Raw genomic sequence first — 115,343 nt, 5'->3', positions numbered from 1 at the left:
AAATATAAGTCGCTGACCCATTATACAAAAGGTACGCAGTCACCCTTAAAGGGCTCCCACTGCTTGTACGTACAAGGTTTCAGGTTCTATTTCACTCCCCTCACCGGGGTTCTTTTCGCCTTTCCTTCACAGTACTGGTTCACTATCGGTCAATCAGGAGTATTTAGCCTTGGAGGATGGTCCCCCCATCTTCAAACAGGATATCACGTGTCCCGCCCTACTTGTCGTTAGCTTAGTACCATGACCTGGACTTCGAGTACGGGGCTATCACCCTGTATCGCCAAGCTTCCCAGCTTGTTCCTCTGTCTCTGTCATTATCACTAACAGGCTCCTTCGCGTTCGCTCGCCGCTACTAACGAAATCTCGGTTGATTTCTTTTCCTCGGGGTACTTAGATGTTTCAGTTCTCCCGGTTTGCCTCACTTACCTATGAATTCAGTAAGTGATAGTAGATTCTTCATCTACTGGGTTTCCCCATTCGGACATCTTGGATTAAACGCCTCTTATCGACTCATCCAAGCTTTTCGCAGATTAGCACGTCCTTCCTCGCCTCTGATTGCCAAGGCATCCACCTTGTACGCTTAGTCACTTAACTATACAACCTCAAAAATTCTTGATGTTGTGTTTTCAACTAAACACTTGATTGCTTTTGTTCAATCAAGATTTTCTTCTTACTCAGACTTTTTCTTATCCCTTAAAAGGACTTGAAAGTCTCTTCAGTTTTTCAGCTTGTTTCCTGGTTGTTAAAGAACAGAAGATAATAAAGTTATCTTTATTTGGCGTCCCCACGGGGATTCGAACCCCGGTTACCGCCGTGAAAGGGCGATGTCCTAGGCCTCTAGACGATGGGGACAACAAATAAAGATACTCTATCTTACACTTTGCTTACGCACTTTTCTCTCTTCATTCATTTTCTACAATATATCAATCAATCTGTGTGGACACTTATTGTCTCTCGTTTTTGGTAAGGAGGTGATCCAACCGCAGGTTCCCCTACGGTTACCTTGTTACGACTTCACCCCAGTCATGAATCATACCGTGGTAAACGCCCCCCCGAAGGTTAAGCTATCTACTTCTGGTACAACCCACTCCCATGGTGTGACGGGCGGTGTGTACAAGGCCCGGGAACGTATTCACCGCAACATTCTGATTTGCGATTACTAGCGATTCCGACTTCATGGAGTCGAGTTGCAGACTCCAATCCGGACTTAGACGTACTTTGTGAGATTCGCTCCAGCTCGCACTATCGCTTCCCTCTGTATACGCCATTGTAGCACGTGTGTAGCCCTACTCGTAAGGGCCATGATGACTTGACGTCATCCCCACCTTCCTCCGGTTTATCACCGGCAGTCTCCTTTGAGTTCCCGACCAAATCGCTGGCAACAAAGGATAAGGGTTGCGCTCGTTGCGGGACTTAACCCAACATTTCACAACACGAGCTGACGACAGCCATGCAGCACCTGTCTCAGAGTTCCCGAAGGCACCAATCCATCTCTGGAAAGTTCTCTGGATGTCAAGAGTAGGTAAGGTTCTTCGCGTTGCATCGAATTAAACCACATGCTCCACCGCTTGTGCGGGCCCCCGTCAATTCATTTGAGTTTTAACCTTGCGGCCGTACTCCCCAGGCGGTCGATTTATCACGTTAGCTACGGGCGCCAAGCTCAAAGCTCAACCCCCAAATCGACATCGTTTACAGCGTGGACTACCAGGGTATCTAATCCTGTTTGCTCCCCACGCTTTCGCACATGAGCGTCAGTACATTCCCAAGGGGCTGCCTTCGCCTTCGGTATTCCTCCACATCTCTACGCATTTCACCGCTACACGTGGAATTCTACCCCTCCCTAAAGTACTCTAGCGACCCAGTATGAAATGCAATTCCCAGGTTAAGCCCGGGGCTTTCACACCTCACTTAAGTCACCGCCTGCGTGCCCTTTACGCCCAGTTATTCCGATTAACGCTCGCACCCTCCGTATTACCGCGGCTGCTGGCACGGAGTTAGCCGGTGCTTCTTCTGTAGTTAACGTCAATCACCTAGTCTATTAAACTAAATGCCTTCCTCGCTACCGAAAGAACTTTACAACCCGAAGGCCTTCTTCATTCACGCGGCATGGCTGCGTCAGGGTTGCCCCCATTGCGCAATATTCCCCACTGCTGCCTCCCGTAGGAGTCTGGGCCGTGTCTCAGTCCCAGTGTGGCTGGTCATCCTCTCAGACCAGCTAGAGATCGTCGGCTTGGTGAGCCTTTACCTCACCAACTACCTAATCCCACTTGGGCTCATCCTATGGCATGTGGCCCGAAGGTCCCACACTTTCATCTCTCGATTCTACGCGGTATTAGCTACAGTTTCCCGTAGTTATCCCCCTCCATAAGCTAGATTCCCAAGCATTACTCACCCGTCCGCCACTCGTCATCAAAGAAGCAAGCTTCTTTATGTTACCGTTCGACTTGCATGTGTTAAGCCTGCCGCCAGCGTTCAATCTGAGCCATGATCAAACTCTTCAATTCAAGTTCAATCGCTCAATACTGCTGACATAAAATGCCACTACTTTAAAAGTAATATGAATTTCTAGTTAGCACCTATTAAGACTTCAAAATTAAAAAATATTTTTAAAACAAGTCAATCAACAAGTGCCCACACAGATTGTCTGATATATTGTTAAAGAGCAAAAAAGAACGACGCACTGGTTTTTCTTAAGACTCACAACAGCGCGTCGTTGTGTGGGGCGTATTATAGGCATTTCAGATGCCTTTGCAAGATCTTTTTGTAAAAAAATGTAAATTTTTTATTGGTTGAAGATCTTTTAATCAAATCGTCTAAAAAACACAATTTTTATGGTGTTTTATTCTACGAATTCAGACTTTCTACAAATGCCTTTACTTTTCCCCAGTTGGTATATTCAATTTCTTTGGTCGAATCTGTTTCACCACCTGTAATTTTCATAATTAATTGGATCATGACACGATCAATCCATTTATAACGAGGATATAGCAACGCACCTGCAAACACGCCTACTTTTGCCGGAGTCCATTTTATGCGTTGAAGGAACTTACGAACATAAACATTTCCCTCTGGCGTATCTTTTCCTTCTTTTCTCGCGGTTAAACCTACACCAAAAAAGACCGCACTTTTTGCATTCAACAATTCGTGATGGCGTTCTACAAAACGATATACCTGTTTATTAAAGTGACCATAACGAACGGATGCCCCAATAATTACGCGATCAAAAAGTTTAAGATCCTGTTCTTCCATTAACGGTGAAACAACTACATCACCTTCAAGATGCTGAGCCATAAATTCAGCAATCTTTTTAGTTTGTCCATCACGGCTTGAATATAAAATTAATGTTTTCATTATGCCTTCCAAAACGCTGGTGTGAAGAGCGCCAATAATGTAAAAATTTCTAAACGACCGCATACCATCGCAATGGTGAGTATCCATTTAGCACTATCTGGCATCGCCGTCATATTACTGCTTACTGAACCTAATCCTGGTCCAAGGTTATTAATACTTGCCAACACTGCATTAAATGCATCAAAAGGTTCGACACCACATGCAATCACACTTAATAAACAAATAGTAAATACCAATAGATATGCAGAGAAAAAGGCCCAAATACTTCCAATCACACGTTCATCAAGGACATTTTGACCCCATTTAATTGGATACACTAAATTTGGGTGAACAAATCGTTTTAGCTCTCTCGCACCTTGAAGATATAGCACTAAAATCCGCGCAACACGCAAACCACCACCAACTGAGCCTGCACACCCCCCAATAAAAGAAGCAATAATTAATAACATCGGTACAAAAGAAGGCCATTCAGCGAAATTCGATGTGGAGTAGCCTGTTGTAGTTGAAATCGATACGGCTTGGAATACGACTTGCTCAAAATCTTGCCATGAGGAATCAAAATATTGATGGCTTATCATCACCAATGTACAAACCACGATAAGCAAAATTTGAATACTCATAAAGAAGCGGAATTCTGGATCTTTTGTATAAATCTTCAAAATATTTTCTCGTCCTAAGGTCGAAAATGCTCTGAAGTGCAATGCGAAGTTACAAGCCGAAATCCACAGGAAAATGACGGTGATAAAATTAATCGCCGAACTATTAAAATAGCCGATACTGGCATCATGAGTAGAAAAACCACCAATAGATACTGTTGAAAAACTATGCGTAATCGCATCGAACGGTGTCATGCCCGCTAGCCAATAAGCCAAAGCACAAGACATGGTTAGAAAGAAATAAACAAACCACAGTGCTTTTGCCGTTTCTGCTATCCGAGGTTGAATTTTCTGATCTTTCATTGGACCTGACATTTCTGCACGGTATAACTGCATTCCGCCAATACCTAATAAAGGAATAATCGCAATCGCAAGTACGATGATCCCCATCCCGCCTAACCATTGTAGGAATTGACGATAAAACAGAATCGCTTTCGGTAAATTATCTAATCCTGTCATGACGGTAGCACCCGTGGTTGTTAGCCCGGAAAATGCTTCAAACACGGCGGAAGCCACTGTTAAATGAGGTGAATCAAATAATAGCAATGGCAAGGTTGCTAGGCCGCCCAAAACGAACCAAAATGCGACCACAATTAAGAAACCATCACGAGATCGCAATTCTTGTTTGTGGTGATGACAAGGCCACCAAAGCAACATGCCCACGGTTAAGCTTAATGCAAAAGCTTGCATAAACGCTTTACCGCCGCCATCGCCATAAATAAGCGCCACAAAGGCTGGAATCAGCATCGTGCCGGAAAAACATATGATCAAAATGCCGATAATCCGAATAATGGATAAAATATGCACAATATCTCGCTTAATTCATTTCTTCTAATTTCAACGTTCCTGCAGAACGCTCAATTAATGCTTGTTCAAAAGGTTTAATTTGATCTTCACTAATGCCTAACTGCAATGTAATCTGCACTTGAAAATCTTGCTGATAAATTTCAATTTGATGCTGTTCACATAAAATTTGGATCCAATTTAATTGTGCATAATCACAATGAACTTGGAATAACTGACGTTCTACTTTTCGTTCAGTTTCTAATAATTTTAAAGCTTGCTGAACACCATTTCCATAAGCACGAACTAAACCGCCAGTGCCTAATAAAATGCCACCATAATAACGAACAACTACGGCACTAATCTCACCGATTTGGCTACCTTGCAAAGCGGATAGCATCGGTTTCCCTGCAGTACCTGCTGGCTCACCGTCATCGGAAAAGCCTAATTGTTGAGAATCCGTTGGCTTGCCGGCCACTGCCGCCCAACAATGATGGCGGGCATTAGGGTGCTGCGCTTTAATTTCTGCCCAAAAAGCTTTGGCTTGTTCAAGTCCTTCCGTATGTTGCAAATACGTGATAAATCGACTTTTCTTAATTTCTTCTTCAAAAACGACCGCACTTTTGGGGATAAGGTATTCAGCCATGAAATAATTGTTCAAATGAATTTGTTGCGTAGTTTATCATTGATAGCGGATTTATCGAAATTTCCCCATAATTATTGTATGATGTAGCTCAATTTCAATAAAACTGATGAATAACCATGACTGAAATTACTGTCGATAAAACCCTTGATACCGTTGGTTTACGTTGTCCTGAACCTGTAATGCTCGTGAGAAAAAACATTCGCCACATGAATGAAGGTGAAGTGCTGCTTATTTTGGCGGACGACCCTGCCACGACTCGCGATATTCCCAGTTTCTGCCAATTTATGGAACATACCCTTTTAGCGAGTGAAACCAAAGACACACCTTTTAAATACTGGGTGAAAAAAGGCTAATAAAAATGCGGCCAATATTGACCGCACTTTGATTACTCTTCTACTGGTGTTGTGTATGGTGCTATATATCCGAAGTCATAATACTTCTGTTTTACAAAATCTGGCATTAATAAATTTTCAAGTTGTAGCAATCCCCACGATATCACTAAATCTTGCTCGCCCTCGGCATACGAAGCAATTTCATACTCGTCATAAATAAAATGAATACCATCGTGTGCAAGATAGAAATTCTTAGAAACATCAAAATCTGTTTTTTTCGTAAACGCATCTTCATCTTTTATGCGACCAGAGTCTGTATAAAACCTCCATAATAATTCTTTAACTTCAGGGAGCTTTTTCTGATCAATAATATCGGAAAGCGTTAGAACTTTATGTGTTGTCATATCTACAGTTAAATATACGTTACCACCTACACCGTGTGGTCCTCCAGTATAGCTATAATACCTCACTGCAAAAGTCGCTAATTTTTCTTTTTGACCAACAAATAGCATCCAAGCATTACGAGAGAAACCTAGCTCAGGCTCTTTTTCTAAAGATGCTCTTATATCATTCAAAATTATTTTGTATTCAGTCAGCACCTGCTCTCGTGTTTTAGGTGCATTTTCTCCAAATTCATTTTTTACCAATTCAGTCCATAACAGTTCGTCTAACCAATCTATATTCGTTTTTAATCCCAATAGGCTAATACCAATTTCTACCTCATCACGCTCAAACCAACGTTCTTGCGCTGGGGTATATTTGATTTTTTCTACTTTTTCAAAAATAACATCTTTTTCCGCAAAAATAGCAGGAATAACCTTCTCCGCCTTTTCTTTTTCAGCTTTTAATTGCGTATTTTCTGCCGTCAGTTGTGCAATTGTCTGTGTTTGTTGCTCAATGGTTGCTTTCGCTTCTTTATCTTCACAACCTGTTACCGTAAAAAGTGCGGTTAAAATTAAGGCTGAAATGAATGTCTTTTTCATGTTTTATCCTATAAATCAAATGTCTCTTTATCACGTAGAATATGATCATTGCCTTTGCGGCGTAAAAAGCCGGTACGGTCAAAATATTCCATTAATTGCACTGTCAGTTTTCGACCGAAGTTCAGTTTATCACGTAATTCATTAACTGCCACTTTACCTTCTTCGCCCGCCATTTCCTTAATTAAACGAGCATAAGCATAAATGCTTTCAGTCAGGAAAAAACGGTCTTTTACGATTGGCGTAAGATAGCCCAATTTACCCGCTTTATACATAAAATTACGCATCGTACTTTCATCTTGCGCCAAGGCTGTTGCCATATCACGTACCCAAATGGCTTGACCATGCGCTTTCTCAAATTCAGTTAACACCGCTTGCCATAAGCTTTGCTCTTCAGCTGAAAATTGGATTTTGTGTGAAGGCAAATGTAACCAGCCACGAGTCTGCTGCAATTGGCCTTCATCAAGCATTTCTTCAATAATACGTGATAAATCGACTTTTCTTAATTTCTTCTTCAAAAACAACCGCACTTTTGGGGATAAGGTATTCAGCCATGAAATAATTGTTCAAATGAATTTGTTGCGTAGTTTATCATTGATAGCGGATTTATCGAAATTTCCCCATAATTATTGTATGATGTAGCTCAATTTCAATAAAACCCTTGATACCGTTGGTTTACGTTGTCCTGAACCTGTAATGCTCGTGAGAAAAAACATTCGCCACATGAATGAAGGTGAAGTATTGCTTATTTTAGCGGACGATCCTGCCACGACTCGCGATATTCCCAGCTTCTGTCAATTTATGGAACATACGCTTTTAGCGAGTGAAACCCAAGACACACCTTTCAAATACTGGGTGAAAAAAGGTCAATAAAAATGCGGTCAATACTGACCGCACTTTGTTATTCTGTCGAATTACTCGAAACAGGGTAATACTGTTTCTGAATAAATTCAGGCTTCAATAACGCAGGGGCATTCCACCACTCAATCACAAGCTCCTGTGGCCCTTCTGCGTAAGACGCAATTTCATACACGTTATACACAAAGTGAATCCCATCATGATCTAAATAGAAATTATCGGTCACCTCAAAAGCATCTTTTGATGTAAATGCTTCCTCCTCTTTTACTTCGCCATATCGAGTGTAACGTTCCCAAAGCAGCTCTTTTAATTTAGCTTGCTGATTTGGTTTAAACACATCATCAAATGAAAGTAGTTTTTTCGTTTCTAAATCAATATTAAGATAATGATAACCGCCAACTCCATGAACGCCACCACCATAGCTGTAATAGTTTATTAAAAATACAGCAAGCTTACCTCTTTGGTGATTAAATGCTAAATCTAAGGTTTCATCAACACCAATTATCGGAGATTCCAACATCTCTTTTTTAGCTTCATCATATGCTTTTTGGTAATCCTCAATAAGCTGCTCGCGGCTTCTTGGTTTACCATCAGCATTTTTTGAAATTTGCTCTAAAAGTAGTTTATCTAGCCACTCAATATTCGTTTTTAGTGTAGAAATACTGCAATGAAGTTTACCTTCAGTAGGGACATATTCATCTTCTTTGGCCGATTTAGGATATTTGATGGTTTCCTCTTTATCAAAAATCACATCATCTTGAGCAATAATTGCCGGAATAACCTTCTCCGCCTTTTCTTTTTCAGCTTTTAATTGCGTATTTTCTGCTGTTAGTTGTGCAATTGTCTGCGTTTGTTGCGCAATGGTTGCCTTCGCTTCTTTATCTTCGCAACCTGTTACAGTAAAAAGTGCGGTTAAAATTAAGGCTGAAATGAATGTCTTTTTCATGTTTTATCCTATAAATCAAATGTCTCTTTATCACGTAGAATATGATCATTGCCTTTGCGGCGTAAAAAGCCGGTACGGTCAAAATATTCCATTAATTGCACTGTCAGTTTTCGACCAAAGTTCAGTTTATCACGTAATTCATTTACGGCAACTTTACCTTCTTCGCCTGCCATTTCCTTAATTAACCGAGCATAAGCATAAATGCTTTCAGTTAGGAAAAAACGATCTTTTACGATTGGCGTAAGATAGCCCAATTTACCCGCTTTATACATAAAATTACGCATCACACTTTCATCTTGCGCCAAGGCTGTTGCCATATCACGCACCCAAATGGCTTGACCATGCGCTTTCTCAAATTCAGCTAACACCGCTTGCCATAAGCTTTGTTCTTCGGCTGAAAATTGGATTTTGTGAGAAGGCAAATGTAACCAACCACGAGTCTGCTGCAATTGGCCTTCATCAAGCATTTCTTCAATAAAATGATAAATCAGATTTTCCGGTTGGTTTAGTGTCGCAATACGGTATAAGCGGGCCTTACTCAAACCTAGCTGATCATTATGTTGCTCATGATAGGTAGCAAGTGCGGTCAAAATTTGCTGCGTTTTTTCACGTTGATAATCGCGATTAAAACACCAATTTTGGAAACGGATATCGCCGTTCTCGGCCAATGCTTCAGCCAATTGATTTTCGGTTAGTTGCTCACTCCACATTAGCGCTTGAGCTGAAACCGCCTCTTTTTGTAGGGTTAATCCGATGCGTTGTATGGCGGTTTGAGCCTGATTAAGTTTAGCCAAGAATGCTAGACGAGCCTCTGTACGCTTATAACGTTTTGGTGAATGAATTTCGAGTACCTTGGCGCCACCAACTAAAGCTTTCGCATCACCACTACGTAAAATTAATTTATCCCCAAAGGCCAAAAATAATGGCTGCTCTAAAATAACTTCCGCCAAAGTGCGGTCATTTTTCATTGCATTTTTGCTTTCAAGCAAGGTAAGCTTACCTGTTGTACGGCTTGCTGCATGATAAATGTGCACAGGCTGACTATCTTTCAAATTCACTTCAGGCGTAATTTCAATGGTAATACGATCAGTTGGCTCAAGTGGTTCTGAGGCTAACAACCAATCGCCGCGTTGCATTGGAATACGATCTAAATCAACGTTTAAATTGAGCGCTAAACGTTGACCAGCCAAGCCTTTTTCGCTCGGTGTATTCTGAGCATGAATATTTTTTACGCGAACCTTTTGTCCCGTAGAAAGGAAGAGTTCATCATCAATGGATACAGTACCCGCAAATGCTGTGCCCGTTACCACTGTCCCTGCCCCTTTCACGCTAAAGACACGGTCGATAGCATAACGAAACGGTTTATTTATTTCGGCTAATTCCGGTAAATTGGCTAAATAATCGCGTAACGCATCAATTCCTAAGCCCGTTTGTGCCGATGTAATAAAATAATGAGATTGAGCTAAGAATGGATAATCTGTCTGAATCTGTGTTTTTAGTGCCTCGATTTGCTCATTTGTTGCTCGGTCAGCCTTGGTAATCACTACCATGATTTCAGTAAATTGAAGCTGACGTAAAATGGCTAAATGTTCTTTAGTTTGAGCGGCAATCCCTTCATCGGCAGCAACTATAAGCATGGCATAATGCACCCCTCCAAGCCCCGCTAACATGTTGGCGAGAAACTTTTCATGGCCAGGTACATCAATAAACCCAAGTACTTTCTCTTTTAAAGGTAAATAGGCATAACCCAAATCAATGGTCATGCCACGTTTTTTTTCTTCCGGCAAATGGGCGGTATTTGTACCTGTCAGTGCCTTCAAGAGGGCTGTTTTACCATGATCGACGTGCCCTGATGTTACTATGATCATAATTTTTCCACCGTATCTAATAATGCCTTAAAGTCAGCCACGCTACGTAAATCTAACCAAATTTTTCCTTTCTCAACACGACCGATTATTGGTTGTTCTAACGCTTTGAATACTGTTAAAAGTGCGGTCAATTTTGCCTCTGTTTTTTCGGCAATCGTCACTGCAAAAGAAGGGATCGTCGCCATTGGTTGGGAACCACTCCCAATCTGAGCAAAGCTTTCTTCAATCTCAACCTGGTAATCTTTTAAACGATTTGCTAAACAGGCTTTAAGTTGTTCAGCTTTTTCTTTTAATACATCCATTGATTGGGTGAGCAAATGCAAAGTTGGCAACGTTTCAGTAAGCTTTTCGGGCTGAAGATAAAGGCGCAATGTTGCCTCAAGTCCGGCTAAAATCACTTTATCGCAACGTAATACGCGCTTTAATGGATGAGCTTGTAACTGAGCAATCCACTCTTTTTTACCAACAATAATGCCAGCTTGTGTTCCACCCAATAATTTATCGCCCGAGAATGACACCAAGTTTACGCCTTGTGCAACTTTTTCTTGTACTGTCGGCTCATTCGGTAAACCATATTGGCTTAGATCAATCAATGCACCGCTACCGAGATCCGTCATCACTGGAATATCAAACTCTCGTCCAAGATCAACTAACTCTTGTTCTGAAACTGAAGCGGTAAATCCACTAATATGATAGTTACTGCAATGTACTTTCATTAAGAAGGCGGTATTTTCATTAATTGCTTGACGATAATCTTTCAAATGTGTGCGGTTTGTAGTACCCACTTCAACAAGTTTACAGCCTGCTTGGGCCATAATGTCAGGGATGCGAAATGCGCCACCGATTTCAATTAACTCACCACGAGAAATAATCACTTCTTTATCTTTTGCAAAGGTGGCTAACATCAAGAGCACGGCTGCAGCATTATTGTTAACAATACAAGCAGCTTCTGCACCGGTGAGTTGTGCAAGTAATTCACTGATGTAATTATCTCGATGACTGCGTTTGCCTTCTTCCAAATCATATTCCAGTGCAACGTTACCTTTCATCGCATGAAGTGCAGCTTGTTGTGCACTTTCAGACCATAATGCTCGCCCTAAATTTGTATGTAATACCGTGCCCGTTAAGTTATGAACTGATTTAATCTGCACATGATTTTGTTGAGTTAATCGCTCTTGTAAATAATGCAATGTACTCGGATGATCGGCAAAAAAGTGCGGTAAGTTTTGGTGTTGTTTGATAAACTCGCGTCCTTCAGACAATAATTGGCGCAATTCACGTACAACGGCTGAATGACCAAATTCAGTTAAAAGCATTTCACCTTCTGGTGTTTTTAAAAATTTATCTACCGAAGGAAGTTGTTGAAAAAGTGCGGTCATTTTTAATTCCTATTTCAAAATGGCGTTGAATTGCGAACTAATTTACGCTAAAGTAACCGCAATTTCAATAACGGAAGGTCGTCATCTCCGGTGAGGTGGCAGGACTTCAAATCCTGTTGGGGACGCCAGCGTTCCCGGGTGGGTTCAACTCCCATGACCTTCCGCCACGCTTTTCTTCCTAACCAATATTCATCTTTTCTGAATATTCATATTTTTATTTTAAATTTCATTATAATTTTGCGGAATTTTAGGCAAACAAAAAGGCGTATCTTTCGATACGCCTTCTTTATCTAACTTGTTACAGTTAATACATCAATTATTTGATGATTTTCGCAACAACGCCAGCACCTACTGTACGGCCACCTTCACGGATTGCGAAACGTAAACCTTGGTCCATCGCGATTGGGTGGATTAAGCTTACTGTCATTTTGATGTTATCACCAGGCATTACCATTTCCACACCTTCTGGTAACTCGATTGTACCAGTTACGTCAGTTGTACGGAAATAGAATTGTGGACGGTAACCTTTGAAGAATGGAGTGTGACGACCACCTTCATCTTTTGATAATACGTAAACTTCTGATTCGAAGTCTGTGTGTGGAGTGATTGAACCTGGTTTCGCTAATACTTGACCACGTTCGATTTCTTCACGTTTGGTACCACGTAATAATGCACCGATGTTTTCACCTGCACGACCTTCGTCAAGTAATTTACGGAACATTTCAACACCAGTTACAGTGGTTTTCGCTGTTGGTCTGATACCAACGATTTCAACTTCATCACCAGTACGGATGATACCACGCTCAACACGACCTGTTACTACTGTACCACGACCTGAAATTGAGAACACGTCTTCGATTGGAAGAAGGAACGGTTGGTCAATTGCACGCTCTGGTTCAGGGATGTAAGTATCTAAGTGGTTTGCTAACTCAAGGATTTTTTCTTCCCATTCTGCAACACCGTTTAATGCTTGTAATGCAGAACCACGTACGATTGGAGTATCGTCACCTGGGAAATCATATTGAGAAAGAAGTTCACGAACTTCCATTTCTACTAATTCTAATAACTCTTCGTCATCTACCATGTCGCATTTGTTTAAGAATACGATGATGTAAGGTACACCTACTTGGCGACCTAATAAGATGTGCTCACGAGTTTGTGGCATAGGACCATCTGTCGCTGCTACTACTAAGATTGCACCGTCCATTTGCGCCGCACCGGTAATCATGTTTTTAACATAGTCCGCGTGTCCTGGGCAGTCAACGTGTGCATAGTGACGAGTTGGAGTATCGTATTCAACGTGTGAGGTGTTGATGGTGATACCACGCGCTTTTTCTTCTGGCGCGTTATCGATTTGGTCGAATGCACGAGCTGCACCACCGTAGTGTTTTGCTAATACGGTTGTGATTGCTGCTGTTAAAGTTGTTTTACCGTGGTCAACGTGGCCGATTGTACCCACGTTTACGTGCGGTTTTGTACGTTCAAATTTTTCTTTAGACATTTAAAGAGTCCCTCTAAATAGACACGGTTATCGATGGGTAAATTAAACCACATTAACCAATAAAATCATTACTATTTAATAAGGAGAGAGGAATTTGGAAGGCTGGTGCTGATAGGCGGATTTGAACCGCCGACCTCACCCTTACCAAGGGTGCGCTCTACCAACTGAGCTATATCAGCGTTTGGAGCGGGCAGCGGGAATCGAACCCGCATCATTAGCTTGGAAGGCTAAGGTAATAGCCATTATACGATGCCCGCAGTCCTAAATTCATCTGTCCCATCAGAATTCATTTAGAAAATGGTGGAGGGAGAAGGATTCGAACCTTCGAAGGCTGAGCCAACAGATTTACAGTCTGCCCCCTTTGGCCGCTCGGGAACCCCTCCACGCTAAATGAATACTTGTTTACTAAAGGATGGTGCCGACTACCGGAATCGAACTGGTGACCTACTGATTACAAGTCAGTTGCTCTACCTACTGAGCTAAGTCGGCGTGTTGTAAGCAAGTGAGGCGTATTATATGGAAAATTTTATGCCTGACAAGTTTTTTTTATTAAAAATGCGTTTTTTTTAACTATTCGTCTAATTTACAAGCAAAAAGCCACATTCTTGCTTTAAAACTCATCACTTTTAATAAAAAACGATGATCACAACTCATTTATAGGGTATATTTTGTCCAATTTTTTCACTCTAGATATAAAGCACCGTGGAAATTACTGAACAACTAACGCCCTTTCTGAACTTTAGCCGTCAGCAATGGGCTGAATTAAGAAAATCTGTTCCGCTAAAATTAACGGAGCAAGATCTCAAACCACTTTTAGGTTTTAATGAAGAGCTTTCTCTCGATGAAGTGAGCACCATTTACCTGCCACTCGCACGTCTTATTAACTACTACATTGACGAAAACCTTCGCCGCCAAACCGTTTTGAATCGTTTTCTTGGTGGACAAAGCCCTAAAGTCCCTTACATCATTAGTATCGCGGGTAGTGTTGCTGTTGGGAAAAGTACATCGGCACGTATTTTGCAATCTTTGCTAACCCACTGGCCTACTGAACGAAAAGTTGATCTGATTACTACTGATGGTTTTCTTTATCCATTAGAGAAACTGAAAAAAGATGATTTGCTACAGAAAAAAGGCTTCCCTATTTCTTATGATACGGCCAAGTTAATTCGTTTTTTAGCTGATATCAAATCAGGCAAGCCATCGGTAAAGTCGCCTATTTATTCTCATCTAACTTACGATATCGTTCCTGATAAATTTGATATTGTCGATCAACCGGATATTTTAATTTTAGAAGGGTTAAATGTCCTTCAAACAGGTTCAAATAAAGCAAATCAAACCTTCGTGTCTGATTTTGTGGACTTCTCCATTTACGTTGATGCAGACGAGAACTTACTCAAAGAATGGTACATCAAGCGATTCTTAAAATTCCGTCAAAGTGCTTTCACTAATCCGGATTCCTATTTTAAACATTATGCCAATCTCTCTGAGCAAGAAGCCATTGAAACGGCCAGCAACATTTGGGATAACATTAATGGATTGAATTTAAAACAAAACATTCTGCCGACTCGTGAGCGCGCCAATCTCATTCTTAGAAAAGGTGAAAATCACGAAGTTGAGTTAGTGAAATTAAGAAAATAAAAAAGAGCGGTCAATTTGACCGCTCTTTTTATCACTGCCTTACGACATTCTTCCATTCTCAATGCCAATCACCTGATCGCAAATAGCCATAGTCGATTGGCGATGACTCACGAGAATAATCAATTTTTCTGCTTTCACGTTCAACAATGATTTCAAAATCATCGCTTCGTTTAAGCTATCCAAATTACTGGTCGGTTCATCGAGTAAAATAATCGGTGCGTTGTGTAGGAATGCACGAGCAATACCAATACGTTGTTTTTCACCATCAGACAGGTTGCCGCCCAATTCCGTCATTTTCGTTTGATAACCTTCCGGTAAACTTAAAATGAAATCATGAATTGACGCTTTCTTCGCGGCTTCCATAATTTCTTCTAGTGTTGCATCACGGCGAGCAAGGCGAATATTTTCCTCTATAGTTTCGTTGAAAATGTAGGTTTGCTGGGTAATGTACGCCATATTGTCACGCAAACTACGAGTGTTGATATTCGGTAAGGTTTCACCGTTAATTTTAATGCTACCTGATTTAGGATCGTAAAAACGCATTAGTAGTTTTAACAGGGTACTTTTACCACTGCCACTTCTGCCGTGAATACCTAAGATTTCACCTTTTTTTACTGACAAGCTGACATCCGATAAAATTTGTTCTTCACCATAGGCAAAACTTACATTCTCAACATCAATGCGAGAAACATCTTTTAAATCGACCGCACTTTCTACATCTTTTAATTCGGGTTCTTCCGCTAGCAAGCTCAATACACGCTCACCTGAAGCCAAGGTTTGTAACAAGTTGCTTGAAAGGTTACTTAACGCAATAACCGGGCCATAGCTCGACATCAATAAAATCACGCCGATTAAAAAGGCAGAAAAATCAATCTTATCTAGACTAAACAAAATTAAGCCGGTGAATAACATAATGATATTAAACGCCGATACTGCCACTTCAGTATAAACACGTACTTTCGCTTCTTGGTCTTTAATACGTTCAAAAGCCGTATCAATTTTTTGGCTACGTTGTTGGATTTCATCTAAGCGCTGTTTCGCGTAGCCGAAAAGTTGGATCTCTTTCATACCACGCACACTGTCGAGGAAGAAATCATTCATTTCGCCTACTAATTCACGATAGCGTCTGCCATCTTCACGCGCCAATTTGGTGGTAATAATGGGTAGAATCACACCCACCGTTAAATAAGCGGCTAATGCCACAACCACAAACCAGCCAGAAAGATGCCCAAAGACCAACAATAAAATCGCAGAGGTAAAGAACGCGATCATAATTGGCGCAATGGTATGCGCATAGAATACTTCGAGCAATTCAATATCATTGGTAACTAATGACACTAATTGCCCCGCTTGTTTGTCTTGCAACTTCACAAAAGCCAAACGGCGTAAAGAAGAAAACACTTTATCGCGCAATAATGCCAATAATTTAAAAGCAATGTAGTGCCCTGACATTTGCTCTAAATAACGCAATGCACCACGAGCCACCGCCAATACGATAAGTGCGGTCAAAATTCCGGAAAAACTTAAATGGGTGTCAAAATTAAGAAGATTCACTAACCCCATCGCACCAAGCACCATAATAAAGATGGCAGCCAGAAAACCGAGCGTTCCCATGGTGATGGTAAACGCCATGATATGTGCCAGTGGGGTCACTAATTTCAACAAATGCCCCATTACAACAAAACCATTTTTACGCATTTGCCACCTCTCTAATTTGTTCTAAATCTTTTTGTTGTTGGAACATTTCAGCATACGCATCTTGTTTTGCCATGAGCTCTTTATGCGAGCCTTGCTCAATCAATTTGCCTTGTTCAAGCACATTAATGCAGTCTGCATTCACCGCATTAGCCAAGCGGTGAGAAATCATCACAATGGTTTTTTGTTGTTTAAATTGCTGAATGAACTGCAAAATAATCTCTTCGCTTTCCACATCAATGTTACTGGTCGCTTCATCAAAAATATAAAGCTCGGCATTGTGTAATAAAGCACGCGCTAACGCTAAACGTTGAATTTGACCGCCAGATAAATTCGCACCACGGCTTAATAACGGCATATCTAATCCACCGTTATCTCGAACGAATTGCGCCAAATTGACTTGTTCTAAACACGCATAAATTTGCTCATCTGTGGCATCAACTTTCGCCATCTTCATGTTTTCACGTAGCGTACCTTTAAACACATAACTGCTATGGCTCACCAAAGAGACTTTTTCATAAAACGAATGACGATCAATCTCTTGAATTTCTTGGCCGTTGAACAAAATCTTACCTTGTTGCGCTTGATTAAAGCCCATTAGCAATGAAACCAATGTAGATTTACCACAACCACTTTTACCCACAAATACCGTAAGCTGATTTGGTAAGATGCTTAAATCCAAGCCAACAATCGCAGGCTTCTCTTCGCTGTAAGCAAAATGCAGATCTTGAATATCCACTTGAATAGCATTTTTCGCTGCAAAATCGACCGCTTGTGTTTGAGTTTCCACGGGCGTATCTAATAATGTGAAAATCTTATCTGATGCCGCTTTACCATTCATCGCTACATGGAAGAAAGAACCCAATAAACGAAGCGGAATAAAAAATTCAGAAGAAAGCAGAATAAATAAAATGACGCCTAATACGGTTAATTGATCGGCTTGGAATTGCAATAATGCCGTTAAAATCCCGATTGCCGCACCACCGTAAGCAAGTAAATCCATCAGTGATACTGAGTTAAGCTGCATGGTGAGCACTTTCATGGTAATTTTGCGAAAATGTTCAGCTTCTTCATCCATTGCTTTCGCTTTATAAGCATCATCTTGATAGATTTTTAGTGTAATTAAACCCTGTAGGTTATCTAAGAAACTGCTGCCTAATCCCACATAAATGGACCAATATTTTGCCAAGAGTTTTTTCGCAATTTTGTTCACTGCAATGATCGACATCGGAATCAACGGCACACAAATCAGCAAAATTACGGCTGTTTTAAAGCTGAAAAAGATCAGGAAAGCAAAGAGTGTGAGTGGAGCAAGCAAGCTATAAAAAAGCTGAGGCAAATAACGCCCGAAGTAGATTTCAAGCTGCTCCACACCTTCTGAGGCCACTTGGATAATGCTTGAAGTAGATTGTTGATTCACTTGGTTAAGCGGCATCGAAGCCAATTTGCGATAGATGAGGCTACGCAGCTCATGTTTGACTTTCGTACTCGCAAAATAAGAGGCCTGCACTGATTTTTTACCCGCAAAGGCACGCAACGCCAAAGCAGCAACCAAAACGATGCCCAAAATGACCGCACTTAGTGGGCCCAATTCATTAAAATAAGCCGCCTGTAAAATATAAGAAAACACGACGGCACTAATAATCCCACCAATTAACGCCACCCAATTCCATAACACCGTGATGCCAATCCATTTTTTACTGTCGGCCACCGTGTTAATTAGGCGTTTATCTATCATCATAATGATTGCTCCTAAAACAAAAAAGAAGTACGCACATTACTATGCGTACTTTGCTACCAATCTTACAACCAAAAAACGAGTCTATTTCGTATTATTGTCTTTAAGCGATATAAGTGACAAAAATTATAGTCAAGAATATAAACAAATAACAGATCTAATCGAAAATTATTTTTATTTATATTCCAGGTTAAAAAATACCGCACTTGGTTTCCCTAAGTGCGGTTATTTTTAGTGATATTTTTGAGTGTTAGACTAAACGTCTAGATTTGCTCTCAACGCATTCATTTCAATGAATTCACGACGAGGCTCAACTTCATCTCCCATCAATGTGGTGAAGAGTTGGTCTGCAGCAACAGCATCTTTAATTGATACTTTTAACATACGACGAGCATTTGGATCCATGGTGGTTTCCCAAAGTTGCTCAGCGTTCATTTCACCTAACCCTTTATAACGTTGGATTTCTAGGCCTCGGCGAGATTCTTTCATCAACCATTCAACAGCTTGTTCAAATGACTGAACAGGTTGCGTTTTTTCACCACGAGTGACGTAAGCGCCCTCTTCTAGCAAGCCATTCACTTGCTGACCAAAGGCGGTAATCTTCGCAAACTCATTGCCCGTTACAAAATCAAAGTTGATGAAGTAATCGGTATCAATACCATGTTTACGAACGGTAATGACGGCTTCATATACTTGGCGTTCGCTGTTAAATTGGGTTCTTGCTGAATATAAATGTGCTTCTGTTTCTTTTTCAGTTAAGTAGGCAACAAAAGCATTCGCCCAATTTTCGACCGCACTTTCACTACGCATTAACTCAACGGTTAATTGTGGTTGGTAAACCAAACCTTGTAATAATGGCTCTGGATAGTAACGACTTAAACGAGTAATTAATTTCTGAACATTGTTATATTCACTCACTAATTTCTCGAACACTAAATCATTCATTGCTGGTGCATTAGCACTGATATGCAACGCTGCGCCATCTAACGCAAGCATTAATTCATATTGCACCATTTCGTCGTTATCTTTGATGTAACGCTCTTGCTTACCTTTTTTCACTTTATAAAGTGGCGGCTGAGCAATATACACATAACCACGCTCAATTAATTCCGGCATTTGACGATAGAAGAAGGTCAACAATAAAGTACGAATGTGTGAACCGTCCACGTCCGCATCGGTCATGATAATGATGTGATGATAACGTAATTTATCCGGATTATATTCATCGCGACCAATACCACAGCCAAGCGCCGTAATTAATGTGCCCACTTCTTGAGAAGAAAGCATTTTGTCAAAACGTGCTTTTTCAACGTTAAGAATTTTACCTTTTAATGGCAGAATCGCTTGGGTTTTACGATCACGACCTGATTTTGCCGAACCACCCGCAGAATCCCCCTCCACGAGGTAAAGTTCTGAAAGTGCTGGATCTTTTTCTTGGCAGTCCGCTAATTTACCCGGAAGGCCTGCAATATCCAATGCGCCTTTACGACGGGTCATTTCGCGGGCTTTACGTGCTGCTTCACGCGCGCGTGCAGCTGTAATAATTTGATTTACAATGATTTTTGCATCCGCTGGATTTTCTAATAGATACTCCTGCATACGCTCATTCATGGCAGATTCAACCGCACTTTTCACTTCAGAAGACACTAATTTGTCTTTTGTTTGTGAAGAGAATTTAGGATCGGGCACTTTCACCGAAATAATTGCCACCAAACCTTCACGTGCGTCGTCACCTGATGTGCTCACTTTCTCTTTTTTCAGTAACCCTTCGCTTTCCATATAGTTATTTAAGCTACGCGTTAATGCACCACGGAAACCGGCTAAGTGAGTACCACCATCACGTTGTGGAATGTTGTTGGTAAAGCAATAAACGTTTTCGTTTACACCATCATTCCATTGCAATGCGACTTCCACACCAATTCCGTCTTTTTCCGCTGAAAAGTAGAACGGTTTTGGGTGAATTGGATTTTTGTTTTTATTTAAATACTCAACGAATGCTTGAATACCACCTTCATAATGGAAGTGATCTTCTGTGCCATCTCGTTTGTCGATTAAACGAATCGATACGCCAGAGTTTAAGAATGAAAGCTCACGTAGGCGTTTTGCTAAAATTTTGTAATCGAAAGTTGTAATTGCAAAGATTTCTGGACTTGGCCAGAAACGCACGGTTGTACCCGTCGTTTGAGTTTCACCGATAATAGTTAAAGGCCCTTGAGGCTCACCCAAGTGATAGAATTGCTCGTACACATGACCTTGGCGACGAATAGTTAATTGCAATTTATCAGAAAGTGCATTTACTACCGAAACACCCACGCCATGTAAACCACCTGATACTTTATAAGAGTTATCATCGAATTTACCACCCGCATGAAGCACAGTCATAATAACTTCTGCCGCAGAAACTCCTTCTTCTGGGTGAATATCTACTGGAATACCACGGCCGTCATCTTGCACGGAAACAGAATTGTCATCATGAATAGTAACGATAATATCGGAACAATAGCCAGCAAGCGCTTCATCGATCGCGTTATCCACCACCTCAAACACCATATGGTGTAGGCCTGTTCCATCATCGGTATCCCCAATATACATGCCCGGACGTTTCCGAACCGCATCAAGCCCTTTTAAGACTTTAATACTTGATGCACCATAAGCATTTTCTGTAACCGGTGTTTCTGACATAGTTTTTCTCTATTTTGTAATGAAAATTGTGCGGAATTATAGCAAAAAACTGACTATTTTGCGAAATAAAAGTGCGGTCAAAATTTTCGGTGTAAAAAAATAAAATTACATAGCGTATAAAACAAAAAGACGAGTTTATTATTTAAACTCGTCTTTTTTATTACATTAACACTTATTTCCAAATACGGTTATTTAACCCGAGTTCTTTCACCATATCTGTAAAGCCTTTGATACTCGAAATATAATCACGAATCGTATTGTCTTCCAGCAATGACTTTTCAAAGGATGGTTCGAAGCTATTCTTGCCTAAATTAAGGGCAATAATCACTTCTCGGTTACGAAGCACCATCGAAATAGGGCAATTAAATTTCTCTTTCAGTCCACAAAAACGTTCCATTAACTTAGGTGATAAGGCATATCTGGCTAAGATTTGATCTTCAGTAAACACATCAAAATAACGATTAAAAGATGGACTATCCATCAAAGCAATTTCACCTTCTTTTCTTAAACACCCCTCCTTCTTATCGCAAACATAAACCCAATGGGCCAGTTCTTTAGGGAAAGTCGCTTTAAATAAAATGCCTTGAAAGGTCGTGGTCCTTAATCCTTTCATCATTTTTCCGCTCGGTTCCATATTAAACGCTGCAAAATCACAGATTTCAACTTCAGTCTGGTCAAGCTCACCCAAAATTAAATCCTCACTACGATAACTCGCCGGATAACTATCGTAAACTGAGAAAAAATCATTAAGATGAAGCCCCCGGTCTGGTCCAAAGTGGAAGCCAAACTCCTGGACAATCGTGTTAATTACCCGAGTTTTAAATTCTGCAATAAAGCGTTTATATCTAAAAAATAAGCGACGGAAAGAATAAATGAGCACACCAAGAATCAATGCCGTACTTAATAGATTCTCACTCCCTATCGCACCGAGAAGCAAAAATAACCCAAAACACAACCCAATTATCGATTTATTGATAAGTGATTTGACGGCTAAGCGTTCCTCATCTAATTTTTCCAACCCCAGGAAACGAATCCCTTCAATCTCTTTTGGTGTATTCATGGTTTGTCCACTTATTGTTTAAATAAATTACCCACATTAGGGACTTCCGCTTCATTCTGAGGAATATCGAAAAATGTTCCTTTCTGGAAATTAAACAAGTTTGCAATTAAATTCGACGGAAACATTTCCACCGCATTGTTATACTCTTCAACTGCTGAATTATAAGTACGTCTCGCTGCAGAAATTTGCTCTTCCACATCACTAAGTGTGGTCTGAATTTGCAAAAGATTTTGATTGGCCTTGAGATCAGGGTAATTTTCTAGACGAACCTGTAAATGACGTAATACCCCCGAAATCTCATTATTGAGTTGGAATTTTTCACTTGTAGTATGAGCTAACTTAGCACTTTCACGTAACGTCACGATACGCTCAAGCAAGCTACGCTCATGCGACATATATTCCTTTGCTGTAGCAACAAGGTTTGGTAACAAATCATAACGACGCTTTAACTGAACATCCACGCTTGCCTCAACACTGCTCACTTGATTACGTCTCATAACCAATTTGTTATACATTGAAATGGTGAAAGCTAAAGTTAAAACAACAATACCTGCGACTACACTCATCATTATTTTCTCCATAAAAAATTATCCCTGCTTAGTATAGGGAAAAGCGTAATAAAATCCATTCTCTTAGACAATTTTTTGTTGATAAAAATCAATAAAAATAAACAAAACCAAGAGTTTAACTTATTCACTTCCTATTCATATCGACGCAAAGTGCGGTCAAATTTTACGAAGATTTTTCGAGACCAAATCCTTCCTTTATTATTGTGATTTTATGTACAAAAAAGATACTACAAGTAAAGATAACCTTAATAAATAACAATCATTCTCAATAACCAAGTGAAAACAATCACTTACCCACTTATTTTATAAGGGAAATAAGGGTATTTTTGATTACGATCAAATAAATTTCCCTCATCAAGGCATATCATAGGTAAATTAACCATACAAGTAACGTGCCAATTGGAGTGATTATATGCAACGAAGTGATGGATTATTTTCTGCTTTAGCAGAAGTTTCCCGTCGGGATTTTATGAAGTTATGTACCGCGCTTGCGGCGACTATGGGGTTAAGTTCAAAAGCGGGTGCAGAAATGACTGCTGCTTTAACAGAACCTAAACGTCCACCAGTTTTATGGATTGGTGCGCAAGAATGTACGGGTTGTACTGAATCCTTGCTACGCGCCACCCACCCAACAGTAGAAAACTTGGTATTGGAAATGATTTCCTTAGAATACCACGAAACCCTTTCTGCAGCCTTCGGGGAACAAGCTGAAGATAATAAACACAATGCAATTAAACAATATTATGGAAAATATGTTTTAGTCGTAGATGGATCTATTCCGGTGAAAGACGGCGGCGTCTATTGTATGGTAGCAGGTAAACCGATTGTAGAACACATCCAAGAAGCTGCTAAAGGGGCTGCGGCGATTATTGCGATCGGTTCTTGTGCGGCATGGGGTGGCGTACCTTCTAGTGGTGGCAACCCAACTGGCGCAAGCAGCTTATCTGAAGTCTTACCAAAAGGCACGCCAGTGATCAATATTCCTGGCTGTCCACCAAATCCACACAACTTCCTTGCAACTGTCGCTTATATTCTTACTTATAAGAAACTACCCGCAATGGACAAATTAAATCGTCCATTATTCGCTTACGATCGCTTAATTCATGAAAACTGCTATCGTCGTCCTCACTTTGATGCAGGACGTTTTGCCAAAGAATACGGCGATTATGGTCACCGCAACGGTTGGTGTTTGTATCATCTTGGTTGTAAAGGGCCAGAAACTTACGGCAACTGCTCTACCTTAGAATTCTGTGATGTCGGCGGTAATAACTGGCCGGTTGGTATTGGACACCCTTGCTATGGTTGTAACGAAAAAGGTGTGGGTTTCACCAAAGGTATTTTCCAATTAGCAGGCGTAGAAAACCCTACACCACGTGTTGAAAAACCTGATGTCAACAACACAGAAGGTTCAGGAGCAACCATGACGGCTATTGGTTTATTAGGTGGTGCAGCAGCCATCCTAGCCGGTGTGAGTGTTGTGACGCTACGTGAATTGAGTATTCAACATAAAGCGCGTGCCGAAGCGAAAGCCGCAGAGAAAGAAGAACATACAGGTAAATAACATGGATAGACGAAAATTTCTAAAAGCGGGTATGCTTGGCGGGATTGCTTCTACTTTGCCTGTGTCTAATGTGCAAGCAACAGAAGCGGTTGAGCCCATTCCCGGTGCACTTGGAATGCTTTACGACTCTACCCTTTGTGTAGGTTGTCAAGCATGTGTAGCTGAATGTCAAAACGTAAACCACACACCAGTAAATCCGAAAGGTGATCAAACTTGGTCAAATAACGACAAACTCACTCCATTTACTCGTAATGTGATTCAAGTGTGGAGTGATGGCGACGGTAAAAATAAGGATCAAACAGAAAACGGTTATGCTTATGTGAAAAAGCAATGTATGCATTGCGTTGATCCTAACTGTGTTGCCGTTTGCCCTGTTCAAGCACTCACCAAAGATCCAAAAACCGGTATCGTGAAATACGATCCCGATATTTGTACCGGTTGCCGTTATTGTATGGTGGGTTGTCCTTTTGATGTGCCAAAATACGACTACGACAATCCATTCGGTGAAATCAGCAAATGTGAACTCTGTAACCAAAAAGGCGTTGAACGCTTAGATAAAGGTGAATTACCTGGTTGCTGTCATGTTTGTCCGACTGGTGCGATTATTTTTGGTACACGTGAAGAATTATTGGCAGAAGCAAAACGTCGTTTAAGCTTATTACGTGGCACCGAATATGATTACCCACGTCAAAGTGTCAATAGCACAGATAAATACCGTGCTACCGTGCCGGCATATCAATATCATATCTACGGTGAAAAAGAGGGTGGTGGTACCCAGGTACTTGCCTTAAGTGGCGTGCCTTTTACTAACCTTGGTTTACCAGACTTAGATGAAGTTGCAACGGGTTCTCGTGCCGCACATTTACAACACTTCTTGTATCGCGGTTTAGCATTACCGTTAGTCGCACTTGCCGGTTTAACCTTTATGACTTACAAAAATATGCATGGCGATAAAATCGCTGAGCGTATTGCAGCACAAAAAGAAGCCATGCGTCAGGCACGCAAGGAAATCGAAGAAGCGGAGGATGAGCATCATGAGTAATCCACGTCCGGTAGGCGGTCGCCTTGTTTCTGCCGCAATTCTCTTTTTTGCACCACTTGCTGTGCTTTGCGTTTTATTAATTTTAAAACGTTTGGTTTTCGGTATTGGTTCTGTGACCGCACTTAATGGCGGTTATCCTTGGGGTTTATGGATTGCCTTTGACTTACTTGTCGGTACAGGATTTGCCTGTGGCGGTTGGGCACTCGCTTGGACCGTGTATATTTTCAATAAAGGGAAATATCACGCTCTTGTTCGCCCAGCATTGCTTGCAAGTTTATTCGGCTATTCCCTTGGTGGTTTATCTATCACCATTGATATGGGACGTTATTGGCATTTACCGTATTTCTACATTCCAGGGCAGTTCAACACTAACTCTGTTCTATTTGAAACAGCATTTTGTATGACGGTGTATATCATCGTGGTGACCCTAGAATTCGCCCCTGTATGGCTTGGTTTCTTCGGCTTGAAAAAATGGTTTAATAAACTGAATAAAATCATGTTTTTCATTATTGCCTTGGGTGCCTTGTTACCAATGATGCACCAATCTTCAATGGGTTCCTTGATGATTGTAGCAGGTCACAAAGTCCATCCGGTATGGCAAAGTTATGAAGCGCTACCAATTCTCTCCTTGCTGACAGCTTTCATTATGGGCTTCTCTATTGTGATTTTTGAGGGTTCTTTAGTTAAAGCGGGTCTTGCAGGAAAAACACCAGATGAACGTCATTTATTTACTCAATTAGCACGCGTTACCGCAGGATTAATTTTCTGTTTCTTAGCGGTGCGTTTTGGTGAGTTGATTTATCACGACAAACTGCAAATGGTTGTGGGCTTCGATAAATTAACTAAATTTGAAGCATGGATGTTCTGGATGGAAGTCTGGTTGATGGTATTACCGTTACTTACCCTCTTCCTCGGGGAGAAAAAATCAGATTCCCGTTGGTTATTTATTTCGGCATTAAGCATGTTACTCGGTGCAGCATTATGGCGTATGAACTATTCGCTTATCATGTATAATCCGGGCAACGGCTATCAATATTTCCCATCTGCGGAAGAATTGCTTATTTCAATCGGTTTCGTTTCTATTGAAGTATGTGCCTATATTTTAATCATTCGTTTATTCCCTGTATTACCGGTATTTAAAGAAAAACATACCGAAGACTCAGAAAAAATTATTGCCGAAAAAGCGGCATTCAGCAAAAAAGTTAGCGGAGCAGAATAATGTCAGAAAAAAAACGTATCTCAATTGACCCAATTACCCGTATTGAGGGTCATTTACGTATTGATTGCGAAATTGAAAACGGTGTCGTCACCAATGCTTGGTCATCCGGCACCATGTGGCGCGGTATGGAAAATATCGTAAAAGGTGCCGATCCACGTGATGCATGGATGATTATGCAACGTATTTGTGGCGTATGTACCACTGTACACGCAATTATCAGCGTACGTGCTGTAGAAGATGCTATCGGCGCTAAAGTCCCCGTCAATGCACAGTATATTCGTAACATGATTCTTGCTGCCCACAGCATTCACGACCATATCGTGCATTTCTATCAACTCTCCGCAATGGACTGGGTGGATATCACCGCTGCACTAAAAGCTGATCCTGAAAAAGCGGCAGATATGCTAAAAGGTGTCTCTACATGGTCATTAAACAGTGCTAACGAATTCCGCAACGTACAGAAAAAAATCCAAGCATTAGTGGATAGCGGACAACTTGGTATTTTCGCTAACGGTTACTTCGGTCATGCAGCAATGAAACTTCCACCAGAAGTCAACCTCATTGCCGTCGCGCACTATTTGCAAGCCCTTGAATGTCAACGTGATGCTAACCGCGTGGTGGCATTACTTGGTAGTAAAACACCACATATTCAAAACTTGGCGATTGGTGGCGTAGCAAACCCAATTAACTTAGATTCCCAAGCAGTACTAAACCAAGAACGTCTCATGTTCGTGAAAGCTTGTATCGACCGCTTAACTGACTTCATCAACCAAGTGTATAAAGTAGATGCAGCAGTATTTGCGGCTTACTATCCTGAATGGTTAAGCTTAGGCAAAACATCGGGTAACTACTTATCTGTACCAGAATACCCAATTGATGCAGATAACTCTAAATTCATGTTAAAAGGTGGTTATATCGAAAACGGCGATTTATCGACTTTCCGCCCAATTGATCAACAAAAAGATGAGTTCGTTGTAAAAGGCATTAAAGAAAGTGGTAAACACGCTTGGTACGAAGATGATGAGCCCTTAGAACCTTGGGCTGGCTTAACTCGTCCGAAATATACCGGCTGGCAAGATGATGGTAAATACTCTTGGGTAAAAGCACCAACCTTCTACGGTAAAGTTGTCGAAGTGGGACCTCTCGCCTATTTAATGTGTGGTTTGGCTGCGAATGACACGCCAACTGTCAACCACTTCAATGAATTAAAAGGCATTTATGAAAAATTGACTGGTAACGCGTTAACTACCGCTCAATTACATTCTACCCTTGGACGTATTATCGGTCGTACCGTGCATTGCTGTGCGATCAACGACATTTTAAGCGCTCAATGGCAAATGCTCATTGATAATATCGCTAAAGGTGATATGACGGCGTATATCAAAACAGATATTCCAGCAAGCGGTGAATTCCGTGGTGTTGGTTTCGGTGAAGTACCACGTGGTATGCTTTCTCACTGGGTTGTCATCAAAGACGGTCGCATTGAAAACTACCAAGCAGTTGTACCATCCACATGGAATGCTGGCCCGCGTAATGAACAAGACCAAATGGGCCCTTATGAGCTTTCCATTATTGGTACACCGGTGGCAGATCCGACTAAACCATTGGAAGTGGTCAGAACTATTCACTCTTTCGACCCTTGTATGTCCTGTGCCGTGCACGTAGTTAATACCGAAAACGGTGAAGTGACTGAAGTGAAGGTGTTGTAATGAAGCCGTTAATTCTTGGCGTCGGCAATATTTTGTTAAGTGATGAAGGTGTCGGTGTACGTGTTGTGCAGGAGCTTGAAAAACGCCCTGAAATTCAACCGCACTTTGACATCATCGATGGTGGTACTTGTGGCATGGAATTGCTGGATGCGATGGCAAATCGTGAGCATTTGATTATTGTCGATGCCGTGCTTGCTAACAAACAACCAGGTGAGATTATCGTGTTACATGATGAGCAGGTACCTACCTTTTTCTCTCGCAAAATTTCACCACATCAACTCGGCATTTGTGATGTACTTTCTGCAATGAAATTAACGGATGAATTCCCAAAACACCTTTGTCTCATCGGCATCCAACCAGAATCGTTAGAATCTGGAATTGGTTTGACGGAAACAATACAAAACGTGTTGCCAAAGGTTTTTGAAACGTTAAATCAAGTCATTAAGGAATACGGTTTGAATCTAGATTCCCCTCTTTAGAAAAGAGGGGCAGGGGGAGATTTGACTTAATTAATAGAGACAAGTTTTAAATCTCCCCTAACCCCTAGGGGAATTTTCTTTAAGGTTTCTCCAGAATTCTTTAATCTTATTAATATTGAAAAATAAACCATGTATCGACACGAAAAAACACCTGAAAACTCTACCGCACTTTTAAACTCTGTTTCTGGCTTTGAAGAAAATCCAACGGAGATTTTCCTTGCCGAAATGAAAAACATTGTACCTGAAATGCAAGATCTCCCTTTTTATCACAAAGGCATCGAGTGCTTCTGCCCTAAATTTGTTTTATTCGAAGACCAATGGATCGGCACAGTATTAACCCCGTGGATGATGAGTGTGGTGATTCTGCCAGGTCCTCAACAACAATGGGAACCGCGTGAATTAGGTGATAAACTCACCGTACAACTGCCGTACAAAGCACTCACTTTCACCGTCAGTAGCGTTGAAAATGTACCACAATATTTAAGTTGTTCCTTACATTCACCACTCGACCCGAATCTAACTAATGAACAAGCGGTTCAACTCACACAAGATTGTTTGCGTATGATTTTATCCATACCAACAGCACAACCGACATTTAATTCTGATCGCCGTAATCTATTTAAGGCCATGATCAAATAAATGTAAGCTGTAAAAAGTTAATAAAAATGGGCAAAGTAAGATAGCCTACTTTGCCCATTTTACGTTCTATCCCACACAAAGTGCGGTCAGTTTTTACTTAATTTTTCAAATTAATACAACACACGTGCTTTAACTGTACCTTCAATTTCACGAAGTTTCGCTAATAACGGAGACGCATCATCTGTTTCGATATCAACGACCACATAACCAATTTTCGGATCGGTTTGTAAAAATTGTGCTGCAATATTGAGATTAGCTTCAACGAAAATTTGGTTCAATTTGTTTAATACACCAGGACGGTTTTCGTGAATATGAAGTAAACGTTTTGTACCCACGTGTTCTGGCAAGGATACTTCAGGGAAATTAACAGAAGAAAGGGTTGAACCGTTATCTGAATATTTCACAAATTTACCCGCTACTTCAAAACCAATGTTTTCTTGCGCTTCCGCGGTTGAACCACCGATATGCGGGGTTAAGATCACATTATCAAATTTACGTAGTGGTGAAACAAACTCTTCATTGATTGATGCAGGCTCAACAGGGAATACGTCAACCGCTGCACCACGAACTTTACCTTGTTCAAGCGCAGCTGCTAAAGCATCAATATCCACTACCGTACCACGTGCCGCATTGATCAAAATAGAATCTTGTTTTAATTGCGCAATACGTTCAGCACTCATTAAATTACGAGTTGAAGGTAAATCTGGTACATGAAGCGAAATCACATCACAAGAACCCAATAACTCTTCAAGTGTGTGTAATTGTTTTGCATTACCCAATGGCAATTTATTTTCAATATCGTAGAAATATACTTCCATCCCTAGAGACTCCGCAATAATACTTAACTGCGAACCGATATGGCCGTAACCCACAATACCTAATTTTTTGCCACGCACTTCATGAGAACCCACTGCCGATTTATTCCATAAACCACGATGCACATCGGCATTCGCTTGAGGAATATTGCGCATTAAGAGCAAAATCTCACCCAATACTAATTCAGCCACAGAACGGGTATTGGAGAATGGCGCATTAAATACCGGAATCCCACGCATTTTTGCTGCATTAAGATCCACTTGGTTGGTACCGATACAGAAACAGCCAATAGCAATAAGCTTCGGTGCAGCTTCAATCATTTCTGCAGTTAATTGGGTACGTGAACGTAAGCCGATAAAATGCGCATCTTTAATCGCTTCTTTTAGCTCATCACCATCTAAAGCTTTTTTGTAAAAGTCGATGTTGGTGTAGCCCGCCGCATGTAAGGTATCTAATGCACTTTGGTGCACGCCCTCTAATAGCACAAATTTAATTTTTGATTTGTCGAGTGAGACTTTGTTTGTCATGTTTGCTTCCTTATTTTTATTAATCAATAATTTTTGCGCCGTCTGGTGTACCGACAATCACAATATCCGCCCCACGTAAGGCAAAAATACCATTTGTTACTACACCTGCGACATTATTCAATTCTTTTTCCATTTCCACTGGATTTAAAATAGCGAAGTTATGTACATCTAAAATCACGTTGCCGTTATCAGTCACCACGCCTTCACGATATTCTGGCGCACCACCAAGAGAAACTAATTTACGACCAACTTGTGAACGTGCCATTGGAATCACTTCTACTGGCAATGGGAATGTGCTGCCTAACACATCCACTTGTTTACTAGAATCCACGATACAAATAAATTTTTTCGCTAAAGCGGCCACAATTTTTTCGCGAGTCAGTGCCGCACCGCCGCCTTTGATCATCATTTTTTGTGGATTGATTTCATCTGCGCCATCCACATAAATATCTAAACTTGATACATCGTTAGCACTAAATACTTCAATGCCCTGTTTACGTAATAATTCTTCTGAGGCTTTAGATGCGGCCACCGCGCCTTGAATTTGATCTTTTAATTCACCTAAGGCTTCAATAAAACAATTCACTGTTGAACCACTTCCCACGCCAACAATGGTATCGGGCTTAACATATTTTAACGCCGCACGTGCCGCTAATTTTTTCATTTCTAATTGGTCCATTTTTCTCTCCCTTTTAAATCGTGGATAACAACGTAAACGTTTGCCTTACTTTAATACGACACTATTAAATAAACAAGTGTAAAAATTTATTCGTGATGATGAAAAAATTTTATTCATCTAAAAAAAGCGCTAACAGCTCGTTCAAAAACAATTTCCCGTGTTCGGTGATCTGCCAAGAATCCAGTGTTTCGACGATATAATTCTGTTGAATGGCAAAATCAATTTGATTTTTGACCGCACTTTGCGAAAGCCCCGTATAATGCTCAAATTCTTGTTTTGGCACCGCTTCCAGTAAGCGGAAGCGATTCATAAAAAACTCAAAAGCGCGGTCATTTTTTTCCACGTTTTTTTCTTCATAAAGATATTCACCACGCAAATAGCCTTTTGGATGCTTTGTTTTAGAAAAACGTAAAATTTTTCCATCTGAGAAAGTGAGTTTTCCATGTGCGCCACAGCCTATCGCCAAATAATCCCCGAATCGCCAATAATTCAAATTATGCTGACACTGAAAGCCCGGTTTCGAATAAGCGGATGTTTCATATTGTTGATAACCGGCTTCGGTTAAAAGTTGGTGACCTTGCTCAAAAATATCCCAAAGCTCATCATCATCCGGCAATGTAGGCGGACGGTAAGCAAACATGGTGTTGGGTTCAATGGTGAGTTGATACCAAGAAAGATGTGGTGGTGCAAGCTTAATAGCTTGTCGTAAATCATCTAAGGCTTCCTCAAGTGTTTGATTTGGCAAACCGTGCATTAAATCTAGATTGAAACTTTTTAACCCAGAAACTTTCGCCAAACTGACCGCACTTTTAGCTTCCGCTGCATTATGAATACGCCCTAAACGTTGTAATTTATCGTCATTAAAACTTTGGATGCCCATGGAAATACGCGTTACGCCAGCATCCACATAGCCTTTAAAACGCTCCGCTTCGACAGTGCCAGGATTGGCTTCCATAGTTATTTCAATATTCTCGGAAAAAGGAATGCGACGTTGAATTTCTGCCAATAACAACTTGATACTTTCCGCTGAAAATAAACTCGGCGTGCCACCACCAATAAAAATTGAATGGAGTGGACGATTTTGAATACTAGCCTGATATTTCTCTAAGTCTGCCTCAAGATCGGCGATCAGATGTTGCACATATTCTTGTTCAGGAATTGCGCCTTTCTGTGCATGCGAATTGAAATCACAATAAGGGCATTTCTGCACACACCAGGGAATATGCACATAAAGGGAAAGAGGGGGAAATTTTTGCATAATTAAAAGTCAAAAGGGCTTGTTTTCACAAGCCCTAAAAATGAGTCATTAATTGACCGCTCTTGCTGTTTTAGTCGCAGCTTTACGGCGTGGTGCTTTCGCTTTCGTTTCCACTTTCACGAATTCAATGCCTTCCGGTGGATTCTCTAACGCTAAGCCTAACACTTCATCAATGGTTTCTACCGCATGAATCGCAAGATTTTCTTTCACGTTATCTGGAATTTCTTCCCAATCTTTCACATTATCTTTTGGAATCAATACAGTTTTAATGCCACCACGATGTGCCGCAAGTAATTTTTCTTTTAATCCGCCGATTGGTAATACTTTACCGCGTAGGCTGATTTCACCTGTCATTGCGACATCGGCACGCACGGGGTTACCCGTTAAGCAAGAAACCAATGCGGTACACATTGCGATACCTGCACTTGGACCATCTTTTGGTGTGGCACCATCTGGCACGTGAATATGAATATCACGTTTTTCATGGAATTCAGAATTGATACCCAATTTTTCAGCACGTGCACGGACTACAGTCATCGCTGCTTGGATAGATTCTTTCATCACATCGCCCAATGAACCAGTGAAGGTTAATTTACCTTTACCCACTACTGAAGCGGTTTCAATGGTCAGTAAGTCACCGCCCACTTCTGTCCACGCAAGGCCAGTTACTTCGCCTACACGGTTTTGCGTATCCGCTTTACCGAATTCAAAACGTTTCACACCAAGATAGTCATGTAAGTTGTCTGAATTAACGGTAATGGATTTCACTTTTGGATTGACTAATAAATTCTTCACCGCTTTACGACAGATTTTAGAGATTTCACGCTCTAATCCACGCACACCAGCTTCACGGGTGTAATAACGGATAATATCTAAAATGGCGTTTTCTTCGATGGTTAATTCGCCTTTTTTCAATCCATTACGTTCAATTTGTTTTTGCAACAAATGACGCATCGCGATATTCAGTTTTTCATCTTCGGTATAACCAGAAAGACGAATGACTTCCATACGGTCTAGCAATGGACCCGGAATATTCATGGAGTTTGAGGTTGCCACAAACATCACATCAGACAAATCGTAGTCCACTTCAAGATAGTGATCATTGAAGGTGGTATTTTGTTCTGGATCAAGCACTTCTAACAAGGCTGACGCAGGATCACCACGCATATCCGAAGACATTTTATCGATCTCATCAAGCAAGAAGAGTGGGTTTTTCACGCCAACTTTTGCCATTTTTTGAATCAATTTACCCGGCAATGCACCAATATAAGTTTTACGGTGACCACGGATTTCTGCTTCATCACGTACTCCACCTAATGCCATACGCACATATTTACGACCTGTTGCATTCGCAATAGATTGACCTAGTGAGGTTTTACCTACCCCTGGTGGCCCGACTAAGCAAAGGATTGGACCTTTGATTTTGTTTAAGCGAGCTTGTACCGCAAGGTATTCTAAAATGCGTTCTTTTACACGTTCTAAACCATAGTGATCCGCATCTAAGACTTGTTGTGCTTTTGCGATATCTTTCTTCACTTTAGTACGTTTATGCCATGGTACTTGAAGCATCCACTCAACATAGCTACGCACCACCGTTGCTTCAGCTGACATCGCCGACATCATTTTGAGTTTTTGTAACTCACTCTCCACCTTTTCGCGCACATCTGCCGGCATACCTGCCGCTTCAACCTTTTGACGAAGTTGCTCAACTTCATCAATGGTATCTTCGCTTTCGCCTTCGTCCATTTCTTTGCGAATCGCTTTGATTTGTTCGCTAAGATAATAGTTACGCTGGCTTTTCTCCATTTGTTTTTTCACACGGCCACGGATGCGTTTTTCAACTTGAAGAATATCCGCTTCAGACTCCATCATGCCGAGCAAGTATTCTAAACGCTCTTGCACATCTGCCAGTTCTAGCACACTTTGTTTATGACGAACAGTTACTGGAATATGCGCAGCCATGGTATCCGCTAAACGATCGGCATCATCAATGCGTTGAAGTGCACCTAAAACGTCTGCAGGAATTTTTTTATTGAGTTGAAGATAGCTTTCAAATTCATTTAAAACAGCCGCCTTCACCACATCTAATTCTTTTTCATCACCAAATGTGGTTTCAATTGGTGTGACTTCCGCAGAAAAATGGTCTTCACCATCATTTAATTGATTGATTTTCGCGCGCTGTTGCCCTTCCACCAACACTTTTACTGTGCCGTCTGGCAATTTTAATAGTTGAATAATATTCGCAATCGTCCCGACATCGAATACATCATCAACGGTAGGTTCTTCTAAATCTGCTTGCTTTTGTGACACCAATAATAATTGTTTGCCCTCATTCATGGCTTCATCAAGGGCGCTAATCGATTTTGCACGCCCAACAAAAAGTGGCATCACCATATAAGGGAAAACGACAACATCCCGTAATGGCAATACAGGAAGTGTACGTTGTTGAGTTCTTTTGGCGTTCATAATTATCTCTCTTACATCAATTCTATAATTTCATTGAATATGGGGATGAGTTGCATAAATTCAAGGTAGGATTTGGCATATTAAGGAGAAATCGAAAAATAGGCAAGTAAAGAACCACCTTTATTGATGGTTAATTGGAAAAACCATGGAATACAGGTACAATAAGTGCGGTCAAAAATCAGCATGATTTTACCCAATAAAAAACGTTTGAAAAAATAACCGCACTTTATCCACTATGACAGCAAAACAAACTATTACTTTCGCGACCTTTCAAGAATTACTACCCGATTCTTGTAATCATCCATTAAAAAAACAATTAAGGGATAAAGCCCGTTATTACGGACGCAAATTTTTATTTAAAAAACAATGTGATGCATTGGTTGATTTCTTGAATACTCATCAAACCTGGATTCCGCTTTTTCAACAAAATCCATATCGTTTTAATGCATTGCTTGCGACCTATTGTGACAAACGTTTTTCTGCAACCGATCGACTCAATGCCATTACCAATAATCTGCTAATGCTTGAAGAAAAAATGGGCGTAGAATTTTGTAAAAAACTACTCCAAGAAAAATCCCTTTTATTAGCACAATTAACGGATCAACTTGGTATTTATTTCAACATCAACCAGATTGACCCTTTTGAAGGTTATTTTTCCATTAACTTAAAAGACAATGATGGGCGTAGCATTTATGATGCTTCTTTTACCTTCTTAAAACCAAATAAGCTACTTATTGCCTCTATTCAAGGCCCTTCTTATGAAGAGGCGCAAGAAGCCGTAAAACAAGCCACAAAAGAATTACATGGTGTTCGTCCAATGTTTATGTTGATGAATGTTTTCCGCTTGTTAGCTGAAAAATGGCAATGTGAATTAATCGGTATCCCTCACACTTCACAAGGTAAATACCGTTTATCTGCGCGCAGTAAAATCCTATTCAACTACGATGAATTTTGGCAAGAAAACCAAGGGCAATTAAATGGTCAATATTGGCAATTACCGCTTGAAAGTACCCGCAAACCGCTGGAAGAAATCGCTAGCAAAAAACGTTCCATGTACCGAAAACGTTATGAAATGTTGGATGATTTGAGTGAAAAAATTACTCAATTTTCCTAAATAAAAGAAGCCACACAAGATTGTGTGGCTTTTTTATAGTCTGATGCTATTTAACAAACTCATCAAACTCTAACTCATAATCATCACCATCTCTGGTGTATTTGATATAACGTGGAAATTGTTCACCTGAGAATTTCTTCACCATAATATCCTTATTACCTGTTTTAAATGAATAAGTGATTTCAGTGACAGTTTGCTTGTTATATTGGATCTGTTTTTCCACTTTCTTCACATTCACATTTTCCATTGGGTAAAGTTTTTTACCGTTTGTAATTTGGAAACTGGTTGGCAATTTATCATAATAGCTCAACTGAAATGCCATGGTGAATAAGTCAAAAGTCGGTAATGTTAACGGTTCGGTTTCTAACCCATTTTTCACTTTACCGTATTCAATTGTTGTTGGCGAAATTTTAGAAATCGCATAAGGCTTACCATTACGCACATCTTGATAATTCACCATTTTAAATTGGCTCGCAGTTTGCGAACCACGAGAAGTAAACACAATGTTGTACAACGGAATATTAATTTTCGCATTGACTGAATACTGTGAACCATCAGCTTTAAAATGCACATACGCCGGCATTAAATAATTGGAACTGTATTTAATATTATAATCCACCGCAGACCATGCTGTTGGCACATAAGCAATTAATGCAGCAAAAAGGATTTTAAATAACTTCATTGGTTTTCCTTATATAAAAATAGGTTGCCCTTTAGAGTATCACAGTGAGAAGAAGTTCCCCATTAAAAAACCATCTTATCCATAGACAAGATGGTTTTCATTTATGTTAGCTTAATGGGAAATTATAAAACTGCACCCGCCATTAAGAAACCGAATAAAACAGATAAAGCAATTGCAATCACACCAGGCACTAAGAATGGATGGTTAAATACGTATTTACCGATACGAGTTGAACCGGTGTCATCCATTTCTACTGCCGCAATTAAGGTTGGGTAAGTAGGAAGAATGAATAATGCTGATACTGCGGCAAATGCTGCAATCGCGGCTTCCGGTGAAACCCCTAATAAAATTGCAGTTGGATATAATGCTTTTGCAGTTGCAGCTTGTGAGTAAAGTAAGGTACTTGCGAAGAACAAGATGACCGCTAAACTCCAAGGGTATTGTTGTAAGAACTCAGCTGATACCGCTTTGATTTGATCGATATGACCTTCAACAAAAGTATTACCTAACCATGCTACACCAAGCACACAAATTACCGCTGACATACCGGATTTAAAAGTTGCTGCATTAGTAATTTTTGCAGTATCCACTTTACATGCCATAGTGATAATGGCTGCAGTCGCAAGCATGAAAGAGATAATGGCGTTATCACGAGAAAGAATTGGGTTTTGAATTAAACCAACTGTTTTACTTATTGCAGTGGCATAAAGCATGACCACTAAAATCGCGATAAGGAAAATTGCGACAGAGCGTTTTGCATAAGGTTTGATCTCAATTTGCATTTCACCACGCATAGTAATTAAACCTTTCGCGAGACGATCTTGGTAAATTTCATCATTTTTCAAATCTTTACCAAGGAAGTTACAAATCACCGCAGTAATCATACATGCTGCGTAAGTAGTTGGGATCCAAATACCTAATAATTGTAAGTAACTTAAACCAAAGTTTTTCTCTAATTCAGCAGAAAGGAATACCACTGCAGCAGAAATTGGAGACGCTGTAATCGCAATTTGTGAAGCGATAACCGCAATAGAAAGTGGACGTGAAGGACGAATACCTTGTTCTTTTGCCACTTCAGCAATCACTGGAAGTGTTGAGAACGCTGTGTGACCAGTACCCGCAAGTACAGTCATAAAATAAGTCACAGTTGGCGCAAGGAAAGTGATGTATTTCGGATTTTTACGTAGGATTTTTTCAGCCATTTTTACTAAGAAATCCATACCACCCGCAACTTGCATTGCCGCAATCGCCATGATTACAGACATGATAACTGAAATTACATCAAACGGAATGGCGCCCGGTTTTAAGCCAAGTAGTGAAAGTGCAACAACACCCATCCCCCCCATGAAACCGATACCAATACCGCCTAATCTAGCCCCTAGGTAAATAAAGAGTAGGACGACTAAAAGTTGAGCCCAAATCATAATATTTTCTCCATATTAATTTTAAAAATAATTCCGGAACATATATTAACAACAAACTAGTGCATTATCTATATTTATTACTTGGATTAGTCTATTTTATCCGAAAGTGCGGTTAAAATTTGATTCAAATTCTGACCGCACTTTCAATGGCTTTCTTAGAAATCCTCAAAGTATTGTTGAATCACTTTTGGATCTTTTGTTTGTGTTAAGGCTAATTGTAATAACACACGTGCTTTTTGCGGATTCAATGTACCTGAAGCCACAAAACCATATTTAGAATCATCCACTTCGGCATCACGTGTTGTGTAACCTGTTGGCACGCGAGATGAACGCACCACCACAACACCATCTTTCGCCGCTTTTTCTAAACGTTCTAAGTGTGCGGCATTCACATTACCATTACCCACACCCGCTGAAACAATGCCTTGATAGCCCGCATCCAATAATGAATTTAACGGCTCAATTGGTGCATTAGAATAAGCATAAACAATGCCCACTTTCGGTAAGCTGTCTAATTTATCTACGTTAAATGGTGTGTTCACAGTGTGCTTGCTTTCAGGTGAACGCTCGTAATCTACTTTACTGTTATGGATATAACCCAAGGTACCATAGTTTGGTGAATGGAACGTTTGTACTGCGGTAGTACTCATTTTGGTTACATCACGTGCACCTAATACTTCACCATTCATCGCCACTAATACGCCACGACCTGATGATTTTTTATCCGTTGCCACGACGACGGCGTTATAAAGGTTTAACGGACCATCCGCACTTTTTTCTGTCGCAGGACGCATTGCACCCACTAATACAATTGGTTTTTCACATTTCGCGGTAAGATCTAAGAAATAAGCGGTTTCTTCCATGGTATCGGTACCATGAGTAATCACAAAACCATCGGTATCTTTACATTGTGCATTAATCGCTTTCGCCAATTTTAACCACACATCATCGCTCATATCTTGTGAACCAATTTTCACAATTTGCTCACCTTTTATATTTGCAAGCTGCTTAATTTCGGGCACCGCATCAATTAATGCATCAACATTGAGTTGCCCTGCTTTATAAGCAGAAGAAACGGCAGTTTCGCCACTTCCGGCAATCGTGCCACCTGTTGCTAAAATTGTAATATTCGGTAATTCCGCAGCTTGTGCGATCGAAAAACCAAATCCGAGCATCATAAGTGCCGTTAATTTTTTTAATTTCATGCGCGTCTCCTTTCACGTTTTATCATCTAAGTTTGGCTATTCTCTACTTAATTAGGCGTAGAATAAACACAAAGATAAGATATTTATGATCCCGATCACATTTTTATCGATCCGATTGTATAAGCTTTCGCCAACGTTACGTTTCCTTGATAATTTTTTTGAAAGATAACTAAAGTGCGGTTATACTTAAAGCCTTATTTCATCTGAAGATAAACTCTTATTCATTATCAAAATTAAGTTGAGAACAACATGCAAGAATTTATGCCTCAAGCAATTGAATTTGCTCAAAAACACACTTTTTTAACGATCGCATGGTTTGCTGTCCTTTTTATGACACTTTTCACCTTTTTTAAAAGTGCGACACAAAAATATCGCGTCATCACCAACCCTGAAGCGGTTCGCTTAATGAACGACGAAGAAGCAGTGGTGATTGATTTACGCCCTATTGATGAATTCCAACGCGGCCATATCATTGGTAGCGTAAACTTGCTTCCAACTGAAATTAAAAATCAAAATGTAGGCAAAATCGAACATCACAAAGAAAAACCGCTTATCATTGTGGATGTTAACGGTGTTTCTTCTGCTACGTCCGCAGAACTTTTGACCAAACAAGGCTTTGAAAAAGTTTATGTGTTAAAAGATGGTTTAGCGGCTTGGGCGGGTGCAAATTTACCATTAGTAAAAAAACATAAGTAAGGATCCTCTATGTCTGAACAAAATCAACAACCTGAAGTAGCAGCTGAAGAGCAACAAGAAGCCGTGCTTCAAATTCAACGTATTTATGTAAAAGATGTTTCTTTTGAAGCGCCAAATCTTCCTCATATTTTCCACCAAGAATGGAAACCAAAACTCGGCTTTAATTTAAGCACTGAAGCCGTCCAAGTAGGTGAAGATCTATACGAAGTCACGTTAAACATCAACGTAGAAACTACCATGGAAGACTCTGGTGATGTGGCGTTTATTTGTGAAGTGAAACAAGCTGGCGTATTTACAATCAGCGGTTTAGAAGATGTTCAAATGGCACACTGCTTAACATCTCAATGCCCAAATATGCTTTTCCCTTATGCACGTGAATTGATTTCTAACTTAGTGAATCGTGGTACATTCCCGGCATTAAACCTTTCTCCGGTAAACTTCGATGCGTTGTTCATTGATTACATGAACAAGCAGCAAGCAGCAGCCGAAGCGGAAGAAAATCAGGAAACCCAACATTAATTGTGATGAGGGCAGGCGATACCGTCTGCCCTTTTATTTTAAAGGTGATTGAAATGACCCCATCCCAATCTCCAATTACCATTCTTGGTTGCGGTTCTTATGGAACAGCACTCGCAATATCATTTTCTCGCAATGGCTCTCCAACCTATCTTTGGGGGCACAATCCCGATCATATTCATCAAATGCAACAAGAACGTCAAAATCGCCGTTTTCTGCCTGATATTGAATTTCCAGAAAGTTTGCATTTAGAATTAGATTTGAAAACTGCACTTGACCACTCGAAAGATATTTTAATTGTGGTGCCAAGTCATGCTTTTGGTGAAATTCTGTTAAAAATTCGACCGCACTTAAAACCTGATCATCGTTTAATTTGGGCAACCAAAGGATTAGAACGCAACACTGGCCGATTACTACAAGAAGTGGTGGAAGAAACCTTAGGTAAAGCAATTCCAACCGCTGTGCTTTCTGGTCCTACTTTTGCGAAAGAATTGGCTCAAGGTTTGCCAACAGCGATTACCCTTGCCTCTCGTAATGAAAAGTTTGCCTTAGAGTTTCAAGCTCGCATTCATTGCAGCCAGCATTTTCGGGTGTATGTAAACCAAGATATGATCGGTGTTCAATTAGGTGGCGCCATTAAAAACGTAATTGCGATTGGCGCAGGTATTTCAGATGGTATGGGATTTGGTGCCAATGCCAGAACAGCATTGATTACCCGTGGAATTGCGGAAATTACTCGCTTAGGTGTAGCCATGGGAGCGAATACACAAACCTTTATGGGCATGTCTGGTTTAGGAGATTTAGTGCTCACTTGTACTGATAACCAATCTCGTAACCGCCGATTTGGTTTAATGCTTGGTAAAGGGACTGATAGCCAACAAGCCATGGATGAAATTGGTCAGGTGGTGGAAGGATTTTATAACACCAAAGAAACTTATTTATTAGCACAACGACAAGGCGTGGAAATGCCGATTACAGAACAGATTTACCAAATGCTCTTTTGTGGTAAAAGTGCACAAGAAGTCGCACTGAGCTTATTAGGTCGTGAACGAAAAGGCGAATAAGGAGAAAAAATGACGTTAGAAGTATGGCAACACATTCGCCAAGAGGCAAAAGAATTAGCAGAATGCGAACCAATGCTCGCCAGCTTTTTCCATTCCACTATTTTAAAACATCAAAATCTTGGCAGTGCCTTGAGTTATTTACTAGCGAATAAACTGGCTAACCCGATCATGCCGGCCATTTCTCTACGTGAAATTATTGAAGAAGCCTATCAGGCCGAGCCCAATATCATTGATTGTGCTGCTTGTGATATTAAAGCTGTGCGCCACCGCGATCCTGCTGTGGAATTGTGGTCCACACCATTGCTTTATCTAAAAGGTTTTCACGCTATTCAGAGCTATCGAATTACCCATTATTTGTGGAACCAAAATCGAAAAGCACTCGCACTTTATTTACAAAATCAGATTTCAGTGGCTTTCGATGTAGATATTCACCCTGCCGCCAAAATTGGACACGGCATTATGTTTGACCATGCCACCGGTATTGTCGTGGGCGAAACCTCGGTAATTGAAAATGATGTGTCTATCTTGCAAGGCGTCACCCTTGGTGGTACAGGTAAAGAATCCGGCGATCGCCATCCAAAAGTACGAGAAGGCGTAATGATTGGAGCGGGCGCAAAAATTCTCGGCAATATCGAAGTGGGCAAATATGCCAAAATCGGCGCCAATTCTGTTGTACTTCAACCTGTGCCGGAATATGCCACCGCAGCAGGTGTGCCTGCTCGTATTGTCGGCAAAGACAAAGCGGCAAAACCAGCCTTTGAAATGAATCAATATTTTATCGATGATGATATAAATCTAAATATTTAAGGAATCGATATGATTAACAAAGACACCCAACTTTGTATGTCCCTTTCTGGCAGACCAGGCAATTTTGGCACAACATTCCATAACTATCTGTATCAAAAACTCGGGCTTAATTTTATCTATAAAGCCTTTACTACCACGGATATTGAAAGTGCAGTCAAAGGCATTCGTGCACTTGGTATTAGGGGTTGTGCCGTTTCGATGCCTTTCAAAGAAAGCTGCATGCCATTTTTAGATGAAATCTCGCCTTCTGCGCAAGCCATTCAGTCTGTGAATACCATTGTGAATGATCAAGGTTTTCTTCGTGCTTACAACACCGACTATATTGCCATTGTTAAACTTATCGAAGAATATCAATTAGATAAAAAGAGTAGAGTGATTGTACAAGGCAGTGGTGGTATGGCAAAAGCCGTCGTCGCAGCCTTTAAAAACAGTGGATTTGAGCATCTTAAGATTTTTGCTCGAAATGAAAAAACGGGTAAAAATTTAGCCACACTTTATGGCTATGAATATATCTCATCTTTAGACAATCAATCGGCAGACATTTTAGTCAACGTTACGCCAATTGGGATGAAAGGTGGAAAAGAAGAATTTGATCTCGCCTTTCCTGAAAATCTTATTCAACAAGCTCAAACCGCTTTTGATGTGGTGGCGATTCCTGCTGAAACACCATTTATCCAATTTGCTCAACAGCAAGGGAAACAAACGATTTCTGGTGCAGAAGTGATTGTGCTACAAGCCGTTGAACAATTTGAGCTCTACACAGGCATTCGACCTGATGACCAATTAATCGCCGAAGCTGCAGATTTTGCTCGAAAAAACAGTTAAAAAATAAACCGCACTTTTAAAAAGTGCGGTTCTTTTTATCGGCGTTTTACGCTAACAATTTTCTTGCTGCTTCCACTACCACTGATACTGCTTTATCTTCTGTATCTTTCATGGTGGCTTCATTTGGAATTTCTTGTTGCGTACGGTTCACAATCACACCTGCCACCATACCTGCTCGTAAGCCAAGGGCATTACACATCGTAAATAATGTGGCTGATTCCATCTCATAGTTCATCACATTGAGATCTTGCCATTGTTTTAACAAGCCTTGGTAATCACGATATACTTTACCACTGTAGGTATCGTAACGTTCTTGACCTGGGTAAAACGTATCTGAAGAAGCTGTAATTCCTACAAATGGCTCAATGCCTTTTTCTTTAGCTGCATTGTAAAGTGCCGTGGTACATTCAAAATTTGCTACCGCTGGATATTCAATTGGCGCAAAGTGACGGCTTGCACCATCAAGACGAACTGAACCCGTTGTAACAAGAATATCGCCTACATTAATATGCGGTTGAATCGCACCTGTTGTGCCAATACGTAAAAATGTACGCACACCAAGCTGAGCCAGTTCTTCCACACAGATAGACGTAGAAGGGCCACCAATACCGGTTGAACACACCACTACCGGTTGACCATTTAAATAGCCTAACCAAGAAGTGAACTCACGTGTACTTGCAAGAAACTCAGGATTATCAAGTTTTTTAGCAATACGTTCGCTACGTGCAGGATCCCCTGGTACGATAGCGAGTGTAGCACCTTTTAATTGTGCTTTAGTCAGGTTTAAGTGAAATACATCAGACATAACAATCTCCTTTTGATCATTCTTGCCGCAAAGTGCGGTCAAATTTTCGTTATTTTTTCAATGCGCCTAAGATACCACGCATGATTTGTTTGGTCACTTCATTACGAATATTGCGACCGACTGATTTTGCCACGCTATTCACAATTTGTTCTGTCGGTGAAAGTTTATCCCCGCGTTTTTGTGTTCCAAAAATCATACGGCTTAAGCTACCAAATAAACCGCTTTCTTCCTCTTGCTGCGCTTGTTCAGCTTGTTTTTGTTGTACTGCCGCTAAATCCGCTTGCGCATTTAACACTTCGAAAGCTGACTCATTATCCACGTAATCTTTATAGAAGGCATAAAGATCATCGTCTTTCACCCAAGCAGCTCGCTCTTCTTCAGTAATCGGGGCAAGTTGGCTTTTCGGCGGATAAACATAAGCCACTTCAACGGGCGCTGGCATGCCTTTTTCATCTAAGAATGAAATCAATGCTTGGCCTACACCTAAAGTTGAAATGGTTTCCACCACATTGACAGCAGGATTTGAACGGAACGTTTCCGCTGCAGATTTCACTGCTTTTTGATCGCGTGGAGTGAAAGCTCGCAACGCGTGTTGTACACGGTTACCTAATTGGCCTAACACGGTATCCGGTAAATCTAATGGGTTTTGGGTTACAAAATAAATCCCCACCCCTTTAGAACGAATCAAGCGAACCACTTGTTCCACTTTGTCCACCAACACACTCGGTGCACCATCAAAAAGTAAGTGGGCTTCATCGAAGAACATCACAAATTTTGGTTTATCTGGATCGCCGACTTCTGGTAATTGCTCAAATAATTCAGACATCAACCAAAGCAAGAATGCGCTATACATTCTTGGGGAATTAATTAATTTTTCAGAATTTAAAACATTGATCACACCACGACCATCACGGGTTTGTAACCAATCTTCAAGATTTAATGCTGGCTCACCAAAAAGATTTGTCGCCCCTTCATTTTCAAGTGTCAGTAAAGCACGTTGAATCGCACCCACACTTGCAGCTGAAACATTACCGTATTCTACTTGGAAGGTTTTTGCATTCTCTGCCACAAATTTAAGCATGGCACGTAAATCTTTTAAGTCAATGAGTAGCAAGCCTTTATCATCTGCCACACGAAATACGAGATTTAATAAGCCTTCTTGGGTTGCGTTTAAATTTAATAGACGGGAAAGTAATAATGGCCCCATTTCAGAAATCGTGGTGCGAAGCGGAATACCGGTTTCACCGAACACATCCCAAAATGACACAGGATAGCCATTTAAATAACTCTCGCCACCTAAATCAAATTGCTCAATGCGTTCTGCTACTTTGCCACTGAATGCCCCCGCTTTGACTAAACCAGACAAATCGCCTTTAACATCGACTAAAAAGACTGGCACGCCATCATCACTGAACGCTTCCGCCATTTTACGTAATGTCACGGTTTTCCCCGTCCCTGTCGCCCCGGCGATCAGGCCATGACGGTTTGCCATTTTTGCGGTAATACCAAGGGTTTGACCTTGTTCGGTACGCGCGAGAGAATATTGCATAAAGATTCCTTTGTTTTGTTGGTTTTATTTAAACGAATAATAAGGAAAAAACGAAGTGCGGTCAAAATTTAAGTGATTTTACGGTATAATTTATCAAAACTAACTCAAAGCAGGAAAAATAGATGTCAAACGCAAAAATTCTTATTATTAAAACAGGATTAATAGAAACCTTAACGTTCCCTGATGGTAGCTCATATGAAAGTGCTATCCGTAAAAAAACGGTACCGATGGTAAAAGTGCACACGCTAGGTGCAGAAGGTAACGATGTAGGCTTAAAAGCTCATCACGGTGGTGTTGATAAAGCCTTGTTTTTTATGTCTGATGTGTCTTTCCCTGCTTTAAACGCGCTACTTGGTGAAAAGTTTGATTTTCACGGTAGCGCGATTTATGGTGAAAACTTTGTGGTATCCGGCTTACATGAAGATAATGTCTGCATAGGCGATCGTTACAAAATTGGCACCACGCTTTTAGAAGTGTCTCAACCACGTAAACCTTGCGAACGTTTATCTCATAATACCAAGAATGAGAATACAAGAGAGGTAATTCGTCAGTCTGGCTGGACAGGTTGGTATGTGCGTGTGATTGAAGAAGGGGAAATTCATCAAGGCGATGAACTCATCTTGCAACATCGTCCTTATCCTGAATGGACAATTCGTCATTTAAACACGCTACTTTCTGCTCCTTCAAGTGTTGCAGAATTAGAAGAAGCCTTAGCCATTGAGGAATTAGCGCCAGCGTTTAAACGTTCTGTTAACTCACAATTACGTAATTTACAGCAGGCGGCCTAAAATGTCGGCTAAAACGACCGTACTTTGTCCGTGCCAATCTTCGCTTTCTTATGAAGATTGTTGCGGACGCTTTCATTCAGGCAACATGTTTCCAGAAACAGCGGAACAACTTATGCGCTCCCGCTATTCAGCGTTTGTACTCAAAAATATTCCTTATATCGTGCAAACCACTGTCCCAAGCCAACAACCGTTATTAGATGAAAAAGCCCTGCAAGATTGGGCTGATGAAACGCAATGGCTCGGTTTAGACATTGTCAAAGCAGAAGCCTTAACCAAAACACAAAGTGCGGTTGAATTTAAAGCACATTTTCAAGGCAACGAACAACCACAAGTGCATCACGAATATTCTCTTTTTGTAAAAATCAATGGTCGTTGGTATTTTGTTGATCCCACTGTGCCGCTCCCAAGCAATAAACAGCCTTGTGTTTGTGGCTCGGGAAAGAAATTTAAACATTGTTGCGGAGGCTTGCTCTAATGACCTTAACATCTTTTCTCGCATTATTCTGGCAGCGTTCTCAAGAAAATAAATTAACGCAAGCTGCCGGTTCACTCACCTACAGCACCATGCTCGCTATCGTGCCATTAATTATGGTGGTGTTTTCAATTTTCTCTGCTTTTCCCGTTTTTAACGAAGTCACTGGTGCATTGAAAGAATTCATCTTCACCAATTTCGCTCCTTCCGCGAGTGATGTTGTGGGACAATATATTGATGAATTCGTCCGTAACTCCAAGCAAATGAGTGCCGTGGGGATTGTGAGTTTGATTTTAGTGGCATTGATGCTCATTAACTCCATCGACCGTACACTCAATGGTATTTGGCAAGACACTAGTAATCGCCCGATTTTTACGTCATTTGCTATTTATTGGCTCATTTTAACGCTCGGTCCGCTTTTAATCGGTACCAGCATTGCGGCAAGTTCCTATGTCAAAGCCATGTTCGAGCAATCGGAAACGCTCTCTTTTGGCCTAAAACTCCTCAGTTTTGTGCCATTTCTTTCTACTTGGTTTATTTTCACGCTCATTTATATGGTCGTGCCAAATAAGAAAGTGAGCATCAAGCATTCTGCAGCAGGTGCATTAATTGCGGCAATTTTCTTTACTTTAGGGAAACAAGCCTTTACTTGGTACATCACCACCTTCCCGTCTTATCAATTAATTTATGGCGCCATGGCGACGTTGCCGATCATGTTATTGTGGATTCAAATCAGCTGGACAGTGGTGTTATTCGGTGCACAATTAGCCGCAGTACTTGCAGAAGTGCGGTCAACAAATCAAACAAATTTAGAGGAAGTAAAATGATCGCATTAATTCAGCGTGTTACGCAGGCTAAAGTGGAAGTTGAAGGTCAAATTGTGGGACAAATCGGCAAAGGATTATTGGTTTTATTAGGTGTAGAAAAAGAAGATGACCAAGCCAAAGCGGATAAACTCGCTGAGAAAATCTTAAATTACCGTATTTTCAGCGATGAAAATGACAAAATGAATTTAAACGTGCAACAAATCGGTGGCGAAGTGCTTGTGGTATCTCAATTCACCCTAGCTGCAGACACGCAAAAAGGTTTACGACCAAGTTTCTCAAAAGGTGCCGCACCAGCCTTGGCTAACGAATTGTATGAGTATTTTTCGCAAAAATGTGCAGAAAAAGTCACCGTTGCTAACGGACAATTTGCAGCAGATATGCAAGTGAGCCTCACCAATGATGGCCCAGTTACATTTTGGTTAACTGTATGAATAAATAGAAAAACCGTTATTTTTTCAGATCTCAGGAAACTCTTTCTTTGATCGCATTGTCGTATTAACGCTCACACGCACATAAAAATTTCAAATTCCATCTATAATTGCGTTGGTAATCCCTTTATTTTGTGGGTAAACTAAGGCGGTTTGATGTGGATCTTCTTAAAGTTTAGCTTGTAACAAAATGAAAAAAATTTCGTTAAAAATAACCGCACTTTTGCTTGGATGGATGAGTTTTTCAGCCCTTGCAGAACAAACCGTGGATATTGAGATCCGCGGGATCAAGGGTGAACGTGCTATTCGCAACACTGACATGAATGTCAAACTCATTGATAAAGGTGAGATGGACGGCTCAGATCGTTATAAACAATTAGTTTCAAATGCTGTTGATAAAGGCCTTCGAGTCTTCGGTTATTATGGTTCTTCCGTGGCCTTTGAATTAAAAAAACGCAAAGGTCAACGAGATTTACTTATTGCGAATGTCACCCCGGGTGAGCCAAGTAAAATTGCAGGAACAGACGTTGAAATTACAGGCGAAGCCGCAGAAGACGAAAACTTCACGGCACTCCGTAAAAACTTGCCAAAACAAGGTGAGTTAGTTGAGCATCAAAAATACGATGACTATAAAAGCAGCATTTCAAACCTTGCTCTAGCTCGTGGTTATCTTGACGGAAAATTCCAAATTTCTCGCTTAGAAATCAGCCCGGAAACTCATGAAGCATGGTGGCGTATGCTGTTTGATAGTGGTGTGCGTTATCATTATGGCAACATCACCTTCAACCATTCCCAAATTCGCGAAGACTATTTGCAAAACATGCTCAACATTAAATCGGGCGATCCTTACTTAGTCAGTGATTTATCTGAATTAACCAATAATTTTTCTTCCACCAACTGGTTTAGCTCCGTACTTTTACAACCGCATGTTCGCGAAGAAGAGAAATTAGTGGATATCGAACTGTTACTTTATCCACGTAAGAAAAACTCAATGGAGCTCGGGGTCGGTTTTGCAACTGATACGGGCCCTCATGTCCAAATTGGTTGGACAAAACCTTGGATTAATAGTCGAGGCCATAGTTTCCGTACAAATCTTTACGTCTCTGCGCCAAAACAAAACTTTGAAGCCACCTATAAAATGCCATTGTTGAAAAATCCATTAAATTATTATTATGAATTTTCAACAGGTTATGAAAAAGAAAATAAAAACGATACGGATACTAAAGCTCTCACCTTCGCGGCATTACGTTATTGGAATAATAGCGAGGGTTGGCAATATTTTGCAGGTCTTCGTGTCCGTTATGACAGCTACACACAAGCTGATTTCACCGATAAAACCTTCCTGGTTTATCCAACTGGGGGCTTTAGCCGTACCCGTTTAAGAGGTGGTCAATTCCCAACATGGGGAGATACCCAAAAAATCACGGTTGATTTAGGGAATAAGCTTTGGATGTCCGATGCTAATTTCTTTAAAGTTCAAGCTTCTACTGCCTGGATTCGTACGTACGCAGAAAATCACCGTTTTATTACCCGTGCAGAAATTGGTTATTTAAATACGCCTGATATTCGAAAAATTCCCCCTGCACTACGTTTCTTTGCTGGGGGCGATCGCAGCGTGCGAGGTTATGGCTATAAGAAAATTTCACCAAAAAATAAAGATGGAAAACTCGTGGGTGGCTCTCGTTTAGTAACAGGTAGCCTTGAATATCAATATCAAGTTTACCCTAATTGGTGGGGTGCCGTGTTTGCAGATACAGGCTTGGCGGCTAACTCTTATAAAGCCACTGAGTTGCGTTATGGTGCGGGTGTCGGTGTACGTTGGGCATCGCCAGTTGGCGCCATCAAATTTGATATTGCAACGCCAATTCGAGATAAAGATAACAGCAAAAACATTCAATTTTACATTGGCTTAGGTGCTGAAATTTAGGGTATGACTATGTCTGAACAAGAAACACAACCAGATAACCAAACCACACAACCCGTTAAAAAGAAAAAGACCTGCCGTAAAATTTTATGTGTCGGAAGTGCGGTCATTTTTATTCCTGTTTTAGGCTTAGTCACAGCACTGTCTTTTGATAGTGGACAACGTGCCCTTATTCAACTCGCTGATAAAATGCTCGATAGCTTATCTATTGAGCAAGTCAGCGGTGGCTTACAAGATGGTTTAGTCTTAGAAAATTTACGTTTTCAAACCACCGGCGTCGATGTAGCTCTCCCTAAAACGCGCTTACAACTGAATTTAGCTCGTTTACTGTCGGGTGATATTATTGTTGATGATCTCAGCTTAACGCAGCCGAAAATTGCCATTGATACCAGTGTCATGCCACCTTCTGAAGAGAAACAAACGGAAAGTGGTCCAATGGAAAAAATCCATTTACCGGTTTCTGTGCAAGTGAAAAATGTGGCGGTCACTGACTTTGATATGAAACTCGATCAAAGCAATATTACCTTTTCATCATTTCAAAGTGCGGTCAGTTTAAACAATGAATCTGGCCTTACCCTTGAGCCCACCACGCTTTCAGATGTGCTTTTCTCAACGGTCTCCCAAACTCAACCAAATCCCCCTCAGCCCGAGAAAAAAGAACCCGCTAAACCTGTTGATTGGGCGCAAATTGAGCAAACACTCACACCGGCTTTTTTAGGTAATTTAAATGCGGTGAACTTACCTTTTGATATGCACATTCCAAGTGTTTTGGGTACAAACTGGCAATATCAATCGTTCAATGAAAAAGGCGAAGAAACCCAAAAAATCACGGTGCCCAAAGTGGAATTGCAAGCGGACGCCACCGATCATTTAGTGAAATTACAAAAACTCGACATTGACAGCTCTCTTGGTACACTTTCTAGCCAAGGGCAACTCCAGCTCAATGAAGATTTCCCGGTTGATCTCACATTAAAATCTGATCTCCAAGCCTTTAAATCAAAAGATAAAACCATTCTGCCTGCTAGCAAAGTTGATCTCAATGTATCGGGTTCATTGAAAAAAACGACCGCACTTTCGTTAACCACACGGGGGGTGCTTGATGCTACCTTAACGGGTGACGTGAAACTGGCCGAAGATAAAATGCCACTAAATCTGCAGTTAAAAGCGAAAAAAGGTCAATATGCTTTTGCAGACAGCCTAGCGCCACTCAAAATTAACGATGTCGATATCAAACTCACAGGCGATTTATTGAATTATCACGCAGAAGTTGTTGGTGGCGTGGAGGGTATGGATCATATCCCTCATACTCACGTTGATTTAAATGCAGACGGTAAACTCTACGAAGTCACCATCAACGAATTAAAACTTGCCGCCCTAGATGGTACGGCACGTTTAACGGGTTCCTCAAACTGGAAAGATGGCGCACAATGGGATATGACGGCTGATTTAAACAAAATGAACATTCATCCTTATGTGCCTGCCATGCCAGCCGTATTATCGGGAAAAGTGAGCTCACAAGGTTCCGCTGATTCCAATCATTGGAAAGTGGATGTACCTACCGTGGATTTAACCGGTAGTCTTTCCTCTCGCCCATTAAGCTTGAAAGGTAGTGTCTTTTTAAGTAATGAAACTTTATTAAACATTCCTGATTTATTGCTGAACTATGGCGATAACCGCATTGCGGCAAAAGGTACATTAGGTGATAAATCAAACCTAGATTTAGATATCAACGCACCAAGCTTGCGTGGTCTGTGGCAAGATTTAGCGGGTTCCGTGGTTGGCAAAGCACAGATTTTAGGCAAACTTACTGCGCCAACCATTAATACCGATTTAACTGCACAAGGCTTGCACTTCCAAGGATTAGACTTATCTAAAGCCTTAATTAAAGGTAATGTTGTCAGTGAACCACAAGTGAAAGGTGAACTTAACGTCAAAGCGGAAAACTTCCGTTATGGTGACAGCATCAAATTACATAATATTGATTTGAATGCATCAGGTGATGAAAAACATCATACGCTCACCTTAAAATCAAAAGGTGAACCTGTTGCAGCTGATTTACAAATCTCGGGGAATTTTGACCGCACTTCTCAGCAATGGAAAGGCAATTTAAGTCAAGTGAGCCTAAACTCACCTATCGGTGATTTTAAAGTGAATCAAACCATTCCTGTGACTTATGACAATAAAAAAATCCAAGCCACCATTGGGTCACACTGCTGGATTAACCAAGACTTAGATCTGTGCTTCCCTCAACAATTTACGGCAGGGAAAAACGGCGAAGTCCCTTTTGAGCTTAAACGTATTAATTTAGATTTAGTGAATAAATTGATGGGACAAGACACGCTCAAAGGCCAGTTACAAAGCCGAGGTAAAGTGGCGTGGTTCACGGATAAACCGTTACAACTAAATGTGGCAGTGGAAGGCAATAATATTGGTGTGGCACAAAAATTAGACTACCGCACCTTTAAGCTAGATATTCCTAAATTAAGTGTGAATGCTGATATTCAAAATAACAATTTAACCTTGAAATCAGATATTAACGTTCAGAATCAAGGTCGAATCGGTACAGACTTAAAAATTAATGATTTAAGTAAAGGTCGACAATTAGGCGGTACCTTTACTATTGAAGGTTTACGCTTATCCTTAGCCAATCAACTTTTCTCTAGCGGTGAAAGCATAGATGGTGAAGTGGTCTCTCGCTTAAGTTTCGGTGGTAATTTAGAAAAACCATTATTAAACGGCAATTTTGATATTCGAAATGTGAAATCGAAACTGAAAAGCCTGCCTTTTGATGTGACTGATGGCCAAGTGGCAATTCGCTTTAATGGCACCTCTTCAACCTTAAATGGCCATGTTCAAACACCAGATAGCAAACTCAATATTAATGGACAAGCTAACTGGGCTAACATGGATAACTGGACGGCAGAAGTCAGAGCGCAAGCGGATAACTTCAAAGTCGATATTCCGTCTATGGCGAAATTAAAAGTCAGCCCGAATGTGGTTGTCAAAGCCTCGCCAAAACTCTTAGATTTAAGCGGAAATGTGGATATTCCATGGGCAAGAATTGCTATTGAAAGCTTACCGGACAATGCTGAACCGGTGAATGAAGATGAAGTGATTTTAAATGGCCCAAGAAAAAGTAAAGAAGAGCTCATCAATCGCCAATTTGCTTCAGAAACGAAATCTGGGATGCAAATTCAATCTGATTTAAAAATTAAAATCGGTGATGATGTGCATTTAGATGCCTATGGTTTAAAAACGAATTTGGATGGTTTACTTTCGGTGAAACAGGATAAAGGTAAGCTAGGATTATTTGGTCAAATTAACCTAAAAAATGGTCGTTATGCCTCTTTTGGACAGGATTTATTAATTCGTAAAGGACAAATCAGCTTCTCTGGTTTACCTTCACAGCCGATGTTGAATATTGAAGCGATTCGTAACCCTGAGGCTATGGAAGACAGTAAAGTGACCGCGGGGGTAAAAGTGATTGGTATGGCGTCTAGCCCACAAGTCACGATTTTCTCTGATCCGGCCAAATCTCAAGACCAGGCACTTTCTTATTTATTAACCGGTCGCTCATTAGAAAACAGCGGTGAAGCAGGTTCCAGTGGTTCTGTGGGTGCGGCATTACTTGGCTTAGGTTTAGCGAAAAGTGGTAAAGTAGTCGGCGGTATTGGTGAAGCCTTTGGTATTCAAGACTTAAACTTAGGCACTGCCGGTGTTGGGGATAGCTCCAAAGTACAAGTTAGTGGTAATATTGGTAAACGCTTACAAGTGAAATATGGTGTAGGATTGTTTGATGGCTTAGCCGAAGTGACCTTGCGTTACCGCTTAATGCCACAACTTTATTTCCAATCAGTAACCAGCACAAACCAAGTTTTTGATTTATTGTATAAATTTGAATTTTAGGAAAGGACATGCATAACGACAAGCAACTGGCTCAACTCGTAGAACCTCATCACCGAAGTGAGGCCCGGGAGATTGCCGCCATTGATTTAGGCTCAAACAGCTTCCACATGATTGTGGCGCGGATTATCAATGGCTCAATCCAGGTGCTTTCTCGTTTAAAACAAAAAGTGAGGCTCGCCGATGGCTTAGATGAGCACAATGTATTAAGCCAAGAAGCCATTGAGCGCGGTGTAAGTTGCCTTGCACTTTTTGCTGAGCGCTTACAAGGTTTTGCCCCAGAAGATGTAAATGTCGTAGGCACTTATACCTTACGAAGAGCGGTCAATAATGACGAGTTTTTACGTCAGGCTGCCTCTGTCTTTCCCTATCCTATTAATATCATTAGCGGTCAAACGGAAGCCAAAACCATTTATGCGGGCGTTTGCCACACTCAACCCGAAAGCGGACGTAAACTGGTCATCGATATTGGTGGTGGCTCAACCGAAATGATCATCGGTGATGATTTCACCCCCTTAGTGGCAGAAAGTCGTCACATGGGTTGTGTGAGCTTTGCCAAAAAATTCTTCCCGAATGGCGAAATTTCCAAAGAAAACTTCGAGCAAGCTCGCCAAAGTGCGGTCAATAAAATTGAAGATTTAAGCTGGGAATATCGCAAGCTCGGTTGGCAATCAGTACTCGGTTCATCAGGCACCATCAAAACCGTCTATCAAGTGATTACCGCAACCCTTGATCCGAACGGTATCATCACCACTGAGCGCTTACAAAATTTAATTGAACGAACCTTACAAGCATCCCATTTTGAAGAACTCAATATTGCGGGACTAAACCCTGATCGCGTGGATGTCTTTGTGCCAGGCTTAGCCATTTTAAGTGCCGTTTTTGACGTTTTTGGCTTAGAAAATATGCGCTATTCTGACGGTGCTTTGCGTGAAGGGGTGATTTACAGCTTAGAAAAAAACTTCCAAGTTTCAGACATCCGTACTCGTACTGCATTAGGACTTGCCGAACAATTTAACTTAGATTTGGCGCAAGCCGATCGCGTGGCAAATAGTGCGAAAACCTTAATTGACCAATACACCCATTGGCAAAAACCGTATCTTGCTGATGAGATGAAAAATCTGTTAATTTGGGCAGCGCGTTTATTGGAAGTGGGCATTGTCATTAATCATCGTAATGTGCAAAAACATTCCGCTTATATTCTGCAGAATATAGAATTACCGGGTTTTGATCGCGAGCAGCAACGCTTATTGGTGAATTTAGTTCGTTATCACACGGGTGCATTTAAAAAGAATGATTTACCGATTTTTGCTCGTTATGCGGATGAAGATGTTCTTGTTTTACTGCTTCTTTTACGCATTGCAGTGATTTTAAATAAATCTCGCCAAGCGACAGACAGCACCGACAAAATTAATCTCAGAATTGACCGCTCTTTGCAGACTTGGGAACTGACTTTTGAGAAACATTATTTGGATAACAATCCGTTAGTATGGAATGAATTGCGCTTAGAAAGCAATTTACTCAAAGATTTAGAACTCAGTTTGATTTTTAACTGATAGAATAGGGGCTTTCGTGCCCTTATTTTTTATCTTGCTCCAACAGCAAGCTATAAATATTGGCGAGATAATAGCTCTGCTCGGCTTCTGGAATGTCTTGCGGAATAAAAGAAAGCAAATCTTGGTGAATTTCCAAAACATCAGGGAAAATGACCGCACTTTGCATTTCATCATAAAAGGATTGATGAAGCGGGGAAACGCAACCGCCTCGTTTTAAGCGGGCAAGGCTGTTGGCAATATGCAATAAGAGTGTAATGACGGTCGGAATCGACACATCAATGCGCCAATGATGCTCTAGGCGACTTTGCAAAGTCAGAATAATATCAATAACGTCCTGATCAATCTGACCGCGAATTTTCCAACGGGTTAATTGTTTGAGTAACGACATAACATTCCTTTTTAAGATAGGATAACTTTACCGCTATTTCATAAAATTACCAGTGCACAGATCACAAAATTGAAACAAAGTGAAAAAATTTACGAACTAGGAAAGCAATAAATGATAGATAACAGACTTTTTGAAAAATATGATGGCCTGATTTTTGATATGGATGGCACCTTAATCGACACCATGCCAGTACACGCCCGAGCCTGGAACATGGTGGGGGAACAATTTGGTTATCGTTTTAACAGCCAAATAATGTATGATTTAGGTGGCGCAACTGTGAGCACTATCGCCTCTGCCATTATGCAAGATGCCGGTATGCCACAAGAACGTTTAAATGAAGTGATACAAGCAAAACGCAAACTTTCCTATGAATTGATTCCAACAGAATCAAAATTACTCCCAACCTTTGACGTGGTGCGTCATTACTATCAACAAAAGCCGATTGCGCTCGGTTCAGGCTCGAACCGCCAAATGATTGATATGTTAATGCAAAAATTAGATATCAAACATTACTTTAACGCCATTGTCAGCGCTGATGATGTGAAAGAACATAAACCGCATCCAGAAACCTTTTTACGCTGTGCAGAACTGGCAAAAGCTGAACCGTCACGCTGCATCGTCTTTGAAGATGCCGATCTCGGCGTAAAAGCGGGATTAAATGCAGGGATGGATGTGTTTGATGTCAGAACGAGAGAGATTATTAGAGCCTAATGTGGGACATTTTCTCTTTTAGCTTTTGGGCTGATTTTTGGCAAACCCATGGCTTGTGGCTGATGTTTTTCAGTGCTTTCTTAAGTGCCACCATTTTGCCGGGTAATTCAGAAATTGTGTTTGTCTCCCTGGCTGCGCCAAAAGTATTATTCGGATCATTATTAAGTGCGGATATTTTTTGGCTTGTTTTTATGGCAACCGCAGGCAATACGCTAGGCAGCCTCACCACTTATTGGATTGGGCGATGGTTTCCGAAAATTGACAGCAAAAATGACCGCACTTTATGGGCGATAAACAAAATACAACGCTATGGCGCCATCACTTTATTATTGAGCTGGTTGCCTATTATCGGGGATGTATTTTGTGCGGTAGCCGGTTGGCTTCGATTGAATTGGCTAAGTTGCTTGATTTTTATGACGATTGGAAAAGGACTGCGTTATATTGCCTTGCTCTTGTTCAGTTTACCTTTCGTGTCATAGCCGAGAATAGCCTTTGTGCATAATGTGGTTGTGGGCTAGAATAAAGACGAATTAATATTCAACAGATAAAAAAACGCCCCTTATCGAGTAAGGGGCAAATAACCTAAGGAACCAATTTTATTAAAACAACTGCAAGTTGCTTGTTCTATAAGACCGACGCTAAAAAGAAAAGTTCAAAGAAATTGTAAAAAAATGTAAAAAAATTTACAAAAACTTGCAATTAATTTACAAACCACTGATTTTCAAGGAAATAAATATGCCATTACTCGACAGTTTTAAAGTGGATCACACCCGTATGAACGCCCCTGCTGTACGTGTTGCCAAAACGATGCGTACCCCAAAGGGCGATGACATCACCGTTTTTGATCTTCGTTTTTGCATTCCAAACAAAGAAATTCTCCCACCAAAAGGGATTCACACCCTTGAGCATTTATTTGCAGGCTTCATGCGCGACCATTTAAACAATGACAATGTAGAAATCATCGATATTTCCCCAATGGGCTGTCGTACCGGTTTTTACATGTCATTAATTGGCACACCAAACGAGCAACAAGTAGCTGATGCATGGTTAGCTTCCATGAAAGATATTTTAACCGTGCAAGATCAAAACCAAATTCCTGAATTAAACGAATACCAATGTGGGACTTACACCGAGCATTCTTTAGAAGAAGCACATGAAATTGCTAAAAATGTGATTGCTCGCGGTGTGGGGATTAATAAAAATGACGATTTAGCACTTGATGAATCTTTCTTAAAATAAGGACACAACATGACAACCCTAGGTACAGCATTAACCCCGAATGCTATTAAAGTGATGATGCTTGGCTCTGGTGAACTGGGCAAAGAGGTGGTGATTGAATTACAACGTTTAGGCGTGGAAGTGATTGCCGTCGATCGTTATGAAAACGCCCCAGCACAACAAGTAGCACATCGTGCTTATACGATTTCCATGCTAGATAGTGCAGCACTCAAAGCCTTAGTGGAAAAAGAGCGCCCAGATTACATCGTGCCGGAAGTGGAAGCCATCGCGACTGATACGCTGATTGAATTAGAAAAAGCGGGTTTTAATGTTGTTCCTACCGCCAAAGCCACCAAGCTGACGATGAATCGCGAAGGCATTCGCCGTTTAGCTGCCGAAGAGCTTGGCTTGCCAACTTCACCTTATCAATTTGTCGATAACTTTGCTGACTTCCAAAGTGCGGTTGAAAAAATCGGTATTCCTTGCGTGGTGAAACCAATTATGTCTTCTTCTGGTCACGGTCAAAGTATTTTGAAATCCAAAGACGATTTACAAAAAGCCTGGGATTACGCTCAACAAGGTGGTCGAGCAGGTGCGGGACGCGTGATAGTGGAAGGGTTTGTTAAATTCGATTATGAAATTACCTTGCTCACCGTTCGCCACATTAATGGCACCAGCTTCTTAGCGCCAATTGGCCATCGTCAAGAAGATGGCGACTATCGCGAATCTTGGCAGCCACAAGCCATGTCTGATGCAGCCTTGAAAAAAGCACAAGACGTAGCAGAGAAAATTACCACTGCATTAGGTGGTCGCGGCATTTTTGGTGTAGAAATGTTTGTGTGTGGTGATGAAGTTATCTTCAATGAAGTTTCCCCGCGCCCACACGATACCGGCATGGTGACATTGATTTCTCAAGAGTTATCTGAGTTCGCCTTACACGCCCGTGCGATTTTAGGCTTACCTATCCCAGAAATCACCCTCATTAGTCCATCGGCTTCAAAAGCGATTGTGGTGGAAGGCCAATCGAAAAACGTGCAATTTGGCAATATCGCCGAAGTATTGGCTGAACCCCACACCAATATTCGCATTTTCGGCAAAGGCGAAGTCAATGGCCATCGCCGTTTAGGTGTCTTACTCGCTCGTGATATTTCCGTAGAAAAAGCATTAGAAAAAGTAGAACGTGCTTACGCGAAGTTGGATGTGAAATTATAAGGTTTGCTTAACATAAGTATCGTTGAAAATACAAAAGTGCGGTCAGTTTTAAAGAGATTTTAAAACTCTTTAAAAATTGACTGCACTTTATATCTAGATATTTTAAATTATATACCTTTCAGGTAGCTAAAAATTTAAAAGCCACTAAAAACCTAACGTTAGAAAACTTAATCTTTTGGATATATTACTGAAATACCTATCCATTAAAATTCAATGAGCTATTTTTTCCCTACCCAAGATTCTAAATGTTAGAACTCCAATTACTTGCAAACATGATAACGGCTTATGTCAACACATCCCATCTGCCAAATGGTTTATGTTCTTTTTATGTTATTTAGAAAAGAGAATTTATCTATGTAATTACCCCAAATAACTGAATGATTTATTATCGGAAAATAAATTTTTATTGCTATAATGTCTTGAGTTACTATCAATTAAAGGTATTTTAATATGCAAAAATGCACCATTATTTTAGGGCTATCTCTTCTTTTAATAGCTTGTGATTTAGGTTTTCCCAGAATGACCGTTAATTACGATAATTTACCTCAAGGGGAAATTAAAGAATATATTACGAAAAGATTTCCTAATGAGCCGGAAAAAGAAGCGCTAAGCAAATTGATTTATGCTCATTTAGATGGTGATAATCGTGTTGATAGCATCAAAAAAGCGGTTTCCCAAATGGGTATGACTTGTGAGGCAGGAAAAGAAATTTGCGAGTATTCAGGATATATTAGAACGAAACTTACTGGACATAGCTCAGGAAGTGGTCGAGCAAAACGCATTTATCATATTGTTATTTCACCTAAAAAAGGAATAGATTCGTTAGCTCTTGAATATCAAATTGTAGAAGATGCTGAAAACTGAAACCCAAGAAATAATAAAAGGTACTTAACATGAAAAAATTACTCACAATATCCCTTGCTCTACTTTCCCTGGTTTCAATTGGCTGCGAAGCGAGTGGACATGAGAATCATTCTGGGATTCAATCTTCAATTTCAGACAGAAAAAGTAATGCAACAGATTTAAACTTAATGCTAGATGAGGTTTTTAAAACCCGTATTACTGACATTGCAAGTCAACGTGCGGATGTTAGCCATATTGTCTCCAAATATCTTCATTCAGGAATGGATAAGAAAGAAATAAGCGATTTAATTTCGAACCAATTTGAAATTTTAGAAAAAACAGATAATAAACTATTTGCACTCTATAAAAAAGGTGAAGGTTACTTAGGTAATAGACGTGATTTTTATATTGAGTTGTTTTTTAGTAAAGAAGGAAAATTATTAAAAAATAAATCTTATTTAGATAAAAGCAACAATATTTAATCCATTCTTTATGGTCTTATATCAACAAAAAGTGCGGTTAAAAACACAGTGATTTTTAACCGCACTTTTATTATTACAATAACATAACACTTTCATCAAGATACCTGATTTTATTAGCAATACAACTCCTTCACAATCATACCAAAATTTGTTCATTCTTAAACCAATTGAACGAGCCGTTTGAACTAACTAATTTTCCTCATAGTCAAAGCAATCGTAAAAGGAATGCTTTTACACGCCGGATTGCATAAGTGCTTAGGCAAGCAATCCCGACAAAAATAGAGGAGTAGATTTATGAAATCTAAATTGATGAAAGGGTTAGTGATTGTTGCATTAGCAGGAAGCTTAACCGCTTGTGAAATGGACAGACAACAACGTCATACTGCAACAGGTGCAGCAATCGGTGGCGTAGCCGGTGGTTTATTAGGTGGTGATATTGCCACAACACTCGGCGGCGCAGCATTAGGTGGTGTAATCGGTAGTCAAGTGAATAAAGGCGGAGACTACGATGACAGAGAATATCGCCATCATAAAAAACATAAAAGACATCACCACCATAGAAAACACCGTGATTGGGATGACGACTGGGATGATTAATTCAAAATACAGATAAAAATGACCGCACTTTTGAGATACAAATCAAAGTGCGGTCGTTTTTTTGATGGTTTCAAATTTACTCACGTTACAAGTCATTTAAATAGCTAATCTGTTTATTTCAAAGCTTTTTAATATAATCAGGTATTTACAATAACCTCACACTTAGTGTTATAATTCAGCCCGTTTAATAGAGGTTGGACCACTTAATCAATGTAATGTCAAAATAGGCATAAGGTCATATAAAACTCTTGATGAACATTTTTAAAGATAAATAACTTTTTAAACCTTAAGGTAATTTTATATGAATAAAATCAAACTACTTCGCCCAACCCTTGCGGCTGTGGCGGTCTCTGTTATTTGTGCATCAGCACAAGGTGCTACCGTTCGTAACGATGTCGATTATCAATACTTCCGTGATTTTGCTGAAAATAAAGGTGCTTTCCGTCAAGGAGCAACTAATGTTGGTATTTATAACAATCAAGGGCAGTATGTCGGCACTATGCTACCGAATGTACCAATGCCTGATCTTGCCGTAACAAACCGTCGAGAAGGTTTTAATACACTTTTCCATCCACAATATGTAGCTAGTGTAAAACACATGGGAAGCTACTATAACTCAGTACCATTACAATTCGGAGAAGATAGCCACAACCCTGATAATCATCACTTCACCTATTTAACAGTTGATCTAAATGAGCACCCAGACTTAGATTTTAACGCCCCACGTTTACATAAATTAGTAACAGAAGTTGCACCGATTCCAGTAAATAACGCAGAATCACGCAAAAATGCAATGTTGGACAAATCTCGCTATCCTTATTTTGTACGCGTCGGATCTGGTACTCAAAAATCTCGCAATCAATATGGTCAAGATAGCGATGTTGCATATCACCACCAATATTTAATTGGTGGCACACCAATGCGTATAAATAGTTCTGATTCCAATCAAATGCAATTTAATGGCAACCTCTTTGAGGATGGATTACCTACCTATGGTCAAAAAGGGGATAGCGGATCTCCATTACTGGTTTATGATGCGAAAGAAAAACGCTGGGAATTAGCGGGAACACTTGCAACCTTATGGAGCGATCCTCGCAATGATTATACTGTCGCTCAGAACGTTTATATGGCAAATACTATCAAAGATGATGAAATTGATCTTCGAATTACTGCTCAAGAAAATTATTGGAAAGGTGAGGGCGCTTCAAGTTCGAAATTAAAATTAGCGGATCCTGCTAAAAAATATCTTGATAATGGCATAGAACGACCTTCTCTTGCTAATGGTAAAACTGTTCACTTTAGCGGTGTAGAAAACAGCGAACTTATACTCGAAAATACCATTAACCAAGGTGCTGGTGCGCTTTATTTTAATAACAACATGACTGTTCGAGCAAGTAACAACAACGATTCTTGGACAGGTGCAGGTGTTGTGGTCAATGGTAATAAAACCGTGAACTGGCAGGTGAAAAACCCACAAGGTGATCGCTTATCTAAATTGGGTACGGGTACATTATTAGTCAATGGTAAAGGGAAAAACCTTGGCGACATTAGTGTAGGTGATGGTACGGTTATTTTGGATCAGAAAGCAGAAAATGACCAACAACAAGCCTTTAATCAAGTTGGGATCACAAGTGGTCGTGGTACGGTCGTACTAGCGAATGATAAACAAGTTAATCCAAATAAAATTTACTTTGGTTTCCGTGGTGGACGTTTAGATCTTAATGGTAATGCACTCAGTTTTAGCTATATTCAAAATGCAGATGATGGTGCAAAAATTGTCAACCATAACCGAAATCAAACTGCTTCTATCACCATCGGCAAAGATTTAGCTGAAAATGAATTAGAGTGGGTAAATTGGAGTAAAAAACCCCAAACGGTATTTGGTATTTATGAATACGTTAATACACATAGAAATAACCGCACTGATTATTTCCGCTTAAAACCAAATGGTAACCCAAATCAATACTTCCCAGTTGATCAAAACTCAAGTAATGATTGGGAATTCTTAAGCAGTAATAAAGCAGAAGCAATCCCAAAAATATATTCACTGGCAACATTCAGCGGTACGTTAGGCGAAACAGATAGCAGTCGTCCAAACGGTGGATTAAATGTAACCTTTAACCCAAGTAATTCCAATAACTTGTTATTACTGAACGGTGGGGCGAATTTAAATGGTAGCCTAAACGTTGAAAAAGGCAACGTTGTTCTTTCTGGTGTGCCTGTCGCACATGCTTACGATTATCTAAGAAATAAAGAAGTGGTAAGAGAAAATGAATGGACTGATCGCCAATTCACCGCACGTGAATTTAACGTCACTGGCAATGCAAAACTTGAAAGCGGACGTAATGTTTCTCAATTAAACGGTAATTTCAATGCTAAAGATCAAGGGCAAATTAAATTAGGCTTTGTTCAAGGTGAATCGAAAAACTGTATGCGCTCAACTCATACAGGTGAAACTAAGTGCGAAAACAATGCGGTATTAAGTCAGTCGGTATTCAACCAATTACCAACGACTAAAGTAACGGGTAATGTGAATTTACAAAACCAAAGCCAACTCCAATTAGGAAAAGCACATTTGGTTGGTCGCATTAACGCAGATGAACAAACCCAGGTAACCTTGAAGCCAGAAAGCCAATGGACATTAACAGGCAACAGCAACGTAGGTAATTTAGCGCTTTCAAACAGCCTAATTACATTAAACCAACGTTATGATGAAATTGGGAATAACCATAAAGGTAATATCGATTTTAATGAGTTAACCATTAATGGTAATTTAACTGGTACAGGTTCTTTCCGCTTCTTAACAAATGTAGCTGAACGCCGTGGTGATCATATTGTTGTCAATGGTTTAGCCAATGGTGCATTCCAACTTTCATTAAAAAACACGGGTGCTGAACCAAATGAAATCAGCCCATTAAGTTTAGTGAAATTAAACAATCCGGGACAAAATAATGCGAACGCTCGTTTCACATTAGAAAACGGCTATGTGGACCTTGGTGCTTATCGTTATATTTTAGCGAATAACAATAACGACTATCGTCTTTATAACCCATTACGTGATGCGCAAGTAAACCATGGTGCGAGCACACAAACTCAAGAGCTCAGCCGAGAAGAGTATGAGGCTGTACAGCGTCAAATTAAGGCAAAACAACGTGAGCTTAACAGTTTAAATGCGCAATATGAACGAGCTAAAAGACAAACTGATGCTAAAAATGCAGAAGTGAATAGACTGCAAAATACAGTTAATCAAACAGATGCAAAATTGAAAAATATAGTGGAGCAATATAATGCGGTAGGCCAAAATCAAAAGGCAAAACGCAACTATTTGTATCGCCAATACACTCAATTAATCAATACATTGAAGCAGCAAAACAATCGTTTATCTACAGCAAAAAATGCAGCGGCTGAATTATTGAAAACGCAAACAAATGCAACAAATTTGGTTGCAAAATTGCGCCAAGATATTACTAGCTTAGAAGCAAGTAAAGCACCTCAAAAGACAGGTAATATTGATAAAGCCCGTGAACTATGCGAAGCACAAGGTGCTAGCCATGCTATTTGTTCTAAAGTGTTGAGAATTGCAAATACAAGTGATTTAACTCGCTTTGAAAATGAGTTAGATATTGCGATTCAACGTTTAGAAAATGCAGAAAAAGCTCTAGCATTAGCGATGAATGATGGTGATGCTCAAGCTATTGCTTATGCGAAAGAAGCGGTAGAAAATGCATCTAAAGAAGTGTTAACGAGTTTAGAAAACAACTATGAAAGTTTATCTGAAATCGAGCAATTCTTAGCAGAAAATGAATCAAAAAATTCAGAAAGTACCAACGCTAAAGTCGCTGAAATGTTAGCTACACAAGCAAATTTAGAAAATAACAAACCTCAATCTGCATTAGTGAGTCGTTATTCTAATACTGCATTATCTGAAATGTCAGCTAACGTAAATGTAGCGTTACAAATCGCACGTAATCTTGATCGTCATTTATTAAGTCAAGATAATTCGAATGTATGGGTAAATACTGAATCAACGAAACAGAACTATCGTTCTAATTTCTATCGCCCATACAAACAAAGCTTAACAATGACACAAATCGGTGTGGCAAATAATGTAAATGATAATGTACGAGTTGGTGCAGTGTTATCACATTCTCGTGCAAACAACACATTTGCTGAAAACGTGAGTGGTAAAAATCGCCTAACCGCTTTAAGCACCTATGTAAAAGGTAATTGGAACAATGGCATATTTGCGAGTCTTGACCTAGGTTATGGCCGCAGCCGTAACACCATTGATTTTGATGGTAAAAACAATGTGTTCCACCGCAGCTTATTTAGTGCTGGGGTAAATGCTGGCATCCAATGGGATTGGGGTGTAAACGTTCAACCATCTATTGGTATACGTTATAACCGTTTATCCAAAGCGAATTATCATCTCGCTGAAGCAAAAGTTGAAAACAAAGCATTAAATCTTATGACTTACCGTGTAGGTTTAGCGTTAAGCAAAACCTTTGATGTAGCAGGTGTAAAATTAACACCAAGCGTAGCGTCTTACTACAATGATGCAACACAGCGTAAAATGGCTGTAAATGGTGCATTGTCAGTAAATAATATCGGTATGCAACAACAATTTGGACGTTATTTCAACCACGAAGCAGGACTTGCTGCTCAATTCAATCAATGGCAAGTTAGCGCACAAGTGGGTATGCTTAAAGGGTCTGATATTACCACTCAAAAATATGCCGCATTTAAACTGGGCTATACTTGGTAATTTGAATAATCCATTTAATGCTTAAACATTAATAAAAAATCTCCATTGACTGAAAAGGCAATGGAGATTTTTGTTACTATAAAAATTGAATCCCAAAACGACCGCACTTTCAAAAATACAATCTGTATATTATTTTCAATGATTTCCCCCCATTGCAGCACAATTCCACCTATGTTAGGCTATAGGAATAATCGTCTCTCTCAATATTCGTTAACTTTTACGTTTAATTATGACAACAAATGCTCAACACTATACGATAAATGAAGGGTCATTCTTACTGCCTAATAACTGGCAAGACGAATCCCTCAATGTTTTTTCCTTCAACAGCCATTCCGGTGGAAATCTTGTTATCAACAGAACCCCTATTACTGAAGACATTTCTGACCAAGATTTTTATCAAAAAATTATTGAGCAATTTCGTCATAATCTCAACGGATATCAAGAAAATGAATGCCGAGAAGTTACCTTAGAGGGAAAGCCTGCTTACTTGCTAGATTATTACTGGGATACACCTGAAGGTCCAATTTATCAACTTTCTGTGCTTTATATTGTGCAAAATAAATTATTAACTTTTACTTATTCAGCACAAGAATCTTTTTCTCCAAATAAAAAAGAAGCATTACTTACTGTTGTTTATTCCTTTAAAACCACCTCAAAAACGAATTAAATTACGATGACAACACCTGCTATGCCAGCGGCTCGCGTTGGCGACCCATTTAAACACCGAAGTTTTATGGCAGCGTTGGCTGGTGCAGCAGCTGGTGCCATAATTGAGTTTGGGGTAATTTCTGCTTGTGGCTTCTTTTTAGGGGGAATAGGTGGCTTTGCAGCAGCAATGGTATTATTAAATACACCTGTTGTAAGCAGTACTATCGATAAAGTAAAAAGTGCGGTAGAAAATTTCTTTGAATCTGACGATCCTGATGGTTTTATTATCAAGGGTAGCATTAATGTATCCGTCAATAAAAGAAAACTTGCCTATGCAACACCATCTAATGCTAAAGATCAAACTCCAACCATTAAATGTGATAACCATGGGCCTAAAATCATCGCCCAAGGTAGTGAAAGTGTGTTTGTCAACGGATTCCCTGTTGCTCGAAAAGGAGATGGCACAAAATGTAGTGCAAAAATTAGTGATGGTTCTCCTAATGTTTATATTGGTTCAGGACAAGGCACTTATGCAGAGATGGAGCCTGAATTTAATAAACTTCAGAGATTAGCACTCATTGCGGTAGAATTTGTTGTACCTCCCACTGCGGCTGCAGGGAAAGGTTTACTAAAAGTTTTTAAAGCTGGTTTTAAAGCTATAGCAACTAAAGGCCCTAAAGCTGCTGCTGCAATGCTTGCCAAAAAAGCAGCCCGCTCATTAAACCCTAAAAACGCATCCGCTATTAAAAATTTTGGCTGTGCAAAGCAAGCTTTTAAAAACAATAAAGGGCTTAAGCGCTTTACTGAAGGCGGAAAAAAATGGGTAAAAGGAGACCCTATTGATGTTTTAACAGGGCAAGTGGTCGAACAGCGCGTTGACTTTACGCTTGGTCAAACCATTCCGCTTTCCTTTATCCGCACTTGGGCTAGAAGTAAAGAAGACCGTTTTGCTGATGGACTTTGTGGACGTTTTTGGGTTGATAACTTCTCCGAATCTGTCGAGCTTAGCCAGCAAGGTCAACAAATTAAGATTGCTACTGCAGAAGGAACCTATCTGCGTTTTTCCTTACCAATCGGATGCATGCAATCTTTTAACCCTGATCATCCACAATTTACCTTAAATCGTTATCGAGACTTTTTAGAGCTTTATGATCGTGAAGCACAACTGTCTAAACGTTTCTATATCACAACACCTGCTTTTAATGAGCACAACGATGACTTAGGCTTTCCTCTGCTTGAAGACGGAATTTATCCTATTTCTTATTGGCAAGATACCTTTGGCAATAAAGTTGAGTTTATTTACCAGAAAAAGCGCTTAGTTAAAATTAATCATTCAGATGGCATTGTACTTGCACTTGACTATAAAACTCAGGGCGAAAAGCAGTGGTTACACCAAATTCATCGCATTGATAACGGCTTAAATGAAATCCTTGTTTCCTATGTACAAAATGAACAAGGTCATTTAATTGAATCCGATGCCTTACTTGATTATCACCTGTTCTATACCTACGATAACCAAGCTAATCTTATCCGTTGGGAAGATAAGGATAGAACTTGGGTAGACTATCATTATGATGAGCATGGTCGTGTTATCCATAGCGTAGGGGCTGATGGATTCTATCCTGTATGGTTTGAATATGCTGAAAATCAAACCAAGGTTCGTGATAGCAAAGGCCATGTCACGGTATATGACTTTGACTCGCAAATCATGAAGCCACTTACCATTACCTCACCAATGGGTTCGGTAACTCGCTTTGAATACGATCAATTTGGCAATCTTCTTTCGCAAACCTTTGCAGATAAAACTCAAGTAAGTTTTGAATACTTAGAGGATACAGGCCTTGTCAGCGCGTTCACTGACCCAATGGGAAATCAATGGACGTATTCCTATAACGAAGAAGAACAACTCATCCGTATTGAAGACCCAATTGGACGGGTGTGGACATCGGTTGAACAAAAAACAGAAGAAAATTCGACCGCACTTTTCACCGCGCCAGATGGCAGCCAAACCGCCTTTGTGCGTAATGAATATGGCTTATTAACCCACGTTGTTTCCAAAGCCACCAAGCAAAATTCGGCACAAGCTCAACTTCAAGCGGCTTATCGTTATGACCCTCGTCATCGTTTAATCGAAACACAAGATGCCGAGCAACGTCGCATTCAGCTTTCTTATAATAATGAAGACCAAATCAGTCGCTTACAAACCGCAAGCGGTAAACATTGGCATTATGGCTATACTCATCATCAAAAGCTCGCACAAATCAATCGACCAAATGCAAGTCAGGAAAGCCAAGTTTATGACCGACATGGCAACCTAACCAAATACACCGATGCTAACGGTGTGGTGTGGCAATTGAAATATGGTGCATTTGACTTATTGATTGAGAAAATCGACGGTGAAGGCCATGTATGGCGTTATGACTATGACAAAGACAGTTTAAAACTAAGCAAAGTCATCAACCCAAAAGGAGAACAATATACCTACGCTTTTAACGCTGATGGACAAGTTGAAGTTGAAACAGATTTTGCAGGCAATATCTGGCATTACACTTATGATGCTAACGGGGCGTTAAATACGCTTACCGATGGCGAAGGGCATCAAACGCAATACACATACAATGCTAACGGACAATTAATTCAACTCACTACCGTTGATGATGTAATTAGCTATACCTATGACAATGCGGGACGAGTAACACACATTCAATCCACAGACAGTACATTAACCTATGTATATGATATCAATGACCGGGTAATTGAAGAATCACAAAACAGCCATAAAATCTACCGCACTTTTGATGATATCAATCAAACCGTGACTCGTGTGCTTTATCCAGCTGGTCAAGATAAGCCTATTACTACCCGATTCAAATATAATAATCTGGGCGAATTGGTTGAGCTACAATTGCCAAATTGGGAAAATGAATCCCAACAAACCGATATCCAAGAAAAAGAAGTCCATACACTCCATTTCCTTTACGACAACGAAGGCAATGAAATCAGTCGCCAAAGCAATCTTGGCTTTATTCTCAATCAGCAATTCAATGAAATGAATCTGCCGATTCGTCAGCGTGCCGGTTATGAGCCAACACATCACTTTGATAGCCAAGCATTAAAACAAACAGGTATTGATAGCCCTACTTTTGCTGAACTAAATCGAACCTATCAATACGATAAAGCCTTAAACACCATGGCCGCTAATGATGAAATCGAATCCTTGAGATTTGTCGTCAATGGTAATAACCAAATCACCCAAGTGGTTAGCCAATATCAAACCCGTGAAAACTATCACTATGACCAAAGTGGTTATATTAGTCGACAGTATATTCAGGCAGATGATTATCGTTACAATGGACAAATTAAGATTGATAACTTGGATTTGTACCAACAAGGCAATAAACTCAATCGTATAGGCAATAATTATTACAGCTATGATAAAGCTGGGCGTTTAGTAAAGAAAACCACCATTAAAGACGGTTTTAGAGGTAAAACCCTTTATTATCGTTGGAATGGTAATAATCAGTTAGAAAGTTTGACCAATGAATGGGGCGAAGTTTGGTATTATAAATATGATGCTCTTGGTCGACGCATTGAGAAAGCTTGTCCGCAACGAAACATAAAAACTACTTACTTGTGGGATGGTGACCAAGTTGCTTACCAAGAAACTGAGCGTTATAACACATTAGAAAGCCAACGGCATAATGTATTCAATGGTTGGGAGCTGATTGCACAGCAGGACAGTTACTTTAAAACTGACCTTCGCAATCATCACAAAACCTGGACGCAAACCACAAACTATGCGGTCTGTCAGCCTAATGGTCAGCCACTTGCTTTATTTAATCCTCAAGGTAAACGCACTTGGCGAAAAGCCCCGAGTAGTTTATGGGGTTTGCCACTGCTCGAAAGTTGGGAAAGCAAACAAGCTGAGCCGTTAAATCCAAATCTGCTCTTTGCCGGACAATATTTTGACCAAGAAAGTGGATTAGCCTATAACCGTTTTAGATATTACGACCCACAAAGTGGTTGTTATCTAAAATCCGACCCGATTGGACTAGCGGGTGGTGAAACGCCTTATGCTTATGTGCATAATCCTTGGGATTGGTTAGATCCGTTTGGGTTGGCCAGATGTAAATCCCTACGAAAACAATATATGGGGAAAACACCAAGTAAAAATAGCAAAACAGGTAGAGAAGTAATTGAAAGAATGCGCAAAGAGGGGAAAATTAGAACAATGGGAGGGAAAACGCAATTTAAAGACTCCAAAGGTGTATGGCGCCCTCTATCAGATGCAGACATGGCACATAAAATAGATGCAGTAAGCTGGTGGAATTCCACAGGAAGACAATATGGAGCAAGGTCTCCAGAGGTAAGGGAATTTATGAAAAATGCTGATAATTACTATTTAGAATATTACTCAATAAATCGCTCTCAAGGCGCTAAACTTTCTGAAATATACTTACCACCATTAAAATGAGGAATAATATATGATATTAACTAGTGAACAAATAGCAAAAATAGTTCAAAAAATGGAAAGCTTCAAACCATCTAATAAAAAAGAAACTATTCCTTTCCTTTTGAATCTATGGGATGAATTACCTGAGCCCAAAAATAAACAGCCTGAGCAAATATCTAATTGGATTATTGACTGTATATTTAATGAATATTTTAATAGTTCTGATTTTATACAGGCGAAAGAATGGGCTGAAAAAGCGTTGCATAATGATACTGCTGAAGATGGAGCATATGAATATTTTCAAATGGGTCGAGTTTGCTACGAACTTAATGAGATAGATGAAGCTCTAAAGTATTTTGAAATAGCTTATCAAAGAGGGAAAAAACGGGCGTTCCAAGAGTTTGATAAAAAATATTGGAAATTTTATTCAGAAAATAAAAAATAAATCCTTGCAAACATGCCTTTACTTTATCATCTCTCCATTCTTTAAAAAGTAAAGAATATCAAACAAAAGCGCGGTCAGAATTCAAAGTATTTTCTAGTAAAAAATACCTAAAAAACTGACCGCACTTTTCTTGCTTCACAGACAATGAAATCAACCACCAAAGCAACCTTAATCTTATCCTCATCAGTGATTGTGAGGTAACCCCCTTTATTATCGTTGGAATGGTAATAATCAGTTAGAAAGTTTGACCAATGAATGGGGCGAAGTCTGGTATTATAAATACGATGCTCTTGGTCGACACATTGAGAAAGCTTGTCCGCAACGACACACAAAAACCACTTACTTGTGGGATGGTGACCAAGTTGCTTACCAAGAAACTGAGCGTTATAACACACTAGAAAGCCAACGACATAACGTATTCAATGGTTGGGAGCTGATTGCACAACAGGACAGTTACTTTAAAACTGACTTGCGCAATCATCACAAAACTTGGACGCAAACCACAAACTACGCCGTCTGCCAACCTAACGGTCAGCCACTTGCTTTGTTTAATCCTCAAGGTAAACGCACTTGGCGAAAAGCCCCAAGTAGTTTATGGGGTTTGCCTTTGCTCGAAAGTTGGGAAAGTAAACAAGCTGAGCCACTGAACCCAAATCTACTCTTTGCCGGGCAATATTTTGACCAAGAAAGTGGATTAGCTTATAACCGTTTTAGATATTACGACCCACAAAGTGGCTGCTATCTAAAATCCGACCCGATTGGACTAGCGGGTGGTGAAACGCCTTATGCTTATGTGCATAATCCGATGGGATGGATTGATCCGTTTGGGCTGGCTGGGTGTGATAGACTAGCTGATAGGTATGCTAGATATTTGGAGTTTAGAAAACAAGGTCTGAAAGCAATAGATGCGGGCAAAATGTCAAAAGCAACTCCAGGGTGGGGAGAGTATTTTGCTAAATTATCAGGAACTAAACCACCACCAGGAATGGTTCGCCCCCACGCCCATCATATTGTTTTCCAAAAAGGTCCCGCTGCTGCTAAAAAATACATAGCGGATAGCCAACGAATATTAAGAGAAGCAGGAATAAATCCAAAATACGGAATTGAAAATCTTGTATGGGCTCCAAATAAAAACCATACTGTAGCAGCAGCCAAAAAAGTTAATGAGGCTCTACGTGATGCTGTTAATAATGGAAAATCAATAAAAGAGACACTTTCTGAATTAGGCAAATTATTTGCAAATGATGCCATTTAAAGAGGTTATTTATGAGAGAAGAAATCATATCATCCATTCAAAACTTAGTTAATTATTTAAAAAATAAAGATTATTGGAATGACATTAATTCATTTTGTTTATATACAGATGAGGATCTTATGTCTTTATCTCTTCTTTTTAATACTAATAGTTATTATACACATACACTGGATCCTGAATATCCCTTAACTTTTAAATTCATGCCTTCTGAATGGTATAGTGAAACTATTAAGTTAGAGGAGGATGAGATACTATACAACAATACATTTTTTAAAGAGATAGAAGAAGAACTAAGAAAAATTCAATTTGGGGAAAGATCTAAAATACCTAACTTATATAAACAACTAATTGAAGCAATGAAATATTGTATTTCAACTGGAGTCTTTCCTAAAAAGGAATCTAACATATATTTAGTTATGAAAAGTGATAATTATAATGGAAAGGATATACTAAAAGATAATAGGGAATTAAATTCTGATAAAATTAATAGTGAATTAAAGGATTTTGTTAAAAATGAGTTATGATTCCTATCATTTCTTTCTGATGATATACATTTCCAACCAGAGATATTCGAAATCAGAGAAAAGGGCAAAATCGTCTTATTAATATAGCTTGATAACTACCCTTTCTGGTACGCCTCTCCCGACGTGTGCCTTTATTTTATCTACTACAGTTCTTTAAAAACTAAGAAATACCCACAAAAGTGCGGTCAAAATTTAGAGTGTTTTTTTATTGAAAATACCCTAAAAACTGACCGCACTTTTTCTATTTTCCAGTCACTCCAACCTAGGATTTATCCTCAATCAGCAATTCAATGAAATGAATCTGCCGATTCGTCAGCGTGCCGGTTATGAGCCAACACATCACTTTGATAGCCAAGCATTAAAACAAACAGGTATTGATAGCCCTACTTTTGCTGAACTAAATCGTACCTATCAATACGATAAAGCCTTAAACACGATTGCCGCGAATGATGAAATCGAATCCTTGAGATTTGTGGTTAATGGTAATAACCAAATCACCCAAGTGATTAGCCAATATCAAACCCGTGAAAACTATCACTATGACCAAAGTGGTTATATTAGCCGACAATATATTCAGGCGGATGATTATCGTTACAATGGACAAATTAAGATTGATAACCTGGATTTGTACCAACAAGGCAATAAACTCAATCGCATTGGCAATGATTATTACAGCTACGATAAAGCCGGGCGTTTAGTAAAGAAAACCGCCATTAAAGACGGTTTTAGGGGAAAAACCCTTTATTATCGTTGGAATGGTAATAATCAGTTAGAAAGTTTGACCAATGAATGGGGCGAAGTTTGGTATTATAAATATGATGCTCTTGGTCGACGCATTGAGAAAGCTTGTCCGCAACGAAACATAAAAACTACTTACTTGTGGGATGGTGACCAAGTTGCTTACCAAGAAACTGAGCGTTATAACACATTAGAAAGCCAACGGCATAATGTATTCAATGGTTGGGAGCTGATTGCACAACAGGACAGTTACTTTAAAACTGACCTTCGCAATCATCACAAAACCTGGACGCAAACCACAAACTATGCGGTCTGTCAGCCTAATGGTCAGCCACTTGCTTTATTTAATCCTCAAGGTAAACGCACTTGGCGAAAAGCCCCGAGTAGTTTATGGGGTTTGCCACTGCTCGAAAGTTGGGAAAGCAAACAAGCTGAGCCGTTAAATCCAAATCTGCTCTTTGCCGGACAATATTTTGACCAAGAAAGTGGATTAGCCTATAACCGTTTTAGATACTACGACCCGCAGAGTGGGAACTACTTAGCCTCTGATCCGATTGGGTTGAATGGTGGTGAAACGCCTTATGCTTATGTACATAATCCGATAGGGTGGATTGACCCGTTTGGGTTGGCAAGATGTCATGGATTACCATCAACAAGAAAAGCTGGGGGGACAGGTAAAAACTATGATCCTGCCAAAGGGCAAGGATTATATGTATTGAGAGATCCACTAACAAATAAAATTAAATATGTTGGACGAGGAGATGCTTATGCAAGAGGTATAGCTCATCAAGCATCAGCTGACAAAGGCCATCTAGTTCAAGAAATATTGGCTCGTAATAACTTAACAAAAGCAGAGGCAAAATATCTTGAACAAAAATTAATGGATCATTTAGGTGGAGCAAAATCTACCAATCCAGCAACAAATCTTCTGAATAAAATAAGATCTTATTCTCCATCAAATCCAAAAGCAGGAACATATGATATTGCAGGGGATACTTCAAGTTGGGGTAGAGAAATATTTAATGATATTTTAAAGAAACTATAGGAAATATAATGAAAAAAATACAGTTTAAAGAAGGTGATTTATTTTTTATAAATGATATAAAGGTAGGTAAAAAAGTTTTTAGCTTTGAAAATAAATATAGATTAGGTAAATTAATTTATATATCATCTTTATTTAAAGATATGATAGGATTTATTCCTTCAGAAGATACTTTTAATACCATTCCAGAAAATTTAAATGAAATCAAGTTTCTTGAGAACGTTATTTATACTGGAAATTCAGAACTAAAGAATAGTAATTGGAAAATTATAGGCTATCAAAATATAACAAATAATGAAATTACTCTGACTAAACGTAGAGTTGCAAATGCCATAATGATAAAAGATGATGAAATTAGAATCTGTACAGATGATGATTACAAAAAATATAAAAATCAAGGCATAGCTGGCTTAGCAGCTGTTCATTATTTACTAACTAACATATAAAAAATACGTTTGTTTTGATAATGCTAACTTGCTAGTTGTTTCTCTCTACTAGAGAGTATCCTCTTGATATGATCTTTATTTTAATTAACTAAGAATCTTGTATCTTCCATAAAAGTGCGGTTAGAATTCAAAGTGTTTTCTAGTGAAAAACGCCTAAAAACTGACCTCACTTTTCCTAATTAATCGGCAATAAAATCAACCACCAAAGCAACCTTAATCTTATCCTCACTCAGTAATTGTGAGTTAAAACCCTTTATTATCGTTGGAATGGCAATAATCAATTAGAAAGTTTGACCAATGAATGGGGCGAAGTTTGGTATTATAAATATGATGCTCTTGGTCGACGCATTGAGAAAGCTTGTCCGCAACGAAACATAAAAACTGCTTACTTGTGGGATGGCGACCAAGTTGCTTACCAAGAAACTGAGCGCCATAACACACTAGAAAGCCAACGGCATAACGTATTCAATGGTTGGGAGCTGATTGCACAACAGGACAGTTACTTTAAAACCGACCTACGCAATCATCACAAAACCTGGACGCAAACCACAAACTACGCAGTCTGCCAGCCTAACGGTCAGCCACTTGCTTTATTTAATCCTCAAGGTAAACGCACTTGGCGTAAAGCCCCTAGCAGTTTATGGGGATTGCCGTTGCTCGAAAGTTGGGAAAGCAAACAAGCCGAACCGCTTAACCCAAACCTACTCTTTGCCGGGCAATATTTTGACCAAGAAAGTGGATTAGCCTATAACCGTTTTAGATATTACGACCCACAAAGTGGATGTTATCTAAAATCCGACCCGATTGGGTTAGCGGGCGGTGAAGCGCCTTATGCTTATGTGCATAATCCTTGGGATTGGTTAGATCCGTTTGGGTTGGCAAGGTGTAAAGGACTACCTTCAACTCGTAAAGCTGGGGGAACTGGAGCTAACTATGACAAATTAAATGGGCAAGGACTATATGTATTAAGGGATACAGCGGGTAATATTAAATACGTAGGAAGAGGTGATGTTTATGCTCGAGGTGCAAAACATGCTACAGACCCTAAAAAAATGGGATTAACTCAAGATATTATTTTTGACAATAATTTAACTAAGGCAGAGGCTAAGTATTTAGAGCAAAAACTTATGGGAATGTTTGGCGGTCCTAAGAGTACAAATGCTAATTCAGCGTTATTAATAAAATCATATTCAAGAACTAATCCGAATTCACCAATTTATGATATTGCTGGTGACTCTAAAAGCTGGGGAAAAGAAATATTAAAAGATGCATTAAATAGATTATAAGGAGTATGAAATGGCAAATAAAAAAATAGTAGAAGGTGACGTTTTCATCTTTTCAGATGTAACAATTGGTGAAGAAACATTATCTCTAAAGAACCAAATTAGGTTAGGAAAAGTCGTGTTCTTGTCTAAAATAACTAAAAAAGCGATAGGAGTTATTATATCTCATGATACCTTTAGCGAAATACCTAACCCTAATAGTATTAATGAAATAAAATTTACTAATACAATATTCTATACTGGAAATCAGTTTTTAAAGAATGGGTATTGGGAAATTGTGGGAAATCAACCTGTTACAGAAGCCGAAAAAGATCTTACATTAAGATTAATTGGAAATAGCTTATGGAAACTAGATACTAATCTTGGTGTAATCTCAAATGAAGATAGAAAAAAATATAATAAACAATTAATTCATGGTTTTGGAGCATTATACTCAATTATAAATCAATTATAGGCTTTCTAATAACGCGTGTTCCCACACACGAACCTATTTTAGTTCTTTAAAAAGTAAAGAATGTCAAACAAAAGTGCGGTCAAAATTCTAAGTGTTTTTTAGTGAAATGAGCTTCGAATACATTATAAATTTAGATTCAAAAGAATCTACCAGTTTAATTTCAACAGATTTAAGAGCTAGTCAATTATGTACATCTACTACAAAAGATTATATTGATTGGATAGACCATGAATCAGAACATAATATTCCATACGATATAAGATTTTATACAGATGAAGAGAAATCTATTTTCGTTGCTATAAATTGTTTTTCTAAGAATATTTTTTCTGCAATAAAATCAATTTTAAGTAAATATAATTACTATTTAGTCGATTGCGACACAGATGAAAAAGTTACTCTAGAATACATTTTTCGTTCTATACTTTAATAAATATCTTGTTGGTTGAATCCACATAATGGTGCAAGTTTCCAACATATGTCATTATTCTAGTCAATCATTGCTTTGAATAATCAATAAGTTAAATCCCAGGAAACCACTTATACCACTTACCTTTAACTGGTTGTGGGTAATTTTGTTTTAAGAACTGATAAAACTGGGTGAAGTTATTATTAAAAATCGTATCCTTTGGCACAAACCGATAAAGTCGTTTTCCTTCAGGTGTTTTAATGAGCATAAACCAATATTTCTGATAATTGACAGAAAGACCACTCTTATCTAAAGCCAATAAATCTTCAAATTGGTAGTGATGAAGTAGTGTTCTTGCGCTAAAGACAAAAATACCTTTGGAATTGAAATAATAACGCTCAGCGCTAAATATTTTCCCACAACTAAAAGGAATGAGTTTTTCACCTTCAAATTCTTGATTCCCTCTAGTTTGTAGAAAACGTATAAATGGAATGACAGTAAAAGAAGACAAAAGTATAAGAACAACAAATAAAACTAAAATTTCCATAAGTATTAAATCTTTTATAAAAGAGCCAAAAACTCATATAAAACAACCGCACTTTTGAGATTCAAATCAAAGTGCGGTCGTTTTTTAGGGATTTTTATGAATTAATAAGGATTACCACCAGCCAAGTAGTTTCATCCATAATCCACCCACACCAAACCAAATCACTAATGAAAGGATGGAAACAATAAAGCTCACGCCCCACCATTGACCGGTTGAGTTATAACCTGAGCCGTATAAAGCAGGACCAGGACCACCAGCATATTGTGTTAAACTCATGGATAATGTTGAGGTGTAACCTAAACCAATTGCAGCAATGATTGGTGGTGTACCCACAGCGATAGCCGCTGCCACGAAAGCGAGATACATTGCAGAAATATGCGCCATGGCTGAAGCAAAGAAATAGCGGGTATAGAAATACACCAACACTAAAATAGTAAAGGCAACTGGCCAACTGAAACCGCCTACAGATGAGGAAATGTGGGTGGAAATCCAAGTTATTGCGCCGTATTTATTGAGTGCATTTGCCATCATCACCAATACCGCAAACCAGAACATCGTATCCCATGCGGTGGTTTCTGCCACGATATTTTTCCAGCTCATAATATTGGTTAATAATAAAATCACTAAACCGATAAACGCTGAAATTGTTGCAGGGATATGGAAGACTAAATCACCCACCGTCCAAAGGAATAAAAGAAGGATAAAGTCTAGGGCAAGAATCCATTCTGCTTTGCTCATTGGACCCATGCTTTTTAATTCTTCACGTGCCATTTCCGCCATTTTAGGCGTATCTTTTAATTCTGGCGGATAAATTAAATACACGAAATAAGGTAAGACGATTAAGCTCACAATACCTGGTACGATTGCCCCTAAGAACCATGTCATCCAAGTGATTTCTACACCTTGGCTTTTCGCAAGCTCTGCAATTAACGGGTTACCCGCCATGGCGGTTAAGAACATGGTACAAATAATCGTATCGATTTGAGAGACCGCAATCGCTAAGAATGCACCCGCACGACGAGCGGTTGGACCTGGTTTGGACTCATACGCATCAGCAATAGATTGCATAATTGGGTACATAATACCGCCCCCACGCGCAGAAGCCGAAGGAATCCCTGGACCGATAACAACATCAGCCAACGCCATACCATAAGCCACGCCCATCATTTTTTTACCAAAACGACCAACGAAGTACAGCGCGATACGTTTACCTAAACCGGTTTTAATCACCGCACGAGATAAAAACATGGCAATAGCAATCAACCAAATGGTGCCGTTCGCAAAGCCAGATAACATACCAACATCACCTTGTTTTGGTGAAATCGGTGTAAGCCCAGTTAATCCGCTGATCACCAATGCCACCAAGGTTGCAGCACCCATAGGCATGGCTTTCGCGATAATAGCCACAATGGTTGCGACAAACAGTGCCAGCATTCCCCAGGCTTTTGCGGACAAACCTTCTGGTGTTGGGATTAACCAAATCCCTAAACCAATGATGACGGCAATCAGCAGCCCCTGCCATTTAAAGCCAAGTTTGACTTCTACTGCTGGAATCTTACTTTCCATAGGATAACTCCTAGATAAATGAACAAAAAATAATTCATCACGTATAACGACCGTGACGCAATCGATTAAATAAGCGGTTATAAAGATACCACTTATTTAGTACGAGTAAAGATTTAAGCGATGTTTTTAATAAAATTTGATGAAAACTTGATGCAGATTAAAAAACAACTTTAAGAATGAAGAAATTGATTCACGCGTTCAAGCACGGCTTTTCTCACCTTATCTTTTTCAAAAAGGATTTCATGTTTTGCTTGAGGTACAAGCATGGATTCTGCATGCGGAAAAAGTGCGGTCAATTTTTCAAGATTTTTATTATCTACAATCTTTTCCTTTTCCGCTTGTAGGATAAGCACAGGTGTTTCCACTCTTGGAATAATTTTAGGGAGCGCTTTGATTGCATTTAAACACAAATGTACCCAACGGAAAGTCGGGCCGCCTAAGTGAATAGCAGCGCGTTTTCGATTAACTCGGTTCATCCATTTCATTCGCGTTTTAGAATGGCTGAGTTCATTAAGATTTAAATCTGCTGGTTTGTAATGTCCTTTGCCGAAAACATAACGATGCCCTTGACCAAATGCCATCATCATTGCAATGATGAGTTCATCTCGTAATGGATGTTTCATTGGAACGCCAAAGAAAGGTGAAGAAAGCACTGCCTTTTTAATATGGTGATCGTAATTGGCCAGATAATAGGTGGAAATTAACGCGCCGAGGGAGTGGGCGAGAATATATTGCGCTTGATAAGCACAAAGTGCGGTCGTTTTTTCAATGATTTTTGCCATATCATCGGTATAAAAACGAAACTCATCTAAATGCCCTTTTTGAGGAATAATACGCTGTGAATAGCCTTGTCCTCGATGATCGAAAAGCAAAACATCATAACCTTGTTGGTAAAAGTCATAAGCCAACTCAGTCCATTTGAGCATATTTTCTGCTCGACCATTCACCAAAATCATCAATTTTCTGACCGCACTTTCAGGCTGAACCAAATGACGATAAGCCAATTTGATATTTCGTTCGCCAGAAAGATATTGCGTAGGAAATTGCTCAAAAAAAGGCAATAACTCCGCAAGAGCAAATTGATGAAAATGAGGTTCTCTGATCATAATTTTTTAACAAAAAATAGTGTAGGGATAGAGATAACAGATATGACGATATAAGGTATTTTTAATTCAACCCAAGCATAGTGAAATAAGCTTGAAATCTCAAGTGTATTTCCTAAATCAGTACTATCAAAGGTAATAAAAACTGAACCCAATAACCATAAAAGCCCTAGCCATAAACAACCGATAATAAAGCAAGATAATTTCTGAGAAATAATAAAAGGAAACAATGCTAAAAATGCAACAATTATCGTTGTAAATAATATATTAAAGGTATATTCACAACGCGCTTCATACAAAAACTCACCCGTGTAATTTTGGCATGTTGTTACAAAGGTTTCAGGATAACCAAGGCGTGAAACAAACCAATATTGCAAAACAAATGTCATTAAAGAAATTGTAATAAAAACAAAGATAGATCGTAGCATATTATCTTTTGTAGTAATGAAAAGGGCGTAGTAAATACGCCCTTTGTAGTGAAAGTAAAACTTACACCACCAATTGTTTTAAGATACGGCGAACTGGCTCTGCAGCACCCCATAATAATTGGTCACCTACAGTGAATGCCGCTAAGTATTCTGGACCCATTGCCAATTTACGTAAACGACCAACTGGTACGCTTAATGTACCTGTTACTTTAGCTGGGGTTAATTCACGTAATGTGGTTTCTTTGTCGTTTGGAATTACTTTCACCCATTCATTGTGAGACGCTAAAATTTGTTCGATTTCTTCTAACGGTAAGTCTTTTTTCAGTTTGATAGTGAACGCTTGGCTGTGGCAACGTAATGCACCGATACGTACGCATAAACCATCTACTGGAATTGGATTGTCGCTTAAACCTAAGATTTTGTTAGTTTCTGCATAACCTTTCCATTCTTCTTTAGTTTGTCCGGTTTCTGGAAGAAGTTTGTCAATCCAAGGGATTAAGCTACCACCTAATGCTGCACCGAAGTTATCCGTTGGGAAGCTATCAGAACGCATTTCTGCAGTCACTTTACGTTCAATATCTAAAATAGATGAAGCAGGGTCTTTTAATTCACTTGAAACCGCTTGTTCTAATAAGCCCATTTGTGAAATCAATTCACGCATATTTTTTGCGCCTGCACCTGAAGCCGCTTGGTAAGTTGCGACAGATACCCATTCCACTAAATCTTTTTCAAATAAACCACCGATAGCCATTAACATTAAGCTCACGGTACAGTTACCACCCACGAAAGTTTTAATGCCTTTTTTCAAGCCTTCAGAAATTACGTGTTGATTTACTGGATCAAGCACGATAATAGCATCATCTTTCATACGTAGTGCAGAAGCGGCATCAACCCAATATCCGTCCCAACCTGTTGCTTTTAATTTTGGATAAACTTCATTGGTATAGTCGCCACCTTGACAGGTCACGATAATGTCTAATTTTTTAAGTTCTTCAATGTCGAATGCACTTTTAAGTTCACCCGCTTCTTTACCTGCAAATACAGGGGCTTTTTGACCTGCTTGAGAAGTGGTGAAGAAAACAGAATTAATATTGGCAAAATCTTGCTCTTGCACCATACGATCCATTAATACGGAACCGACCATTCCGCGCCAACCGATAAAACCGACGTTTTTCATGAGTTTTTCCTTATTTTATGTTGTGTTGAATGGGTCTATTAATTACAGGCTTTACGCCACAAAATCAAGCTTTTTTAGAAAAAATGAGGCTTTGTTTAATTTTTCTCAATAAAAAATCCCCTTTCGGGGATTTATTGATTATTTATCTGCTTTTTTCGTGGTTTTCTTTACCGTTTTTTTCGGCTCAGATTTACCTTCAGATTTGACCGCACTTTTCTTTGTCGTGGTAGACTTTGTAGTCTTCTCTTTTGTCGTTGCGGATTTAGTCGCTTTTTTCTTTGGCTTTTCAGCTAAATTTGCTGCTTTCCATTCCTCAAATTTTTCAAGTAACACTTTACCCATTGGGCTTGGATCGCCTGTAAATAAGGTTTGTAAGCCATTATTTTCAATGATATGACGGCGAAGTTCTAAACGTTCTTGATGGTTTTCTGCTAAACGAATTGCACGTTCAACATATTCATCTACCGTATTTGCAATTAACCATTCCGGTAAACCTAAACGTTTGAATAATCCTTCATCAATATGTTCATGCACTTCTGCACCCGTTTTACATACCCCCACTAAACCTAATGTCACCATATCAATAATGCCATTAGTATTACCGAATGGGAATGGATTTACCATCATATCGCAGTTATGCAAAATACGAAGATATTGATCATAAGGTGCATGTGGATGAGCTGTCGCATCATTGCCTAAATAAGACTTAATAAAACGCTCAACATAAGGATGTGTCACACCACTGGATTGACCTAAAGCAAAGTGGAAATGAACCTTAACATTCGCACGATCACGAATAGCCTTTAATGCTGCTAAGAAATATGGGTTAAGCTTCATTGTGGTAGAAGCAATACCAATATTCACCACTTCAGGATTTTCACGTAAGCGATATTCTACGTGTTGCGGTGCAAGCGCTGAAGGTACATAAGGGAGAGCATCTTTTGGTAAACGCAATAATTGCTCACTGAAGCATTTTTCAGAACCAACGTAGTCATCTTCTACAATGACATATTCAATAAAATCAGAATGTGTCGTAGCAGGGTGACCTAAAGCAATCACTTGAACCGGTGCAAGGCGAATATTGCTTGCAAAAATAGCCGTTAAATCCATCCCAATACTCGGCATATAAAAAACCGCTGCGCCATTTTTCTCACAAATCGCTTTTAAATGATCTAATTTAAAAACAACATTATTGCCTTCTAATACATGAAATTCATCAAATACAGCTTTACCTGCTTCATCTACAGCATCATTACCTACACCAATTAAATAGAAACGTTCGCGAGCAGCTATCATTGAAGTGGAATGCGTACGGTAAATTGAATGAGATGAATGGAAATGCTCCAATAACACCACCATGACGGGTTTGCCATTACGCTCACCTAATTTAGTGACATCGCGATCTGTCCATCCACCTTCCAATAAATGACGACGAATAACTTGGTTTAATGCTTTTTTCACCCAATGTTTATTTTCAGCAATATCGTAGCTGCAATGCATATACACATCGTGTGAAATTGCACTCGGTACATTATTTAAGTTTTCAATTGTCGCTAATTTTTCAGGGAACCATTGTAAAAGCGTACCACGCTTAGAGAACGATTGATCAGTACCGATAAAACGGGGTGATTGCAATGCAAAACAAAGCGATGCACATAATTCTGGATCTAAATTCCATAAAGCATCCAGATTCACGTTTATATTTGATTCCGGCAAGTACAAAATACAGAATTTAATTAATGATGATCTTGCATTATCTAAATGGAAATCAGATAAATTAGTTTTATCTGGATTGCGGTTATAAGTTTGCAACACATGGTCCGCATTCACAAAAGGTGATGATGCAAAAATCATATTAATCCAACGTTGTAAGGTAAAGAAACGTTGTGCCCCGCCTTCAGAAATATCTAATTTAGGATCAGAAAATAGCTCGCTCATTGCTACCGCTACACGGGTACAAAAATGCTTAATTTTATCTTGTACTAATTCATCATTTAATTGGCTAGGATAATCAATTTCAATGCCTTCAACGCCACCAAAATTAGTATCAATTTTGCTTAAAATATCGAGCAATTCTACGCAAGCTGCTTCATAATTTTTTGCCGCAACTTCTTGTTCAAAACGGATAACACTTGGTTGTTTTTGTGTTTCTGCCATTTTTTAATTCCTTTGGTAAAAAATAAATAAGATTAATAATTAACAGGTTCCCCAAAGATCGTATTCATCTGAATGGGTAATGGTTACTTTAATAAATTCGCCCACTTTCACAGGCGTGCCACTTAGATTTTCAATATAAACTAAGCCATCAACTTCGGGTGCATCGGCTTTTGTACGGCCGATAATACCTTCGTTATCAATTTCATCCACAATTACATCAAGCGTTTGGCCAATTTTTTGTTTTAATCGTTCAGCCGAAATTTCTTGTTGTAACTGCATAAAGCGGTGGAAACGTTCTTCTTTTACATCTTCAGGCACTTGGTCAGCCATTTCAGTTGCAGGTGCGCCTTCTACTGGGCTAAATTTGAAACAGCCCACGCGATCAAGTTGTGCTTCTTTTAAGAAATCCAATAACATTTGGAAGTCTTCTTCTGTTTCACCTGGGAAACCTACGATGAAAGTTGAACGCAAAGTTAAATCTGGACAAATCTCACGCCATTGCTTGATACGCTCTAAAGTGCGGTCAATTTTTCCTGGTCTTTTCATTGCTTTTAAAATTTTCGGACTCGCATGTTGTAATGGAATATCCAAATAAGGCAATAATAAACCTTCCGCCATTAATGGGATTAAATCATCCACGTGCGGATAAGGATAAACGTAGTGTAAACGTACCCAAATACCTAATTTACCAAGCTGTTTACACAAGGTCATTAAGTCATTTTTAATTGGCATACCATTCCAGAAGGCCGTTTTTACGCCACCTTCTTTGCGTTGTGTATCCATCGCATAAGCAGAAGTATCTTGTGAAACAACCAATAACTCTTTCACGCCCGCATCAGCAAGACGTTTTGCTTCATCCAATACTTGTGTGATAGAGCGGCTTTCTAAATCCCCACGTAATGAAGGGATTATACAGAATGTACAACGATGATCACAGCCTTCTGAGATTTTCAAATAAGCGTAGTGTTTTGGTGTTAATTTCACCCCTTGTTTTGGTACAAGGCTGGTGTAAGGATTATGCTCTGGTTTAGGAACGTACTTGTGTACTTGTGCCATTACCGTTTCATAACTGTGCGGACCGCTCACTTCCAATACTTTCGGGTGAACTTGACGAATTTGATCTTCTTTCGCACCCAAACAACCCGTCACAATCACACGTCCGTTTTCTTCCAACGCCTCTCCAATGGCTTCTAAGGATTCCTGTACAGCGCTATCAATAAAGCCACAAGTATTCACAATGACCAAGTCCACATTTTCATAACTTGGCACAATGTTATACCCGTCAGTACGTAATTCAGTCAGTATACGTTCGGAATCCACTAAATTTTTAGGACAACCTAAACTTACAAAGCCAATATTCGGCGTTGATTTTTGCATAAATTTATTCTCAGCTATCATCATCTTTCAAAACTTTAGATTTTACTCAATTTCAAGCCGAAAGGCGATAAATTAAAGGTAAATTGATTGTAAATTTGCCCATTAAAGTTCTTTTTTCAGGTAGAATAATGCCCGTTTTTTTATTTACTCATATTCATTATTAACATGGAAAATTCTTTTCTTTTTTCGACCGCTCTTGAACAGACGGCTTATTTACTTATCCTAGGGAAAATGCTACTCGCACTTGTACTTGGCGGGATTATTGGCTTAGAGCGTGAACTTAAACACAAACCTGTTGGAGTCAAAACCTGCGCTATTATTGCAGTGACAACTTGTGTACTCACGATTGTATCCATTCAAGCAGCAGAACATTATGCGCAAGTTTCAGATAACATTCGAACTGACCCTATGCGACTTGCTGCACAGGTAATCAGTGGCATCGGTTTCTTAGGTGCAGGGGTAATTTTGCACAAGAAAAATGATGCGATTTCAGGCTTAACCACTGCAGCAATCATTTGGGCGGCAGCGGCTATCGGTGTAGCAACAGGTGCAGGCTTTATTTTTGATGCGATTATTGCCACTTTAATGATTTTAATCGCCATCCGTATCAGCCCGATTGTACAACGTTATGTTCGTCGTAAAACCTATAAAAAGCGTACTCGTTTAGCTATTCAACTGAGTTCTGCGAACGGTATCAGTAAAGTGACCGATTTATTGCTGAAACATGATTACCGCATTGAAAATATATCGGTAAAAGATCAAGCTAGCGGCGAAGTTCGCTTGCAAGTACGATGCTACAATATAGATAATGAAATGCTAAAAGATGTCTATACGCTGTTAAAAACAGAAGATGAAGTACTGAGTGTGGATGTAGAAAATTAAAATCAGCTAAAAATAACACATCACTTCTATCGTAAAACCACTACTTGCTAGACAAAAAGTTAAATACCTAAACTGGATAACGTCATGAATTTACAAGACAATTTCGAGCAGCATACGCCAATGATGCAGCAATATCTCAAGTTAAAAGCAGAAAATCCTGACATTTTATTATTTTATAGAATGGGGGATTTTTATGAGCTTTTTTATGATGATGCAAAAAAAGCGGCAGCGTTGTTAGATATTTCTTTAACAAAACGTGGACAATCAGCAGGTAATCCAATACCCATGGCGGGCGTGCCTTATCATGCGGTAGAAGGCTATTTAGCAAAATTAGTGCAATTAGGTGAACCTGTTGCTATTTGTGAGCAAGTGGGTGATCCCGCCACATCAAAAGGACCGGTTGAGCGAAAAATTGTACGAATTGTGACACCAGGTACAGTGAGTGATGAAGCACTTTTACCAGAACGCCAAGATAACTTAATTGTGGCGGTTTATCAGGAAAAAGAAAAATTTGGTCTAGCCACATTAGACATGACATCTGGACGCTTTCAGCTTTGTGAACCTCATTCAAAAGAAGCCTTACAAGCTGAATTACAGCGCATTAATCCCGTAGAATTACTTTATTGTGAAGATTTTGCCGAAATGGCCATTATCGAACCTTATAAAGGATTACGCCGTCGTCCTATTTGGGAATTTGAACTTAGTACGGCGATTTCAGAACTTAACCGTCAATTTGGTACGAAAGATTTACGTGCATTTGGTGTAGAAAAATCACCTCTTGGCTTGGCAGCAGCAGGCTGTTTATTGCAATATGCAAAAGAAACACAACGTGCTTCTCTGCCACACATTCAAAGCATCAGTGTCATTCAAAATAACGATAATATTCAATTAGATGCTGCAACACGCCGAAATTTAGAACTCACTCAAAACCTTGCGGGTGGCACAGAAAACACGCTTGCTTCAGTATTAGATAAATGTGTTACACCAATGGGTAGCCGTTTGTTAAAACGTTGGATTCATCAACCTATCCGTCAAACAGACATTCTATTAAAACGCCAAAAAACGATTGGTGAAATTATTGAGCAAGACTTATATCACGAATTGCAGCCTTATTTGCAACAAGTGGGCGATATGGAACGTATTCTTGCCCGTGTAGCACTGCGTTCTGCACGTCCTCGCGATCTCACACGTTTACGTACTGCATTAGAACAAATTGAACCAATAAAATCGCTGATTCATACAAAACCATCATCAAATTTGACCGCACTTTCCACGCAAATTGGTGATTTTTCCGCGCAAATCGAGCTACTTCAAAAAGCAATTATTGAAACCCCTCCGTTATTAATTCGCGATGGTGGCGTTATTGCTGAAGGCTATAATGCCGAATTAGATGAATGGCGAACCCTTTCCGCTGGCGCAACACAATATTTAGAAAATTTAGAACAACGCGAACGAGAAAGCACGGGCATTGATACCTTAAAAATTGGCTTTAATGCGGTGCATGGCTATTATATTCAAATCAGCCAAGGACAAGCCCATAAAGCACCGATTCATTATGTTCGCCGTCAAACCTTAAAAAATGCCGAGCGTTACATTATTCCTGAATTAAAAGAATATGAAGATAAGGTTTTAAAATCAAAAGGGGCGGCACTTGCTTTAGAAAAGCAACTTTATGATGAATTATTTGATTTATTGTTGCCACATTTAGGTCAATTACAGTTAGCCAGTTTGGCATTGTCTGAATTGGATGTGTTAGTTAACTTGGCAGAGCGAGCAGAAACCTTAAATTATGTTGCACCACAATTTAGCGATGAAATTGGCGTAAAAATTGAAAATGGTCGTCATCCTGTGGTGGAACAAGTCTTAAAAGACCCCTTTATTGCTAACCCTGTGAATCTCAATCAACAGCGTCATTTACTGATTATTACCGGCCCAAATATGGGCGGTAAAAGTACCTATATGCGTCAAACAGCTTTAATTACATTAATGGCGTATATAGGCAGTTTTGTGCCGGCTGATAGTGCGGTTATCGGGCAAATTGATCGTATTTTTACTCGAATTGGTGCCTCTGATGATTTAGCATCCGGTCGTTCTACATTTATGGTGGAAATGACAGAAATGGCGAATATTCTTCATCAAGCCACTTCACAAAGTTTAGTTCTGATTGATGAAATTGGACGCGGAACATCTACTTATGATGGGCTTTCTTTAGCTTGGGCTTGTGCTGAATGGTTAGCGAAGAAAACTCGTTCACTTACGTTATTTGCGACCCATTATTTTGAACTCACCGCACTGCCAGAACAAATTGAAGGCATTGCCAATATTCATTTAGATGCGTTAGAACATAACAATACCATCGCCTTTATGCACGCGGTTCAAGACGGTGCGGCAAGTAAAAGTTATGGTCTTGCTGTTGCAGCATTGGCTGGTGTACCACAATCGGTCATTAAACTGGCGAAGCAAAAATTACATCAGTTAGAAAAATTGTCAGCACAAAATGGTGATCAACAAATTCAACATTTAAGAGCGTTAAATCAACATCAAGGTGAATTGGCTTTTGAAGCGGAGCCTGATGCTTTACGCGAAGCCATTGAGCAGCTTGAGCCAGATGAATTAAGTCCAAAACAAGCCTTAGCTTATTTGTATCAATTGAAGAAAATGCTGTAAGAAATAAAAAAGAGCGGTCAAAAAATTCATTGTTTTTTATGACCGCTCTTTTATTTTCACTAATTTCTTAAAATCTCATAGATTTCTGAATCTTTTCTATCAAGATAATGGATGGATTGGATTTTACGAATGGTGCGTGATTTACCACGGATTAATAGGGTTTCTGTAGTTGCTAAGTTGCCACGACGAGAAATCCCTTTAAGTAATTCACCGTGCGTAATTCCCGTTGCGGCAAAAACAAGGTTATCATCACGCACTAAATCTTCTAATTTTAATATTTCATTGACCTTCACACCTAAGGCTTCACAACGTTGAACTTCTTCAGCGGCAATTTTACGATTTTCTTCCGTATCGCCTTTCACTTCATTGCGTGGAATAAGACGAGCTTGCATATCTCCACCTAATGCTCGAATTGCAGCGGCGGCTGCCACACCTTCAGGTGCACCGCCAATGCCATAAACCATATCCACTTCAGCATCAGGTAAGCAACATAAAACCGAAGCCGCCACATCACCATCCGGAATAGCCATCACGCGAATACCAAGATTATGCATTTGTTTAATCACTTCATCATGACGTGGTTTAGCGAGTACCATCACGGTTAAATCCGATAAGGATTTACCTAAACGAGAAGCCACACGGCGAAGATTTTGTTCAATCGGTAAACTTAAATCAATCATGCCTTTCACTTCAGGACCAACAACCAATTTTTCCATATACATATCAGGCGCTTTTAAAAAAGTACGTTTACCACCAGCTGCCAACACAGAAATAGCATTTGATTGGCCCATTGCGGTCATTCGTGTGCCATCAATAGGATCAACCGCAATAGAAACGAGCTCACCATTACCTGAGCCCACTTTTTCGCCAATATAAAGCATTGGCGCTTCGTCAATTTCTCCTTCACCAATCACAATTTCACCGTCCATATGAATTAAATTCAGCATATAACGCATGGCTTTGACTGCCGCCTCATCTGCCGCATTTTTATTACCACGTCCAAGCCAAGTATAAGCTGCTAATGCTGCCGCTTCGGTTACTCTTGAAAATTCAATAGCTAATGCACGATTCATTTTTCTCTCCCAATGCAAAAAGTCTCGTTATTTTATCACTAAGCAAACGTTTGCATAATAAATTTTGACAAGAGGCTTTTAAAAATAGGATTAAGTCGGTAGAATAAAGCCGTTTCGGACTTATTTTAAAAAAGGAAATCACTATGTCTTTAGAAATTTTAGATCAGCTTGAAGAAAAAATTAGACAAGCAGTAGAAACCATTCAATTACTTCAACTTGAAGTGGAAGAATTAAAAGAACAAAAAAATCAATCTCAACAAGCGGTAGAAGCGTTGCAACATGAAAATGAGCAACTTAGAAATGAACACCGCAACTGGCAAGAACACATTCGTTCATTGTTGGGTAAATTCGACAACGTATAATGACTATAAAGGCTTAGAAAATCTAAGCCTTTTTTATTATTAGGAAACAATATGAATATTTGCGTGATTTCAGGCAGCACATTAGGCGGCGCTGAATATGTGGCAGAGCATTTAGAAGATGTGTTAAAAACACAAGATTTTTCTACCGCACTTTTCCACGGACCAGAACTTGATGATGTGATTGATGAAAATATTTGGTTGATTGTCACTTCAACACATGGTGCAGGTGAATTGCCTGATAATTTGAAACCACTCTTTGAACAAATTGCGGCATCAGATAAAGATTTCTCTTCTCTCCGCTTTGCCGTTGTAGGCTTAGGCAATTCAGATTACGATACATTCTGTCATGCCGTGAATAAAGTTGAAACACAATTAAGTGAAAAAAGTGCGGTCAAAATTTGCAACAGTTTAAAAATCGATGTCTTGCATGTTGATGATCAAGAACAATTTGCTGAAGATTGGCTACCACAATTTATAAATGCACTTTAGTCATAATAAAGCGATAATTTGAGTTATCGCTTTTTCTTTATCCATTATCCAAAAAAATTACCTGTGGATAACTTTAATAAAACCTGTCAAAAACTTGTTCTTTTCCACTGAGTAAATATGATGATTGTTTTAACTGTGGATAAAATTAAATGTTATCCACAAGGAAAAGCCTCCAAACTGACGACATTTCAACACAGTCTAAAACGATCTAACTTCTTCATTTAAAAAAGGAAAAGGATCTTATTCACAAGGTAAAAGGATCTTAATAGTAACAATAATAAGATCTTTATATATAAATAGATCTTATCTTTATTACCTATTCGATCTTCTCTTATCACAGATTGAATTCTTGCTTTCAAGCACACGTAATTTTCAGTAGAATAGCGCCTATTTTTAGATCGAAGATCAAATTGAAGACGAAGAGAGAGATATGTTTTACACCGAAAATTATGATGTGATCGTTGTTGGTGGCGGTCATGCCGGTACAGAAGCCGCATTGGCTCCGGCACGCATGGGATTAAAAACCCTATTATTGACACATAATGTTGATACCCTTGGACAAATGTCATGTAACCCCGCTATTGGTGGTATTGGTAAAGGCCATTTAGTGAAAGAAGTGGATGCCATGGGCGGATTAATGGCGCATGCTGTAGATAAGGCGGGGATTCAATTTCGTACTTTAAATAGCAGTAAAGGACCTGCTGTACGTGCAACCCGAGCTCAAGCTGACCGCGTGTTATATCGTCAAGCCGTACGCATCGCACTAGAAAATCAACCAAATTTAGATATTTTCCAACAAGAAGTAACGGATATTTTAATTGAGCAAGATAGTGTTTGTGGTGTGGAAACCAAAATGGGACTTAAATTCCGTGCTAAATCGGTCATTTTAACTGCCGGTACTTTCTTAGCGGGTAAGATCCATATAGGTTTAGAACATTATGAAGGTGGCCGAGCTGGTGATCCGGCAGCTGTTACACTTTCTCATCGTTTACGTGATCTGAATTTACGTGTAGATCGTTTAAAAACCGGTACCCCACCGCGTATTGATGCACGCACGATCAATTTCGATATATTGGCTAAACAACATGGTGATGCCGTATTACCGGTATTTTCTTTTATGGGATCTGTGTCAGATCACCCTCAACAAATTCCTTGTTATATTACACACACTAATGAACAAACTCATGAAGTGATCCGTAATAACTTGGATCGCAGTCCAATGTATACTGGTGTGATTGAAGGAATCGGTCCACGTTATTGTCCATCCATTGAAGATAAAGTGATGCGTTTTGCGGATCGTAATTCACATCAAATCTATTTGGAACCAGAAGGCTTAACCAGTAATGAAGTGTATCCAAACGGGATTTCTACCAGTTTACCGTTTGACGTGCAAATGGGCATTGTTAATTCGATGAAAGGTTTGGAAAAAGCGCGTATTATCAAACCAGGTTATGCCATTGAATATGATTATTTTGATCCGCGTGACTTAAAACCAACGTTAGAAACTAAATCGATTTCGGGTTTATTCTTTGCGGGTCAAATTAACGGTACAACCGGTTATGAAGAAGCAGCGGCACAAGGCTTATTGGCTGGGATTAACGCAGGTCTTTATGTACAAGAGAAAGAAGCATGGTATCCACGTCGCGATCAATCCTATACAGGCGTATTGGTGGATGACCTTTGTACGCTTGGTACCAAAGAACCATATCGCGTATTTACTTCTCGTGCGGAATACCGTTTATTATTACGTGAAGACAATGCGGACATTCGTTTAACGCCAATTGCCCATGAATTAGGTTTGATTGATGAGGCTCGCTGGGCTCGCTTCAATCAAAAAATGGAAAATATCGAACAGGAACGCCAACGCTTACGCAGCATTTGGTTGCATCCGCGTTCTGAATATTTAGAAGAAGCCAATAAAGTACTTGGTAGCCCACTTGTGCGTGAAGCAAATGGTGAAGATTTATTGCGTCGTCCTGAAATGACCTACGATATTTTAACTTCTTTAACGCCATACAAACCGGCAATGGAAGACCGAGAAGCCGTAGAACAAGTAGAAATTGCTATTAAGTATCAAGGCTATATTGAGCATCAGCAAGAAGAAATTGAAAAACAAAAACGCCACGAAAATACAGCTATCCCAGCTAACTTTGATTACAGCAAAGTGTCTGGTTTATCGAATGAAGTACGTGCGAAGTTAGAACAACATCGTCCAGTTTCAATTGGTCAAGCGAGCCGAATTTCAGGCATTACTCCTGCGGCAATTTCAATTATTCTGGTGAATTTGAAAAAACAAGGTATGTTGAAACGCGGCGAATAATGTTTAAAAATGAAAAGTGCGGTTAAAACTAACCGCACTTTTTTATGATTAAATTTAAAGAACCTTATTAATGGGCGAGAGCTTGTTTCACTGCTACATCCAATCCTGCTGTTGGACGACCAAGCAATTTCTCAAGGGTTTTGTCTTCTGAGAATAATGCACCGTTTGATGCATCTACATCCCATTGTGCAATTAAGCCTGCAAATCCTTCATCTAATCCTGCTTGTACAAGTGCTGCGACATAATCTGCTGCAGGAATATCCACGTAAGGGATATCTTTACCTGTTTGTTTGCTGATTTCTGCTGCAAGGTCGGCTAATGTCCAGCTGGTTGATCCGGCAAGTTCGTAAGTTTGGTTTTCATGACCTTCACTTAATGCGATGTTTACTGCTGCTTCAGCAAGTTCTGCACGAAGTACAGACGAAATTTTGCCGTTTTTTGCTGAACCGTAGAAAGCATTGTTTGCTAATGCTGCCGGAATTGAAGCTGTGTAGTTTTCGGTGTACCAACCATTGCGTAAAATAGTGTAAGTAATACCCGAAGCTTTTAATGCGGCTTCAGTTTCAACGTGCTCACCGGCAAGGGATTTTACGGTATTATCGTTTGTCGCGCCGAGTAAACTGGTATAGATAATATGTTTCACACCCGCTTTTTTCGCTGATTCAATTACGTTGTTGTGTTGTAATGCACGCTGACCGACTTCACTACTTGAAACAAGAATTAAAGTATCTACGCCTTGTAATGCTTCTACTTGACCTTCTGTTTTTGAATAATCAAATTTGCGGGCTTCTACACCTGAAATTTTTTCTGGAGAGCGTACAAGCGCGATGACGTTTGCTTGTTTTGCTTTTAATAAGTCTAATGCGATTGCGCCAAATTGACCTGTTGCACCAGTAATTGCGATAGTTTTAGTTGTCATGATGTTTTCCTTCTCGTTAAGTTGAAATGATATTTGAACATTTGATTGTTCGCTTGATGTGGCGTATTATATTTCAATACTTACTTTTGAGAAGTACTTACATAAACGTAAGTTTTGGAATTTTTAAAAAATAATTTTTAACTTGTTGATTTTTAAGGAATTAAAAATGAAAAAAAATTTAAATCGTGGGAATGTTCTGGCTTCAGCTTGCCCTTCTCGCCAAATTTTGCAACATTTAACCAGCCGTTGGGGCGCATTGGTGTTGGTGAGTTTGCATTCTGGTACCAAGCGTTTTAGTGAACTTCGCCGTGCGATTGATGGCGTAAGTGAACGTATGTTGACTAAAACCCTGCAGGAATTGGAGGCTGATGGTATGTTAATTCGTAAATCCTATAATACCGTGCCACCGCAAGTGGATTATACATTAACAGAATTTGGAACAGAAGCTTCTAATAAGATGTTTGAGTTGGTGGACTGGTTGGAAACAAATTTAGGGAATATTTTAGCAAGCCAGAAGAAATAATGTTTCAAGGTAGGAATTTTCAAGTAGAATGACGACAAATAGACAAGATAGATAGAAAAATGAAAGCAAAACTCGAAAATTTACTGACTCAAGCTGAAATTCAATTAACAGATCGACAAAAAGATCAACTTATCCAGTTAGTGCAATTACTCAATAAATGGAATAAAGCCTATAACTTAACCTCTGTGCGTGATCCACAGGAAATGTTAGTGAAACATATCTTGGATAGTATTGTTGTTAGTCCTTATTTACAAGGGGATCGTTTTATTGATGTAGGAACCGGTCCAGGCTTGCCAGGTCTGCCTCTAGCCATTATTAATCCTACCAAGCAATTTGTCTTGTTAGATAGTTTAGGTAAGCGTATTAGCTTTATTCGAAATGCAGTACGTGAGTTAGGACTAACAAATGTAGAACCCGTTCTTAGCCGCGTTGAGGAATACCAACCTGAACAAAAATTCGACGGTGTACTAAGTCGTGCATTTGCTTCCTTAAAAGATATGACAGATTGGTGTCATCATTTGCCAAAGAAAGATGGATATTTTTATGCCTTGAAAGGCATTTATCACGAAGATGAAGTTCAAGAATTAGACAAAAAATTCGAAATAAAAGACGTGATAACTTTACATATCCCTGAGCTTGTAGGTGAACGACATTTAATCGTTTTACGATAAAACACACTTTTTTTGTGATGATTTTGTGAATATTTTTTTAAAAGTGTGATTTGTTTAACATTTTTTAGTGGTTTAAAAGTTGAAACTCTTTGTAGCACGGGTATAATTAGACAGTTTTTGTATTTTAAAAAAATAAGATAATGTCTAAGGTTTTAACACAGGCTAAAAATCGATATCAAAAGGCGATAATCATTGAGTCGGTTTGTCTTGTTGTTTTTGGGGTATTCCTTGCAATTTGGCAAGGTGAAAGTGCGGTAGATTTTAGTTTAGGATTTATCAGTGCTTTTATACCATTTTGTGCTTTTGCTTATATTGTTTTTTTTCGCAAACAAGATTTTTCAACAAAATTAACGGCATTTTATCGTGGTGAAGCGTTAAAGTTTATGTTAACGATTGTGCTTGTGGGTGTGTCCTTTAAATGGCTTGCTATCTCACATTTTATTTTGTTTTTTGTTGGTTTTTTTACAGCATTAGCGTTGAATAATGTTATTCCGTTTTTGTTAAATAGATCTTAATTTTTCTACAAAGGGTTGATTATGTCTGGACAAACAACTTCCGAATATATTAGTCACCACTTGTCTTTCTTGAAGACAGGTGATGGTTTCTGGAACGTTCACTTCGATACGCTTTTTTTCTCAATTGTATCGGCAGTGATTTTCTTGTTTATCTTTTCTCGTGTTGCAAAAAATGCTACGACAGGCGTACCAGGCAAAATGCAATGTTTGGTTGAAATTGTTGTAGGTTGGGTTGATGGTATTGTGAAAGAAAACTTTCATGGTCCGCGTAATGTTGTAGCACCAATTGCCTTAACCATTTTCTGCTGGGTATTCATTATGAATGCTATCGACTTGATCCCAGTTGATTTTCTTCCTCAATTTGCCGGTCTTTTTGGTATTCATTATTTAAGAGCAGTACCAACAGCAGATATTAGTGCAACATTAGGTATGTCAATCTGTGTATTCTTCCTTATTCTTTTCTATACAATTAAATCAAAAGGTTTTGGTGGTTTAGTTAAAGAATATACACTCCACCCTTTTAATCATTGGGCGTTTATTCCTGTAAACTTTATTCTTGAAACAGTAACTTTACTAGCTAAACCGATTTCTCTTGCTTTCCGTCTTTTCGGTAATATGTATGCAGGGGAATTAATCTTTATTCTTATCGCTGTGATGTACTCTGCAAATGTGGCCATTGCAGCATTGGGAATCCCATTACACCTAGCTTGGGCTATTTTCCATATTTTGGTTATTACGTTACAAGCATTCATCTTTATGATGTTAACGGTGGTTTATTTAAGTATTGCTTATAACAAAGCAGAACATTAATTTTTTTATTAACCGGCTCTAGGGCTAAACTTAACTTCTATCTATTGGAGAACATTATGGAAACTGTAATTACAGCGACAATCATTGGTGCATCAATTCTTCTTGCATTTGCTGCATTAGGTACTGCAATCGGCTTTGCGATCTTAGGTGGTAAATTCTTAGAATCATCTGCTCGCCAACCTGAATTAGCATCTAGCCTACAAACTAAAATGTTTATCGTGGCTGGTCTTTTGGATGCGATTGCAATGATTGCTGTTGGTATTTCATTACTTTTCATTTTCGCAAACCCATTCATCGGTTTATTACACTAATCACCTTATTTGCTTATCAACGTAAAACAAGCATAGTAAGGAGGACGTTGTGAATTTAAATGCAACATTGATTGGTCAACTTATTGCATTCGCACTTTTCGTGTGGTTCTGCATGAAGTTTGTTTGGCCACCAATTATTAATGCGATTGAAACACGTCAAAGCCAAATTGCGAACGCCTTAGCGTCAGCTGAAGCAGCGAAAAAAGAGCAAGCAGATACTAAAAATCTTGTTGAACAAGAACTTCTATCTGCCAAAGTACAAGCTCAAGAAATTTTAGATGCTGCGAATAAACGTCGCAATGAAGTGTTAGACGAAGTGAAGGCAGAAGCTGAAGAACTAAAAGCAAAAATTATTGCTCAAGGTTATGCTGAAGTAGAAGCAGAACGTAAACGTGTTCAAGAAGAATTACGTGTTAAAGTGGCTTCATTAGCAGTAGCGGGTGCTGAGAAAATTGTGGGTCGTTCTATTGATGAAGCGGCAAACAATGACATTATTGATAAATTAGTTGCAGAGTTATAAGAGGCTTAGCTTATGTCAGAATTAACTACAATAGCTCGCCCTTATGCAAAAGCTGCATTCGACTTTGCCATTGAACAAAGTGCGGTTGAAAAATGGACTGAAATGTTAGGTTTTGCTGCAGCCGTGGCTGAAGATGAAACGGTAAAAGCTTACTTAAGTAGTTCTCTTTCTGCACAGAAATTAGCTGATACAGTAATTTCTATTTGTGGCGAACAATTGGATCAATATGGGCAAAATCTTATTCGGTTAATGGCTGAAAATAAGCGTTTGAGTGCGATTCCTACCGTGTTTGAAGAATTTAAACATTATGTGGAAGAACATCAAGCTATTGCAGAAGTTGAAGTAACTTCAGCACAACCATTGAATGCAACACAAATCGAAAAAATTGCAGCTGCAATGGAAAAAAGATTAGCTCGCAAAGTGAAATTAAATTGCAATGTAGATAGCTCACTGATTGCCGGTGTAGTGATTCGTACAGAAGATTTTGTGATTGACGGAAGTAGTCGTGGACAACTTGCTCGTCTCGCAAATGAGTTGCAATTATAAGAGGAATACAAGATGCAACTAAATTCAACTGAAATTAGTGAATTGATTAAAAAACGCATCGCTCAATTTGACGTGGTGAGCGAAGCCCGTAATACAGGGACAATTGTTTCTGTAAGTGACGGGATTATTCGTATTCATGGCTTAAGCGATGTGATGCAAGGCGAAATGATCGCCTTACCAGGCAACCGTTACGCAATGGCACTTAACCTTGAACGTGATTCTGTTGGTGCGGTAGTAATGGGTCCTTACGCAGATTTAGCGGAAGGTATGGAAGTACAATGTACTGGCCGTATTCTTGAAGTACCAGTTGGTCGTGGTTTATTAGGTCGTGTGGTAAATACACTTGGTCAACCAATCGATGGTAAAGGTGAAATTGAAAACGATGGTTTCTCTCCTGTTGAAGTCATTGCACCAGGTGTTATCGATCGTAAATCTGTTGATCAGCCTGTACAAACTGGTTATAAAGCGGTTGACGCCATGGTGCCAATCGGTCGTGGTCAACGTGAGTTAATCATCGGTGACCGTCAAACGGGTAAAACAGCATTAGCAATCGACGCAATCATTAACCAACGTGATTCAGGTATTAAATGTATCTATGTAGCAATCGGTCAAAAAGCGTCGACTATTGCAAACGTAGTGCGTAAATTAGAAGAGCACGGTGCGCTTGAAAACACTATTGTTGTTGCGGCATCTGCATCTGAATCAGCAGCATTACAATATTTAGCGCCTTATGCTGGTTGTGCAATGGGTGAATATTTCCGTGATCGCGGTGAAGATGCGTTAATCGTTTACGATGACTTATCAAAACAAGCTGTTGCTTATCGTCAAATTTCATTATTATTACGTCGTCCACCAGGTCGTGAAGCATATCCAGGTGACGTATTCTATCTACACTCACGTTTACTTGAACGTGCAGCACGTGTAAGTGAAGAATACGTAGAAAAATTTACTCAAGGTGCAGTAAAAGGAAAAACCGGTTCTTTAACCGCTCTTCCAATTATTGAAACTCAAGCAGGTGACGTTTCAGCATTCGTTCCAACCAACGTAATTTCGATTACCGATGGTCAGATTTTCTTAGAATCTAACTTATTTAACTCTGGTATTCGTCCAGCGGTAAACCCAGGTATTTCGGTATCTCGTGTGGGTGGTTCTGCACAAACTAAAGTAGTGAAAAAATTAGCTGGTGGTATCCGTACCGCATTAGCTCAATATCGTGAATTAGCGGCGTTTGCTCAGTTCGCATCTGACCTTGACGATGCTACCCGCAAACAACTTTCTCACGGTGAAAAAGTCACTGAATTATTGAAACAAAAACAATATGTACCGCTTAGCGTAGCAGAGCAATCTGTGTTGCTTTTTGCGGTTGAGTTTGGCTATTTAGAAGATGTGGAATTGCAAAAAATTGCAAGTTTTGAAGCCGCACTTTTAGATTACGCTCGCCGTAACCACAGCGAGTTTATGGCTGAATTGACCAAAACCGGTAATTACAATGATGAAGTTAAAGCATCATTGAAATCGATTTTGGATAACTTTAAAGCCAACAGCGCGTGGTAAAAGTAACGGAGAAATAAGATGGCAGGTGCAAAAGAGATAAAAACCAAAATTGCCAGTGTACAAAGTACACAAAAAATTACAAAGGCAATGGAAATGGTGGCGACCTCGAAAATGCGTAAAACGCAGGATCGTATGTCGGCTTCTCGTCCGTATTCTGAAACAATACGAAATGTTATCAGCCACGTCTCTAAAGCAAGTGTTGGTTATAAACACCCATTTTTAATTCAACGCGAAGTGAAAAAAGTCGGGATCTTAGTGGTCTCGACTGACCGCGGAATGTGTGGTGGTTTGAACATTAACTTGTTTAAAACCGTCATGACAGAAATCAAACAATGGAAAGATAAAGGTGTTAATGTTGAATTGGGTTTAATTGGCTCAAAAGGCATTAGCTTCTTCCGTTCATTAGGATTACCTGTTCGTGCACAACTTTCCGGTTTGGGTGATAATCCGACAATGGAAGACTTAATTGGTGTTGCAAACGGTATGTTTGGTAGCTATAAAGACGAAGAAGTAGATGCAGTTTATATTGCCTACAATAAATTCGTTAATACAATGGCACAAAAACCAGTTTATCAACAATTAATACCATTACCGGCATTAGAAACCGATAATTTAGAGCAAAGACAAAGCACCTGGGATTACCTTTACGAGCCAGAGCCAAAAGTCTTATTAGACAGTTTGCTTACTCGTTATTTGGAGTCACAAGTGTATCAATCTGTGGTAGATAACCTTGCTTCCGAGCAAGCTGCTAGAATGGTAGCAATGAAAGCGGCAACTGATAATGCAGGTAATTTAATCAATGACTTGCGATTAGTTTATAATAAAGCCCGTCAAGCAAGTATTACAAATGAATTAAACGAAATCGTCGCCGGCGCGGCAGCGATTTAATGAAAGAGGAACGGTAATGTCAGCAGGAAAAATTGTACAAATCATCGGTGCGGTGATTGACGTTGAATTCCCACAAGATGCAGTACCAAAAGTTTACGATGCATTAAAAGTTGAATCAGGTTTAACCCTTGAAGTTCAACAACAATTAGGTGGCGGTGTAGTTCGCTGTATCGCATTAGGTACATCTGACGGCTTAAAACGTGGCTTAAAAGTAGAAAATACGGGTAACCCAATTCAAGTTCCAGTAGGGACTAAAACGTTAGGCCGTATTATGAACGTATTGGGTGAACCAATCGATGAGCAAGGTGAAATTGGCGCGGAAGAAAATTGGTCTATTCACCGTCCGGCACCAAGCTATGAAGAACAATCTAACAGTACGGAATTATTAGAAACTGGTATCAAAGTTATCGACTTAATTTGTCCATTCGCAAAAGGTGGTAAAGTAGGTCTATTCGGTGGTGCGGGTGTAGGTAAAACCGTTAACATGATGGAATTAATCCGTAATATCGCGATTGAGCACTCAGGTTACTCTGTATTTGCGGGTGTAGGTGAACGTACTCGTGAAGGTAACGACTTCTATCATGAAATGAAAGATTCTAACGTATTAGATAAAGTATCATTAGTTTACGGACAAATGAATGAGCCACCAGGTAACCGTTTACGTGTTGCGTTAACCGGTTTAACTATGGCAGAGAAATTCCGTGATGAGGGTCGTGATGTATTATTCTTCGTGGATAACATCTATCGTTATACCCTTGCTGGTACTGAAGTATCTGCGTTATTAGGTCGTATGCCATCTGCGGTAGGTTACCAACCAACATTAGCAGAAGAAATGGGTGTGTTACAAGAACGTATCACTTCAACCAAAACAGGTTCTATCACCTCTGTTCAAGCGGTATACGTACCTGCGGATGACTTAACTGACCCATCTCCGGCAACAACCTTTGCACACTTAGACTCAACAGTTGTATTAAGTCGTCAAATTGCATCTTTAGGTATTTACCCTGCGGTTGACCCATTAGATTCAACTTCACGTCAATTAGACCCACTCGTTGTTGGTCAAGAGCACTATGATGTAGCGCGTGGCGTACAAGGTATCTTACAACGTTATAAAGAATTAAAAGATATTATCGCAATTCTTGGTATGGACGAGTTATCTGAAGATGACAAACTTGTGGTAGCACGTGCACGTAAAATTGAACGTTTCTTATCACAACCGTTCTTCGTTGCTGAGGTATTCAACGGTACTCCAGGTAAATACGTTTCTTTAAAAGAAACTATCCGCGGCTTTAAAGGTATTTTAAACGGCGAATACGACCATATTCCAGAACAAGCGTTCTACATGGTCGGTACAATCGACGAAGCGCTAGAAAAAGCCAAAAATATGTAATCACTTCAAGTCATTTGAAGGAGAACAAAAATGGCGACATTTAACCTAATAATAGTCAGCGCAGAGCGAAAAATCTTTGAAGGTGCTGTGAAACAAATCCAAGCAACAGGTGTGGAAGGTGAACTTGGCATTTTACCAAACCACACCCCTTTGATGACGGCGATTAAGCCAGGGATTGTTAAATTCACCCTTGAAGATGGCAATGAAGAAGTTATCTATGTTTCAGGCGGCTTCTTAGAAGTTCAGCCTAAAGTAGTAACGGTACTTGCCGATGTTGCAATTCGCGGTAGCGAGTTAGATGCAGATCGTATTCGTGAAGCAAAACGTAAAGCGGAAGAAAATATTGTGAATCACGCAGTTGATGTGGATCATGATTTACTTGTAGCTAAACTTTCTAAAGAGTTAGCGAAACTTCGTGCTTACGAACTTACTGAAAAACTCGTTAAATCAAAACGATAAGTTAATGATAATAAAAAAGAGCGGTTATTTTGACCGCTCTTTTTGTTTTTCTATCGTAAGAAATATCGATACGCTTTACTTTCAGTTACATCTTCATAAACATAACCGAGTTCTGCTAAAGCCTGTTCAAATTCTACGTTATCTTTTTCGCCTAATTGGAAAGCCGCAAGAATATTACCGTAATCGGCTCCATGTGCACGATAATGGAATAATGAAATATTCCAACGTTTACCCAAAATTTCTAAGAATTTAAGTAACGCGCCTTTTTGTTCTGGAAATTCAAAGCTATAAAGTCGTTCATGATGATTAGAAACTCGTCCACCCATTAAATAACGCACGTGAGTTTTCGCAATATCATCATCAGACATATCTTCTACATCAAAGCCATTTTTCGTTAAATCAGCAATAATTTCTGCTTTTTCAGCTTCATTAGCCGTGCGCACACCAACGAAAATACAGGCTTTTTGATTATCTGCATAACGATAACTGAATTCTGTTACTGCACGATTACCAATAACATGAGCAAATTTTAAGAAGCTGCCTGGTTGTTCAGGCATCGTTACCGCCAATAAAGCTTCACGGTTTTCACCAATTTCGCAACGCTCCGAAACATAACGTAAAGTATGGAAGTTAAGGTTGGCACCAGATAAAATCGCTGCCATATTTTTGCCTTCTAGATTGTTTTGTTTCACATATTTTTTTAAACCAGCTAGACCTAGAGCGCCAGATGGTTCAGCAATCGCCCGCACATTTTCGAATAAATCTTTCATTGCGGCACAAACTTCATCGCTATCTACTAGCACCATACCATCCAAATATTTTTGGCATAAACGGAATGTTTCATCACCAATACGTTTTACCGCTACACCGTCAGCAAATAGAGCAACGTGTGCTAAATCTGTGGGTTCACCTTTTTCTAAAGCGGCATTCAAACAGGCTGAATCTTTAGACTCGACACCGATTACTTTAATTTCCGGCATAAATTGTTTGAGTAAAATGGCTACGCCAGCCGCGAGACCACCGCCTCCGACTTGCACAAAGACATAATCCAAATCTGCCACTTGTTGTAGCATTTCCATTGCCAACGTTCCTTGTCCTGCGATCACTAATGGATGATCGAATGGTGGAATAAATGTCATATGTTTAGATTTTGAAAGCTCAATGGCCTTGGCTTTCGCTTCATCAAAATTAGCCCCGTGTAGCAAGACTTCGCCACCAAAACCACGGACTGCATCCACTTTTATGCTCGGTGTATTTTGTGGCATAACGATTAACGCTTTTAAGCCAAGCTGTTTAGCAGATAAAGCAACACCCTGTGCATGGTTACCTGCAGAAGCGGCAATGACACCTGCTTGTTTTTGTTCGTCAGAAAGGCTAGAAATCATCGCATAAGCACCACGCAGCTTAAAGCTATTTACTGGTTGGCGGTCTTCACGCTTAATCCAAATATTATTATGTAGGCGCTCGGATAATTTCCCCATTTTTTGTAGCGGGGTTACAGTAGCGGCTTCATATACTCTGGAGCCAAGTTTAACAATCGCGTTAACATAATCCGATTGAGAGGGTTGAGGGTTGGTAAGTAGATTTTTCATGATATTACAGCGAGATTAATCATCATTAATGAGGTTATTGAATATTACTTTTTACAATTTATAAAAAATTAAATTTTATCATAAGTATTTTGCATATATGCTTGTATTTGTTGAATTCGCTCTTCTTCAAGATCGGAAGAGAAATTATCTTGAATATAGCCTAATAATGGTAAGGTCATCATTATATTTTCTGGATTGCAGAATTTTGTAAAACCATCTGCTAACCAATATGGTTTTTTCGTTTTTAATTTATGTATAATGGCCTGTGTAAGAGATTTTCTTATTAAATATAAAGCGGATCCTGTATTATCATAAGATGCATCCAATCCTGTAGCTATTGATTTACTTAAAGAAATATTTCCACTTCCTGTAAATAAATTACTCTCACGATAAGACAACATTTGTAATTTAACTAATTCCACAGGCATATCTTCTAGTGCCTTAGCAATATCTGAAACAACATCTAAAAATTTTGATGGTGTATTTTTGTTAGTTGGTAACAATGTAATATCGTCTTCAGCAATTAAACAAAATTCATCTTCGTCAATAGATTCATCTAAAGCAATTAATTGCCAACATTTAATGTGTGAAAGAGTGCAAGCAATTTCGCCCATCGTTGGTCCACGTGGTATCATTTGGGTAAATGTTGTCACATCAAAAAAGAATTCTTTATTGCCAATAATATCTAATACTTTTCTATCAACAGCAGACACTTTTTGAAAAATTTCGCTTCCTGGTTGTTGGTAAAAATGAGTCAATCTTTCAGGCTGTCTATCTAAATTTATTACATAGCCTCTCATCATTGGATCCTTAAACAAAATTTATAAAAAAACAAACAACACCTATCTAAAAAGATGCGTAGATATTAAATCCACGCATCTCATTAGTTTATGAAAATTTTACTTTAATAGACTTTTATCACGTACCGCACCTTTATCCGCAGATGTTGCGAAGTGGCCAAATACTTTTAAGGCAAAGGATACTTCACGCTCGCGGTTAGCCGGTTGCCAGCCTTTGGCATCTTGCTCGGTACGGCGTTTTGCTAATTCTTCATCGCTGATTTTAAGGTTAATCGCGCGATTTGGAATATCGATTTCTATAATATCGTCATCATGTACTAAACCGATCGCACCGCCAGAAGCCGCTTCAGGAGAGGCATGACCAATAGATAAACCAGATGTACCGCCAGAGAAACGACCATCTGTTAATAAAGCACATTTTTTACCTAAGCCCATTGATTTTAAGTAGCTGGTTGGGTATAACATTTCTTGCATACCGGGGCCGCCTTTTGGACCTTCGTAGCGGATGACTACCACATGGCCTTCTTTCACTTTACCGCCTAAAATGCCGGCTACCGCATCTTCTTGGCTTTCAAATACGATTGCTCGACCGGTAAATTTCCAGATAGACTCATCCACACCCGCCGTTTTTACGATACAACCGTCTTTAGCGATGTTACCGAATAATACGGCTAAGCCGCCTTCTTGAGAAATCGCATTTTCTTTATTACGAATACAGCCGCCTACACGGTCATCATCTACGCTATCCCAACGGCAATCTTGTGAGAAGGCTTGTGTGGTGCGAATACCCGCAGGACCTGCACGGAAGAATTTGTGTAATTCTTCGTCTTTGTTACGAATGATATCGTATTGGTTTAATTGCTCTTCTAAAGTCATACCTAACACGGTTTTGGTGTTACGGTGGATTAGACCTGCGCGATCTAATTCACCTAATAAGCCCATAATGCCACCTGCACGGTGTACGTCTTCCATGTGGTATTTATTAGTATTTGGTGCAATTTTGCTTAAGCAAGGCACAACGCGTGATAAGCGGTCAATATCCGCCATTTTGAAATCGACACCCGCTTCTTGAGCAGCCGCTAATAAGTGTAAAACGGTATTACTTGAACCACCCATCGCGATATCTAAGCTCATAGCATTTTCAAAAGCCTCAAAGGTGCCAATTGAACGAGGCAATACGCTTTCATCATCTTGTTCATAATAGCGTTTGCAAAGTTCAACAATTTGACGACCAGCTTTTAAGAATAATTCTTTGCGGTCAGCGTGGGTTGCCAACATAGAACCATTGCCCGGTAAAGATAAACCTAACGCTTCAGTTAAGCAGTTCATGGAGTTTGCGGTGAACATGCCTGAGCAAGAACCACAGGTTGGGCAAGCGCTACGCTCAATCGCATCAATACGCTCATCGCTTACATTCGGATCTGCTGCTTCAATCATCGCATCTACTAAGTCTAAGCGAATAAGTTGATCAGATAATTTCGTTTTACCCGCTTCCATTGGGCCGCCTGAAACGAAGATGGTTGGAATGTTCAAACGCATTGCCGCCATTAACATTCCCGGGGTGATTTTGTCACAGTTGGAAATACACACCATCGCATCAGCACAGTGAGCATTAACCATATATTCCACGCTGTCTGCGATTAAATCACGGCTTGGTAAGGAATAAAGCATCCCGCCGTGGCCCATCGCGATACCGTCATCTACTGCGATAGTATTGAATTCTTTTGCCACGCCGCCAGCTTTTTCAATTTCAGCCGCGACTAGTTGCCCCATATCTTTTAAATGAACATGCCCTGGTACAAATTGGGTGAATGAGTTCACCACCGCAATAATCGGTTTACCAAAGTCATTTTCTTTCATTCCTGTTGCACGCCATAAGGCACGTGCACCCGCCATATTACGACCTTGTGTACTGGTCGCTGAACGTAGTTTTGGCATAAATAATCTCTCCAAGTAAATTTTTGTTAAAGTTTGTTATGTTGTTTAATTTCTTCGTTAATTGATACTGCCAAATCTCCCCTCCCCCTCTTTGCTAAAGAGGGGATTTTCTTTATAAATTTGCTGTCATCTGACTAATTTATATTTGCCATATCAAAGTAGAACAATGATATAAAATCTCGCTCGTTCTTTCCCCCCTCTTTAGCAAAGAGGGGGAGGGGAGATTTGGCAGAAGATAATACGAAGAAATTATTCGATAAAATTAAGTTTATAAATGCAATTATTTAGATAAAGAGCCTACCGATTAAAATAAAAGTGCGGTCAGATTTTACAGTGATTTTTAACCGCACTTTATTGCTATTTAACGGAATGGGCAAGGATCAAACAATGCACCGAATCCAGTGCTTGAATCTTTGTCACCCAAACAAGTTAACATCGCAACCGGAAACCATAATGGTGCGGTTAAAATAGTCAGTGGGTTAATAGTTTTATCATCATCAGAATACGAAGAGGTATTAACTTTACTACCATAATATCGGTCCACTGTTGCCATAATCGGTTTTGCAAGTTTATATTTTGCCAGCAGTTCATCTCGATGTTCATATTGTCGGCTAACACCTTCTGCCTCGTAAGTTATACTATAAATATTAAACTGAGGTGAAATACTATAACGTTCCTGCAATTTCTTTTTAACCGTTTCGGTTGTCTCTTGGAACATAAATTTCTTTAATAACTCATTACGTTGTTTTTCCGTTAAGTTATCTGCTCGCACATACAATGTTAATCTTGCAGAAACCTTTTTGTCTTCTTCATCGATAAGGAAAACTGGTATGACTTTTTCAATCGCTTTGGCATAGGAGCTATTCAAAAATGTCGATAAATCAGAGACGCTAGAGCTACAGAGTTCAAAACTTTCTTTATCGGTAAAGACAAAAAGCTTGCAATCTTGACCAAACATAAACATCTCAATGGGCTCTTGTGTTGTTGATGACGAACGTGACGAGCAAGCAGCCAAAACGATTGTTGACAACAGAAAAATAAAAGTAAATAGCTTTTTCATTTTTAAGTTCCTTTACTTAATTTCAATCACATCTGGCAGTTTAGCCAATTGATTCACCAACAAATCAAAAGTGCGGTCAGATTTTACAGTGATTTTTATCTGAACTTTAGTTTCTACCAATGCCATCTCCATATTAGTCACAGTAAAGCCACGTAAACGAATAACGCGTAATATCCGTTCTAACACTTCCGGACGATGTTGAGCAGTCAATTCAAACGTATATTGGTTCATCTTAAATTTCCTCCAACATATCGGCATTGCACGCACCAGGTGGGACTAATGGCCATACACATTCATCAGGTGGAATGCATACTTGTAACAAATAAGCGGTTTCGCTATTTAATAAACGATTAAGCGCCTCATCTACTTCGTCAGCTTGTTCAATGCGTTCAGCTGGAATATCAAAGGCTTTCGCTAACATCACGAAATCAGGGTTATCTTCTAAAATAGTTTCAGAGCGGCGTTTGTTCCAGAAAAGGTCTTGCCATTGACGGACCATACCTAGACGTTGGTTATCTAACAGCAAAATTTTTACCGGTAATTTGCCGCGTTTGATTGAACCTAATTCTTGAATGTTCATCATCAATGAACCATCACCTGTCACTAAAATCACTTCATCATGAGGACGTGCTTTTTTCGCGCCTACCGCTGCAGGTAAACCAAATCCCATGGTGCCAAAACCAGCAGAGGTAATATAGTTTTCTGGTGCGAAATGACGCATATGTTGCGCAGACCACATTTGGTGTTGGCCCACATCGGTACAAATTACGGCATTTTGAGGTTTACGTTGAGAAAGCGTGTTGAGCAATGACCAAGGGTCAATCGGTCGGTTGCCTGCATTGTCGATATAAGTGAAATCGAGTTTGGCTTTCAATGTTTGAATGTGTGCACGCCAATCATCAATGGCAAGCGGGATACTTAAAGCCTCTAAAGCTTGAATTAAATCACCTTGAAGAGCAACATTTGCCACACGGAGTTTGTTGATTTCTGCTGCATCAATATCACAATGGATCACTTTGGCGTGTGGCGCAAAACTGTCTAATTTACCTGTCACACGGTCATCAAAACGTGCACCGCACACTAACAATAAATCACATTCTTGTACGGCAACGTTTGCAGCTCTTGTGCCGTGCATACCAATCATGCCCATATAAACAGGATCGGTTGGGTCAATTGAGCCTAAACCTTTTAATGTTGAAACGGATGGCATTTTGGTGATTTGTAGGAATTTTTTGACCGCTTGTGTGGCTTTCGCCATACCTACACCCCCACCTACATAAAGCACTGGTTTTTTCGTTTGTGCCAATAATGCTTTTGCTTCAGTTAATTTTAATTCTGAAAGTGCGGTTGGTTTTACGACTGGTTTGACAATAGGTTTTACATGTTCAGGTACATCGCTCACTTGGATGTTGCGAGGCACATCGATGAGAACTGGACCAGGTCTGCCACTTTGTGCAATTTGGAAAGCAGAGGCAATAATTTCGGGGAGTTCTTCGATTGATTGCACAATGTAGCTGTGCTTGGTACAAGCAAGAGACAAACCTAACACATCGGCTTCTTGGAAAGCATCGGTACCGATAAGGGGGGCAGCCACTTGGCCAGTGAATGCCACGAGTGGCACTGAATCAGCAAAGGCATCACCTAAACCGGTAATTAAATTGGTGGCACCTGGGCCAGAGGTTGCCACACATACGCCGACTTTGCCTGTAGAGCGCGCATAACCAATCGCGGCTATTGCAGCACCTTGTTCATTACGACAAAGGAGATGGTCAAGACCTGAGTCATAGATGGCATCATAGGTTGGCATGATTGCCCCGCCTGGGTAGCCGAAAAGATCGGTTACACCGTGCGCTTTTAAACATTCGATAATGAGTTGTGCGCCTGTCATGTTGCTTCCCGTTTTTATGATTATTAAATAATTTTATGAATATTGAAGTTTTGCATTGTAGCGGAATTTTTCGCCTTTGGTTAGGTTTTCGCGAAAAAACAAACGAAAAAAACACGATAACCAAGATTATCGTGTTTTTTTATGAAAAGTGCGGTCAGAAAACGCAATGTTTTCTGCACGTAAAATTAGAAGCCTGCTTGTTTTTCTAATTGTTCAACAAGCGCATCGTCTAAGCCTAATGCTTGTGCTAAATCTGCTAAGAAAATGATTTCTTTGCGAGATAAATCTTTGCTTACTAAACGAGCTGCTAAATACACGTTGCTTGCAAGTGCAGTATCATTACCTACAAGACGAGCAATCTCGTTGATAGAAATTGGATTTTGAATTTCTTGTTCAAGCCACTGTGCTAATTCAGGGTTGTTACCTGCTTCATTTGCGATAGTTTGTTTTTCGTCTTCAGTGATTTCACCGTCTGCTGCCGCTGCGGCGATCATAGTACGTAAAATTAATTCACCCGCATCGACATGGCTTGATGAATTTAATACATCAAACGCATTTTCTGAAATGTTTGGTTGGCTATTTTGTTGGGATTTTTGATAATTTTGGTACGCTTGGTAAGCAAGGTTACCTAAAACGGCAAGTGAGCCTAATTTTGCTAAGCTTGCACCGCCGCTACGGCCTAAAATCATTGATAAAATACCGCCTAATGCTGCACCACCGCCTACTTTGGTGAGAGAGTCGATTGTTTGGTTGCCGGTTTCAAGTTTGCTTGCAGAGTTTTTAGCAACATCTAAAACTTGATTTAAAATGCTGTTGAGATCCATAAATGTTTCCTTTTGGTTGTTAATAGAGATTAAATTCGGCCTTTAGACAGTGATTTTTTAAAAAAATTCATTATTTTTAACCGCACTTTAAATCAAATTCTTGACTCGGTTTTAGAATTCATTATATTGAAATCTTTCTTCATTCAAAAGGAACTTAATATGACGCAGTCAAACGCAAAGCGTGAGACCTTTTCTGGTCGGAAAGCATTTATTATGGCGGCGATTGGATCCGCTGTTGGCTTAGGGAACATCTGGCGTTTCCCTTATACCACTTATGAAAACGGTGGCGGTGCATTTATTATCCCTTACCTTATTGCACTTTTAACCGCTGGTATTCCATTGCTTTTCTTAGATTACGCAATCGGTCATCGCCATCGTGGTGGTGCACCGCTTTCTTATCGTCGCTTTAACCCACACTTTGAAGTGTTTGGTTGGTGGCAAGTAATGGTGAATGTCATCATCGGTCTTTACTACGCGGTAGTATTAGGTTGGGCGGCAAGCTATACCTATTTCTCACTTAATTCAGCTTGGGGCGACCAGCCGATTGATTTCTTCCTACACGAATTCTTAAAAATGGGTGAGATCAGTAACGGCGTGAGCTTCGAGTTTGTCGGCATGGTAACTGGCCCATTAATTGCTGTATGGTTAGTAGCATTAGGCGTGCTTTCTTTAGGTATTCAAAAAGGGATTTCTAAATCTTCAGATATCTTAATGCCTGTTTTAGTGGTGATGTTTGTAGCGTTGGTCGTTTATTCTTTATTCTTGCCAGGTGCAGAAAAAGGCTTAAACGCACTATTTACACCAGACTGGTCAAAACTCTCTAATCCGAGCGTGTGGATTGCGGCTTACGGTCAAATCTTCTTCTCTCTTTCTATCTGTTTCGGGATTATGATTACGTATGCATCGTACTTGAAAAAAGATTCTGATTTAACAGGTAGCGGCTTAGTTGTTGGTTTTGCGAACTCAAGTTTTGAAGTGCTTGCCGGTATCGGTGTATTTGCGGCATTAGGTTTCATCGCAACTGCGCAAGGTGTAGAAGTAAGCGAAGTGGCAAAAGGTGGTATTGGTTTAGCCTTCTTTGCATTCCCAACTATTATTAATAAAGCACCATTCGGTGAAGTATTAGGGGTATTGTTCTTCGGTTCATTAACCTTTGCGGCATTGACCTCATTTATCTCTGTTATTGAAGTAATCATTTCAGCGATTCAAGATAAACTCCGTTTACGTCGAGCAAAAGCGACCTTTGTTGTTGGTTTACCAATGATGGTAGTATCGGTCATTTTATTTGGTACAACAACTGGCTTACCTATGCTTGATGTATTCGATAAATTTGTGAACTACTTCGGTATTGTAGCAGTGGCGTTTGTTTCATTAATCGTGATTGTAGCAAATGAAAAACTAGGTTTATTAGGCAACCACTTAAATCAAAGCTCTTCATTCAAAGTCGGTTTCCTATGGCGTTTATGTATTGTCATCACAACCGGTATTCTTGCCTTTATGTTATTCAGTGAAGGCGCGAAAGTATTTACAGAAGGTTATGAAGGCTATCCAAGCTGGTTTGTAAATATCTTTGGTTGGGGTATGGCAATTTCGCTAGTGGTGGTTTCATTCATTCTTTCTCGTTTAAAATGGAAAAATGAAGAAAACTTCAAGCTTGAAGAAAAAGGAGAATAAAGATGACAAGTATTGCAATTACAATGATGATTGTGGCGCTTTTAGTAATTTGGGGCGGCTTGATCTTTTCCTTAATCAGACTTCCAAAAGAAGAAAAATAAGGTCAAAATTGACCGCACTTTGAAATAAGTAGGGCGTGCTGAGCACGCCCTTTTTCTGTTATTTTGATAAATCGATTTGATATACCGCAAAGCCCACTTCATCGGTGCCGACTTTCTTCATTGGGTATTGTGCATTATCTTGAATGAATTTCGCCGCTTGTTCGCTTGGTGAGGTTTCAAAACGTACGTCTAATTTATCGTTACCTTTAATCGGTGCAAAGCGCCAGTTTTTATCCGCACTTGGGTTTACATGGCCATTTTTTTCGCTTTCTGCTTTGATGTAATCCGCAAGAATTTGGCGGTTTTCATCAGGAGAAGCGTAAACAATGTGTGCATCGCCCGTGCCTGGGAATTTATTACCGTAAGCACGATAGTTGTTAGTCGCAATTAAGAATTCTGCTTTTGGATCAACCGGTTTACCTTGGTAAGTTAAATTCACTACACGGTGTGAGTTCGGGTTAATCAATTTACATTCGCCGTCATAACGCGGTGGTTGAGTCAGGTCGAATTCATAATTTACGCCGTCAATCACATCATAGTTATAGGTACGGAAACCGTCCCAATCAAGTAAAGATTGTGGTTTGTCGCTGGTAGGATCGATTTGTTTGAACATACCTGCGCTACATTCTAACCACTCTTTCAGTTCTTCACCGGTTGCTTTCACCACAACTAAGGTATTTGGATAGAGATATAAATCTGCTGCATTACGGAAGGTTAATTCACCTTTGTTCACTTCAGTATAGCCAGTAGGGTCATTTTTACGTCCACCTGCTTTAAATGGTGCGCCCGCACTTAAAATTGGTAAGCCTACCATTGCTGCAACACTTGGTGCTACTTTTTCAACATAAGCTTTTTGTGCTTGGTTCACAATTTGAATGGTTGGGTCATCTTGCACTAGGGCTAAGTAGCTATACATGTTATCGGTCGCTTTACCGATTGGCTGTGCCACAAATTCACGGGTGGCTTCATGCACAGGTTTTAAAAGTGCGGTCAATTCGGCATCACTTTCTGTGGTCGCTTTTTTGTTTTCAGCATCATAAATTGGGCGAAGTACCGCTTTACCATCAGCCACTAACCATTTGCCGTTGTGTTGAGCAAGGGTTAAGTCGATTACACTGATGTTGTTTGCCCAGTAGCCAGCCATACTTTCAGGTACGCCTTTTACAGTACCTTTAGCAATATCTGCGTTTGGTGATTTGGCGAACTCTTTGTTTGGGAATAGACGGTGAGAGTGACCGAAAACAATCGCGTCAATGTGTGGTACATCAGCAAGGTAGAATGCGGAGTTTTCTGCACCTTCTTGATATGGCTCATCTGATGGGCCTGTGTGAGCAAGTGCCACAATAATATCTGCGCCTTTTTGTTTCATTTCTGGCACATATTTTTGTGCAGTTTTCACGATATCGCGAGTTTCTACTTTGCCTTGTAAGTTTGCTTTATCCCATACCATAATTTGAGGTGGTACAAAACCGATATAACCAATGTTTAGTTTGTGCTTTTTACCTTGGCTATCTACCACTTCTTTGGTTTGAATCACATAAGGTGTGAAATAGGGCTCTTCGGTACCGACTTTTACTACGTTGGCATTGATGATTGGAAATTTCGCTTGTTTAATCGCATCGGCTAAATAATCTAAGCCATAGTTAAATTCGTGGTTACCTAATGTGCCGACTTCATAGTGCATCGCATTTAAGCAATCTACAGCAGGGTTTGGTTTGCCTTCTTTATAACCTTTCGCTGCTTGATAGTCAGCAATTGGGTTACCTTGGATTAAGTCACCGTTATCAACTAAAACGCTGTTTTTCACCTCTTTACGTGCTTGACGAATCAAGCTTGCTGCACGGGTAAAACCGAATTTCTCAGTAGGTGCATCTTTGTAGTAATCGAAGTCAGTCAAAAAACTGTGAATATCGGTCGTGGCTACGATACGTAAATCGACTTGTGTGTCGTTTTTCGCAAAAGCAAAACGGCTCGCACTTAACGCTAAAATACTGCTTGCGCCAAGTTGGATGAAATCTCTTCTGTTGATCATATGTGCTCCTGTTGTGTGAGAATCGACAGGATTTTAAATCTCTTTTACATATAAAGAAAGTGCATTTTATAGCTAAAAAATTAAGTGTGATATAGATCACAAATTAAAATATATGAAATAAAATTTCGTTTATTAAATAAAATATTAAACTTTATTGCAAAATTTTACATTTTAAATAAAAACAAGATATCAAATTCGATTTGATTATTTTTAAAATTGAGCCATTCACAGTAAGTAGATAAGTGAATACTCACCATTTATTAATAACATAAAATAAGGAGATTACTATGGCTTTCAATCTTAAAAATAGACACCTATTAAGTCTTGTTAATCATTCAGAACGTGAAATTAAGTACTTACTAGATTTATCCCGCGATTTAAAACGAGCGAAATATGCTGGAACTGAACAACCTAAACTTCAAGGTAAAAATATAGCGCTAATTTTTGAAAAGACCTCAACGCGTACTCGTTGTGCTTTTGAAGTTGCAGCTTATGACCAAGGTGCTCGAGTGACTTATATCGATCCAAATTCCTCTCAAATTGGGCATAAAGAAAGTATGAAAGATACAGCGCGGGTACTTGGAAGAATGTACGATGCAATAGAATAT

98 protein-coding genes, 6 tRNA genes, 2 rRNA genes and 3 pseudogenes (2 of these 109 only partly in view) are annotated in these 115,343 nt (G+C 39.6%); 60 read left to right on the top strand and 49 right to left on the bottom strand.

Going from position 1 to position 115,343, the window contains the following annotated elements:
* From INP94_RS03140 to INP94_RS03115, 6 genes are all read right to left on the bottom strand, one after another.
* Window positions 1-594 (bottom strand): 23S ribosomal RNA (locus tag INP94_RS03140) (it extends 2,304 nt beyond the left edge of the window).
* Between the two features lie 182 nt (window positions 595-776).
* Window positions 777-852 (bottom strand) — tRNA-Glu (locus INP94_RS03135).
* A 112-nt stretch (window positions 853-964) separates the two neighbouring features.
* Window positions 965-2,504, bottom strand: a 16S ribosomal RNA gene (locus tag INP94_RS03130).
* The 16S and 23S rRNA genes sit together here with 1 tRNA gene alongside, the layout of an rRNA operon.
* 340 nt (window positions 2,505-2,844) lie before the next feature.
* The gene (gene hemG, locus INP94_RS03125) at window positions 2,845-3,351 is read right to left on the bottom strand and encodes a menaquinone-dependent protoporphyrinogen IX dehydrogenase (protein ID WP_197544011.1); all 507 of its coding nucleotides are present in this window, start codon (window positions 3,349-3,351) and stop codon (window positions 2,845-2,847) included.
* The gene (locus INP94_RS03120) at window positions 3,351-4,814 is read right to left on the bottom strand and encodes a TrkH family potassium uptake protein (RefSeq protein WP_197544010.1); all 1,464 of its coding nucleotides are present in this window, start codon (window positions 4,812-4,814) and stop codon (window positions 3,351-3,353) included. Before INP94_RS03120 ends, hemG begins: the two co-directional genes overlap by 1 nt.
* A 10-nt stretch (window positions 4,815-4,824) precedes the next feature.
* Window positions 4,825-5,436, bottom strand: a complete 612-nt coding sequence (locus tag INP94_RS03115; protein WP_070589869.1) for a YigZ family protein — start codon at window positions 5,434-5,436, stop codon at window positions 4,825-4,827.
* 116 nt (window positions 5,437-5,552) lie between these two features.
* Between INP94_RS03115 and tusA (INP94_RS03110) the strand changes: the two genes are divergently transcribed.
* Window positions 5,553-5,789 (top strand): sulfurtransferase TusA, encoded by a 237-nt coding sequence (tusA, locus tag INP94_RS03110; protein ID WP_197544009.1) that lies wholly within the window; start codon window positions 5,553-5,555, stop codon window positions 5,787-5,789.
* A 32-nt stretch (window positions 5,790-5,821) separates the two neighbouring features.
* On the opposite strand, the gene INP94_RS03105 is transcribed toward tusA (INP94_RS03110), so the two are convergent.
* The 3 genes and pseudogenes from INP94_RS03105 to INP94_RS03095 all read right to left on the bottom strand — a co-directional run.
* Complete coding sequence (locus INP94_RS03105; RefSeq protein ID WP_197544008.1) at window positions 5,822-6,751, bottom strand: RsiV family protein; 930 nt, start codon at window positions 6,749-6,751, stop codon at window positions 5,822-5,824.
* Window positions 6,752-6,759: 8 nt separating this feature from the next.
* Window positions 6,760-7,227 (bottom strand): annotated as a pseudogene (locus tag INP94_RS03100) (SelB domain-containing protein); the annotation flags it as partial.
* Window position 7,228: 1 nt separating this feature from the next.
* Window positions 7,229-7,303, bottom strand: a pseudogene (locus INP94_RS03095) (YigZ family protein); the annotation flags it as partial.
* 99 nt (window positions 7,304-7,402) lie between these two features.
* Here INP94_RS03095 and tusA (INP94_RS03090) point away from each other — a divergent pair.
* Window positions 7,403-7,621 (top strand): annotated as a pseudogene (gene tusA, locus INP94_RS03090) (sulfurtransferase TusA); the annotation flags it as partial.
* A 28-nt stretch (window positions 7,622-7,649) separates the two neighbouring features.
* On the opposite strand, the gene INP94_RS03085 reads toward tusA (INP94_RS03090), so the two are convergent.
* The 3 genes from INP94_RS03085 to selA are packed head-to-tail and all read right to left on the bottom strand — an operon-like array spanning window position 7,650 to window position 11,799.
* On the bottom strand, window positions 7,650-8,552 hold the full coding sequence (locus tag INP94_RS03085) for an RsiV family protein (RefSeq protein WP_197544007.1): 903 nt from the start codon (window positions 8,550-8,552) through the stop codon (window positions 7,650-7,652).
* An 8-nt stretch (window positions 8,553-8,560) separates the two neighbouring features.
* Entirely contained in the window at window positions 8,561-10,420 is a 1,860-nt protein-coding gene (selB, locus tag INP94_RS03080; protein WP_197544006.1) for a selenocysteine-specific translation elongation factor, read from the bottom strand.
* Entirely contained in the window at window positions 10,417-11,799 is a 1,383-nt protein-coding gene (gene selA / locus INP94_RS03075) for an L-seryl-tRNA(Sec) selenium transferase (RefSeq protein WP_197544005.1), read from the bottom strand. Before selA ends, selB begins: the two co-directional genes overlap by 4 nt.
* Before the next feature lie 72 nt (window positions 11,800-11,871).
* On the opposite strand from selA, the gene INP94_RS03070 reads away from it, so the two are divergent.
* A tRNA-Sec gene (locus INP94_RS03070) sits at window positions 11,872-11,966 on the top strand.
* Window positions 11,967-12,115: 149 nt separating this feature from the next.
* Here INP94_RS03070 and tuf read toward each other — a convergent pair.
* From tuf to INP94_RS03045, 5 genes are all read right to left on the bottom strand, one after another.
* Complete coding sequence (gene tuf, locus INP94_RS03065; protein WP_197544004.1) at window positions 12,116-13,300, bottom strand: elongation factor Tu; 1,185 nt, start codon at window positions 13,298-13,300, stop codon at window positions 12,116-12,118.
* Between the two features lie 103 nt (window positions 13,301-13,403).
* Window positions 13,404-13,479: transfer RNA gene (locus INP94_RS03060), tRNA-Thr, on the bottom strand.
* 3 nt (window positions 13,480-13,482) lie between these two features.
* Window positions 13,483-13,557 (bottom strand) — tRNA-Gly (locus INP94_RS03055).
* A gap of 41 nt (window positions 13,558-13,598) precedes the next feature.
* A tRNA-Tyr gene (locus tag INP94_RS03050) sits at window positions 13,599-13,683 on the bottom strand.
* A gap of 30 nt (window positions 13,684-13,713) precedes the next feature.
* Window positions 13,714-13,789: transfer RNA gene (locus INP94_RS03045), tRNA-Thr, on the bottom strand.
* Between the two features lie 213 nt (window positions 13,790-14,002).
* Here INP94_RS03045 and coaA point away from each other — a divergent pair.
* The gene (gene coaA, locus INP94_RS03040; protein ID WP_005695046.1) at window positions 14,003-14,938 is read left to right on the top strand and encodes a type I pantothenate kinase; all 936 of its coding nucleotides are present in this window, start codon (window positions 14,003-14,005) and stop codon (window positions 14,936-14,938) included.
* A gap of 39 nt (window positions 14,939-14,977) precedes the next feature.
* Here the strand turns inward: coaA and cydC are convergent, their stop codons facing one another.
* The 5 genes from cydC to INP94_RS03015 form a co-directional block, all read right to left on the bottom strand.
* Window positions 14,978-16,636, bottom strand: a complete 1,659-nt coding sequence (cydC, locus tag INP94_RS03035) for a thiol reductant ABC exporter subunit CydC (protein WP_197544003.1) — start codon at window positions 16,634-16,636, stop codon at window positions 14,978-14,980.
* Complete coding sequence (locus INP94_RS03030) at window positions 16,629-18,374, bottom strand: ABC transporter ATP-binding protein/permease (protein ID WP_197544002.1); 1,746 nt, start codon at window positions 18,372-18,374, stop codon at window positions 16,629-16,631. The genes cydC and INP94_RS03030 overlap by 8 nt, the downstream gene beginning before the upstream one ends.
* A 252-nt stretch (window positions 18,375-18,626) precedes the next feature.
* Window positions 18,627-21,053, bottom strand: a complete 2,427-nt coding sequence (gene gyrB / locus INP94_RS03025) for a DNA topoisomerase (ATP-hydrolyzing) subunit B (protein ID WP_197544001.1) — start codon at window positions 21,051-21,053, stop codon at window positions 18,627-18,629.
* Between the two features lie 172 nt (window positions 21,054-21,225).
* Entirely contained in the window at window positions 21,226-22,113 is an 888-nt protein-coding gene (locus INP94_RS03020) for a DUF3137 domain-containing protein (protein WP_197544000.1), read from the bottom strand.
* 11 nt (window positions 22,114-22,124) lie between these two features.
* Entirely contained in the window at window positions 22,125-22,682 is a 558-nt protein-coding gene (locus INP94_RS03015; protein WP_232087415.1) for a LemA family protein, read from the bottom strand.
* Window positions 22,683-23,094: 412 nt separating this feature from the next.
* Between INP94_RS03015 and hybO the strand changes: the two genes are divergently transcribed.
* The 6 genes from hybO to hybE all read left to right on the top strand — a co-directional run bounded on the left by hybO (window position 23,095) and on the right by hybE (window position 29,331).
* Window positions 23,095-24,243 carry a hydrogenase 2 small subunit gene (hybO, locus tag INP94_RS03010; RefSeq protein WP_197543999.1) on the top strand — a complete coding sequence of 383 codons (1,149 nt, stop codon included), beginning with the start codon at window positions 23,095-23,097 and terminating at the stop codon, window positions 24,241-24,243.
* Window position 24,244: 1 nt separating this feature from the next.
* Complete coding sequence (hybA, locus tag INP94_RS03005; protein ID WP_197543998.1) at window positions 24,245-25,285, top strand: hydrogenase 2 operon protein HybA; 1,041 nt, start codon at window positions 24,245-24,247, stop codon at window positions 25,283-25,285.
* A complete protein-coding gene (gene hybB / locus INP94_RS03000) occupies window positions 25,278-26,504 on the top strand; it encodes a Ni/Fe-hydrogenase cytochrome b subunit (RefSeq protein WP_005695037.1) in 1,227 nt (408 codons plus the stop codon). Before hybA ends, hybB begins: the two co-directional genes overlap by 8 nt.
* On the top strand, window positions 26,504-28,213 hold the full coding sequence (hybC, locus tag INP94_RS02995; RefSeq protein ID WP_197543997.1) for a hydrogenase 2 large subunit: 1,710 nt from the start codon (window positions 26,504-26,506) through the stop codon (window positions 28,211-28,213). Before hybB ends, hybC begins: the two co-directional genes overlap by 1 nt.
* Window positions 28,213-28,692 (top strand): HyaD/HybD family hydrogenase maturation endopeptidase, encoded by a 480-nt coding sequence (locus INP94_RS02990; RefSeq protein WP_070775115.1) that lies wholly within the window; start codon window positions 28,213-28,215, stop codon window positions 28,690-28,692. Before hybC ends, INP94_RS02990 begins: the two co-directional genes overlap by 1 nt.
* Window positions 28,693-28,821: 129 nt before the next feature.
* On the top strand, window positions 28,822-29,331 hold the full coding sequence (gene hybE / locus INP94_RS02985; protein WP_197543996.1) for a hydrogenase-2 assembly chaperone: 510 nt from the start codon (window positions 28,822-28,824) through the stop codon (window positions 29,329-29,331).
* 110 nt (window positions 29,332-29,441) lie between these two features.
* Here the strand turns inward: hybE and serA are convergent, their stop codons facing one another.
* The 4 genes from serA to lon form a co-directional block, all read right to left on the bottom strand.
* Window positions 29,442-30,674, bottom strand: coding sequence for a phosphoglycerate dehydrogenase (gene serA, locus INP94_RS02980; protein WP_197543995.1), 1,233 nt, complete (start codon window positions 30,672-30,674; stop codon window positions 29,442-29,444).
* Between the two features lie 19 nt (window positions 30,675-30,693).
* Window positions 30,694-31,353: a ribose-5-phosphate isomerase RpiA gene (gene rpiA, locus INP94_RS02975; RefSeq protein ID WP_049364295.1), complete on the bottom strand. Its 660-nt coding sequence runs from the start codon at window positions 31,351-31,353 to the stop codon at window positions 30,694-30,696.
* A gap of 109 nt (window positions 31,354-31,462) precedes the next feature.
* On the bottom strand, window positions 31,463-32,611 hold the full coding sequence (gene hemW, locus INP94_RS02970; RefSeq protein WP_049375946.1) for a radical SAM family heme chaperone HemW: 1,149 nt from the start codon (window positions 32,609-32,611) through the stop codon (window positions 31,463-31,465).
* Window positions 32,612-32,659: 48 nt separating this feature from the next.
* Window positions 32,660-35,077 (bottom strand): endopeptidase La, encoded by a 2,418-nt coding sequence (lon, locus tag INP94_RS02965; protein WP_197543994.1) that lies wholly within the window; start codon window positions 35,075-35,077, stop codon window positions 32,660-32,662.
* Between the two features lie 235 nt (window positions 35,078-35,312).
* Between lon and INP94_RS02960 the strand changes: the two genes are divergently transcribed.
* Window positions 35,313-36,191, top strand: a complete 879-nt coding sequence (locus INP94_RS02960; RefSeq protein WP_197543993.1) for a VirK/YbjX family protein — start codon at window positions 35,313-35,315, stop codon at window positions 36,189-36,191.
* 46 nt (window positions 36,192-36,237) lie between these two features.
* On the opposite strand, the gene INP94_RS02955 is transcribed toward INP94_RS02960, so the two are convergent.
* From INP94_RS02955 to ansB, 3 genes are all read right to left on the bottom strand, one after another.
* The gene (locus INP94_RS02955; protein ID WP_049369711.1) at window positions 36,238-36,873 is read right to left on the bottom strand and encodes a hypothetical protein; all 636 of its coding nucleotides are present in this window, start codon (window positions 36,871-36,873) and stop codon (window positions 36,238-36,240) included.
* Between the two features lie 122 nt (window positions 36,874-36,995).
* On the bottom strand, window positions 36,996-38,297 hold the full coding sequence (locus tag INP94_RS02950; RefSeq protein ID WP_005695017.1) for an anaerobic C4-dicarboxylate transporter: 1,302 nt from the start codon (window positions 38,295-38,297) through the stop codon (window positions 36,996-36,998).
* 155 nt (window positions 38,298-38,452) lie between these two features.
* A complete protein-coding gene (ansB, locus tag INP94_RS02945) occupies window positions 38,453-39,502 on the bottom strand; it encodes an L-asparaginase 2 (protein WP_049364285.1) in 1,050 nt (349 codons plus the stop codon).
* 249 nt (window positions 39,503-39,751) lie between these two features.
* On the opposite strand from ansB, the gene INP94_RS02940 reads away from it, so the two are divergent.
* Genes INP94_RS02940 through INP94_RS02920 form a run of 5 tightly spaced genes read left to right on the top strand, consistent with a single transcriptional unit; the run spans window position 39,752 to window position 43,410 of the window.
* Complete coding sequence (locus INP94_RS02940) at window positions 39,752-40,198, top strand: rhodanese-like domain-containing protein (protein ID WP_014064512.1); 447 nt, start codon at window positions 39,752-39,754, stop codon at window positions 40,196-40,198.
* Window positions 40,199-40,207: 9 nt separating this feature from the next.
* The gene (secB, locus tag INP94_RS02935; protein ID WP_197543992.1) at window positions 40,208-40,717 is read left to right on the top strand and encodes a protein-export chaperone SecB; all 510 of its coding nucleotides are present in this window, start codon (window positions 40,208-40,210) and stop codon (window positions 40,715-40,717) included.
* A gap of 53 nt (window positions 40,718-40,770) precedes the next feature.
* Window positions 40,771-41,778 (top strand): NAD(P)H-dependent glycerol-3-phosphate dehydrogenase, encoded by a 1,008-nt coding sequence (gpsA, locus tag INP94_RS02930; protein ID WP_420026410.1) that lies wholly within the window; start codon window positions 40,771-40,773, stop codon window positions 41,776-41,778.
* Window positions 41,779-41,787: 9 nt separating this feature from the next.
* On the top strand, window positions 41,788-42,585 hold the full coding sequence (cysE, locus tag INP94_RS02925; RefSeq protein WP_005695011.1) for a serine O-acetyltransferase: 798 nt from the start codon (window positions 41,788-41,790) through the stop codon (window positions 42,583-42,585).
* A gap of 9 nt (window positions 42,586-42,594) precedes the next feature.
* On the top strand, window positions 42,595-43,410 hold the full coding sequence (locus tag INP94_RS02920; protein ID WP_197543991.1) for a shikimate 5-dehydrogenase: 816 nt from the start codon (window positions 42,595-42,597) through the stop codon (window positions 43,408-43,410).
* A gap of 46 nt (window positions 43,411-43,456) precedes the next feature.
* Here INP94_RS02920 and udp read toward each other — a convergent pair whose 3' ends face one another.
* Both udp and INP94_RS02910 read right to left on the bottom strand, forming a co-directional pair.
* The gene (gene udp, locus INP94_RS02915; protein ID WP_197543990.1) at window positions 43,457-44,215 is read right to left on the bottom strand and encodes a uridine phosphorylase; all 759 of its coding nucleotides are present in this window, start codon (window positions 44,213-44,215) and stop codon (window positions 43,457-43,459) included.
* 49 nt (window positions 44,216-44,264) lie between these two features.
* Entirely contained in the window at window positions 44,265-45,764 is a 1,500-nt protein-coding gene (locus INP94_RS02910) for a helicase HerA-like C-terminal domain-containing protein (protein ID WP_197543989.1), read from the bottom strand.
* A gap of 122 nt (window positions 45,765-45,886) precedes the next feature.
* On the opposite strand from INP94_RS02910, the gene INP94_RS02905 reads away from it, so the two are divergent.
* The 7 genes from INP94_RS02905 to ppx all read left to right on the top strand — a co-directional run bounded on the left by INP94_RS02905 (window position 45,887) and on the right by ppx (window position 55,662).
* A complete protein-coding gene (locus tag INP94_RS02905) occupies window positions 45,887-46,552 on the top strand; it encodes an MOSC domain-containing protein (protein WP_197543988.1) in 666 nt (221 codons plus the stop codon).
* Window position 46,553: 1 nt separating this feature from the next.
* Window positions 46,554-47,027, top strand: a complete 474-nt coding sequence (locus INP94_RS02900; RefSeq protein WP_197543987.1) for a YchJ family protein — start codon at window positions 46,554-46,556, stop codon at window positions 47,025-47,027.
* Window positions 47,027-47,851, top strand: a complete 825-nt coding sequence (locus tag INP94_RS02895; protein ID WP_197543986.1) for a virulence factor BrkB family protein — start codon at window positions 47,027-47,029, stop codon at window positions 47,849-47,851. Before INP94_RS02900 ends, INP94_RS02895 begins: the two co-directional genes overlap by 1 nt.
* A complete protein-coding gene (dtd, locus tag INP94_RS02890) occupies window positions 47,848-48,282 on the top strand; it encodes a D-aminoacyl-tRNA deacylase (protein WP_197543985.1) in 435 nt (144 codons plus the stop codon). The genes INP94_RS02895 and dtd overlap by 4 nt, the downstream gene beginning before the upstream one ends.
* Before the next feature lie 187 nt (window positions 48,283-48,469).
* On the top strand, window positions 48,470-50,206 hold the full coding sequence (gene tamA / locus INP94_RS02885; protein WP_197543984.1) for an autotransporter assembly complex protein TamA: 1,737 nt from the start codon (window positions 48,470-48,472) through the stop codon (window positions 50,204-50,206).
* A gap of 3 nt (window positions 50,207-50,209) precedes the next feature.
* Entirely contained in the window at window positions 50,210-54,109 is a 3,900-nt protein-coding gene (tamB, locus tag INP94_RS02880; protein WP_420026409.1) for an autotransporter assembly complex protein TamB, read from the top strand.
* 8 nt (window positions 54,110-54,117) lie between these two features.
* A complete protein-coding gene (gene ppx, locus INP94_RS02875; protein ID WP_197543982.1) occupies window positions 54,118-55,662 on the top strand; it encodes an exopolyphosphatase in 1,545 nt (514 codons plus the stop codon).
* Between the two features lie 22 nt (window positions 55,663-55,684).
* Here ppx and INP94_RS02870 read toward each other — a convergent pair whose 3' ends face one another.
* Window positions 55,685-56,050, bottom strand: coding sequence for a hypothetical protein (locus INP94_RS02870; protein ID WP_049368183.1), 366 nt, complete (start codon window positions 56,048-56,050; stop codon window positions 55,685-55,687).
* Window positions 56,051-56,161: 111 nt separating this feature from the next.
* Here INP94_RS02870 and INP94_RS02865 point away from each other — a divergent pair, with 111 nt between their 5' ends.
* From INP94_RS02865 to INP94_RS02780, 18 genes are all read left to right on the top strand, one after another.
* Entirely contained in the window at window positions 56,162-56,761 is a 600-nt protein-coding gene (locus INP94_RS02865) for a beta-phosphoglucomutase family hydrolase (RefSeq protein ID WP_014064499.1), read from the top strand.
* Window positions 56,761-57,240, top strand: a complete 480-nt coding sequence (locus INP94_RS02860) for a YqaA family protein (RefSeq protein ID WP_197543981.1) — start codon at window positions 56,761-56,763, stop codon at window positions 57,238-57,240. Before INP94_RS02865 ends, INP94_RS02860 begins: the two co-directional genes overlap by 1 nt.
* A gap of 256 nt (window positions 57,241-57,496) precedes the next feature.
* Window positions 57,497-58,000, top strand: a complete 504-nt coding sequence (gene luxS / locus INP94_RS02855) for an S-ribosylhomocysteine lyase (RefSeq protein ID WP_049365080.1) — start codon at window positions 57,497-57,499, stop codon at window positions 57,998-58,000.
* 9 nt (window positions 58,001-58,009) lie between these two features.
* The gene (gene purT, locus INP94_RS02850; RefSeq protein ID WP_197543980.1) at window positions 58,010-59,191 is read left to right on the top strand and encodes a formate-dependent phosphoribosylglycinamide formyltransferase; all 1,182 of its coding nucleotides are present in this window, start codon (window positions 58,010-58,012) and stop codon (window positions 59,189-59,191) included.
* 450 nt (window positions 59,192-59,641) lie between these two features.
* Complete coding sequence (locus tag INP94_RS02845) at window positions 59,642-60,055, top strand: hypothetical protein (RefSeq protein WP_197543979.1); 414 nt, start codon at window positions 59,642-59,644, stop codon at window positions 60,053-60,055.
* Between the two features lie 29 nt (window positions 60,056-60,084).
* The gene (locus INP94_RS02840; protein WP_197543978.1) at window positions 60,085-60,516 is read left to right on the top strand and encodes a hypothetical protein; all 432 of its coding nucleotides are present in this window, start codon (window positions 60,085-60,087) and stop codon (window positions 60,514-60,516) included.
* Between the two features lie 294 nt (window positions 60,517-60,810).
* On the top strand, window positions 60,811-61,113 hold the full coding sequence (locus INP94_RS02835; RefSeq protein WP_014064485.1) for a YMGG-like glycine zipper-containing protein: 303 nt from the start codon (window positions 60,811-60,813) through the stop codon (window positions 61,111-61,113).
* Between the two features lie 301 nt (window positions 61,114-61,414).
* Window positions 61,415-65,878 carry a S6 family peptidase gene (locus INP94_RS02830; protein ID WP_197543977.1) on the top strand — a complete coding sequence of 1,488 codons (4,464 nt, stop codon included), beginning with the start codon at window positions 61,415-61,417 and terminating at the stop codon, window positions 65,876-65,878.
* Between the two features lie 229 nt (window positions 65,879-66,107).
* Complete coding sequence (locus tag INP94_RS02825; RefSeq protein ID WP_197543976.1) at window positions 66,108-66,545, top strand: DcrB-related protein; 438 nt, start codon at window positions 66,108-66,110, stop codon at window positions 66,543-66,545.
* A 6-nt stretch (window positions 66,546-66,551) separates the two neighbouring features.
* Window positions 66,552-71,000 carry an RHS repeat-associated core domain-containing protein gene (locus tag INP94_RS02820; protein ID WP_197543975.1) on the top strand — a complete coding sequence of 1,483 codons (4,449 nt, stop codon included), beginning with the start codon at window positions 66,552-66,554 and terminating at the stop codon, window positions 70,998-71,000.
* Between the two features lie 10 nt (window positions 71,001-71,010).
* Entirely contained in the window at window positions 71,011-71,424 is a 414-nt protein-coding gene (locus tag INP94_RS02815; protein WP_197543974.1) for a hypothetical protein, read from the top strand.
* A gap of 244 nt (window positions 71,425-71,668) precedes the next feature.
* The gene (locus INP94_RS10920) at window positions 71,669-72,679 is read left to right on the top strand and encodes an RHS repeat-associated core domain-containing protein (RefSeq protein ID WP_197543973.1); all 1,011 of its coding nucleotides are present in this window, start codon (window positions 71,669-71,671) and stop codon (window positions 72,677-72,679) included.
* 11 nt (window positions 72,680-72,690) lie between these two features.
* On the top strand, window positions 72,691-73,203 hold the full coding sequence (locus tag INP94_RS02805; RefSeq protein WP_197543972.1) for a DUF4303 domain-containing protein: 513 nt from the start codon (window positions 72,691-72,693) through the stop codon (window positions 73,201-73,203).
* A 295-nt stretch (window positions 73,204-73,498) separates the two neighbouring features.
* Window positions 73,499-74,986 (top strand): RHS repeat-associated core domain-containing protein, encoded by a 1,488-nt coding sequence (locus INP94_RS10865; protein WP_269475109.1) that lies wholly within the window; start codon window positions 73,499-73,501, stop codon window positions 74,984-74,986.
* An 8-nt stretch (window positions 74,987-74,994) separates the two neighbouring features.
* Window positions 74,995-75,429, top strand: coding sequence for a hypothetical protein (locus INP94_RS02795; protein WP_197543971.1), 435 nt, complete (start codon window positions 74,995-74,997; stop codon window positions 75,427-75,429).
* Window positions 75,430-75,719: 290 nt separating this feature from the next.
* A complete protein-coding gene (locus INP94_RS10855) occupies window positions 75,720-76,715 on the top strand; it encodes an RHS repeat domain-containing protein (protein ID WP_197543970.1) in 996 nt (331 codons plus the stop codon).
* Between the two features lie 10 nt (window positions 76,716-76,725).
* Window positions 76,726-77,166: a hypothetical protein gene (locus tag INP94_RS02785; protein ID WP_197543969.1), complete on the top strand. Its 441-nt coding sequence runs from the start codon at window positions 76,726-76,728 to the stop codon at window positions 77,164-77,166.
* A gap of 106 nt (window positions 77,167-77,272) precedes the next feature.
* Window positions 77,273-77,593, top strand: a complete 321-nt coding sequence (locus INP94_RS02780; RefSeq protein WP_197543968.1) for a hypothetical protein — start codon at window positions 77,273-77,275, stop codon at window positions 77,591-77,593.
* Between the two features lie 91 nt (window positions 77,594-77,684).
* Here the strand turns inward: INP94_RS02780 and INP94_RS02775 are convergent, their stop codons facing one another.
* The 7 genes from INP94_RS02775 to rimO form a co-directional block, all read right to left on the bottom strand.
* Complete coding sequence (locus INP94_RS02775; protein ID WP_197543967.1) at window positions 77,685-78,119, bottom strand: hypothetical protein; 435 nt, start codon at window positions 78,117-78,119, stop codon at window positions 77,685-77,687.
* Window positions 78,120-78,230: 111 nt separating this feature from the next.
* Window positions 78,231-79,685 (bottom strand): DASS family sodium-coupled anion symporter, encoded by a 1,455-nt coding sequence (locus INP94_RS02770; protein ID WP_197543966.1) that lies wholly within the window; start codon window positions 79,683-79,685, stop codon window positions 78,231-78,233.
* A 170-nt stretch (window positions 79,686-79,855) separates the two neighbouring features.
* Window positions 79,856-80,791 (bottom strand): alpha/beta fold hydrolase, encoded by a 936-nt coding sequence (locus INP94_RS02765; RefSeq protein ID WP_197543965.1) that lies wholly within the window; start codon window positions 80,789-80,791, stop codon window positions 79,856-79,858.
* Window positions 80,788-81,177 carry a hypothetical protein gene (locus INP94_RS02760; RefSeq protein WP_197543964.1) on the bottom strand — a complete coding sequence of 130 codons (390 nt, stop codon included), beginning with the start codon at window positions 81,175-81,177 and terminating at the stop codon, window positions 80,788-80,790. The genes INP94_RS02765 and INP94_RS02760 overlap by 4 nt, the downstream gene beginning before the upstream one ends.
* Window positions 81,178-81,277: 100 nt before the next feature.
* On the bottom strand, window positions 81,278-82,393 hold the full coding sequence (asd, locus tag INP94_RS02755) for an aspartate-semialdehyde dehydrogenase (protein ID WP_197543963.1): 1,116 nt from the start codon (window positions 82,391-82,393) through the stop codon (window positions 81,278-81,280).
* Window positions 82,394-82,531: 138 nt separating this feature from the next.
* Window positions 82,532-84,550, bottom strand: a complete 2,019-nt coding sequence (locus INP94_RS02750; protein ID WP_197543962.1) for a UDP-glucose:protein N-beta-glucosyltransferase — start codon at window positions 84,548-84,550, stop codon at window positions 82,532-82,534.
* A gap of 39 nt (window positions 84,551-84,589) precedes the next feature.
* Window positions 84,590-85,927, bottom strand: coding sequence for a 30S ribosomal protein S12 methylthiotransferase RimO (gene rimO / locus INP94_RS02745; RefSeq protein ID WP_197543961.1), 1,338 nt, complete (start codon window positions 85,925-85,927; stop codon window positions 84,590-84,592).
* Between the two features lie 165 nt (window positions 85,928-86,092).
* Here rimO and INP94_RS02740 point away from each other — a divergent pair, with 165 nt between their 5' ends.
* Entirely contained in the window at window positions 86,093-86,809 is a 717-nt protein-coding gene (locus INP94_RS02740) for an MgtC/SapB family protein (protein ID WP_014064479.1), read from the top strand.
* 84 nt (window positions 86,810-86,893) lie between these two features.
* A complete protein-coding gene (gene mutS, locus INP94_RS02735; RefSeq protein WP_197543960.1) occupies window positions 86,894-89,476 on the top strand; it encodes a DNA mismatch repair protein MutS in 2,583 nt (860 codons plus the stop codon).
* A gap of 59 nt (window positions 89,477-89,535) precedes the next feature.
* On the opposite strand, the gene glpX is transcribed toward mutS, so the two are convergent.
* Entirely contained in the window at window positions 89,536-90,549 is a 1,014-nt protein-coding gene (gene glpX / locus INP94_RS02730; RefSeq protein WP_014064477.1) for a class II fructose-bisphosphatase, read from the bottom strand.
* A gap of 143 nt (window positions 90,550-90,692) precedes the next feature.
* Here glpX and INP94_RS02725 point away from each other — a divergent pair, with 143 nt between their 5' ends.
* The 3 genes from INP94_RS02725 to mnmG all read left to right on the top strand — a co-directional run bounded on the left by INP94_RS02725 (window position 90,693) and on the right by mnmG (window position 93,720).
* Window positions 90,693-90,911 carry a cell division protein ZapB gene (locus INP94_RS02725; protein WP_014064476.1) on the top strand — a complete coding sequence of 73 codons (219 nt, stop codon included), beginning with the start codon at window positions 90,693-90,695 and terminating at the stop codon, window positions 90,909-90,911.
* Window positions 90,912-90,962: 51 nt separating this feature from the next.
* A complete protein-coding gene (mioC, locus tag INP94_RS02720) occupies window positions 90,963-91,400 on the top strand; it encodes an FMN-binding protein MioC (RefSeq protein WP_197543959.1) in 438 nt (145 codons plus the stop codon).
* Window positions 91,401-91,830: 430 nt separating this feature from the next.
* Complete coding sequence (gene mnmG, locus INP94_RS02715) at window positions 91,831-93,720, top strand: tRNA uridine-5-carboxymethylaminomethyl(34) synthesis enzyme MnmG (RefSeq protein ID WP_197543958.1); 1,890 nt, start codon at window positions 91,831-91,833, stop codon at window positions 93,718-93,720.
* A gap of 67 nt (window positions 93,721-93,787) precedes the next feature.
* On the opposite strand, the gene INP94_RS02710 is transcribed toward mnmG, so the two are convergent.
* Window positions 93,788-94,639, bottom strand: coding sequence for an SDR family oxidoreductase (locus INP94_RS02710; protein WP_197543957.1), 852 nt, complete (start codon window positions 94,637-94,639; stop codon window positions 93,788-93,790).
* A 166-nt stretch (window positions 94,640-94,805) separates the two neighbouring features.
* Between INP94_RS02710 and INP94_RS02705 the strand changes: the two genes are divergently transcribed.
* From INP94_RS02705 to INP94_RS02655, 11 genes are all read left to right on the top strand, one after another.
* The gene (locus INP94_RS02705; RefSeq protein ID WP_005699328.1) at window positions 94,806-95,162 is read left to right on the top strand and encodes a winged helix-turn-helix transcriptional regulator; all 357 of its coding nucleotides are present in this window, start codon (window positions 94,806-94,808) and stop codon (window positions 95,160-95,162) included.
* Window positions 95,163-95,221: 59 nt separating this feature from the next.
* Window positions 95,222-95,833 (top strand): 16S rRNA (guanine(527)-N(7))-methyltransferase RsmG, encoded by a 612-nt coding sequence (rsmG, locus tag INP94_RS02700; protein WP_197543956.1) that lies wholly within the window; start codon window positions 95,222-95,224, stop codon window positions 95,831-95,833.
* 140 nt (window positions 95,834-95,973) lie between these two features.
* On the top strand, window positions 95,974-96,348 hold the full coding sequence (locus INP94_RS02695; RefSeq protein ID WP_197543955.1) for an ATP synthase subunit I: 375 nt from the start codon (window positions 95,974-95,976) through the stop codon (window positions 96,346-96,348).
* A 21-nt stretch (window positions 96,349-96,369) separates the two neighbouring features.
* Entirely contained in the window at window positions 96,370-97,158 is a 789-nt protein-coding gene (gene atpB, locus INP94_RS02690; protein ID WP_014064469.1) for a F0F1 ATP synthase subunit A, read from the top strand.
* Window positions 97,159-97,214: 56 nt separating this feature from the next.
* Window positions 97,215-97,469 carry a F0F1 ATP synthase subunit C gene (gene atpE / locus INP94_RS02685; RefSeq protein ID WP_005629249.1) on the top strand — a complete coding sequence of 85 codons (255 nt, stop codon included), beginning with the start codon at window positions 97,215-97,217 and terminating at the stop codon, window positions 97,467-97,469.
* Between the two features lie 49 nt (window positions 97,470-97,518).
* Window positions 97,519-97,989 (top strand): F0F1 ATP synthase subunit B, encoded by a 471-nt coding sequence (atpF, locus tag INP94_RS02680; RefSeq protein WP_005699161.1) that lies wholly within the window; start codon window positions 97,519-97,521, stop codon window positions 97,987-97,989.
* Between the two features lie 12 nt (window positions 97,990-98,001).
* On the top strand, window positions 98,002-98,535 hold the full coding sequence (gene atpH / locus INP94_RS02675; protein ID WP_014064468.1) for a F0F1 ATP synthase subunit delta: 534 nt from the start codon (window positions 98,002-98,004) through the stop codon (window positions 98,533-98,535).
* 12 nt (window positions 98,536-98,547) lie between these two features.
* Complete coding sequence (gene atpA, locus INP94_RS02670) at window positions 98,548-100,089, top strand: F0F1 ATP synthase subunit alpha (protein ID WP_197543954.1); 1,542 nt, start codon at window positions 98,548-98,550, stop codon at window positions 100,087-100,089.
* An 18-nt stretch (window positions 100,090-100,107) separates the two neighbouring features.
* Complete coding sequence (gene atpG, locus INP94_RS02665) at window positions 100,108-100,977, top strand: F0F1 ATP synthase subunit gamma (RefSeq protein WP_005694946.1); 870 nt, start codon at window positions 100,108-100,110, stop codon at window positions 100,975-100,977.
* Between the two features lie 16 nt (window positions 100,978-100,993).
* A complete protein-coding gene (gene atpD, locus INP94_RS02660) occupies window positions 100,994-102,367 on the top strand; it encodes a F0F1 ATP synthase subunit beta (RefSeq protein ID WP_005694944.1) in 1,374 nt (457 codons plus the stop codon).
* A gap of 30 nt (window positions 102,368-102,397) precedes the next feature.
* Window positions 102,398-102,826: a F0F1 ATP synthase subunit epsilon gene (locus tag INP94_RS02655; protein WP_005699104.1), complete on the top strand. Its 429-nt coding sequence runs from the start codon at window positions 102,398-102,400 to the stop codon at window positions 102,824-102,826.
* A gap of 50 nt (window positions 102,827-102,876) precedes the next feature.
* Here INP94_RS02655 and ilvA read toward each other — a convergent pair whose 3' ends face one another.
* The 7 genes from ilvA to INP94_RS02620 form a co-directional block, all read right to left on the bottom strand.
* A complete protein-coding gene (gene ilvA, locus INP94_RS02650) occupies window positions 102,877-104,418 on the bottom strand; it encodes a threonine ammonia-lyase, biosynthetic (RefSeq protein ID WP_197543953.1) in 1,542 nt (513 codons plus the stop codon).
* 68 nt (window positions 104,419-104,486) lie between these two features.
* Window positions 104,487-105,221, bottom strand: coding sequence for a glycosyltransferase family 25 protein (locus tag INP94_RS02645; RefSeq protein ID WP_197543952.1), 735 nt, complete (start codon window positions 105,219-105,221; stop codon window positions 104,487-104,489).
* Window positions 105,222-105,317: 96 nt separating this feature from the next.
* Window positions 105,318-107,156: a dihydroxy-acid dehydratase gene (ilvD, locus tag INP94_RS02640; protein ID WP_197543951.1), complete on the bottom strand. Its 1,839-nt coding sequence runs from the start codon at window positions 107,154-107,156 to the stop codon at window positions 105,318-105,320.
* 361 nt (window positions 107,157-107,517) lie between these two features.
* Entirely contained in the window at window positions 107,518-108,216 is a 699-nt protein-coding gene (locus INP94_RS02635; RefSeq protein WP_232087414.1) for a hypothetical protein, read from the bottom strand.
* Between the two features lie 12 nt (window positions 108,217-108,228).
* Complete coding sequence (gene ilvM, locus INP94_RS02630; RefSeq protein WP_197543950.1) at window positions 108,229-108,447, bottom strand: acetolactate synthase 2 small subunit; 219 nt, start codon at window positions 108,445-108,447, stop codon at window positions 108,229-108,231.
* Between the two features lies 1 nt (window position 108,448).
* Window positions 108,449-110,104: an acetolactate synthase 2 catalytic subunit gene (gene ilvG, locus INP94_RS02625; RefSeq protein ID WP_197543949.1), complete on the bottom strand. Its 1,656-nt coding sequence runs from the start codon at window positions 110,102-110,104 to the stop codon at window positions 108,449-108,451.
* A 185-nt stretch (window positions 110,105-110,289) separates the two neighbouring features.
* Window positions 110,290-110,928, bottom strand: a complete 639-nt coding sequence (locus INP94_RS02620) for a tellurite resistance TerB family protein (RefSeq protein WP_049370017.1) — start codon at window positions 110,926-110,928, stop codon at window positions 110,290-110,292.
* 159 nt (window positions 110,929-111,087) lie between these two features.
* On the opposite strand from INP94_RS02620, the gene INP94_RS02615 reads away from it, so the two are divergent.
* On the top strand, window positions 111,088-112,602 hold the full coding sequence (locus INP94_RS02615; protein WP_197543948.1) for a sodium-dependent transporter: 1,515 nt from the start codon (window positions 111,088-111,090) through the stop codon (window positions 112,600-112,602).
* Window positions 112,603-112,604: 2 nt separating this feature from the next.
* The gene (locus INP94_RS02610; RefSeq protein WP_032804161.1) at window positions 112,605-112,703 is read left to right on the top strand and encodes a methionine/alanine import family NSS transporter small subunit; all 99 of its coding nucleotides are present in this window, start codon (window positions 112,605-112,607) and stop codon (window positions 112,701-112,703) included.
* A 58-nt stretch (window positions 112,704-112,761) separates the two neighbouring features.
* On the opposite strand, the gene cpdB is transcribed toward INP94_RS02610, so the two are convergent.
* Entirely contained in the window at window positions 112,762-114,735 is a 1,974-nt protein-coding gene (cpdB, locus tag INP94_RS02605) for a 2',3'-cyclic-nucleotide 2'-phosphodiesterase (protein WP_197543947.1), read from the bottom strand.
* A 287-nt stretch (window positions 114,736-115,022) separates the two neighbouring features.
* On the opposite strand from cpdB, the gene INP94_RS02600 reads away from it, so the two are divergent.
* On the top strand, window positions 115,023-115,343 hold the 5' portion of the coding sequence (locus tag INP94_RS02600) for an ornithine carbamoyltransferase (protein ID WP_197543946.1). Its footprint extends 684 nt past the window's final position; the window shows 321 of its 1,005 coding nt (coding positions 1-321); the start codon lies at window positions 115,023-115,025; its stop codon lies off the right edge, out of view.

This window comes from Haemophilus parainfluenzae (assembly GCF_014931395.1).
Classification (GTDB): domain Bacteria; phylum Pseudomonadota; class Gammaproteobacteria; order Enterobacterales; family Pasteurellaceae; genus Haemophilus_D.
The sequence above is the reverse complement of the archived record's forward strand: the minus strand, read 5'-3'. Positions and strand labels throughout refer to the sequence as shown.

Coding starts and splice junctions, on each gene's coding strand:
- hemG (WP_197544011.1), bottom strand. CDS start 3,351: ATGAAAACATTAATTTTATATTCAAGCCGTGATGGACAAACTAAAAAG.
- INP94_RS03115 (WP_070589869.1), bottom strand. CDS start 5,436: ATGGCTGAATACCTTATCCCCAAAAGTGCGGTCGTTTTTGAAGAAGAA.
- tusA (WP_197544009.1), top strand. CDS start 5,553: ATGACTGAAATTACTGTCGATAAAACCCTTGATACCGTTGGTTTACGT.
- INP94_RS03105 (WP_197544008.1), bottom strand. CDS start 6,751: ATGAAAAAGACATTCATTTCAGCCTTAATTTTAACCGCACTTTTTACG.
- INP94_RS03085 (WP_197544007.1), bottom strand. CDS start 8,552: ATGAAAAAGACATTCATTTCAGCCTTAATTTTAACCGCACTTTTTACT.
- selB (WP_197544006.1), bottom strand. CDS start 10,420: ATGATCATAGTAACATCAGGGCACGTCGATCATGGTAAAACAGCCCTC.
- selA (WP_197544005.1), bottom strand. CDS start 11,799: ATGACCGCACTTTTTCAACAACTTCCTTCGGTAGATAAATTTTTAAAA.
- tuf (WP_197544004.1), bottom strand. CDS start 13,300: ATGTCTAAAGAAAAATTTGAACGTACAAAACCGCACGTAAACGTGGGT.
- cydC (WP_197544003.1), bottom strand. CDS start 16,636: ATGCGTAAAAATGGTTTTGTTGTAATGGGGCATTTGTTGAAATTAGTG.
- INP94_RS03030 (WP_197544002.1), bottom strand. CDS start 18,374: ATGATGATAGATAAACGCCTAATTAACACGGTGGCCGACAGTAAAAAA.
- gyrB (WP_197544001.1), bottom strand. CDS start 21,053: ATGTCAGAAACACCGGTTACAGAAAATGCTTATGGTGCATCAAGTATT.
- INP94_RS03020 (WP_197544000.1), bottom strand. CDS start 22,113: ATGAATACACCAAAAGAGATTGAAGGGATTCGTTTCCTGGGGTTGGAA.
- INP94_RS03015 (WP_232087415.1), bottom strand. CDS start 22,682: ATGATGAGTGTAGTCGCAGGTATTGTTGTTTTAACTTTAGCTTTCACC.
- hybO (WP_197543999.1), top strand. CDS start 23,095: ATGCAACGAAGTGATGGATTATTTTCTGCTTTAGCAGAAGTTTCCCGT.
- hybA (WP_197543998.1), top strand. CDS start 24,245: ATGGATAGACGAAAATTTCTAAAAGCGGGTATGCTTGGCGGGATTGCT.
- hybB (WP_005695037.1), top strand. CDS start 25,278: ATGAGTAATCCACGTCCGGTAGGCGGTCGCCTTGTTTCTGCCGCAATT.
- hybC (WP_197543997.1), top strand. CDS start 26,504: ATGTCAGAAAAAAAACGTATCTCAATTGACCCAATTACCCGTATTGAG.
- INP94_RS02990 (WP_070775115.1), top strand. CDS start 28,213: ATGAAGCCGTTAATTCTTGGCGTCGGCAATATTTTGTTAAGTGATGAA.
- hybE (WP_197543996.1), top strand. CDS start 28,822: ATGTATCGACACGAAAAAACACCTGAAAACTCTACCGCACTTTTAAAC.
- serA (WP_197543995.1), bottom strand. CDS start 30,674: ATGACAAACAAAGTCTCACTCGACAAATCAAAAATTAAATTTGTGCTA.
- rpiA (WP_049364295.1), bottom strand. CDS start 31,353: ATGGACCAATTAGAAATGAAAAAATTAGCGGCACGTGCGGCGTTAAAA.
- hemW (WP_049375946.1), bottom strand. CDS start 32,611: ATGCAAAAATTTCCCCCTCTTTCCCTTTATGTGCATATTCCCTGGTGT.
- lon (WP_197543994.1), bottom strand. CDS start 35,077: ATGAACGCCAAAAGAACTCAACAACGTACACTTCCTGTATTGCCATTA.
- INP94_RS02960 (WP_197543993.1), top strand. CDS start 35,313: ATGACAGCAAAACAAACTATTACTTTCGCGACCTTTCAAGAATTACTA.
- INP94_RS02955 (WP_049369711.1), bottom strand. CDS start 36,873: ATGAAGTTATTTAAAATCCTTTTTGCTGCATTAATTGCTTATGTGCCA.
- INP94_RS02950 (WP_005695017.1), bottom strand. CDS start 38,297: ATGATTTGGGCTCAACTTTTAGTCGTCCTACTCTTTATTTACCTAGGG.
- ansB (WP_049364285.1), bottom strand. CDS start 39,502: ATGAAATTAAAAAAATTAACGGCACTTATGATGCTCGGATTTGGTTTT.
- INP94_RS02940 (WP_014064512.1), top strand. CDS start 39,752: ATGCAAGAATTTATGCCTCAAGCAATTGAATTTGCTCAAAAACACACT.
- secB (WP_197543992.1), top strand. CDS start 40,208: ATGTCTGAACAAAATCAACAACCTGAAGTAGCAGCTGAAGAGCAACAA.
- gpsA (WP_420026410.1), top strand. CDS start 40,771: ATGACCCCATCCCAATCTCCAATTACCATTCTTGGTTGCGGTTCTTAT.
- cysE (WP_005695011.1), top strand. CDS start 41,788: ATGACGTTAGAAGTATGGCAACACATTCGCCAAGAGGCAAAAGAATTA.
- INP94_RS02920 (WP_197543991.1), top strand. CDS start 42,595: ATGATTAACAAAGACACCCAACTTTGTATGTCCCTTTCTGGCAGACCA.
- udp (WP_197543990.1), bottom strand. CDS start 44,215: ATGTCTGATGTATTTCACTTAAACCTGACTAAAGCACAATTAAAAGGT.
- INP94_RS02910 (WP_197543989.1), bottom strand. CDS start 45,764: ATGCAATATTCTCTCGCGCGTACCGAACAAGGTCAAACCCTTGGTATT.
- INP94_RS02905 (WP_197543988.1), top strand. CDS start 45,887: ATGTCAAACGCAAAAATTCTTATTATTAAAACAGGATTAATAGAAACC.
- INP94_RS02900 (WP_197543987.1), top strand. CDS start 46,554: ATGTCGGCTAAAACGACCGTACTTTGTCCGTGCCAATCTTCGCTTTCT.
- INP94_RS02895 (WP_197543986.1), top strand. CDS start 47,027: ATGACCTTAACATCTTTTCTCGCATTATTCTGGCAGCGTTCTCAAGAA.
- dtd (WP_197543985.1), top strand. CDS start 47,848: ATGATCGCATTAATTCAGCGTGTTACGCAGGCTAAAGTGGAAGTTGAA.
- tamA (WP_197543984.1), top strand. CDS start 48,470: ATGAAAAAAATTTCGTTAAAAATAACCGCACTTTTGCTTGGATGGATG.
- tamB (WP_420026409.1), top strand. CDS start 50,210: ATGACTATGTCTGAACAAGAAACACAACCAGATAACCAAACCACACAA.
- ppx (WP_197543982.1), top strand. CDS start 54,118: ATGCATAACGACAAGCAACTGGCTCAACTCGTAGAACCTCATCACCGA.
- INP94_RS02870 (WP_049368183.1), bottom strand. CDS start 56,050: ATGTCGTTACTCAAACAATTAACCCGTTGGAAAATTCGCGGTCAGATT.
- INP94_RS02865 (WP_014064499.1), top strand. CDS start 56,162: ATGATAGATAACAGACTTTTTGAAAAATATGATGGCCTGATTTTTGAT.
- INP94_RS02860 (WP_197543981.1), top strand. CDS start 56,761: ATGTGGGACATTTTCTCTTTTAGCTTTTGGGCTGATTTTTGGCAAACC.
- luxS (WP_049365080.1), top strand. CDS start 57,497: ATGCCATTACTCGACAGTTTTAAAGTGGATCACACCCGTATGAACGCC.
- purT (WP_197543980.1), top strand. CDS start 58,010: ATGACAACCCTAGGTACAGCATTAACCCCGAATGCTATTAAAGTGATG.
- INP94_RS02845 (WP_197543979.1), top strand. CDS start 59,642: ATGCAAAAATGCACCATTATTTTAGGGCTATCTCTTCTTTTAATAGCT.
- INP94_RS02840 (WP_197543978.1), top strand. CDS start 60,085: ATGAAAAAATTACTCACAATATCCCTTGCTCTACTTTCCCTGGTTTCA.
- INP94_RS02835 (WP_014064485.1), top strand. CDS start 60,811: ATGAAATCTAAATTGATGAAAGGGTTAGTGATTGTTGCATTAGCAGGA.
- INP94_RS02830 (WP_197543977.1), top strand. CDS start 61,415: ATGAATAAAATCAAACTACTTCGCCCAACCCTTGCGGCTGTGGCGGTC.
- INP94_RS02825 (WP_197543976.1), top strand. CDS start 66,108: ATGACAACAAATGCTCAACACTATACGATAAATGAAGGGTCATTCTTA.
- INP94_RS02820 (WP_197543975.1), top strand. CDS start 66,552: ATGACAACACCTGCTATGCCAGCGGCTCGCGTTGGCGACCCATTTAAA.
- INP94_RS02815 (WP_197543974.1), top strand. CDS start 71,011: ATGATATTAACTAGTGAACAAATAGCAAAAATAGTTCAAAAAATGGAA.
- INP94_RS02805 (WP_197543972.1), top strand. CDS start 72,691: ATGAGAGAAGAAATCATATCATCCATTCAAAACTTAGTTAATTATTTA.
- INP94_RS10865 (WP_269475109.1), top strand. CDS start 73,499: ATGAATCTGCCGATTCGTCAGCGTGCCGGTTATGAGCCAACACATCAC.
- INP94_RS02795 (WP_197543971.1), top strand. CDS start 74,995: ATGAAAAAAATACAGTTTAAAGAAGGTGATTTATTTTTTATAAATGAT.
- INP94_RS02785 (WP_197543969.1), top strand. CDS start 76,726: ATGGCAAATAAAAAAATAGTAGAAGGTGACGTTTTCATCTTTTCAGAT.
- INP94_RS02780 (WP_197543968.1), top strand. CDS start 77,273: ATGAGCTTCGAATACATTATAAATTTAGATTCAAAAGAATCTACCAGT.
- INP94_RS02775 (WP_197543967.1), bottom strand. CDS start 78,119: ATGGAAATTTTAGTTTTATTTGTTGTTCTTATACTTTTGTCTTCTTTT.
- INP94_RS02770 (WP_197543966.1), bottom strand. CDS start 79,685: ATGGAAAGTAAGATTCCAGCAGTAGAAGTCAAACTTGGCTTTAAATGG.
- INP94_RS02765 (WP_197543965.1), bottom strand. CDS start 80,791: ATGATCAGAGAACCTCATTTTCATCAATTTGCTCTTGCGGAGTTATTG.
- INP94_RS02760 (WP_197543964.1), bottom strand. CDS start 81,177: ATGACATTTGTTTTGCAATATTGGTTTGTTTCACGCCTTGGTTATCCT.
- asd (WP_197543963.1), bottom strand. CDS start 82,393: ATGAAAAACGTCGGTTTTATCGGTTGGCGCGGAATGGTCGGTTCCGTA.
- INP94_RS02750 (WP_197543962.1), bottom strand. CDS start 84,550: ATGGCAGAAACACAAAAACAACCAAGTGTTATCCGTTTTGAACAAGAA.
- rimO (WP_197543961.1), bottom strand. CDS start 85,927: ATGCAAAAATCAACGCCGAATATTGGCTTTGTAAGTTTAGGTTGTCCT.
- INP94_RS02740 (WP_014064479.1), top strand. CDS start 86,093: ATGGAAAATTCTTTTCTTTTTTCGACCGCTCTTGAACAGACGGCTTAT.
- mutS (WP_197543960.1), top strand. CDS start 86,894: ATGAATTTACAAGACAATTTCGAGCAGCATACGCCAATGATGCAGCAA.
- glpX (WP_014064477.1), bottom strand. CDS start 90,549: ATGAATCGTGCATTAGCTATTGAATTTTCAAGAGTAACCGAAGCGGCA.
- INP94_RS02725 (WP_014064476.1), top strand. CDS start 90,693: ATGTCTTTAGAAATTTTAGATCAGCTTGAAGAAAAAATTAGACAAGCA.
- mioC (WP_197543959.1), top strand. CDS start 90,963: ATGAATATTTGCGTGATTTCAGGCAGCACATTAGGCGGCGCTGAATAT.
- mnmG (WP_197543958.1), top strand. CDS start 91,831: ATGTTTTACACCGAAAATTATGATGTGATCGTTGTTGGTGGCGGTCAT.
- INP94_RS02710 (WP_197543957.1), bottom strand. CDS start 94,639: ATGACAACTAAAACTATCGCAATTACTGGTGCAACAGGTCAATTTGGC.
- INP94_RS02705 (WP_005699328.1), top strand. CDS start 94,806: ATGAAAAAAAATTTAAATCGTGGGAATGTTCTGGCTTCAGCTTGCCCT.
- rsmG (WP_197543956.1), top strand. CDS start 95,222: ATGAAAGCAAAACTCGAAAATTTACTGACTCAAGCTGAAATTCAATTA.
- INP94_RS02695 (WP_197543955.1), top strand. CDS start 95,974: ATGTCTAAGGTTTTAACACAGGCTAAAAATCGATATCAAAAGGCGATA.
- atpB (WP_014064469.1), top strand. CDS start 96,370: ATGTCTGGACAAACAACTTCCGAATATATTAGTCACCACTTGTCTTTC.
- atpE (WP_005629249.1), top strand. CDS start 97,215: ATGGAAACTGTAATTACAGCGACAATCATTGGTGCATCAATTCTTCTT.
- atpH (WP_014064468.1), top strand. CDS start 98,002: ATGTCAGAATTAACTACAATAGCTCGCCCTTATGCAAAAGCTGCATTC.
- atpA (WP_197543954.1), top strand. CDS start 98,548: ATGCAACTAAATTCAACTGAAATTAGTGAATTGATTAAAAAACGCATC.
- atpG (WP_005694946.1), top strand. CDS start 100,108: ATGGCAGGTGCAAAAGAGATAAAAACCAAAATTGCCAGTGTACAAAGT.
- atpD (WP_005694944.1), top strand. CDS start 100,994: ATGTCAGCAGGAAAAATTGTACAAATCATCGGTGCGGTGATTGACGTT.
- INP94_RS02655 (WP_005699104.1), top strand. CDS start 102,398: ATGGCGACATTTAACCTAATAATAGTCAGCGCAGAGCGAAAAATCTTT.
- ilvA (WP_197543953.1), bottom strand. CDS start 104,418: ATGAAAAATCTACTTACCAACCCTCAACCCTCTCAATCGGATTATGTT.
- INP94_RS02645 (WP_197543952.1), bottom strand. CDS start 105,221: ATGATGAGAGGCTATGTAATAAATTTAGATAGACAGCCTGAAAGATTG.
- ilvD (WP_197543951.1), bottom strand. CDS start 107,156: ATGCCAAAACTACGTTCAGCGACCAGTACACAAGGTCGTAATATGGCG.
- INP94_RS02635 (WP_232087414.1), bottom strand. CDS start 108,216: ATGAAAAAGCTATTTACTTTTATTTTTCTGTTGTCAACAATCGTTTTG.
- ilvM (WP_197543950.1), bottom strand. CDS start 108,447: ATGAACCAATATACGTTTGAATTGACTGCTCAACATCGTCCGGAAGTG.
- ilvG (WP_197543949.1), bottom strand. CDS start 110,104: ATGACAGGCGCACAACTCATTATCGAATGTTTAAAAGCGCACGGTGTA.
- INP94_RS02620 (WP_049370017.1), bottom strand. CDS start 110,928: ATGGATCTCAACAGCATTTTAAATCAAGTTTTAGATGTTGCTAAAAAC.
- INP94_RS02615 (WP_197543948.1), top strand. CDS start 111,088: ATGACGCAGTCAAACGCAAAGCGTGAGACCTTTTCTGGTCGGAAAGCA.
- INP94_RS02610 (WP_032804161.1), top strand. CDS start 112,605: ATGACAAGTATTGCAATTACAATGATGATTGTGGCGCTTTTAGTAATT.
- cpdB (WP_197543947.1), bottom strand. CDS start 114,735: ATGATCAACAGAAGAGATTTCATCCAACTTGGCGCAAGCAGTATTTTA.